Annotated in this window: 104 protein-coding genes, 2 pseudogenes and 1 riboswitch (1 of these 107 only partly in view); of the genes and pseudogenes, 52 read left to right on the forward strand and 54 right to left on the reverse strand. The window is 65.0% G+C overall.

Translation table 11 applies throughout. From position 1 onward, the window contains the following. Positions 1–213: 213 nt before the first annotated feature. On the reverse strand, positions 214–984 hold the full coding sequence (locus ACN0X6_RS14820) for a YdcF family protein (RefSeq protein ID WP_417705026.1): 771 nt from the start codon (positions 982–984) through the stop codon (positions 214–216). Between the two features lie 87 nt (positions 985–1,071). Beyond that, positions 1,072–1,500, reverse strand: a complete 429-nt coding sequence (locus ACN0X6_RS14825; protein ID WP_417705028.1) for a hypothetical protein — start codon at positions 1,498–1,500, stop codon at positions 1,072–1,074. Between the two features lie 178 nt (positions 1,501–1,678). On the opposite strand from ACN0X6_RS14825, the gene leuS reads away from it, so the two are divergent. From leuS to lipA, 6 genes and pseudogenes are all read left to right on the forward strand, one after another. Then, positions 1,679–4,291 (forward strand): leucine--tRNA ligase, encoded by a 2,613-nt coding sequence (leuS, locus tag ACN0X6_RS14830; protein WP_417705030.1) that lies wholly within the window; start codon positions 1,679–1,681, stop codon positions 4,289–4,291. Positions 4,292–4,345: 54 nt separating this feature from the next. Then, positions 4,346–4,957 carry an LPS assembly lipoprotein LptE gene (gene lptE, locus ACN0X6_RS14835; RefSeq protein ID WP_417705032.1) on the forward strand — a complete coding sequence of 204 codons (612 nt, stop codon included), beginning with the start codon at positions 4,346–4,348 and terminating at the stop codon, positions 4,955–4,957. Positions 4,958–5,014: 57 nt separating this feature from the next. After that, complete coding sequence (gene holA / locus ACN0X6_RS14840) at positions 5,015–6,049, forward strand: DNA polymerase III subunit delta (protein WP_417705034.1); 1,035 nt, start codon at positions 5,015–5,017, stop codon at positions 6,047–6,049. A gap of 104 nt (positions 6,050–6,153) precedes the next feature. Next, positions 6,154–6,300 (forward strand): annotated as a pseudogene (arfA, locus tag ACN0X6_RS14845) (alternative ribosome rescue factor ArfA); the annotation flags it as partial. An 81-nt stretch (positions 6,301–6,381) separates the two neighbouring features. Further along, positions 6,382–7,638, forward strand: coding sequence for a lytic murein transglycosylase (locus tag ACN0X6_RS14850; protein ID WP_417705036.1), 1,257 nt, complete (start codon positions 6,382–6,384; stop codon positions 7,636–7,638). 176 nt (positions 7,639–7,814) lie between these two features. Further along, on the forward strand, positions 7,815–8,867 hold the full coding sequence (gene lipA, locus ACN0X6_RS14855) for a lipoyl synthase (protein ID WP_417705038.1): 1,053 nt from the start codon (positions 7,815–7,817) through the stop codon (positions 8,865–8,867). A gap of 177 nt (positions 8,868–9,044) precedes the next feature. Here lipA and lipB read toward each other — a convergent pair whose 3' ends face one another. The 11 genes from lipB to ACN0X6_RS14910 form a co-directional block, all read right to left on the reverse strand. After that, complete coding sequence (gene lipB / locus ACN0X6_RS14860) at positions 9,045–9,662, reverse strand: lipoyl(octanoyl) transferase LipB (protein ID WP_417705039.1); 618 nt, start codon at positions 9,660–9,662, stop codon at positions 9,045–9,047. A gap of 5 nt (positions 9,663–9,667) precedes the next feature. Beyond that, positions 9,668–9,946 carry a DUF493 domain-containing protein gene (locus tag ACN0X6_RS14865; protein ID WP_192980550.1) on the reverse strand — a complete coding sequence of 93 codons (279 nt, stop codon included), beginning with the start codon at positions 9,944–9,946 and terminating at the stop codon, positions 9,668–9,670. A 64-nt stretch (positions 9,947–10,010) separates the two neighbouring features. Beyond that, entirely contained in the window at positions 10,011–11,186 is a 1,176-nt protein-coding gene (locus ACN0X6_RS14870; RefSeq protein WP_417705041.1) for a D-alanyl-D-alanine carboxypeptidase family protein, read from the reverse strand. Between the two features lie 111 nt (positions 11,187–11,297). Continuing rightward, positions 11,298–12,311: a septal ring lytic transglycosylase RlpA family protein gene (locus tag ACN0X6_RS14875; protein WP_192980549.1), complete on the reverse strand. Its 1,014-nt coding sequence runs from the start codon at positions 12,309–12,311 to the stop codon at positions 11,298–11,300. Continuing rightward, positions 12,308–13,318: a lytic murein transglycosylase B gene (gene mltB, locus ACN0X6_RS14880; RefSeq protein WP_417705044.1), complete on the reverse strand. Its 1,011-nt coding sequence runs from the start codon at positions 13,316–13,318 to the stop codon at positions 12,308–12,310. The genes ACN0X6_RS14875 and mltB overlap by 4 nt, the downstream gene beginning before the upstream one ends. Positions 13,319–13,338: 20 nt before the next feature. After that, entirely contained in the window at positions 13,339–14,442 is a 1,104-nt protein-coding gene (gene rodA / locus ACN0X6_RS14885) for a rod shape-determining protein RodA (RefSeq protein ID WP_417705233.1), read from the reverse strand. A 38-nt stretch (positions 14,443–14,480) separates the two neighbouring features. Next, positions 14,481–16,373: a penicillin-binding protein 2 gene (mrdA, locus tag ACN0X6_RS14890; RefSeq protein WP_417705045.1), complete on the reverse strand. Its 1,893-nt coding sequence runs from the start codon at positions 16,371–16,373 to the stop codon at positions 14,481–14,483. Positions 16,374–16,383: 10 nt separating this feature from the next. Beyond that, positions 16,384–16,851 carry a 23S rRNA (pseudouridine(1915)-N(3))-methyltransferase RlmH gene (rlmH, locus tag ACN0X6_RS14895; RefSeq protein WP_090433052.1) on the reverse strand — a complete coding sequence of 156 codons (468 nt, stop codon included), beginning with the start codon at positions 16,849–16,851 and terminating at the stop codon, positions 16,384–16,386. Between the two features lie 272 nt (positions 16,852–17,123). Further along, the gene (gene rsfS / locus ACN0X6_RS14900; RefSeq protein ID WP_003240193.1) at positions 17,124–17,477 is read right to left on the reverse strand and encodes a ribosome silencing factor; all 354 of its coding nucleotides are present in this window, start codon (positions 17,475–17,477) and stop codon (positions 17,124–17,126) included. Positions 17,478–17,543: 66 nt separating this feature from the next. Then, positions 17,544–18,203, reverse strand: a complete 660-nt coding sequence (gene nadD, locus ACN0X6_RS14905) for a nicotinate-nucleotide adenylyltransferase (RefSeq protein ID WP_417705048.1) — start codon at positions 18,201–18,203, stop codon at positions 17,544–17,546. Next, the gene (locus tag ACN0X6_RS14910) at positions 18,204–19,469 is read right to left on the reverse strand and encodes a glutamate-5-semialdehyde dehydrogenase (protein ID WP_417705049.1); all 1,266 of its coding nucleotides are present in this window, start codon (positions 19,467–19,469) and stop codon (positions 18,204–18,206) included. Positions 19,470–19,714: 245 nt separating this feature from the next. Here ACN0X6_RS14910 and ACN0X6_RS14915 point away from each other — a divergent pair, with 245 nt between their 5' ends. Both ACN0X6_RS14915 and ACN0X6_RS14920 read left to right on the forward strand, forming a co-directional pair. Continuing rightward, positions 19,715–20,434: a DNA-3-methyladenine glycosylase gene (locus ACN0X6_RS14915; RefSeq protein WP_417705051.1), complete on the forward strand. Its 720-nt coding sequence runs from the start codon at positions 19,715–19,717 to the stop codon at positions 20,432–20,434. Next, a complete protein-coding gene (locus tag ACN0X6_RS14920; protein ID WP_417705053.1) occupies positions 20,431–21,747 on the forward strand; it encodes a bifunctional DedA family/phosphatase PAP2 family protein in 1,317 nt (438 codons plus the stop codon). Before ACN0X6_RS14915 ends, ACN0X6_RS14920 begins: the two co-directional genes overlap by 4 nt. 9 nt (positions 21,748–21,756) lie before the next feature. Here the strand turns inward: ACN0X6_RS14920 and ACN0X6_RS14925 are convergent, their stop codons facing one another. Genes ACN0X6_RS14925 through ACN0X6_RS14935 form a run of 3 tightly spaced genes read right to left on the reverse strand, consistent with a single transcriptional unit; the run spans position 21,757 to position 23,463 of the window. Beyond that, entirely contained in the window at positions 21,757–22,341 is a 585-nt protein-coding gene (locus tag ACN0X6_RS14925; protein ID WP_417705055.1) for an LON peptidase substrate-binding domain-containing protein, read from the reverse strand. A gap of 49 nt (positions 22,342–22,390) precedes the next feature. After that, on the reverse strand, positions 22,391–23,107 hold the full coding sequence (locus tag ACN0X6_RS14930) for an LrgB family protein (protein WP_160017103.1): 717 nt from the start codon (positions 23,105–23,107) through the stop codon (positions 22,391–22,393). After that, positions 23,104–23,463 (reverse strand): CidA/LrgA family protein, encoded by a 360-nt coding sequence (locus ACN0X6_RS14935; protein WP_013717188.1) that lies wholly within the window; start codon positions 23,461–23,463, stop codon positions 23,104–23,106. Before ACN0X6_RS14935 ends, ACN0X6_RS14930 begins: the two co-directional genes overlap by 4 nt. Positions 23,464–23,714: 251 nt before the next feature. Between ACN0X6_RS14935 and ACN0X6_RS14940 the strand changes: the two genes are divergently transcribed. From ACN0X6_RS14940 to ACN0X6_RS14965, 6 genes are all read left to right on the forward strand, one after another. Next, entirely contained in the window at positions 23,715–24,170 is a 456-nt protein-coding gene (locus tag ACN0X6_RS14940) for a MaoC family dehydratase (RefSeq protein WP_417705058.1), read from the forward strand. Positions 24,171–24,381: 211 nt separating this feature from the next. Beyond that, positions 24,382–26,106, forward strand: a complete 1,725-nt coding sequence (locus ACN0X6_RS14945; RefSeq protein ID WP_417705060.1) for a C13 family peptidase — start codon at positions 24,382–24,384, stop codon at positions 26,104–26,106. 109 nt (positions 26,107–26,215) lie between these two features. Further along, the gene (locus ACN0X6_RS14950) at positions 26,216–26,857 is read left to right on the forward strand and encodes an oxidoreductase (RefSeq protein ID WP_417705061.1); all 642 of its coding nucleotides are present in this window, start codon (positions 26,216–26,218) and stop codon (positions 26,855–26,857) included. 16 nt (positions 26,858–26,873) lie between these two features. Beyond that, a complete protein-coding gene (locus tag ACN0X6_RS14955) occupies positions 26,874–27,215 on the forward strand; it encodes a DUF5629 family protein (protein ID WP_417705063.1) in 342 nt (113 codons plus the stop codon). Between the two features lie 3 nt (positions 27,216–27,218). Next, entirely contained in the window at positions 27,219–27,830 is a 612-nt protein-coding gene (locus ACN0X6_RS14960; protein WP_417705065.1) for a class I SAM-dependent methyltransferase, read from the forward strand. A gap of 69 nt (positions 27,831–27,899) precedes the next feature. Then, the gene (locus tag ACN0X6_RS14965; protein ID WP_417705067.1) at positions 27,900–30,509 is read left to right on the forward strand and encodes an EAL domain-containing protein; all 2,610 of its coding nucleotides are present in this window, start codon (positions 27,900–27,902) and stop codon (positions 30,507–30,509) included. Positions 30,510–30,513: 4 nt separating this feature from the next. Here the strand turns inward: ACN0X6_RS14965 and ACN0X6_RS14970 are convergent, their stop codons facing one another. Together ACN0X6_RS14970 and ACN0X6_RS14975 are read right to left on the reverse strand one after the other, a co-directional pair. After that, entirely contained in the window at positions 30,514–31,152 is a 639-nt protein-coding gene (locus ACN0X6_RS14970) for a response regulator transcription factor (RefSeq protein ID WP_417705069.1), read from the reverse strand. 86 nt (positions 31,153–31,238) lie between these two features. Further along, positions 31,239–33,173 carry a sensor histidine kinase gene (locus ACN0X6_RS14975; protein WP_417705070.1) on the reverse strand — a complete coding sequence of 645 codons (1,935 nt, stop codon included), beginning with the start codon at positions 33,171–33,173 and terminating at the stop codon, positions 31,239–31,241. A gap of 141 nt (positions 33,174–33,314) precedes the next feature. On the opposite strand from ACN0X6_RS14975, the gene ACN0X6_RS14980 reads away from it, so the two are divergent. The 6 genes from ACN0X6_RS14980 to ACN0X6_RS15005 all read left to right on the forward strand — a co-directional run bounded on the left by ACN0X6_RS14980 (position 33,315) and on the right by ACN0X6_RS15005 (position 41,177). Next, positions 33,315–34,934, forward strand: coding sequence for an acyl-CoA synthetase (locus ACN0X6_RS14980; protein WP_417705072.1), 1,620 nt, complete (start codon positions 33,315–33,317; stop codon positions 34,932–34,934). Positions 34,935–35,034: 100 nt separating this feature from the next. After that, positions 35,035–36,408 (forward strand): solute carrier family 23 protein, encoded by a 1,374-nt coding sequence (locus ACN0X6_RS14985; protein WP_417705073.1) that lies wholly within the window; start codon positions 35,035–35,037, stop codon positions 36,406–36,408. Between the two features lie 59 nt (positions 36,409–36,467). Beyond that, positions 36,468–38,240, forward strand: a complete 1,773-nt coding sequence (locus ACN0X6_RS14990; protein ID WP_417705075.1) for an acyl-CoA dehydrogenase C-terminal domain-containing protein — start codon at positions 36,468–36,470, stop codon at positions 38,238–38,240. A gap of 142 nt (positions 38,241–38,382) precedes the next feature. After that, positions 38,383–39,561 (forward strand): acetyl-CoA C-acetyltransferase, encoded by a 1,179-nt coding sequence (locus ACN0X6_RS14995; RefSeq protein ID WP_417705077.1) that lies wholly within the window; start codon positions 38,383–38,385, stop codon positions 39,559–39,561. Between the two features lie 105 nt (positions 39,562–39,666). After that, positions 39,667–40,533, forward strand: a complete 867-nt coding sequence (locus ACN0X6_RS15000; RefSeq protein ID WP_417705079.1) for an MBL fold metallo-hydrolase — start codon at positions 39,667–39,669, stop codon at positions 40,531–40,533. A gap of 164 nt (positions 40,534–40,697) precedes the next feature. Continuing rightward, the gene (locus ACN0X6_RS15005; RefSeq protein ID WP_417705081.1) at positions 40,698–41,177 is read left to right on the forward strand and encodes a YbaK/EbsC family protein; all 480 of its coding nucleotides are present in this window, start codon (positions 40,698–40,700) and stop codon (positions 41,175–41,177) included. A 124-nt stretch (positions 41,178–41,301) separates the two neighbouring features. On the opposite strand, the gene ACN0X6_RS15010 is transcribed toward ACN0X6_RS15005, so the two are convergent. From ACN0X6_RS15010 to ACN0X6_RS15025, 4 genes are all read right to left on the reverse strand, one after another. Continuing rightward, positions 41,302–41,598 carry a YceK/YidQ family lipoprotein gene (locus ACN0X6_RS15010; protein WP_417705083.1) on the reverse strand — a complete coding sequence of 99 codons (297 nt, stop codon included), beginning with the start codon at positions 41,596–41,598 and terminating at the stop codon, positions 41,302–41,304. Next, complete coding sequence (gene ubiX, locus ACN0X6_RS15015; RefSeq protein WP_160017090.1) at positions 41,591–42,220, reverse strand: flavin prenyltransferase UbiX; 630 nt, start codon at positions 42,218–42,220, stop codon at positions 41,591–41,593. Before ubiX ends, ACN0X6_RS15010 begins: the two co-directional genes overlap by 8 nt. 102 nt (positions 42,221–42,322) lie before the next feature. Continuing rightward, a complete protein-coding gene (mpl, locus tag ACN0X6_RS15020; protein ID WP_417705085.1) occupies positions 42,323–43,675 on the reverse strand; it encodes a UDP-N-acetylmuramate:L-alanyl-gamma-D-glutamyl-meso-diaminopimelate ligase in 1,353 nt (450 codons plus the stop codon). A gap of 128 nt (positions 43,676–43,803) precedes the next feature. Continuing rightward, positions 43,804–43,929, reverse strand: a complete 126-nt coding sequence (locus ACN0X6_RS15025; protein ID WP_417705087.1) for a hypothetical protein — start codon at positions 43,927–43,929, stop codon at positions 43,804–43,806. A 31-nt stretch (positions 43,930–43,960) separates the two neighbouring features. Between ACN0X6_RS15025 and ACN0X6_RS15030 the strand changes: the two genes are divergently transcribed. Then, positions 43,961–44,416 (forward strand): GNAT family N-acetyltransferase, encoded by a 456-nt coding sequence (locus tag ACN0X6_RS15030; protein ID WP_036998299.1) that lies wholly within the window; start codon positions 43,961–43,963, stop codon positions 44,414–44,416. A gap of 27 nt (positions 44,417–44,443) precedes the next feature. On the opposite strand, the gene ACN0X6_RS15035 is transcribed toward ACN0X6_RS15030, so the two are convergent. Further along, positions 44,444–46,027 (reverse strand): protein kinase, encoded by a 1,584-nt coding sequence (locus ACN0X6_RS15035; protein ID WP_417705089.1) that lies wholly within the window; start codon positions 46,025–46,027, stop codon positions 44,444–44,446. A 114-nt stretch (positions 46,028–46,141) separates the two neighbouring features. Between ACN0X6_RS15035 and ACN0X6_RS15040 the strand changes: the two genes are divergently transcribed. The 11 genes from ACN0X6_RS15040 (at position 46,142) to ACN0X6_RS15090 (ending at position 57,633) form a co-directional block, all read left to right on the forward strand. After that, the gene (locus tag ACN0X6_RS15040; RefSeq protein WP_417705091.1) at positions 46,142–46,969 is read left to right on the forward strand and encodes a zinc-dependent peptidase; all 828 of its coding nucleotides are present in this window, start codon (positions 46,142–46,144) and stop codon (positions 46,967–46,969) included. A 78-nt stretch (positions 46,970–47,047) separates the two neighbouring features. Then, the gene (gene ppa, locus ACN0X6_RS15045; protein WP_417705093.1) at positions 47,048–47,575 is read left to right on the forward strand and encodes an inorganic diphosphatase; all 528 of its coding nucleotides are present in this window, start codon (positions 47,048–47,050) and stop codon (positions 47,573–47,575) included. A gap of 153 nt (positions 47,576–47,728) precedes the next feature. After that, positions 47,729–49,360, forward strand: coding sequence for a methyl-accepting chemotaxis protein (locus tag ACN0X6_RS15050; protein ID WP_417705095.1), 1,632 nt, complete (start codon positions 47,729–47,731; stop codon positions 49,358–49,360). Between the two features lie 2 nt (positions 49,361–49,362). Next, the gene (locus ACN0X6_RS15055) at positions 49,363–49,857 is read left to right on the forward strand and encodes a chemotaxis protein CheW (protein WP_417705097.1); all 495 of its coding nucleotides are present in this window, start codon (positions 49,363–49,365) and stop codon (positions 49,855–49,857) included. Positions 49,858–49,861: 4 nt separating this feature from the next. After that, on the forward strand, positions 49,862–51,109 hold the full coding sequence (locus ACN0X6_RS15060) for a CheR family methyltransferase (protein WP_417705099.1): 1,248 nt from the start codon (positions 49,862–49,864) through the stop codon (positions 51,107–51,109). Beyond that, entirely contained in the window at positions 51,102–51,785 is a 684-nt protein-coding gene (locus tag ACN0X6_RS15065; RefSeq protein ID WP_417705101.1) for a chemotaxis protein CheW, read from the forward strand. The genes ACN0X6_RS15060 and ACN0X6_RS15065 overlap by 8 nt, the downstream gene beginning before the upstream one ends. Next, the gene (locus ACN0X6_RS15070) at positions 51,782–54,046 is read left to right on the forward strand and encodes a hybrid sensor histidine kinase/response regulator (RefSeq protein ID WP_417705103.1); all 2,265 of its coding nucleotides are present in this window, start codon (positions 51,782–51,784) and stop codon (positions 54,044–54,046) included. The genes ACN0X6_RS15065 and ACN0X6_RS15070 overlap by 4 nt, the downstream gene beginning before the upstream one ends. Beyond that, complete coding sequence (locus ACN0X6_RS15075; RefSeq protein WP_417705105.1) at positions 54,043–55,047, forward strand: chemotaxis response regulator protein-glutamate methylesterase; 1,005 nt, start codon at positions 54,043–54,045, stop codon at positions 55,045–55,047. The genes ACN0X6_RS15070 and ACN0X6_RS15075 overlap by 4 nt, the downstream gene beginning before the upstream one ends. 62 nt (positions 55,048–55,109) lie before the next feature. Further along, complete coding sequence (locus ACN0X6_RS15080) at positions 55,110–56,132, forward strand: diguanylate cyclase (protein WP_417705107.1); 1,023 nt, start codon at positions 55,110–55,112, stop codon at positions 56,130–56,132. A gap of 204 nt (positions 56,133–56,336) precedes the next feature. Further along, positions 56,337–56,777: a type II 3-dehydroquinate dehydratase gene (gene aroQ, locus ACN0X6_RS15085; RefSeq protein ID WP_192980519.1), complete on the forward strand. Its 441-nt coding sequence runs from the start codon at positions 56,337–56,339 to the stop codon at positions 56,775–56,777. A gap of 4 nt (positions 56,778–56,781) precedes the next feature. After that, positions 56,782–57,633 (forward strand): shikimate dehydrogenase, encoded by an 852-nt coding sequence (locus ACN0X6_RS15090; protein WP_192980518.1) that lies wholly within the window; start codon positions 56,782–56,784, stop codon positions 57,631–57,633. 70 nt (positions 57,634–57,703) lie between these two features. On the opposite strand, the gene ACN0X6_RS15095 is transcribed toward ACN0X6_RS15090, so the two are convergent. From ACN0X6_RS15095 to ACN0X6_RS15120, 6 genes are all read right to left on the reverse strand, one after another. Beyond that, positions 57,704–58,375, reverse strand: coding sequence for a TetR/AcrR family transcriptional regulator (locus ACN0X6_RS15095; RefSeq protein WP_192980517.1), 672 nt, complete (start codon positions 58,373–58,375; stop codon positions 57,704–57,706). Between the two features lie 86 nt (positions 58,376–58,461). Further along, complete coding sequence (gene quiC / locus ACN0X6_RS15100; protein WP_417705109.1) at positions 58,462–60,369, reverse strand: 3-dehydroshikimate dehydratase QuiC; 1,908 nt, start codon at positions 60,367–60,369, stop codon at positions 58,462–58,464. A gap of 190 nt (positions 60,370–60,559) precedes the next feature. Further along, positions 60,560–61,444, reverse strand: coding sequence for a DMT family transporter (locus ACN0X6_RS15105; RefSeq protein ID WP_045736194.1), 885 nt, complete (start codon positions 61,442–61,444; stop codon positions 60,560–60,562). Between the two features lie 105 nt (positions 61,445–61,549). Continuing rightward, entirely contained in the window at positions 61,550–62,368 is an 819-nt protein-coding gene (locus tag ACN0X6_RS15110; RefSeq protein WP_417705112.1) for a sugar phosphate isomerase/epimerase family protein, read from the reverse strand. Between the two features lie 13 nt (positions 62,369–62,381). Then, positions 62,382–63,431 (reverse strand): Gfo/Idh/MocA family protein, encoded by a 1,050-nt coding sequence (locus tag ACN0X6_RS15115; RefSeq protein WP_417705113.1) that lies wholly within the window; start codon positions 63,429–63,431, stop codon positions 62,382–62,384. Positions 63,432–64,176: 745 nt separating this feature from the next. Then, the gene (locus ACN0X6_RS15120; protein WP_417705115.1) at positions 64,177–64,953 is read right to left on the reverse strand and encodes an IclR family transcriptional regulator; all 777 of its coding nucleotides are present in this window, start codon (positions 64,951–64,953) and stop codon (positions 64,177–64,179) included. A 553-nt stretch (positions 64,954–65,506) separates the two neighbouring features. Between ACN0X6_RS15120 and ACN0X6_RS15125 the strand changes: the two genes are divergently transcribed. The 3 genes from ACN0X6_RS15125 (at position 65,507) to ACN0X6_RS15135 (ending at position 68,574) form a co-directional block, all read left to right on the forward strand. Then, positions 65,507–65,977, forward strand: coding sequence for a tripartite tricarboxylate transporter TctB family protein (locus tag ACN0X6_RS15125; RefSeq protein WP_417705117.1), 471 nt, complete (start codon positions 65,507–65,509; stop codon positions 65,975–65,977). A 13-nt stretch (positions 65,978–65,990) separates the two neighbouring features. Beyond that, positions 65,991–67,505, forward strand: a complete 1,515-nt coding sequence (locus tag ACN0X6_RS15130) for a tripartite tricarboxylate transporter permease (RefSeq protein ID WP_192980510.1) — start codon at positions 65,991–65,993, stop codon at positions 67,503–67,505. Positions 67,506–67,572: 67 nt separating this feature from the next. Further along, a complete protein-coding gene (locus ACN0X6_RS15135; protein WP_417705119.1) occupies positions 67,573–68,574 on the forward strand; it encodes a tripartite tricarboxylate transporter substrate binding protein in 1,002 nt (333 codons plus the stop codon). A gap of 53 nt (positions 68,575–68,627) precedes the next feature. On the opposite strand, the gene ACN0X6_RS15140 is transcribed toward ACN0X6_RS15135, so the two are convergent. After that, positions 68,628–69,497 (reverse strand): helix-turn-helix domain-containing protein, encoded by an 870-nt coding sequence (locus ACN0X6_RS15140; RefSeq protein ID WP_417705121.1) that lies wholly within the window; start codon positions 69,495–69,497, stop codon positions 68,628–68,630. 135 nt (positions 69,498–69,632) lie between these two features. Between ACN0X6_RS15140 and pobA the strand changes: the two genes are divergently transcribed. From pobA to ACN0X6_RS15180, 8 genes and pseudogenes are all read left to right on the forward strand, one after another. After that, complete coding sequence (pobA, locus tag ACN0X6_RS15145; protein WP_417705122.1) at positions 69,633–70,817, forward strand: 4-hydroxybenzoate 3-monooxygenase; 1,185 nt, start codon at positions 69,633–69,635, stop codon at positions 70,815–70,817. A gap of 300 nt (positions 70,818–71,117) precedes the next feature. After that, positions 71,118–72,170, forward strand: a complete 1,053-nt coding sequence (locus tag ACN0X6_RS15150) for a TRAP transporter substrate-binding protein (RefSeq protein ID WP_045736188.1) — start codon at positions 71,118–71,120, stop codon at positions 72,168–72,170. A 58-nt stretch (positions 72,171–72,228) separates the two neighbouring features. Beyond that, positions 72,229–72,759, forward strand: a complete 531-nt coding sequence (locus ACN0X6_RS15155; RefSeq protein WP_417705124.1) for a TRAP transporter small permease — start codon at positions 72,229–72,231, stop codon at positions 72,757–72,759. Further along, the gene (locus ACN0X6_RS15160) at positions 72,756–74,078 is read left to right on the forward strand and encodes a TRAP transporter large permease (protein ID WP_417705126.1); all 1,323 of its coding nucleotides are present in this window, start codon (positions 72,756–72,758) and stop codon (positions 74,076–74,078) included. Before ACN0X6_RS15155 ends, ACN0X6_RS15160 begins: the two co-directional genes overlap by 4 nt. Before the next feature lie 125 nt (positions 74,079–74,203). Then, the gene (locus ACN0X6_RS15165; RefSeq protein WP_417705128.1) at positions 74,204–75,463 is read left to right on the forward strand and encodes an OprD family porin; all 1,260 of its coding nucleotides are present in this window, start codon (positions 74,204–74,206) and stop codon (positions 75,461–75,463) included. 179 nt (positions 75,464–75,642) lie between these two features. After that, positions 75,643–76,650 (forward strand): annotated as a pseudogene (locus tag ACN0X6_RS15170) (methyl-accepting chemotaxis protein); the annotation flags it as partial. After that, on the forward strand, positions 76,642–77,505 hold the full coding sequence (locus ACN0X6_RS15175; protein ID WP_417705235.1) for a methyl-accepting chemotaxis protein: 864 nt from the start codon (positions 76,642–76,644) through the stop codon (positions 77,503–77,505). The pseudogene ACN0X6_RS15170 and the gene ACN0X6_RS15175, both read left to right, overlap by 9 nt. 246 nt (positions 77,506–77,751) lie before the next feature. Then, a complete protein-coding gene (locus tag ACN0X6_RS15180) occupies positions 77,752–79,446 on the forward strand; it encodes an FAD-dependent oxidoreductase (protein WP_417705130.1) in 1,695 nt (564 codons plus the stop codon). A gap of 81 nt (positions 79,447–79,527) precedes the next feature. Here the strand turns inward: ACN0X6_RS15180 and pcaC are convergent, their stop codons facing one another. From pcaC to pcaQ, 13 genes are all read right to left on the reverse strand, one after another. Further along, on the reverse strand, positions 79,528–79,923 hold the full coding sequence (gene pcaC, locus ACN0X6_RS15185; RefSeq protein WP_417705131.1) for a 4-carboxymuconolactone decarboxylase: 396 nt from the start codon (positions 79,921–79,923) through the stop codon (positions 79,528–79,530). A gap of 72 nt (positions 79,924–79,995) precedes the next feature. Then, positions 79,996–80,784 (reverse strand): 3-oxoadipate enol-lactonase, encoded by a 789-nt coding sequence (pcaD, locus tag ACN0X6_RS15190; RefSeq protein WP_417705133.1) that lies wholly within the window; start codon positions 80,782–80,784, stop codon positions 79,996–79,998. Between the two features lie 9 nt (positions 80,785–80,793). Continuing rightward, positions 80,794–82,146, reverse strand: coding sequence for a 3-carboxy-cis,cis-muconate cycloisomerase (locus tag ACN0X6_RS15195; RefSeq protein WP_417705134.1), 1,353 nt, complete (start codon positions 82,144–82,146; stop codon positions 80,794–80,796). A 128-nt stretch (positions 82,147–82,274) separates the two neighbouring features. Then, positions 82,275–83,480 (reverse strand): 3-oxoadipyl-CoA thiolase, encoded by a 1,206-nt coding sequence (gene pcaF, locus ACN0X6_RS15200; protein WP_417705136.1) that lies wholly within the window; start codon positions 83,478–83,480, stop codon positions 82,275–82,277. After that, positions 83,477–84,259: a CoA-transferase subunit beta gene (locus tag ACN0X6_RS15205; protein WP_417705137.1), complete on the reverse strand. Its 783-nt coding sequence runs from the start codon at positions 84,257–84,259 to the stop codon at positions 83,477–83,479. Before ACN0X6_RS15205 ends, pcaF begins: the two co-directional genes overlap by 4 nt. Next, positions 84,259–85,107, reverse strand: coding sequence for a CoA transferase subunit A (locus ACN0X6_RS15210; RefSeq protein ID WP_196473631.1), 849 nt, complete (start codon positions 85,105–85,107; stop codon positions 84,259–84,261). Before ACN0X6_RS15210 ends, ACN0X6_RS15205 begins: the two co-directional genes overlap by 1 nt. A gap of 134 nt (positions 85,108–85,241) precedes the next feature. Continuing rightward, positions 85,242–86,087: an IclR family transcriptional regulator gene (locus tag ACN0X6_RS15215; protein WP_417705138.1), complete on the reverse strand. Its 846-nt coding sequence runs from the start codon at positions 86,085–86,087 to the stop codon at positions 85,242–85,244. A 259-nt stretch (positions 86,088–86,346) separates the two neighbouring features. After that, on the reverse strand, positions 86,347–87,294 hold the full coding sequence (locus tag ACN0X6_RS15220) for an AEC family transporter (protein ID WP_417705140.1): 948 nt from the start codon (positions 87,292–87,294) through the stop codon (positions 86,347–86,349). Further along, positions 87,288–87,899: a cell division protein ZapE gene (gene zapE / locus ACN0X6_RS15225; protein WP_417705142.1), complete on the reverse strand. Its 612-nt coding sequence runs from the start codon at positions 87,897–87,899 to the stop codon at positions 87,288–87,290. The genes ACN0X6_RS15220 and zapE (ACN0X6_RS15225) overlap by 7 nt, the downstream gene beginning before the upstream one ends. Then, entirely contained in the window at positions 87,887–88,309 is a 423-nt protein-coding gene (gene zapE, locus ACN0X6_RS15230) for an AFG1/ZapE family ATPase (RefSeq protein WP_417705143.1), read from the reverse strand. Before zapE (ACN0X6_RS15230) ends, zapE (ACN0X6_RS15225) begins: the two co-directional genes overlap by 13 nt. Next, positions 88,299–88,907 carry a protocatechuate 3,4-dioxygenase subunit alpha gene (gene pcaG, locus ACN0X6_RS15235; protein WP_417705145.1) on the reverse strand — a complete coding sequence of 203 codons (609 nt, stop codon included), beginning with the start codon at positions 88,905–88,907 and terminating at the stop codon, positions 88,299–88,301. Before pcaG ends, zapE (ACN0X6_RS15230) begins: the two co-directional genes overlap by 11 nt. Positions 88,908–88,919: 12 nt before the next feature. Beyond that, positions 88,920–89,639 carry a protocatechuate 3,4-dioxygenase subunit beta gene (pcaH, locus tag ACN0X6_RS15240; protein WP_417705147.1) on the reverse strand — a complete coding sequence of 240 codons (720 nt, stop codon included), beginning with the start codon at positions 89,637–89,639 and terminating at the stop codon, positions 88,920–88,922. Between the two features lie 116 nt (positions 89,640–89,755). Then, on the reverse strand, positions 89,756–90,688 hold the full coding sequence (gene pcaQ / locus ACN0X6_RS15245; RefSeq protein ID WP_417705149.1) for a pca operon transcription factor PcaQ: 933 nt from the start codon (positions 90,686–90,688) through the stop codon (positions 89,756–89,758). A 134-nt stretch (positions 90,689–90,822) separates the two neighbouring features. On the opposite strand from pcaQ, the gene ACN0X6_RS15250 reads away from it, so the two are divergent. After that, positions 90,823–92,397, forward strand: coding sequence for a gamma-glutamyltransferase family protein (locus ACN0X6_RS15250; RefSeq protein ID WP_417705151.1), 1,575 nt, complete (start codon positions 90,823–90,825; stop codon positions 92,395–92,397). A gap of 74 nt (positions 92,398–92,471) precedes the next feature. Then, positions 92,472–93,167, forward strand: coding sequence for a GntR family transcriptional regulator (locus ACN0X6_RS15255; RefSeq protein WP_417705237.1), 696 nt, complete (start codon positions 92,472–92,474; stop codon positions 93,165–93,167). On the opposite strand, the gene ACN0X6_RS15260 is transcribed toward ACN0X6_RS15255, so the two are convergent. From ACN0X6_RS15260 to ACN0X6_RS15275, 4 genes are read right to left on the reverse strand one after another with little or no spacing between them, the layout of a single operon-like run. Further along, positions 93,164–94,393: an amidohydrolase family protein gene (locus tag ACN0X6_RS15260; RefSeq protein ID WP_417705153.1), complete on the reverse strand. Its 1,230-nt coding sequence runs from the start codon at positions 94,391–94,393 to the stop codon at positions 93,164–93,166. The genes ACN0X6_RS15255 and ACN0X6_RS15260 overlap by 4 nt on opposite strands. After that, positions 94,390–96,882, reverse strand: coding sequence for an ATP-binding cassette domain-containing protein (locus ACN0X6_RS15265; protein WP_417705154.1), 2,493 nt, complete (start codon positions 96,880–96,882; stop codon positions 94,390–94,392). The genes ACN0X6_RS15260 and ACN0X6_RS15265 overlap by 4 nt, the downstream gene beginning before the upstream one ends. Beyond that, on the reverse strand, positions 96,879–97,748 hold the full coding sequence (locus tag ACN0X6_RS15270) for a branched-chain amino acid ABC transporter permease (RefSeq protein ID WP_417705156.1): 870 nt from the start codon (positions 97,746–97,748) through the stop codon (positions 96,879–96,881). Before ACN0X6_RS15270 ends, ACN0X6_RS15265 begins: the two co-directional genes overlap by 4 nt. Positions 97,749–97,792: 44 nt before the next feature. Continuing rightward, complete coding sequence (locus ACN0X6_RS15275; protein WP_417705158.1) at positions 97,793–98,980, reverse strand: ABC transporter substrate-binding protein; 1,188 nt, start codon at positions 98,978–98,980, stop codon at positions 97,793–97,795. 165 nt (positions 98,981–99,145) lie between these two features. Between ACN0X6_RS15275 and ACN0X6_RS15280 the strand changes: the two genes are divergently transcribed. The 7 genes from ACN0X6_RS15280 (at position 99,146) to ACN0X6_RS15310 (ending at position 109,342) form a co-directional block, all read left to right on the forward strand. Continuing rightward, positions 99,146–99,544, forward strand: a complete 399-nt coding sequence (locus tag ACN0X6_RS15280; protein WP_417705160.1) for a nuclear transport factor 2 family protein — start codon at positions 99,146–99,148, stop codon at positions 99,542–99,544. 84 nt (positions 99,545–99,628) lie between these two features. After that, complete coding sequence (locus ACN0X6_RS15285) at positions 99,629–100,396, forward strand: sulfite exporter TauE/SafE family protein (protein WP_160017005.1); 768 nt, start codon at positions 99,629–99,631, stop codon at positions 100,394–100,396. Between the two features lie 176 nt (positions 100,397–100,572). Next, positions 100,573–100,815 (forward strand): exodeoxyribonuclease VII small subunit, encoded by a 243-nt coding sequence (locus tag ACN0X6_RS15290; RefSeq protein WP_024309614.1) that lies wholly within the window; start codon positions 100,573–100,575, stop codon positions 100,813–100,815. After that, positions 100,812–101,699 (forward strand): (2E,6E)-farnesyl diphosphate synthase, encoded by an 888-nt coding sequence (ispA, locus tag ACN0X6_RS15295; RefSeq protein ID WP_417705162.1) that lies wholly within the window; start codon positions 100,812–100,814, stop codon positions 101,697–101,699. Before ACN0X6_RS15290 ends, ispA begins: the two co-directional genes overlap by 4 nt. 152 nt (positions 101,700–101,851) lie before the next feature. After that, the gene (locus ACN0X6_RS15300) at positions 101,852–105,124 is read left to right on the forward strand and encodes a carboxyl transferase domain-containing protein (RefSeq protein WP_417705164.1); all 3,273 of its coding nucleotides are present in this window, start codon (positions 101,852–101,854) and stop codon (positions 105,122–105,124) included. Positions 105,125–105,228: 104 nt separating this feature from the next. After that, positions 105,229–107,136 carry a 1-deoxy-D-xylulose-5-phosphate synthase gene (dxs, locus tag ACN0X6_RS15305; RefSeq protein ID WP_417705165.1) on the forward strand — a complete coding sequence of 636 codons (1,908 nt, stop codon included), beginning with the start codon at positions 105,229–105,231 and terminating at the stop codon, positions 107,134–107,136. Between the two features lie 72 nt (positions 107,137–107,208). Continuing rightward, a riboswitch (cobalamin riboswitch) is annotated at positions 107,209–107,402 on the forward strand. A gap of 86 nt (positions 107,403–107,488) precedes the next feature. Next, a complete protein-coding gene (locus tag ACN0X6_RS15310; RefSeq protein ID WP_417705167.1) occupies positions 107,489–109,342 on the forward strand; it encodes a TonB-dependent receptor domain-containing protein in 1,854 nt (617 codons plus the stop codon). A 120-nt stretch (positions 109,343–109,462) separates the two neighbouring features. Here ACN0X6_RS15310 and ACN0X6_RS15315 read toward each other — a convergent pair whose 3' ends face one another. From ACN0X6_RS15315 to thiL, 7 genes are all read right to left on the reverse strand, one after another. Further along, positions 109,463–110,257, reverse strand: a complete 795-nt coding sequence (locus ACN0X6_RS15315; protein WP_417705169.1) for a cobalamin-binding protein — start codon at positions 110,255–110,257, stop codon at positions 109,463–109,465. Continuing rightward, on the reverse strand, positions 110,257–110,670 hold the full coding sequence (locus ACN0X6_RS15320; protein WP_417705171.1) for an MFS transporter: 414 nt from the start codon (positions 110,668–110,670) through the stop codon (positions 110,257–110,259). Before ACN0X6_RS15320 ends, ACN0X6_RS15315 begins: the two co-directional genes overlap by 1 nt. Further along, positions 110,667–111,287 carry a GTP cyclohydrolase II gene (ribA, locus tag ACN0X6_RS15325; RefSeq protein ID WP_417705172.1) on the reverse strand — a complete coding sequence of 207 codons (621 nt, stop codon included), beginning with the start codon at positions 111,285–111,287 and terminating at the stop codon, positions 110,667–110,669. Before ribA ends, ACN0X6_RS15320 begins: the two co-directional genes overlap by 4 nt. Positions 111,288–111,542: 255 nt before the next feature. Next, positions 111,543–112,187 (reverse strand): retropepsin-like aspartic protease family protein, encoded by a 645-nt coding sequence (locus ACN0X6_RS15330; RefSeq protein WP_417705173.1) that lies wholly within the window; start codon positions 112,185–112,187, stop codon positions 111,543–111,545. Positions 112,188–112,205: 18 nt separating this feature from the next. Further along, the gene (locus ACN0X6_RS15335) at positions 112,206–112,940 is read right to left on the reverse strand and encodes a substrate-binding periplasmic protein (protein ID WP_417705175.1); all 735 of its coding nucleotides are present in this window, start codon (positions 112,938–112,940) and stop codon (positions 112,206–112,208) included. 9 nt (positions 112,941–112,949) lie between these two features. After that, on the reverse strand, positions 112,950–113,477 hold the full coding sequence (locus ACN0X6_RS15340) for a phosphatidylglycerophosphatase A (protein WP_143509410.1): 528 nt from the start codon (positions 113,475–113,477) through the stop codon (positions 112,950–112,952). Positions 113,478–113,492: 15 nt separating this feature from the next. Then, on the reverse strand, positions 113,493–113,883 hold the 3' portion of the coding sequence (gene thiL, locus ACN0X6_RS15345) for a thiamine-phosphate kinase (protein WP_417705178.1). 563 nt of this gene lie beyond the right edge of the window; 391 of the gene's 954 nt are visible here — the last part of the coding sequence; the start codon falls outside the window, past its right edge; the stop codon is at positions 113,493–113,495.

Here is a 113,883-nt window from a genome sequence, read left to right on the forward strand (position 1 = left end):
CGCCTCGGCACTCTTTTGGCTTACCTCTTCCACTTTAGAGTGCCTGACGAACATACAAGCCCGGATGCAATCCGGGAATCAGGCGCCACGATTCCCCGGATTTCATCCGGGCTACACGTAGGGTGCGCCGCGCGCACCGGGAACACGACCGGCGCCGCTCATGTGCTGCGCATGGCGCACCTCACCCAGGCCACGGCAAGCCGTTCTTGCCGTTCAACGCTGCCCGTAGGTCAATGGGTACGCGAACAAACCGATGGCTTCGTTGAGCAATTGACTGCTCTGCCAGATGACTCTCGACTCCGGCAACCAGCCGCCCAGCGGGCGCTCGTAGCCGGCACCGAGATAGCCCATCGGCGCGGTGATCACGTCGAAGCCAGCCTGCTCGAAACTCCAGCGCGCACGCGGCATGTGCCAGGCCTGTGTCACTAGCACCACACGACGAACGCCTTGAGGCTGCAACAGCTCGGCACTCAGTCGAGCATTTTCCCAGGTGGTGCGGCTCTGCTCCTCCAGCCAGCGGATCTGCAGCCCATAGTCCCGGTGCATGGCATCGGCCATCAACGCCGCTTCACTGGGCGGCTGGCCGTAATGCAGGCCACCAGTTGCCGCCAATGGCAGGCCGGACGCGCGCGCCAGACGAGCGGCATAGCGCAGTCGCTCCAACGCCATCAGACCGGGCTGATCGGTGCGACCCCAGCCCGGATCGTTCTGCTCACGCCCGGCACCGAGAATCACGATGGCGTCGGCACGCTGCGCCAGCGTCGCCCATTGCGCCTCCTCCAGCACCGGCTCACGCTCGAGCAATCGAGCCCCCGACTGCATCACCGCTGGCAGGCTCATCAGCCAGAGCCCGCAAAAACCCGTCGCGAAACAAGCCAGCGCCATCCGCGGAAAGCGACGGCGCAGCCACCAACCCAACAGCATCAGCAGTAGCAGGACGCCTGGCGGCATCAGCAGTTGTTTGAGGATGTAGCGAATCGGCATCAGGCACCTCCTGGGCGCCCAAGCCTAGCAGGCTGCTCGAACCGCAGGCGACGACTGCATGGATGCAGGACGCCCGAGGCGAGGCAGCTAGTGGGGATTACCGCTGCGAAACAACTTCGAGCCGCAGGCCTGGCAGGCCTGGGCATTCTGGCCTCGCTGCCAGGTCACCGGCGTACCGCAGAGGGCACAACACAGGGCCTGGCGCCGCTTGAGCAGGGGTTTGGTCTTGGCCACCGGGCGGGCAGAAACGCCCTTGCCCATGCGCATTGGCTGGCGCTGGATCAGCGCCAGCTCCTCGGCCGCCGCATGCCAGCCGCGCAACCAGTGCAGATCACGGTTGAGATAAGCACGGATCAGGTCCAGCTCCGCCGGGCTCAACCCATCGAGTTCCAGCTCGCGTAGCGGCTCTGCATGCAAACGGCTGGCGGTATCGGCTTCCTCCAGCGCCAGGGCAAGCCTCTGCAGCAGCCGCTCGTAAAGGCCACCTCCCCGTTCCGCCTGCCGTGCATCCGCCATCTAACACCTCGCGAGCCCCGACAACCGCGGGCCTTGAATAAAGCTTAGCGAAGGCCCTGCGCGCAGCCCGGCGCCGCGACAAACGGCGGACGCGGCACAATCTGGGTTTCCCTCGATAGACGGCGCTCATGTATGCTACGACGTTTTCCGCAAGCCCCATTCCTTCAGCGCCAGAGCCATGCACGAACAGTACTCGCCCCGTGAAATAGAAGCCGCCGCGCAGTCCCATTGGGACGCGCAGAAATCCTTCGTCGTCAGCGAACAGCCTGGCAAGGACACCTTCTACTGCCTGTCGATGTTCCCCTACCCCAGCGGCAAGCTACACATGGGGCACGTGCGCAACTACACCATCGGTGACGTGATCGCGCGCTACCAGCGCATGCAGGGCAAGAACGTGCTGCAGCCGATGGGCTGGGACGCCTTCGGCATGCCGGCGGAAAACGCCGCGATGAAGAACCAGGTGGCGCCGGCCAAATGGACTTACGAGAACATCGCCTACATGAAGTCCCAGCTCAAATCGCTGGGACTGGCCATCGACTGGACGCGTGAGGTCACCACCTGCAAGCCGGATTACTACCGCTGGGAGCAGTGGCTGTTCACCCGCCTGTTCGAGAAGGGCGTGATCTACCGCAAGAACGGTACCGTCAACTGGGACCCGGTGGACCAGACCGTACTGGCCAACGAGCAGGTCATCGACGGCCGTGGCTGGCGTTCGGGCGCGCTGATCGAGAAGCGCGAAATCCCGATGTACTACTTCAAGATCACTGCGTATGCCGAAGAGCTGCTGAGCAGCCTGGATGAGCTCGATGGCTGGCCCGAGCAGGTCAAGACCATGCAGCGCAACTGGATCGGCAAGAGCTTCGGTGCCGACATCGTCTTCGACTACGACGCCGCCAGCGTGGGTATCGAGGGCCAACTGAAGGTCTATTCCACCCGCCCCGACACCTTGATGGGCGCGACCTACGTCGCCGTGGCCGCCGAGCATCCGCTGGCCCAGCGCGCCGCCGAAGGCAACCCGGCCATCGCCGCCTTCATCGCCGAATGCAAGGCCGGCTCCGTGGCCGAGGCCGACATGGCCACCATGGAGAAGAAGGGCCTGGCCACCGGCCAGTTCGTCATCCACCCGCTGACCGGCGACAAGCTGCCAGTGTTCGTCGCCAACTACGTGCTGTGGGGCTACGGCGAAGGCGCGGTGATGGCCGTGCCGGCACATGACGAGCGCGATTTCGAATTCGCGGGCAAGTACGACCTGCCGATCCAGCAGGTCTACACCGGCGAGGGCAAGGACTACGACGCCAGCACCTGGCAGGACTGGTATGGCGACAAGGCCGGCCTGACCACCATCAACTCCGGCAAGTACGACAACCTGGACTTCGGCGCCGCCTTCGATGCCATCGTCGGCGATCTGGAAGCCCGCGAGCACGGCGCCCGCAAGACCCAGTTCCGTCTGCGCGACTGGGGCATCAGCCGCCAGCGCTACTGGGGCTGCCCGATCCCGATCATCCACTGCGACGCCTGCGGCGACGTACCGGTGCCGGAAGACCAGTTGCCGGTCGTGCTGCCCGAAGACGTGGTGCCGGACGGCGCCGGCTCGCCGCTGGCCAAGATGCCCGAGTTCTACGAATGCAGTTGCCCGAAGTGCGGCGCCCCGGCCAAGCGCGAAACCGACACCATGGACACCTTCGTGGAGTCGTCCTGGTACTTCGCCCGCTACGCCAGCCCGAACTACGAAGGCGGCATGGTCGACCCGCAGGCGGCCAACCACTGGCTGCCGGTGGACCAGTACATCGGCGGTATCGAGCACGCCATCCTGCACCTCTTGTACGCGCGCTTCTTCCACAAGCTGATGCGCGACGAAGGTCTGGTCAGCTCCAACGAGCCGTTCAAGAACCTGCTGACCCAGGGCATGGTGGTTGCCGAGACCTACTACCGCACTCTGGCAAACGGCGGCAAGGACTGGTTCAACCCGGCCGATGTCGAGGTCGAACGCGACGCCAAGGCCAAGGTCATCGGCGCCAAGCTGAAAAGCGACGGTCTGCCGGTGGAAATCGGCGGCACCGAGAAGATGTCCAAGTCGAAGAACAACGGTGTCGACCCGCAGGACATGATCGACCAGTACGGCGCTGACACCTGCCGCCTGTTCATGATGTTCGCCTCGCCGCCCGACATGAGCTGCGAATGGTCGGATGCCGGCGTCGAAGGTGCCAACCGCTTCCTGCGTCGCGTCTGGCGCCTGGCTCAGGGCCACGTCAGCGCCGGTCTGCCGGGCAAGCTGGATGTCGCCAGCCTGAGCGACGAGCAGAAGGCCGTGCGCCGCGCCATTCACCTGGCGATCAAGCAGGCCAGCAACGATATCGGCCAGCACCACAAGTTCAACACCGCCATCGCCCAGGTGATGACGCTGATGAACGTGTTGGAAAAAGCAGCCACCGCGACCGAACAGGATCGCGCCCTGGTGCACGAAGGCCTGGAGATCGTCACCCTGCTGCTGGCGCCGATCACCCCGCATATCAGCCACGAACTGTGGCAGCACCTGGGTCACGCCGATGCCGTGATCGATGCGCAGTGGCCGCAGGTCGACGAATCCGCTCTGGTGCAGGACAGCTTGACCCTGGTGGTACAGGTCAACGGCAAGCTGCGCGGCGAGATCATCGTGGCGGCCAGCGCCAGCCGCGAGGACGTCGAAGCTGCCGCCCGCGCCAACGAGAACGTGCTGCGCTTCACCGAAGGCCTGAGCATTCGCAAGGTCATCGTGGTACCGGGCAAGCTGGTCAACATAGTCGCCAACTGATTAAGCTCGGCGCCACACATGTGTGGCGCCGTGATCCGCCAAGGGGATATGAGAATGATGAAACGGAATCTGCTGGTCATCGGCCTGGCCGGCCTGCTCAGCGCATGCGGTTTCCAGCTGCGTGGCACCGGCGACGTGCAGTTCGCCCTCAAGGAACTCGACGTCAGCGCGCGCGATGCCTATGGCAACACCGTGCAGCAAGTGCGTGAAGTACTGGAAGACAACGATGTTCGCGTCTACTCCGGCGCGCCCTACAAGCTGGTGATCGCCCGCGAGACCGAGAATCGTCGCGGCGCCAGCTACAGCAGCGGCGCACGTACCGCCGAGTACGAGCTGACCATGGGCCTGGAATACGAGATCCGCGGTGCGAAGAACCTGCTGCTGACCGGCAACAGGGTGGAAGTACAGAACTACTACCAGCAGGACGACAACAACCTGGCCGGCTCCGACCAGGAAGCGGCTCAGCTGCGCAGCGAGCTGCGCCGTGAAATGATCCAGCAACTGATGTTCAGCCTGCAGCAGATCACGCCGGAGCGACTGGACCAACTGCAACAGACCGCCGAAGCCCGCGCCAAGGCCGAAGCCGAAGCACTGGAAGCACAGCGCCGGGCTCGCGAGAGCCAGGTCGCGCCGCAGCAGTCGCCGATCGAACTGCCGTCCCGCTAAAGGCCCAAGGGCCGCAACTGCGGCCCGACGCCAAGCCCGTCTGATGACCTCACCTCGATGAAGCTCGCCCCCGCGCAACTCGGCAAACACCTGCAAGGCGCACTCGCACCTGTCTATGCGATCAGCGGCGACGAGCCGCTGTTGTGCCAGGAAACCGCTGACGCCATTCGCAATGCCTGCCGCCAGCAGGGGTTCGGCGAACGCCAGGTGTTCAATGCCGAAGCCAACTTCGACTGGGGCAATCTGCTGCAAGCAGGTGCCAGCCTGTCGCTGTTCGCCGAAAAGCGCCTGCTGGAACTGCGCCTGCCTTCCGGCAAGCCGGGCGACAAGGGCACAGCCGCCCTGCTCGAATACCTGGCCCGCCCGCCCGAGGACACCGTCCTGCTGCTGAGCCTGCCCAAGCTCGACGGCAGTACGCAGAAATCCAAATGGGCCAAGGCGCTGATCGACGGCCAGGTGAGCCAGTTCATCCAGATCTGGCCGGTAGACGCCAGCCAGTTGCCGCAGTGGATTCGTCAGCGCCTGGCTCAGGCCGGCCTGAGCGCCAGCGCCGATGCGGTGGAAATGATCGCCGCACGAGTGGAAGGCAACCTGCTGGCCGCCGCCCAGGAAGTGGAAAAGCTCAAGCTGCTCGCCGATGGCAATCAGGTCGATGCCGAGACCGTACAGGCGGCGGTGGCCGACAGCGCCCGCTTCGACGTCTTCGGCCTGATCGACTGTGCCCTCGCTGGCGACGCCGCACATGCCCTGCGCATGCTCGAAGGCCTGCGCGGCGAGGGCGTGGAAACCCCGGTGATCCTCTGGGCACTGGCCCGCGAGATTCGCCTGCTGGCCGGCATCGCCCATCAGCAGAGCCAGGGCATACCGCTGGACAAGGCCTTCTCCAGTGCCCGTCCGCCCGTCTGGGACAAACGCAGGCCGCTGGTTTCCAAGGCCTTGCAGCGTCACAGCAGCAAGCGCTGGGGCCAATTGCTGCAGCAGGCGCAACTGATCGATGCGCAGATCAAAGGCCAGGCGGCTGGCGATCCGTGGAGCGAGCTGGCCATGCTGACCCTGCAACTCTCCGGGCAACGGCTGCGTCTTTCTCCGTAGGGCGGGTGCAACCCGCCCTACGCCCCATCTGGACATTTTCTGTACAGCGGCGCATAGTCTTCGCCGCCTGCATTGGCGCAGGCCAGTCCGCATGAGGAAATGCCATGAGCAAGAAAACCGGCAAACGGCCGAACAAGGCCAAATCCATCGTCGCCCAGCCACTGTTTCGCTCCCGCCAGGAACGACCGCAGAAAGGCAAAGGCAGCTACCGCCGCGAAGCCTCCCACACTTGGGAGGCTTCTTGCTTTATGGGGTATGTTGATTCACTGATGGCCCTGACTGTTGCCCGAGCATGCTAAGGTAACCGCCTGCTTAAACGTCCTGAGATAGACATGCCACACCAGCTTCCTCGTCGCGTCCTGGCTCTGCTTCCTCTTCTGCTGCTGGCGGCCTGCGCCCAGGCCCCGGCGGAAAACCTGCCTACCGCCACAGCCCCTGCAGCGCTCCAGACTACAGCCGAAACCTCCTTGCCCAGTTTCGCCGACTGGCGGCAGGCAATGCGTGGCGAAGCGATTGCGGCCGGCATCGACGCGGCGCTGTTCGATCGCGTGTTCGCCGACGTCACCCCTGACCCTGCGGTGCTCAAGGCCGACAGCAGCCAGCCCGAGTTCACCCGCCCGGTGTGGGAATACCTCGACGGTGCCGTCTCCTCCAGCCGCATCGGGCGCGGCCGGGTATTGCTGGCCCAGCACGACAGCGTGCTGCAACGCATCGAGCAGCAATATGGCGTCGAAGCGCAGATCCTGGTGGCCATCTGGGGACTTGAGAGCAACTTCGGCAACAACATCGGTAGCCACAGCGTAATCCGCTCCCTCGCCACACTGGCCTATGACGGTCGCCGCCAGGGCTTCTGGCGTGCTCAGTTGCTGGCCGCCCTGCAAATCCTGCAGAACGGTGATGTACCCAGCGAACGCATGATCGGCTCCTGGGCCGGCGCCATGGGCCAGACCCAGTTCATGCCCACCACTTACAACCAGCATGCGGTCGATTTCGACGGCGACGGCAAGCGCGACCTGTGGAATTCCTCGACCGACGCCCTGGCCTCGGCCGCCCACTATCTGCAGGCATCCGGCTGGCAGCGTGGCCAGCCATGGGGATTCGAAGTGAGTCTGCCGAACGGCTTCGACTACGCCCTGGCCGACCCGGATCAGCGCCGCACGCTGGCCGAATGGGCAGAGCTCGGCATTCGTCCGCTGGCACCGACCGGCACCCCCGCCAATGCCCGCGCCAGCCTGCAGCTGCCCGCCGGACATCAAGGGCCGGCCTTCCTGCTGCTGGACAATTTCCGCAGCATCCTCAAGTACAACAACTCCACGTCCTACGCGCTGGCCATCGGCCTGCTCGCCGACAACCTGCTGCGCGCCAGTGAAATAAAGGGGCAATGGCCGCGAGGTGAGCGCCAACTGGGGCGCAGTGAACGTGTCGAGCTGCAAGAACTGCTGGCCCAGGCCGGCTTCGACCCCGGCCCGGCCGACGGCATCATCGGCGCCAATACGCGCAAGGCCATTCGCGCCCTGCAACTGCAGTTGAACTGGCCAGCCGATGGCTACCCCAACACCCAATTGCTGCAACAGCTGCGCACACGCTGAATCCAGGCGCTGGCCCCGGGCGCTTGCCATCACTGGCGAGCGCCTTGCACCGGGAAACGCCCTTGCGGTGTTTTGTCGACAGGCGGCCCGAGCGTCTGCATACACCTTCTGTGGTAGACTGGCCGGCGGCCAAAAGCCACCTGCCCACGGAGCCTCTACCGGAGCCCAGATTTCCGATGTCCGACACCTCCTCGCCCAAATCCGTCGCCAGCGGCGAAAAATTTCGCACCGCCCAAGGCATCACCGCGATCAAGGATGGTCAGAAGCGCCGCGCCTCGGCCGAACCCCAGGTTTTCGAACCCAAGCCCAAGTGGCTGCGGGTCAAGGCGCCTGGCGGTAGCCGTTTCGAGGCGGTCAAGCGCAACGTCGGCGAACATCGCCTGAGCACCGTCTGCCAGGAATCGCACTGCCCGAACATGGGCGAGTGCTGGTCCAACGGCACGGCCACCATCATGCTGATGGGCTCGGTGTGCACCCGCGCCTGCCGCTTCTGCGCCGTGGACACCGGCAACCCCAATGGCTGGCTGGATCTGGAAGAGCCGCAGAACACCGCCAAGTCGGTGGAGCTGATGGCCCTGCGTTACATCGTGCTGACCTCGGTGGACCGTGACGATCTGGAAGACGGCGGCGCCGGCCACTATGCCGCCTGCGTGCGTGCAATCAAGGAAAACACCCCGCAGGTGGTGGTCGAAGCCCTGACCCCGGATTTCGATGGCGATCACCAGGCCATCGAGCGCGTCGTCGACTCCGGTCTCGAAGTCTTCGCGCAGAACGTCGAGACGGTCAAACGCCTCACCTACGTGGTACGCGACCCGCGCGCCGGCTACGAGAAGACCCTCAAGGTGCTCGAGCACGCGAAAAAGCACCGTCCCGACGTGCTGACCAAGACCAGCCTGATGCTCGGCCTGGGTGAAACCGACGAGGAAATCCTGGAAACCATGGATGACCTGCGCGCCATCGGCGTGGATATCCTCACCCTCGGTCAGTACCTGCAACCCACGCGCAACCACCTCAAGGTGCAACGCTGGGTCAGCCCTGAAGAGTTCAATCGCCTGCGTGACATCGGCCTGGAGAAAGGCTTCATGGAAGTCGCCGCCGGCCCACTGGTACGCTCCAGCTACCGCGCTGATCGCGTGTTCGAGAAGAACAACCTGGGCCTCGCCGCACCCGTACCGGTGCCCGGCCAGGAGATCAACGCCAGCCTGATTCCGGCGCTGAATCTGAACTGAAACAGGTCATCACAGCAAACGAAAGGGATGCCTCGGCGTCCCTTTTTCGTTGCTGGCCGCCAGGGGGCGCCATGCGGCAGCCTCATTGGTGCGCGCGGCGCACCATAGGCTTGGCGCGATCTTCCGCAGGGTGCGCCGCGCGCACCGAGAAATCGCGAATATCGAGCCGCTGAAACGCTACGCGTAACCCAACCTTTTGCGTAGCGCCTGTTCCAGACGTTGCGCTACCTCGTCGAACGCGGGTGGCGATGGCAGCAGGTCACGCATCTGCACCATCTTCAGCCCGGCATAACCGCACGGATTGATGCGCAGAAAGGGTGACATGTCCATATCGACGTTCAACGCCAAGCCATGAAACGAGCAGCCACGGCTGACGCGCAGCCCCAGCGAGGCGATCTTGTCACCTGCCACGTATACGCCCGGCGCATCCGCCTTGGGCGCAGCCTCGATACCATAACTGGCCAACAGCTCGACCAGGCTCTGCTCCATGGCAGTCACCAGTTCACGCACGCCGAGATCGAGGCGACGCAGATCGAGCATCAGATAGGCGACCAATTGGCCAGGACCGTGATAGGTCACCTGCCCGCCGCGCTCGACCTGAATCACCGGAATATCGCCCGCCGCGAGCACATGTTCGGCCTTGCCAGCCTGGCCCTGGGTGAACACCTTGGGATGCTGCAGCAACCAGATCTCGTCCGGGGCCTGTGCATCGCGCTCACGGGTCAACTGGCGCATGGCCTCCAGCGTGGGCTGGTAGTCGACCAGCCCGAGATGACGGACGACAAGCTCGGGCATGGGTGTCACAGCACCATGTGCACGCGGCCGGTGGCACGCAGGTCGACGTGAATCGCCTGCAATTGCTCGACACCGGTGGCCGTGATCAGCACCTGAACGGACAGGAAGTTGCCGTTGCGGCTGTCACGCATCACCAGCGTGGAGGCATCCAGATCCGGGGCGTGACGCTGGATCACTTCGATCACCAGGTCGGTGAAACCCTCACCGGCGGTACCGATCACCTTGATCGGGTAACGCTCGCAGGGGAATTCGATTTTTGGCGGTTGAACATCGTTGTCGGTCATGGCATCAGCGGGCTTGTGGCCCGTCCGTAAGAGGGCCGCCCCGAGTTGGAGCGGCCAGGCTAAATCAGTTGAACAGGCCGAAGAAGAACAGGCGAATGCTGTCCCACAGGCGACGCAGCAGACCGCCCTCTTCTACCGATTCCAGCGCTACCAGGTCAGTGCTGCGTACCACTTCATCACCCAGTTTGACTTCGACCTTGCCGATCACGTCGCCCTGCTGGATCGGCGCGATCAGCTGCGGGTTGAGGACCATGCTGGCCTGCAGCTTTTCCAACTGCCCCTTGGGCAGGGTCATGGTCAGGTCCTCAGCCAGGCCCGCCTTGATCTGATTCGCAGCGCCTTTCCAGACGGTGGCCTGCGCCAGTTCTGCACCCTTCTGGTAGAAGGTGCGGCTTTCGAAGAAACGGAAGCCATAGGTCAGCAGTTTCTGGGTTTCCGCTGCGCGGGCCTGCTCGCTGTCGGTACCGAATACCGAGGTGATCATGCGCGCGCCATCACGCACGGCCGAGGCCACCAGGCAGAAGCCGGCTTCCTGGGTGTGACCGGTCTTCAGGCCGTCGACAGTGCGGTCGCGCCACAGCAGCAGGTTGCGATTGGGCTGCTTGATGTTGTTCCAGAGGAACTCCTTCTGCGAGTAGATCGCGTAATGCTCGGCATCTTCATCGATGATCGCGCGGGCCAGAATGGCCATGTCATGGGCGCTGGAGTAGTGCTCGGGATGCGGCAGGCCGGTGGCGTTCATGAAGTGACTGTTCTTCATGCCGAGGCGCTCGGCGGTGGCGTTCATCATGTCGGCGAAGGCATCTTCGCTACCGGCGATGTACTCGGCGATGGCGATACTGGCGTCGTTGCCGGACTGGATGATGATGCCGTGCAGCAGGTCATTGACCGTCGCCTGGCTGTTCAGCGGCAGGAACATGGTGGAACCACCGGAGGCGGCACCGCCGGTGCGCCAAGCGTGCTCGCTGATGGTCACCAGATCCTGCTCGCCGATCTTGCCGTTACGGATTTCCAGGGTGGCGATGTAAGCGGTCATCAGCTTGGTCAGGCTGGCGGGCGGCAGGCGCTCGTCGCCATTGTTCTCGACCAGGATGTTACCGCTGGCGGCATCCATCAGAACGTAGGATTTCGCGGCCAGTTGCGGCGCCGCAGGCACCACCTGCTGGTTGGCCATTGCGAGTGGCGCGGCCAGAAGGGTCAGTACCAGTGAAGCACGTTGCACGAAGCTGGTGATGTTCATCCGTCTCTCGAAAAATCATTGCTTGGGTTGTACGGCCCCGAAGGGCCATCTTTCGACTCGCTATCAAGGCGAGCCTCGGATTTAGTCCGGCAAAAGCCGGTTAAGTTGCCATCAGTCGGCGCGCACCAGCGTGGGCTGCCCCAGGTTGGCCAGGCGCACGCTGCTCTGCAGCTGCTCAGCCTCGCCCTGGTTGCTGATCGGCCCCATTCGCACCCGATGCAGAATCTGCTGGTCGCGCACCACTGAGCTGATGAACACCGGCACACTGCTGGTCTGGCTCAGCTTGGACTTGAGCAGCTCCGCAGCGTCCGGATTGGCGAAGGCTCCCACCTGGAGATACAGGCCAGAGGCTCCGAGTGAATCGTTTTTTTTTGCGTCGATCTGCACGGGCACCACCGCAGCGGCGTGCTGCTCGGGCGGCGGCGCGTACTGCTCGACGACCTGCGGCACAGGCTGCGCCACGGGCTGGGCGACGGCGGCCTTGGCCGGCTGATTGTTGGCCAGCACCAGCGGGACCGGGCGGCCCTGCTGTGCCCACCACTCATGGGGGTCGATGCCTTCTACCTTGACTCGCGCGGTGCCTTTCTCGGCATAGCCGAGCTTCTTCGCCGCCGCGAAGGACAGGTCGATGATGCGGTCCGAATAGAACGGCCCACGATCGTTGACCCGCAGGATCACGACCTTGCCGTTCTCGAGGTTGGTCACCCGTACATAGCTGGGCAGCGGCAATGTCTTGTGCGCTGCGGTCATGCCGTACAGATCGTAGGTTTCGCCGTTGGCAGTGGCCTGGCCATGGAACTTGGTGCCGTACCAGGAAGCCGGACCGACCGCCTGGTAGCGACGGGCGTCCTGAATCGGGTAGTACTGCTTGCCGAACACCACATAAGGGCTGGCCTTGACCGGCCCGTAATGCGGCATGGGGATGGCGTCCTGAATCTTCGAGACGTCGACGTCCCACCAGGGCGCACCATCCCTGTGTGGTCGGTTGAAATCCTCCGGGCCAGAGATACCGGCAGACTGACCGGGCGTCACCACAGGCTGCGGTGCACGCTTGGAAGAACAGCTCGCGAGCAACAGCGCTGCCGTTACGCAGACTGCCAGCGGCAGCAGTTTGGACGCACTCATCGATTACCCCGCGTTTCGACCAGCAATTCGGCCAGTTGGTTGACCGCCATGGCATACATCACGCTGCGATTGTAGCGGGTGATGGTGAAGAAGTTGGGCAAACCGAACCAGTATTCGTCACCTTCCGCGCCTTGCAGACGAAACGCCGTCACCGGCAAATCCTCGGCCAGCTTGTCTTCGCTGTTCCAGCCCAGCTCGCGCAGCTCGGCGACGTTCTTCACCGGGTCCAGGCCTTGCGTCAGACCTTCATCGACGCGAGCACCGCTGGCTTCGACGCGACTGGCGACCTGAGCACCGGCCTGCCAGCCGTGGCGCTTGAAATAGCTGGCAACACTGCCAATGGCATCGGTCGGGTTGCTCCAGATGTTGATATGACCGTCACCGTCGAAGTCCACGGCGTAAGCACGGAAACTGCTCGGCATGAACTGCGGCAGGCCCATGGCACCCGCGTAAGAGCCTTTTAGGGTGATCGGGTCGACCTGTTCCTCACGGGTCAGCAGCAGAAACTCACGCAGTTCCTTGCGGAAGAACGGCGCACGCGGCGGGTAATCGAAGGCCAGGGTCGACAGCGCATCCATCACCCGCCAGCTGCCGGTATTACCGCCGTAGAAGGTTTCCACGCCGATGATGGCGACGATGAACTGCGGCGGCACGCCGTACTCGGCTTCGGCCTTCTCCAGCGCCGCCTGGTTCTTGTTCCAGAACTCGACACCCTGGGCGATGCGCTTGTCGGTGATGAAGATCGGCCGATAGTCCTTCCAGGGTTTGACCTTTTCAGCCGGACGCGAAATGGCGTCGAGGATCGCCTGCTTGCGCTCCACCTCGGCAAACAGGCTGACCAGTTGCTCGCTGGCGAAGCCATAGTCGCGGGTCATTTCCTCGACGAACTCGGCTACCTGCGGCGAGCCGTCGTAATCGGCTGCCAGCGCCTGGGCGCTGGTGCCGAGCACGCCGGCGACGCCGGCTCCGATGAACGTACGAGCAGCCCAACTACGCAGAGAATGCATTGACTCAAAAACCCCCAAAATCAAACCTGAGCGATCCACTTTCTGTGAGTGTGGATCGCCATCAATATCCCGAAGCCTGACAACAGCGTGACCAGATGGGTTCCGCCGTAACTGATGAAGGGCAGCGGAACCCCAACCACCGGCAGCAGCCCGCTGACCATGCCGATGTTGACGAATACGTAGACGAAAAAGGTCATGGTCAGTGCCCCTGCCAGCAGCTTGCCGAACAGCGTCTGTGCCTGGGCGGTAATCACCAGGCCACGCGCCAGCAGCAGCAGATAGAGCAGCAGCAACAGGCAGACGCCGACCAGGCCGAACTCCTCCGCGAGCACGGCAATGATAAAGTCCGTGTGACTTTCCGGCAAAAAATCCAGGTGCGACTGGGTACCCAGCAGCCAGCCCTTGCCCAATACGCCGCCGGAACCGATGGCCGCCTTGGACTGGATGATGTTCCAGCCCGACCCCAGCGGATCGCTTTCCGGGTTGAGGAACGTCAGCACACGGCGCTTCTGGTAGTCGTGCATGACGAAGTACCACATGCCCACCGCGATCGGCACAACGGCAGCGGCGGCGCCGATGATCCAGCGCCACTGCAGGCCAGCCATGAACACCACGAAGGCGCCCGAGGCGAGAATCAGCAATGAGGTGCCCAGGTCCGGCTGTTTCAGGATCAGCACGAAAGGAATGCCGATCATCGTCAGGCTGACGACGATATGTTTGAAACGTGGCGGCAGGTTATGCCGTGACAGATACCAGGCGATGGTCATCGGCATGATGATTTTCATCAGCTCCGAGGGCTGGAAGCGGATCACGCCCGGGATATTGATCCAGCGTGTCGCTCCCATCGCCGTATGGCCCATCACCTCCACCGCAATCAGCAAGGCGACACCCGCCACGTAAGCAAGAGGCACCCAGCGCGCCATGAAGCGCGGGTCGAACTGGGCGATCACGACCACCGCAACCATGCCGAGACCGAAGGACGATGCCTGCCTGAGCAGCAGGTCGACATTCTTGCCACTGGCAGAGTAGAGAATGAACAGGCTGCCGGCACCCAGGATCAGCAGCAGCAACAGCAGCCAGCCATCGATGTGCATGCGCTGCAGCAGACTGGCGCGACGACGCAGTACGTCCTCATCGGACAGGGTCCGGTCGAAATTGCTGATCATCGCTGACTGACCTCGGCAGGCGTGGGCAACGCGAACTCGGCCTTGAGCTGACCGGTCTCCTTATCCAGCAGCCAGGCGTCCATCACCTGCTTGACCACGGGCGCAGCAACGCCAGAGCCTGACTCACCGTTCTCGACCATCACCGCCACGGCGATCTGCGGCTTCTGCGCAGGCGCGAAGCCAATGAACAGCGCATGATCACGATGGCGCTCCTGTATCTTGTTACGGTCGTACTTCTCGCCCTGCTTGATCGCCACCACCTGCGCCGTGCCGCTCTTGCCGGCGATGCGATAGACGGCGCTGTCGCCGACCTTGCGCGCCGTCCCGCGGGCACCGTGCAGTACCTCTTCCATGCCATGGATGCCATAGTCCCAGAACTTGGGGTCGCGCAGGACGATATCCGGGATCGGGTTGGGGTCGACAGGCCGGCGGCCGTCGACGCTCTTGGCCAGGTGCGGACGAATCCACTTGCCGCGCGTGGCCATCAGCGCGGTGGCCTGCGCCAACTGCAGCGGCGTGGTCTGCATGTAACCCTGGCCGATGCCAAGAATCAGCGTCTCGCCCGGGTACCACGGCTGGCGATAACGCGCCCGCTTCCAGTCACGCGAAGGCATCAGGCCGGCGGTTTCCTCGAACATATCCAGCGCCACGCGCTGCCCGAGGCCGAAACGGCTCATGTAGTCATGCATGCGGTCGACGCCCATCTTGTGCGCCAGATCGTAGAAATAGGTGTCATTGGAACGCGCAATGGCCAGGTTCAGATCGACCCAGCCGTCACCGTTGCGGTTCCAGTTGCGGTATTTGTGGCTGTGATTGGGCAACTGATAGAAGCCGGGGTCGAACACCCGCGAAGTGGGGGTGACCACACCCGCATCGAGACCCGCCACGGCGACCATGGGCTTGATGGTCGACCCCGGCGGATAGAGACCGCGCAATACCCGGTTATACAGAGGCTGGTCGATGGAGTCGCGCAACTCACCATAGGCCTTGAAACTGATGCCGGTGACGAAAGGGTTGGGGTCGAAACTGGGCTGACTGACCATCGCCAACACTTCGCCGCTGTTCGGATCGATGGCCACCACGGCCCCACGGCGACCGCCAAGCGCATTCTCCGCAGCCTCCTGCAGCTTCACGTCGAGGCTGAGGACGATGTCCTTGCCCGGTTTCGGATCGACGCGGTTGAGCACACGCAGCACGCGACCACGGGCGTTGGTCTCGACCTCTTCGTAGCCGACTTCGCCGTGCAGTTCTTCCTCGTAGAAACGCTCGATACCGGTCTTGCCGATATGGTGCGTACCGGCGTAGTCGGTCGGGTCCAGGCGCTGGAGTTCCTGCTCGTTGATGCGCCCGACGTAGCCGACCGAATGCGCGAAGTGTTCCTGCTGCGGATAGTGCCGCACCAGTTGCGCAGCCACCTCGACGCCCGGCAGGCGGAACTGGTTGACCGCGATACGAGCGATCTGCTCTTCGGACAGTTCGAACAGGATCGGCACCGGCTCGAACGGGCGCCGGCCCTGGCGCACCCGACGCTCGAACAACGCGCGCTCTTCCTCTGAAAGCGCCAGCACCTCGACCACCGTATCGAGCACCCTGCGCCAGTCACCGGCGCGCTCGCGGGTCACGGTGAGGCTGAAGCTCGGCCGGTTGTCGGCGATGATCACGCCGTTGCGGTCGTAGATCAGCCCACGGGTCGGGGGCAGCGGCTGCACGTGGATGCGGTTGTTTTCCGCCAGGGTGCTGTGATGCTCGTACTGAATCACCTGCAGGTAGTACATGCGCAAGATCAGCACGCAGGTCAGCAGAATGATCACCGCGCCGCCGACGAGCACCCGGCGCTTGACCAGGCGAGCGTCCTTTTCGTGATCCTTGAGGCGAATCGGCTGCGGCATGACTAGGTGATCACTTGTGATACGGATGGCCGGACAGCAGGGTCCAGGCTCGGTAGATCTGCTCGCCAAGCAGGATACGCACCAGCGGATGCGGCAGGGTCAGTGGCGACAGCGACCAGCGCTGTTCGCTGCGCGCGCAAACCTCCGGCGCCAGCCCTTCCGGGCCGCCGACCATGAGGTTGACGTTGCGCGCATCGAGACGCCAGCGCTCCAGCTCCGCCGCCAGTTGCTCGGTGCTCCATGGCTTGCCATGGACCTCCAGCGTGACGATACGTTCGCCGGGCTGCACCTTGCTCAGCATGGCCTCGCCTTCCTGACGGATCAGGCGGGCGACGTCGGCATTCTTGCCACGGGTATTGAGGGGAATTTCCACCAGTTCCAGCGGCAATTCGGCAGGCAACCGCTTGACGTACTCCTGCCAGCCCTCCTCGACCCAGCGCGGCATGCGCGAACCGACGGCAATCAGTTTGATCCGCACGGCTTAGGGCCTGCAGCCATTTCGTTCGCGAACCGCGTTGCTGCGCCAAATGGCGCCAGGCAAGGCGCGGGACGCAGGGAATGGTGTCCCCTTGCCAAGTCCCGTAACGCAGCATGGCGCCATTTGCCGCGCAACCCGAAGGGCCGGGCCTGTTTTGGCGCGGTGCTGCGTTATTCGTCGTTCATTTGGAATAACCAAACCTCTCTCCTCATGCCTTGCCCCGCGCCAAAACAGGCTCCGGCGCGGTCGCGAACGAAATGGCTGCAGGCCCTCTACTCGGCGCTGTGCTGGGCGCGGCTCTGCTCGGCGCCTTGCCACAGGCGTTCGAGGTCATAGAACTGGCGCGCGGTAGGCAGCATCACGTGCACGACGATATCGCCCAGGTCGAGCAGGGCCCACTCGCCGCTGTCCAGACCTTCGCTGCCGATCGGGCGCACGCCCTGCTCCTTGACCTTTTCCAGCACATTCTCCACCAGCGACTTGACCTGACGGCTGGAGCTACCGCTGGCAATCACCATGAAGTCGGTGATGCTGGTCTTGTCCTTGACGTCGATCACGGTGATGTCGGTCGCCTTGATCTCTTCCAGCGCCGCCACGGCGATCTTGACCAGCTCTTCGCTGGGCATGTTCTGCTTGCTCATAAATGACTCATTTGCCTCGTGTAATGGACGCCAGCGCACATGCGCGACGTTTCAAGCATTGGGCGCACGGTACAGATCGTGCGCCTGGATGTAGGCCAGTACCGCATCCGGCAGCAGGTATCGCGCCGAGCGGTCGGTTGCCAGCAAGTGGCGAATCTGCGTGGCGGAAATCGCCAGCGGAGTCTGCCAGATGAAACTGATCTGCCCGCCAGCACCCTGCAGGCTCAGCGGGTCGCTGACACTGCGCGCGGCCAGCAGATCGCGCAGCGCCTCGGGCGCCTCGCTGTCGGCGTCCGGCCGTTGCAACACCAGCAGGTGGCAATGCTCGAGCAACTCCTGCCAGCGATGCCAACTCGGCAAGCCGCAGAAAGCGTCCCAGCCGAGCAGCAGAAACACCTGATCGTCCGCCGCCAGTTCGGCGCGCACCGACTCCAGCGTGTCCACCGTGTAAGACGGCTTGTCGCGACGCAGCTCGCGGTCATCGACCGTCAGCCGCCTCTCGCCGGCCACCGCCAGCTCGACCATGGCCAGACGCTGTTCGGCTGTCGCCTGCGGCGTGTCGCGATGGGGCGGTCTGGCGCTGGGAATCAGCCGCAGCTCGTCCAGCGCCATGAATTCGGCCACTTCCAGTGCAGCACGCAGATGCCCGATATGCACCGGGTTGAAGGTACCGCCGAGCAGGCCGATGCGTCGGGCGCCGATCCGTTTCATTTATGTGCGAATGTGTCCATCGCCAAAGACCACGTACTTCTCGCTGGTCAGGCCCTCCAGGCCAACCGGGCCGCGTGCGTGCAGCTTGTCGGTGGAGATACCGATCTCCGCGCCCAGGCCGTACTCGAAACCATCGGCGAAGCGGGTCGAGGCATTGACCATCACCGAAGCGGAATCCACCTCGGTGAGGAAGCGTCGGGCATCGCTGAAGTTCTCGGTGATGATCGAGTCGGTGTGCTGCGAGCCGTAATGGTTGATGTGCTCGATGGCCGCATCCAGCGAATCGACGATGCGGATCGCCAGGATCGGTGCGTTGTACTCGGCAAACCAGTCGTCCTCGCTCGCGTTCAGCACATCGCTACCCAGCAGCTCGCGGGTAGCGGCATCGCCACGCAGCTCCACGCCCTTGTCGCGATAGATCGCGGCCAGCGGCGGCAGCACGCGCGCGGCGATGGCCTGATGCACCAGCAGGGTTTCCATGGCGTTGCACGGCGAATAGCGCTGGGTCTTGGCGTTGTCGCAGACGCGGATGGCCTTGTCGAGATCGGCAGCGACGTCGACATAGACGTGGCAAACACCGTCCAGGTGCTTGATCACCGGCACCTTGGCGTCGCGACTGATGCGCTCGATCAGCCCCTTGCCACCACGCGGCACGATGACGTCGACGTATTCGGGCATGCTGATCAGCTCACCGACGGCGGCACGATCAGTGGTTTCCACAACCTGCACGGCAGCCGCCGGCAGATCGGCCTCGGCCAGGCCCTGCTGGATGCAGCGGGCAATCGCCTGGTTGGAATGAATGGCCTCGGAGCCACCGCGCAGGATGGTGGCGTTGCCGGACTTCAGGCACAGGCTGGCCGCATCGATGGTCACGTTCGGACGCGACTCGTAGATGATGCCGATCACACCCAGCGGCACGCGCATCTTGCCGACCTGGATACCGGATGGCAGGTAGCGCATGCCCTGAATCTCGCCGATCGGGTCAGGCAGGGTCGCAACCTGGCGCAGCCCTTCGATCATGCTGTCGATCACCTTGGGCGTCAGCGCCAGGCGGTCGACCATGGCCGGCTCCAGACCGCTGGCGCGGGCGGCAGCCAGATCCAGTTCGTTGGCGGCGGCAAGCTCGGCGCGAGCGGCGTCGAGGGCGTTGGCAGCCGCCTGCAGCGCGCGATTCTTCTGCGCGGTGCTGGCGCGGGCGAGCACCCGCGAGGCCTGGCGGGCGGCCTGGCCCAGGCGGGTCATGTAGTCGTGCACGGACTCGGTCATGGCGGCGGAGGTCTGGCAATTGGAAAAAGGGGCTGATTATAGCGGGCTCGCAAGTCCACGCCCAGCGGCGTCTGGCAAGCGGTAGGCAGCTCGTCTGCCAGGTGATGAATGCCGGGCAATGCCGGACGTCGCGGGTGTAACGCGCCAAGGGGCAGACATGGGCACGACGGGAGCAGGAACGTTCAGGCATTTTTAAGCTTCTTGTTGTTATGCTCGCCGCCCGAGACCTAGCCCCCATACGACAGATGACAGCAGTCGAACCCACCTTCAGTGTGCCCTGGCCCGACGCCAGGCCATTGCCCGATACCTTCTTCGACCGCGACGCGCAGTTGCTGGCCCGCGAGTTGCTCGGCAAGGTCATCCGCCATCGCGTCGGCGCGCTGTGGCTGAGCGCACGGATCATCGAGACCGAGGCCTATTACCTGGTCGACAAGGGCAGCCACGCATCGCTCGGCTACACCGAGAAGCGCAAGGCGCTGTTCGCTGATGGCGGGCACATCTATATGTACTACGCGCGCGGCGGCGATTCGCTGAACTTCAGTGCCCACGGACCCGGCAACGCGGTGCTGATCAAATCCGCACATCCCTGGCTCGATGCCATCAGCGGCCCCGATGCCCTGGCGGCAATGCAACGCAACAACCCGAGCAGCCTCGGCCAGCCCCGCGCGCCCGAACGCCTGTGCGCCGGGCAGACGCTGCTGTGCAAGGCGCTGGGCCTGAAGGTACCGGACTGGGACGCGCGCCGCTTCGACCCGCAGCAGCTGTTCGTCGAGGACGTCGGCGAACGACCGCACACGATCATCCAGTGCGCACGACTGGGCATTCCCGAGGGCCGCGACGAACACCTGCCCTACCGTTTCGTCGATGCCGCCTACGCCCGCCACTGCACACGCAACCCTCTGCGCCGTGGCCAGGTCGAAGGACGGGATTATCGATTATTGAGCGCTTCGGGAGCAGAGCGATGAGCGTCTGGCTGGACAACCTGACCACCTGGCTGAGTGGCAACCCGCAATGGCTGGGCCTGGCGATCTTCCTTATCGCCCTGCTCGAGTGCCTGGCACTGGTGGGGATCGTGCTGCCCGGCGTGGTGCTGCTGTTCAGCGTCGCGCTGCTGGCCGGCAGCGGCATACTGACGCTGTGGCAGACGTTGCTGCTGGCCTACGCCGGAGCGCTGTGTGGCGACATGATTTCCTATTCGCTGGGCAGACGCTTCAAGCACAACATCGGCCGCCTGCCGGTGTTGCGTCACCACCCGCAGTGGATCCTGCGCGCCGAACTCTATTTCCGCCATTACGGCGTGGCCAGCCTGCTGGTCGGTCGCTTCATCGGCCCGCTGCGCCCCATGCTGCCGCTGGTAGCCGGCATGCTGAACATGCCGCTGCTGCGTTTCGTTCTGGTCAGCCTGGTGGCGGCAGCCGGCTGGGCGGTGGCTTACCTGTTGCCGGGCTGGGCGACCGGTGCCGCCCTGCGTCTGCCGATGGCGGAAGGCTTCTGGACCGAAGCGGCGGTGCTGCTGGCCGGTATTGGCGTGATCCTGCTGCTGACCATCCAGGCCAGCCTGGCGGAAAAACCGCGCGCCAGTCTGTTGGGCGGTGGCCTCAGCCTGTTGCTGTTGATAGCCATCATCATCGGCTGGCCGCACCTCGATGCCCTGGATCAGGGCCTGATGACGCTGGTTCAGGAACAGCGCCAGGCGCACCTGGATCGCTGGATCGTCACCATCACACGACTGGGCGACTTCCATATCCAGCTGGTCGCAGCAGCGGTGCTGTGCATCCTGCTGCTGCTGGCACGCCGCTGGCGTCACCTGCTGTTCGCCGGCTCGACGCTACTGATCACGGCCCTGGGCAACACCACGCTCAAGCATGGCTTCGCCCGGGCGCGCCCCGACGTGCTGAGCGAGCCGCTGACCACCTTCAGCTTTCCCAGCGGCCATAGCTCTGCTGCCTTTGCCTTCTTTCTGGTGCTGGGAGTGCTGGCCGGCCGAGGTCAATCGGCACGCCTGCGTCTGGCCTGGCTGGTAGTGGCGTGCCTGCCGGCTCTGGCGATCGCCTTGTCGCGGGTCTACCTGGGCGTGCACTGGCCCAGCGACATCATCGCCGGCGCCCTGCTGGCCTCGGCCGTCTGCGGCCTGAGCCTGGCGCTGTGTCAGCGTCGGGAAACGCTGCCGGCGCTGCCGGCGCGTCTGTGGTGGATCGTCCTGCCGGCCTGTCTCGCGGTACTGGGCGCCATGGCGACCTGGCAGCTGTCCACCGCGCTGCTGCGCTATGCGTACTGACACGTCGACTCAGGCATCGCCCTGAAGCATTTCCAGCATGACGTGCAGTTGCTCCAGGCGCAGGGCAGGATCATCGAGCTGAAGTAACTGCAGTTTCTGCGCCGGCTCCAGCGGCAGCAGATAGGCCAGCTGATTGGCCAGTTGCTGCTGCCCGGCGACCACACCCGTCATGTCCAGCCCCGCCACCAGCGGATGCTCGGCCAGCACAGCATGCAAGGCGGCCAGATCGGCATGCTCGGCCTGCAGCGGGCTGTTTGGCTGCTCCTCCAGCCACTGCACCTCGGCGACAGTCAACTGGTCAGGCATGACCTGAGCGCGCTCGACATGAAAACGCCGCCCGCCTTCGACACGAATACCCAGCAGACCATTGGTGCGCTGCTGAAAGTCGCGCACCAATGCCTCGCAGCCAATGGCGGAGAAACTACTGGCGGCTTCGCCGACTTCAGTGCCCTCGACGATGCACACCACACCGAAGCCACTGTCCTGTTTCATGCAGCGGGCGATCATGTCCAGATAGCGCGCCTCGAATATCTGCAGGTCGAGCACGCAGCCGGGAAACAGTACGGTATTGAGTGGGAACAGCGGCAGATTCATGGCTTCACAATCCGTTATCAATGCAGTGGTGCCAGGGTTTGGCAGGCTCTCACAGCAGCAGAGCAATCGCCAGAGGCAACAGCACGGCGGTAATCACCCCCATCAGGCTCATCGCCAATGCCGCAAAGGCACCACATTCGTCGCTCTCCTGCAGCGCTCGCGCCGTACCCACGGCGTGCGCGGTGATGCCCAGCGCCATGCCCTGCGCTGCCGGATGATGAACCCTGCACAGCCGCAGAATGGACGGCCCGACGATGGCGCCGATGACCCCGGTGATCATCACGAACACCGCCGCCAGCGCCGCGATACCACCGATCTGATCGGCCACCAGCATGGCGATAGGCGAAGTCACCGACTTGGGCGCCATGCTCATCAGCATCAGCCGCTCGGCGCCGAACAACCAGGCCAGCCCTGCGCCAAGCACGGTGGCGAAGGTGCCGGCGACCAGCAAGGTCAGGATGATCGGCCAGAACAGCTGGCGAATCCGCCGCAGATTGAGATACAGCGGCACCGCCAGGGCCACGGTGGCCGGGCCGAGCAGCAGCGTCAGCGCCGCGACGCTGCCCCGGTATTCGGCGAAACTCAGGCCGCATAGCAACAGAATGCCGATCACCGTGAGCATCGATACCAGCACCGGCTGCAGGAATACCCAGCGGGTGCGCTCGTAGGCGGCCATGGCCAGTTGATAGGCGCCCAGGGTGATGCCGATGCCGAACAACGGGTGATGGGTCAGCGCCTGCCAGGCGCCCTGCCAATCGGGACTCATACGTCCTCCCGGCGCTGCTGGCGCTCGATCAGTTTCTGCATCAGCCAGCCGGCGAAGGCCAGCGACACCAGCAGCGACAGCACCAGCGCACCGACCACCGCCCAGAAGTCGGCGGCGATGTCGCTGGCGTACGCCATCACGCCCACGGCCGGTGGCACCAGAATCAGCGGCAGGTACTTGAGCAGGCTGCTGGACGCGACGCTCAACGGCTCGCCCACCTCGCCGCGCAGCATGAGAAAGACGAACAAAAGCAGCATGCCGATGATCGGGCCAGGCAACATCGGCAGCAGCAGAACGTTGAGGGCGGTACCGAGCAACTGGCAAAGCACCAGCCAGGAAAGGCCGCGAAGCAGCATGGGCAATCTCCGAAACGTACGATGCCCAGCACCGCTGCCAACAGCAGGGGTATCCGGGCAATCTTGAGGGCATGCCGGCCATTATAGGCGTGATGCCTCGGCACTGGCCCCTGTATTGCCTCACCTGTCCGGTCTATGCCGTGCCATTCAGTCAATCAAGGCAGGCTTGACCCGCTGCCGGCCCCGTGATGATCTAGGCCGCAACGGTTCCACGCACACAAGAAAAACACCCGCGTCCTCAAGGAGGAACTATGCCGTTCGTACCCGTAGCAGAGCTCAAGGACCATGTTGGCAAGGAACTCGGCAAGTCCGAGTGGCTGACCATCGACCAGCAGCGCATCAATCAGTTCGCCGAGTGCACCGGCGACCACCAGTTCATCCACGTCGACCCGGAAAAGGCCAAGCTGACCCCCTTCGGCACCACCATCGCCCACGGCTTCCTCTCGCTGTCGCTGGTGCCGATGCTGATGGAAGGCATCATGATCATGCCGCAGGGCCTGAAGATGGCGGTCAATTACGGCCTCGACAGCGTGCGTTTCATCCAGCCGGTCAAGGTTGACGCCAAGGTGCGTCTGACGGTGACCCTGACCGACGCCACCGAGAAGAACCCCGGCCAGTGGCTGCTCAAGGCCCGCGCCGTACTGGAGATCGAAGGCCAGGAAAAGCCGGCCTATATCGCCGAACCGCTGACCCTCTGCTTCGTCTGACCCCCGCCAGCCCCGTTTCCGGCGGCAGCCGTCGGAGCGGGAACCTTCCCCCTTACAGGCCGTTGAAGAACCTGGGTGACCACTGCATGGATGCAGGAGGCCAAAGCCGGGGTAATTTTTCAGCGGCCTGATAGCAAAGCGTGCGACTCGGCAGCGCAAGCGTCCAGGCTTGCGGCATACTGCGGACAAAGCACCGACCTGGACGTCCGTCATGAATCCCCTCGCCCTGCGCCTACTGCCTCTTTGCCTGTCCCTGCTGCTCGCCGGTTGCGAGGAAGCACGCCCGCTGCTGCCAGCCAATGCCACGCTGCCGGACGGTGGCCAGTATCGCGGCGAGATAGTCGATGGGTTATTGCAGGGCCCGGGGCGTCTGGACTACCGCAACGGCAGCTGGTTCGTCGGCCAGTTCAAGGACGGCATGCTCGAAGGCAGCGGCGAATGGCAAGGCCCTGGTGGCGAACACTACCTGGGCGAGTTCCACCAAGGCATGTTCCATGGCCAGGGCACCCTGACCTACAGCGATGGCAGTCGCTATCAGGGTGGTTTCGAACGCAACCGTTTCAGTGGCGCAGGCTTGCTCGAACAGGGCGGCCAGCGCTATCAGGGCGATTTTCTCAATGATCGCTTCCACGGTCTGGGCAAACTGGAGATGGCCGACGGCAGCAGCTTCCAGGGCCAGTTCGTCAAGGGTCAGCCAGAAGGCCAGGGCGTGCGCAGCGATGCCTATGGCAACCAGTACAGCGGCGTGTTCGCTCAAGGGCTGCTCAGTGGCCAGGGCAGCTACCACAACGCCGATGGCGACAACTACAGCGGCGGTTTCCAGAATGACGAATTCCACGGCAAGGGCCGCTACCAGAGCGCCAGCGGCGAAACCTGGGCCGGGGAGTTCATCGAGGGCGTGATGCAGGGCCCCGGTGAATACACCGACGGCGCAGGCACCCGCTACCTCGGTGAATTCGCCGACTGGCAATACGAAGGCGAAGGCCTGCTCACCCTGACCGATGGCAGCGCCTACCGAGGGCATTTCTCGGGGGGCGAGTACAGCGGCGCAGGCACCCTGACTCTGGCCGACGGCAGCCGCCAGTCCGGCACCTGGCAACACGGCCGCCTGGTGCGTGACGAACAGGGCCAGGTACTGCCCGACAGCCTCGAGCTGGGCCTGCTGCAGCAGGGGCACCTGCTCGAGGCAGCCATCGCCGCGATTCCAGCCTCGACCCCGGCGCGCGAGCTGTATGCGCTGACCCTGGCCGGCGACGGCAAGCAAAGCGTATTCATGCGCGAGGCCGACTACGTCAGCCGGCTGATGCGCGAGCGCTTCGGCGCCTATGGCAACATCAGCCTGATCAACCATCGCGACCATCTCGCCGACCGCCCACTGGCCACCCGCGAGAATCTCACCCGCGCGGTGCAGGCGCTGGCCGAACGCAGTGGCGAAGAAGACCTGGTCTTCATCTACCTGACCAGCCACGGCTCGCGCCGTCACGAGCTCAATCTCGATCAGCCCCGCCTGCAACTGGCCGACCTGCCCGCCAGCGAGCTGGCCGCCCTGCTCGCCCCGCTCAAGCAGCGCAGCAAGGTGGTGGTGATCTCTGCCTGCTATTCCGGCGGCTTCATCCCGCCACTGAAAGACGAGAAGACCCTGGTGATGACCGCCGCGCGCGCCGATCGCGTGTCCTTCGGCTGCAGCGAGGAAAACGACTTCACCTACTTCGGACGGGCCCTGTTCGCCGAGGCCCTCGGCGAGACCGACAACCTCGAACGGGCCTTCGAACTGGCCAAGGAGCGCGTCGCCGAGCGTGAGCAGAGCGACGGTTTCGAACCTTCCGAACCGCAGATCTGGGCGCCGCGCGGCGTACTCCAGCACTGGCGCAACCTGCGCCAGAGCCAGGCCGAGCGTGCGCTCAGCGCCGTGGCCAGCGGTCCGGCAACGGACTAAAAGGCCATTGAAAATCGTAGGCGACGAGTGCATGGATGCAGGAGGCCAAAGCCGAGGTAGTTTTTCAACAGCCTGTTAAGCTGAACTGTAACGGACAAGAGAACACTGCATGTACCTGACCCCGCAGCACATCCTTCTCGCAGGCGCCACCGGACTCACCGGTGAACACCTGCTCGACCGCCTGCTCAGCGAGCCGACGGTCGCCCGCGTGCTGGCGCCTACCCGCCGGCCGCTGGCCACGCACCCGCATCTGGAGAACCCGGTGGGCGAGCTGCAAGCGCTGCTGCCGCAATTGTCCGGCCAGGTCGATACCGCTTTCTGCTGCCTGGGCAGCACCCTCAAGCAGGCCGGCTCGCAGGAAGCCTTCCGCGCCGTCGACCATGACCTGGTGCTGGCCTTCGCTCGCCGCGCTCGCGAGCTGGGCGCACGGCATCTGGTGGTGATCAGCGCCCTGGGCGCCAACCCCGGATCAAAGGTGTTCTACAACCGCATCAAGGGCGAGACCGAAGCGGCGCTGAAAGCCATGGACTGGCCGCAACTGACCATCGCCCGCCCGTCGCTGCTGCTCGGTGCACGGCACGAATTTCGTCTCGGCGAGCGTCTGGCAGCCCCGCTGCTGCGTTGGCTGCCGGGCAAGTACCGGGGCATCGACGCCTGCGCCCTGGCCCGCGCATTGTGGCGCCTGGCTCTGGAAGAGGAAGACGGCGTGCGCGTGATAGAGTCTTCCGACCTGCGCCGCCTGGGGCGCTGATGCCGTGGGTGATGCGATGAAACCGACAAGCCTGATCGAGGCCCTGCAAGACGCCGACATGCTGGAGATCGATGGTCTGTATGCCTGGCAGTTCGACCTCGACACCGAATTGCTGGCGCAGATCAGCGCCGGTACGGCGGGCAGCGACAGCTCTGCCAAACCCCTGCTGCAGGTGCACTGCATCGATGGCCGCGAACGCCGCCTGTGGAAGTTTTCCCTGGCTTCGGTGCAGGCCGCGCGGTACAGCGAAGCGGATGACAGCTGGCTCATCGAAGGCAACGAGGTGAGCCACAGCCTCAAGTGCTTCGCGGCCTATCGCGGCGACAACGATGACGACGTCGAACAAGACGAAGCCTGAACCATGGGCCTCTATGACCGCCATGTGCTGCCGCATCTGATCGATTTCGCCTGCGGCATGGGCGCGGTCATGAAGGCACGCTCGCAGATCGTGCCGCTGGCCAAGGGACGGGTGCTGGAAATCGGCATCGGCAGCGGTCTCAACCTGAGTTTCTACGATCCGCAGCGGGTCGAGCTGGTCGTCGGCGTCGACCCGTCCGCCGACATGCAGCGCCTGGCCCGCGACCGCGCCGCGCGCTGCCAGGTGCCGGTGGAAATGATCGCCCTGGAACTGGGCCAGATTCAGGCTGAAGACGCCAGCTTCGACGATATCGTCTGCACCTTCACCCTGTGCACCATCCCCGATGCGGTGGCCGCCCTGGGCGAAATGCGCCGGGTGCTGAAACCCGGCGGCCGTCTGTTGTTCTGCGAACACGGCCTGGCACCCGACCTGCCGGTGGTGCGCTGGCAACGCCGTCTCACCCCTCTGTGGAAGCCGCTGGCCGGCGGCTGCCACCTGGACCGTGACATACCCGCGCTGATCAGCGCCGGTGGTTTTCATATCCGCCAGCTGGATACCGGCTACCTGAAGGGGCCCAGGCCCATGACCCACGTCTATCGCGGCTGGGCCGACTGAGCACCGTCCTGAGCTCGCATACTCGGCATAGGCGGCCATACTGCAGAACAGGTTGCTGGAACTTTGCCCATGGAAGTCGACCCGCGCATGAAGCCGCTCTCTTCACCCCGCCTCGTTCACCTGCTGCTGTGCTTTTGCCTGCTGGGCTGCGCCTGGAACATTGCCGCAGAGACACGCACGGTCAGGGTCGGTGTATACGCCAACGAGCCAAAGATCTTTGCCGATGCCAACGCACAGCCATCGGGCATTCTCGGTGAACTGCTGCAGGCCATTGCCAACGAGGAGCGCTGGCAGCTGCAGACAGTGCCCTGCGCCTGGCAGCAATGTCTGCAGATGCTGCAGGACGGCGAGATCGATCTGCTGCCGGACGTCGCCTTCAGCGAAGAACGCGCACAACTGATGGACTTCCACCAGGTGCCTTCGCTATTCAGTTGGTCGCAGTTGTACAGCCACGAAGAGCTGCACCTGCAGAGTGTGCTTGACCTGCGCGACCTGCGTATCGCCGCCCTGGAGGGGTCGATTCAATACCAGTATCTGCAGAGCCTGCTCGACAGCTTCGGCCTGCAGGCGCAGCTGATTCCGCTCAGCGACCTGAGCCAGGGCTTTGCCATGGTGCTTGCCGAACAGGCCGATGCCGTGGTGGCCAATCAGCTGTTCGGTGACTATCACGCCGCCGACTACCGCCTGAGCGCGACACCGATCATGTTCCAGCCCGCACAGCTGTTCTACGCCACGCGCAAGGGCGCCAACGGCGAGCTGCTCAGCGCCATCGACCAGCACCTGCAAAGCTGGCAATCAGCACCCGGCTCCACCTACTTTCAGGTGCTGCAGCGCTGGAGCGGCGCGCCGCCGCAGCGCAGCGTTCCCATCCTGTTCTGGTGGGGCCTGGCGCTGCTCGCGACGCTGCTGACACTGGCCATTGGCGGCAGCCTGCTGTTGCGCCGCCAGGTCGCGGACAAGACCCGACACCTCAAGACCAGCGAGGAGCGCCTCAATACCATCCTCGACAGCGTCGAGGCGCATATCTACATCAAGGACCCACAACTGCGTTATCAGTACGCCAATCGCAAGGTCTGCGACCTGTTCGAGCGCAGCGCCGAGCAGGTCATCGGCCGCACCGATGCCGACTTCTTCGACAGCGACACGGCGCAAGCACTGGGCCTCAACGATCAACGCGTACTGGCTGGCGAGCGCATCGAGAGCGAAGAAACCAACCGTGATCGCCACGGCCGTAACGAGCGCACCTACTTTTCGGTGAAGCTGCCGTTGCGTGCGACCGATGGCAGCATCTACGCCTTGTGCGGCATTTCCACCGACATCACCGAGCACAAGAAGAACCTCGAACAGATCCATCAGCTCGCCTATTACGACGCGCTCACCGGTCTGCCCAATCGCCGCCTGCTGCTCGAACACCTGCAGTTCGCCCTGGCCCGCAGTGCACGCAGTCGACGTGAGGGCGCGCTGCTGTTCATCGATCTGGACAATTTCAAGCAGCTCAATGACACCCTCGGCCACGACATGGGCGACCTGCTGCTGCAACAGGTCAGCGACCGCCTGCTCAATCAGGTGCGCCTCGAAGACAGCCTGGCGCGCCTCGGCGGTGATGAGTTCGTACTGACTCTGGAGAACCTCGACCCCGAACCTCAGGCCGCCATCGCCGCCATCGAGCATGTCGCAGAAAAGCTGCTGCACGCTCTCGCTACACCGTTCGAGCTGCCCGGCTACAGCCACAGCGGCAGCGCCAGCATTGGTGTCGCATTGTTCTCGCAACCCCACGACAAGCCCGAGGAGCTGCTCAAGCACGCCGACCTGGCCATGTATGAAGCCAAGGCCGCCGGGCGCAATACCCTGTGCTTCTTCGACCCACGCATGCAGCAGGCGCTGGCCGCCCGCGCAACCCTGGAGCACGAGCTGCGCCGCGCCCTGAGCGAGGCTCAGCTGCTCCTGCACTACCAGCCGCAGGTGGATGAACGGGGTGAGCTGCTCGGCGCCGAGGCGCTGGTGCGCTGGCAACACCCACTGCGCGGTCTGGTGCCGCCCGGCGAGTTCATCCCACTGGCAGAAAGCACCGGACTGATCCTGCCCATGGGCCGCTGGATCCTGCACACGGCCTGCCAGCAACTCGCCTCGTGGGCCAATGACCCGCAGCGCGCTGCGCTGACCGTGGCGATCAACGTCAGCGCCCGCCAGTTCCATCACCCGGACTTCGTCACCGACGTGCTCGCCGCACTGCAGGAGACCGGAGCCGACCCGCGCAGGCTGGAGCTGGAGCTGACCGAAAGTCAGCTGGTCCAGGACATCGAGGCGCTGATCAACAAGATGGCCCAGCTCAGAGCCCATGGCGTGCGCTTCTCGCTGGACGACTTCGGCACCGGCTACTCTTCGCTCAGCTACCTGAAGCGCCTGCCACTCGACCAGTTGAAGATCGACCGCAGCTTCGTTCGCGATCTGCTCGACAATGCCAGCGATACCGCCATCGTGCGGACCATTCTCGCCCTGGGTCAGGCGCTGGAGTTACGCGTCATCGCCGAAGGCGTGGAGAGCCAGGCACAGCGCGATGCCCTGCTACGCCTGGGCTGTCGCTACTTCCAGGGCTACCTGTATGGCGTCCCGCAGGCGGCCGAACAGATCGGTACCTATGGCCGAGCCACCCTCGACCTGCACCAGGGCTCAGCCTGATGGCTCAGGCGCGCGCCGGCTCACGCAACGCCAGGCTGTCCACCAGACCGGCGGCGATGGCCATGCCCACCAGTTCCGGCAGGCTTTCGGCCTGCATGCGCTTCATCACCCGTGAGCGATAGAGGTCGACGGTTTTCACGCTGATATCGAGCTGCTCGGCCACCTCACGGTTGGTGTAGCCGCGCACCAATGGCAACAGCACGTCACGCTCACGCGGGGTGAGTTGATCGAGTCGTGCCTGCACGTCGGCCAGACGCGGATCCTGCCGGAGCTCAGGCGCACGACGCTCCAGCGCCTGCTGCACACTGTCGAGCAGCAATTGCTCGTTGTAGGGCTTTTCGATGAAATCCACCGCGCCGGCCTTGAATGCGCGCACGACGATGGGCACGTCGGCATGGCCACTGACGAAGATGATCGGCAGGTCGATGCCGCGCGCGCGCATCTCCTCCTGCACGTTCAGGCCGCCCATGCCCGGCATGCGCACATCCAGCAGCACGCAGGCATTGGCCAGCGCATCGCAGGCCTCGAGAAAGGCGCGACCGCTGGTGAACGGCACGCCCTTGAGACCTACCGACTCCAGCAGCCAGAGGGTCGAGTCGAGCATGCCCTGGTCGTCATCGACCACATAAACCAGTTGTTGCATCCCTGTGCAGCTCCTCTTGTTGTTATGCGTTTCATCGGTCGCGGCTAAAGCCCCTCCCACCGATTGCATGCCCCGTGGGAGGGGCTTTAGCCGCGACTGTTCGACAACGACTCATCGTCCCTGCCCAGCGGCAAACGACACTCCAGGCACAAGCCGCCGCCTTCGGCCGGCAATGCCTCCAGCGCCCCACCAAAACCCTCGATGATACTGCGGCTCATGGACAGACCCAGCCCCAGGCCGTCCGCCTTGCTGGTGTAGAACGGCGTGAACAGCTTGCCCAGTTGCTCGTCGCTGGCACCCGGTCCCTGGTCGATCACCCTGATCGTCAGGCTGCCGTTGCCCTCGCGGGCCTCCAGGCGTATCTGCGATGCACTGCCGGGATGCTGGTCGCGATTCGCCTCGATGGCATTGCGCAGCAGATTCAGCAGCACCTGTTCGAGCAACACCCGGTCGGCGAATACCAGCGGCAGATTGTCCGGCAAGGCGTCGCTGACCGCCACCTGCGCCGCGCCCGCCTCCCAGTTGCACAGACGCACGGCCTCGCGTGCCACCTCGGCCAGATTCAGCGCCTGCATGCGCCGCTGGCCCTTGCGCAGGAAGGCGCGCAGACGCCTGATCACCGTCGCGGCGTGGTTGGCATGCTCGGTGATGCGCGCCAGGCCCTGAGCCACCTTGTCGATACCGGCCGGATCGCCACCGACGCCCTGCAGATAGCGCTGGCTGGCACTGGCATAGTTGACCACCGCTGCCAGTGGCTGGTTGATCTCATGGGCGATGCCCGACGCCAGCTCGCCCAGGGTGATCAGTCGCGTGGTGTGCGCCAGTTCGTCCTCCAGGCGCCGCTTGTTCTCTTCGGCATGGATACGCGCGGTGATGTCGCGCGAAACGCTGACCACCTCCACCACCGCGCCGGTGTAGGTCTCGCGGATGGCGCGACTGGCGGTCTCGAACCACAGGTAGTGGCCGTCGCGGTGGCGGATGCGGTAGGTCATGGTGTGATAACCGTCCTGCTCCAGCGCCTCGCGCGCCTGCTTGGCCTGCTGCAGTTGGTCCTGTGGATGCAGCAGGCCGTCGACCGCCATGCCGCGCAACTCTTCCGGCCAGTAGCCGAGCAACGTCCAGCTTGCAGGCGTGGCATCGAGAAACACGCCGTCCGGCGTATGCCGGGAAATCAGGTCGGTGGTGTTCTCGGTGATCAGCCGATACAGCCTGCGCGCCCGCGCGGCTTCGCGCTGCTCGCGAATTTCCCGGGTCGCTTCGCGACAGCGCGCCAGCACGCGACGTTCTGCGCGGTCGGGGATGAAGCTCCAGATCAGGATGCGCTCGCCGTCCTGCGCCTCCACCGCCTCGATGGCACGGGCCTGCTCCAGACAGGCACGCACCAACGGCACATGATTCACCGGCAACAGCGCGCCCACCTGCGCCAACGCACGCTCGCCGAGCAGCGCCTGCAGCGCCTGGTTGAACTCCAGCGGGCGCGCCTGTTCATCGAGCAACAGCGCCGGCTGCGGGTCGGCCGACAGCAGCGGCGCGCTGCGCGCCATACCGCCGGACAACGCGATCAGTTGCGCCAGCAGCTCGCGTAGCCAGGGCAGCCACTGCAGACCGGCGTCTTCGTCCACCTGCAGCAGCAACAGACCGGCACCACCCTCCTCCAGACTCAGCGCCAGCGCCTGGCCGTGATGAATCGCGGCGCGGCGCAGTCGCCCGGCCAGCCAGCAGGGCAGTTGACGCACTGCTTCCAGGCTCAGGCAGGGCTGCGTCGTCAACGCCTCGAACAAAGCCTGATCGCTGGCAGCCAGCGGATCCCCCTGCCCCGGCGGCAGGCGCGGGCCACCGTCGTCCTGGGCATAGGTACGGCTGGCCGGTTGCCAGGTCAGGTACCAGGCCTGGCGCACCTGCGGGCACCCCAGCACGGCGCGGCGCAAGGCCGCCGCCCGCTCGTTGAGGGAGGGTGCTTCGCGCTGGATGCGCAGCCAGGCCTGCAGCGGCACGGCCGCTTGATCGCTCGAAAGATTCATATAGTAGTTATTCTATAAAACCTTGGTACAACTTCCATAAAAAATAGAAATGACCTATAAATACTCGCCAGCAAGCTTCGGTAATGCCTGCATCATTACCGGAATAACCAGAGCTAACAATCAGCCAAAGGTGTATCCGCCATGTCGATCTACGAGCAGGGCCTCGGCCGCGCCGCCGTCAACCATGTCGCCCTCAGCCCCCTGAGCTTCATCGAACGTACCGCGGCGGTTTATCCGCACTACCCGGCGGTGGTGCATGGCTCGATTCGGCGCAACTGGGCCGAGACTTACGCGCGCTGTCGGCGCCTGGCCTCGGCGCTGGCCGGCCGTGGCATCGGCAAAGGCGATACGGTGGCGGTAATGTTGCCGAACATCCCGGCCATGCTCGAAGCGCATTTCGGCGTGCCGATGATCGGCGCAGTGCTCAACACCCTCAACGTACGTCTGGATGCAGAGGCCATCTCCTTCATGCTGCAGCATGGCGAGGCCAAGGTGGTGATCGCCGACCGCGAGTTCCATGACGTGATCCACGCCGCCATCGGCATGCTCGACCATCCGCCGCTGGTGATCGATGTCGACGACCCCGAGTACGGCGAAGGCCAGGCGGTCAGCGACCTGGACTACGAGGCCTTCCTCGCCGAAGGCGACCCAGAGTTCGCCTGGCAGTGGCCGACGGACGAGTGGCAGGCCATCAGCCTCAACTACACCTCCGGCACTACCGGTAACCCGAAAGGCGTGGTCTATCACCACCGTGGCGCCTTCCTCAACGCCATGGGCAACCAGATGACCTGGGCCATGGGCAACCACCCGGTCTACCTGTGGACCCTGCCGATGTTCCACTGCAACGGCTGGTGCTACCCCTGGACCATCACCGCCCTGGCCGGCGTGCATGTGTTCCTGCGCCGCGTCGACCCGGCGAAAATTCTCACCCTGATCCGCGACGAGCAGGTCACTCACCTGTGCGGCGCGCCCATCGTGCTCAATGCCCTGGTCAACATGCCGGCCGAAGCCAAGGCCGCCATCGATCATCCGGTCAAGGCCATGGTGGCTGGCGCCGCACCACCGGCCAAGGTGATCGGTGCGGTGGAAGAGATGGGCATCACCGTAACTCACGTCTATGGCCTCACCGAAGTCTACGGCCCGGTCACCCTGTGCGCCTGGCATGCCGAGTGGGATGAACTGCCGCTGGAGGAGCGCGCCACCATCAAGGCGCGCCAGGGCGTGCGCTACCCGACCCTGGAGGGGGTGATGGTCGCCGACCCGAAAACCCTGGAGCCGGTGCCGCGCGATGGCCAGACCATCGGCGAGATCTTCATGCGCGGCAACACCGTGATGAAGGGTTACCTGAAGAACCCCAGCGCCACCGCCGAGGCCTTCGAGGGCGGCTGGTTCCACACCGGCGACCTGGGCGTGTGCCATGCCGACGGCTACGTGGAAATCCGCGACCGCCTCAAGGACATCATCATCTCCGGCGGCGAGAACATCTCCACCATCGAGGTCGAGGGCGTGCTCTATCGCCACCCCGCCGTGCTGGAGGCGGCCGTGGTGGCGCGTCCGGACGAGAAATGGGGCGAGACGCCCTGCGCCTTCATCACCCTGAAGACCGGCCAGCAGGCCAGCGACAGCGAGATCATGACCTTCTGCCGCGACCACCTGGCCGGTTTCAAGGTGCCCAGGACCGTGGTCTTCACCCAGTTGCCCAAGACCAGCACCGGCAAGATCCAGAAGTTCGTCCTGCGCGATATGGCCAAGGCGCTGTAGAAGCGGCCCTCACCCCCGGCCCCTCTCCCGGTGGGAGAGGGGTGAATGAACCGTTTGCACAACAACAAGAACCGGCCCTGGCGGCCGACGGAGAACCCTCATGCAAATTTTCAAGCGCCGTGACGGCGACGAACAACCACACTGGCCCCTCGGGCCGTTCAAGGTGCGTCTGCCCTTCGTGCATTACCGCTGGGAAACGGCGGAGATGCTGCAGGCGCTGATCATGTTCGTGGTCAGCCTGGCAATGATCCCGCTGCTGGAGAAATACCTCGGCCTGCCCTATGACGTGGCCCTGGCCTATGTGGTGGTGTGTGGCATCGGCTTCATGCTGCCGGCACTGCTCGGCGTGCCCTTCGTACCCGGCTGGATCACCCCCGGCATCCCCGTGGTGCTGCTGTTTCTCGGCGACTTCGAGCCGGGCCCGCAGGCCATCCAGGCGCTGTTCGCCCTGCAGTTCCTGGTGTTCGTGATCTTCCTCGTGCTCGGCGTCACGCGTCTGGGCAGCGCCTTGGTGCGGCTGATCCCCAACTCGATGAAGGGCGGCATCATCATCGGCGCCGGCATCGCCGCACTGATGGGCGAGATCAGCGCCGGTGGCCGCCTGGCCAACACGCCGATCTCCCTGGTGCTGGGCAGCCTGATCTGCCTGTACCTGATGTTCTCCGTGTCGTTCAAGGGCCTGACCGAGCGCGTGCCGATGGCGCGCAAGATCGTCAATTACGGCATGGTGCCAGGCATGCTGATCGCCATCTTCATCGGTATCGGCGTGGGCGAGTACAAGATGCCGGACGTGAAATGGGGCATCACCGCGCCGGCCTTCGGCGAGATGTGGAACTACCTGCCGTTCAGCGTCGGCTTCCCGGGCCTCGACGTGTTCCTGCTGGCCGTGCCCACGGCGGTGATCGCCTATGTGATCGCCTTCGGCGACATCATCGTTGGCCAGTCGCTGATGCAACGCGCCGATGAACTGCGCACCGACGAGGTGATCGAAAACAACGTCGACCGCGTGCACCTGGTGACTGCCATTCGCAACGCCCTGCACGCCTTCTTCGCACCCTACCCGGGCCTGGCCGGCCCGCTGTGGACGGCCGTGGCGGCAACCATGGCCGAACGCTACAAATACGGGCGCAAGGCGATGGATTCGATCTACAGCGGTGCCGGCACGTTCTGGATCACCGGCTTCGCCGCGCTGTTCATGCTGCCTTTGGTCAGTTTCTTCCAGCCGGTGCTGCCGATCGCCCTGTCGCTGACGCTGATCCTCACCGGCTACATCTGCCTGATGGTCGGCTTCGAGCAACTCAACAACAACACCGAGCGCGGCATCGCCGGCACCATGGGTGTGGTGCTCGCCGTCTACGGCGCTGGCTGGGGCCTGGCTGCGGGTGCGGCGCTGTACATCCTGGTCGAACGTACCCATCTGCTTAAATTCACCAGCGTCAAGGATAAGCCGCACAGTCCGGCGGAAGCCGACTGACGGATTTCGTTCCACACGCGCCGCGCTCGTCGCGGCGCCACTGCTGTCGAGGTTGCACCATGCCCGAGTTCAACGCCCCGCTGCGCGATATGCGCTTCGTCCTCCATGAAGTCTTCCAGGCGCCAAACCTGTGGGCACGTCTGCCGGCCCTGGCCCAAACCGTCGATGCCGACACCGCCGACGCCATCCTCGAAGAGGCCGCCAAGGTCACCGGCAGCCTGATCGCCCCGCTCAACCGCAGCGGCGACGAGGAAGGCGCGCAGTGGGTCGATGGCGACGTGCGCACCCCAGCCGGTTTCCGCGTGGCCTACGCCACCTACACCGAAGGCGGCTGGGTCGGCCTGTCCGGCAACCCGCAGTACGGCGGCATGGGCATGCCCAAGATGCTCGCCGTGGCCTTCGAGGAAATGCTCTACGCCGCTGGCTCCAGTTTCGCGCTGTATTCGGCGCTGAGTTCCGGCGCCTGCCTGGCCATCGACGCCCATGCCAGCGAAGACCTGAAAACCACCTACCTGCCGCCGATGTACGAGGGCCGCTGGGCCGGCTCCATGTGCCTGACCGAGGCCCACGCCGGCACCGACCTGGGCATCATCAGAACCCGCGCCGAGCCGCAGGCCGACGGCAGCTACAAGGTCACCGGCAGCAAGATCTTCATCACCGGCGGCGAGCAGGATCTGACCGAGAACATCATCCACCTGGTGCTGGCCAAGTTACCGGACGCCCCGGCTGGGCCGAAAGGCATCTCGCTGTTCCTGGTACCCAAGGTGATGGTGAATGTCGACGGCAGCCTGGGCGAGCGCAATGCCGTGAGCTGCGGCTCCATCGAGCACAAGATGGGCATCAAGGCCTCGGCCACCTGCGTGATGAACTTCGACGGCGCCACCGGCTATCTGATCGGCGAGGTCAACAAGGGTCTGGCGGCAATGTTCACCATGATGAACTACGAGCGTCTGTCCATCGGCATCCAGGGCATTGGCTGCGCCGAGGCGTCCTATCAGTCGGCCGTCAGCTACGCCCGCGAACGCATCCAGAGCCGCGCCGCCACAGGCCCGGTGACCCCCGACAAGATCGCCGATCCGATCATCGTCCACGCCGACGTGCGTCGCATGCTGCTGACCATGAAGGCCCTGAACGAGGGCGGTCGCGCCTTCGCCTGCTACGTCGGCCAGCAGTTGGATCTGGCCAAGTACGCCGATGACGCCAGCGAGCGGCAGAACGCCGAAGCGCTGGTCGCCCTGCTCACCCCGGTGGCCAAGGCCTTCTTCACCGATACCGGGCTGGAGAGCTGCGTGCACGGCCAGCAGGTGTTCGGCGGCCACGGCTACATCCGCGAGTGGGGCCAGGAGCAACTGGTGCGTGACGTGCGCATCGCGCAGATCTACGAAGGCACCAACGGCATCCAGGCGCTCGACCTGCTCGGACGCAAGGTGGTGGCCAACGGCGGCGCCGCGCTGCGCCTGTTCGCCGGCGAAGTGCGTGACTTCGCCCATGCCCACGAATCGCCTCACGGCGCGCGCCTGGTCGAAGCGCTGGAGCGTCTGGAAGCAGTCAGCGGCTGGCTGCTGGAGCAGGCCAAGAGCGATCCCAATTCGGTCGGCGCCGCCTCGGTGGAGTACCTGCACCTGTTCGGCTACGTCGCCTACGCCTACATGTGGGCGCGCATGGCCGCCGTGGCGCAAAGCAAACTGGGTGAAGACGAAGCCTTCTACGGCGGCAAGCTCGCGACCGCCGAGTTCTTCTTTGCCCGCCTGCTGCCGCGCACCCTGAGCCTGGAGGCGAGCATTCGGGGTGGTAGCCAGTCCTTGTATGGCCTGGCTGCCGAGCAGTTTTGAACCTAGGGCGGGTGCAACCCGCCACCGCCGAGCCGGCGGGTTTCACCGGCCCTACAGGGTTGAGCGTGTTGCGTGGCGCTTCGGCGCCGCGCTTTTTTATTCAAGTCTCGGTCGGGCCATGCCCGACCGACGAGGAACCTGTATGTGTGAAGTCGTGATAGTCGCCGCCTGCCGTACTGCCATCGGCAGCTTCCAGGGCGCGTTGAGCCGCATTCCAGCCCCGCAGCTGGGCGCGGCGGTGATCCGAGAACTCCTCGCCCGCACCGGCATTGCAGGCGAGCAGATCGACGAGGTGATTCTCGGCCAGGTGCTTACCGCAGGCAGCGGGCAGAACCCGGCTCGGCAAAGCGTGCTGCTCGCCGGCCTGCCGCATACGGTGCCGGCCATGACCCTGAACAAGGTCTGCGGCTCCGGCCTCAAGGCGGTGATCCTCGGTGCTCAGGCCATTCGTGGCGGCGATGCCGAAATCATCATCGCCGGAGGCCAGGAGAACATGAGCCTGGCGCCCTACGTCATGCCCGGCGCCCGTAGCGGCCTGCGCATGGGCCATGCCGGGCTGGTCGACAGCATGATCCAGGACGGTTTGTGGGACGCTTTCAATAACTACCACATGGGCATCACCGCCGAGAACCTGGCCGAGCAGTACGGCGTCACGCGCGCCGAACAGGATGCCTTCGCCCTGCGCTCGCAGCAGCGGGCCCAGGCCGCCATCGACTCCGGCCGTTTTGCCAGCGAGATCGTCCCCGTGGAAATTCCCCAGCGCGGCGCCGAACCGCTGCGTTTTGCCCAGGACGAACAGCCGCGCGCCGGCACCAGCCTGGACAGCCTCGGCAAGCTGCGCCCGGCCTTCAAGAACGACGGCACGGTGACCGCCGGCAACGCCTCGACGCTCAACGACGGCGCCGCTGCCGTACTGCTGATGAGCGCCGAGAAAGCCGATGAATTGCAACTGCCGGTTCTGGCGCGCATTACCGCCCACGCCAGCGCCGGGGTCGACCCGGCCGTGATGGGCATCGGCCCGGTATTCGCCAGTTGCAAGGCACTGGAGCGGGCCGGCTGGAGCCTGGAACAGCTCGACCTGATCGAGGCCAACGAAGCCTTCGCCGCCCAGGCCATCGCCGTCGGCCGCGAGCTGCATTGGGACAGCGCCAAGGTCAACGTCAACGGCGGCGCCATTGCCCTCGGCCACCCCATCGGCGCATCCGGCTGCCGCATCCTGGTCAGCCTGATCCATGAAATGCAGCGACGCGATGCCCGCCGTGGTCTGGCTACCCTGTGCATCGGCGGCGGCCAGGGCGTGGCGCTGGCCATCGAACGCTAGCCTGGAAAAAACGAGCCGGTGGATGTAGAAAGCGACCTCCACCCTAGGGTGGATCACGCTTCAGCGATCCACCACGCACTCCCGGACAAGAACAAGAGAACACCCATGCGAACCCTGACCACCCTCACCGGCAACAGCCAGAAACTCGACGGCGGCGCCATGTTCGGCAACGCGCCCAAGGCCCTCTGGCAACGCTGGATGCCGGCCGACGAACTGAACCGCATCGACCTCGGCTGCCGTGCCCTTCTGGTGCAGGAGGACGAGCGCAACATCCTCATCGAAACCGGCATCGGTGCCTTCTTCAGCCCCGAACTCAAGCAGCGCTTCGGCGTGCAGGAAGATCGCCACGTGCTGCTCGACAGCCTGGCGGCCGTGGGCTTGAGTGACGCCGACATCGACATCCTGGTGCTCACTCACCTGCACTTCGACCATGCCGGCGGCCTGCTCGCTGCCTGGCAAGAGGGTCAGCCCGCACGCCTGCTGTTCCCCAACGCGCGCTTCATCACAGGCCGACGCCAGTGGCAGCGTGCCTGCAACCCACACGCCCGGGATAAGGCTTCCTATATTCCGGAACTGCTCGATCTCCTGGAAAACAGCGGCCGCCTGCACCTGATCGACGAAACCGAGCACTGCGAACTGCTCGGCCCCGACTGGCGCCTGCACTGGAGCGACGGCCACACGCCGGGCCAACTGCTGCCGGAAGTCGCCATGCCGGGCGGCCCGGTGGTGTTTCCCGGCGACCTGATCCCCGGCGCGCCCTGGGTCCATCTGCCGATCACCATGGGTTATGACCGCTTCCCCGAAGGCCTGATCGAGGAAAAGCAAGCGCTGCTCGGCGACCTGTTTTCCCGTGACGGCCGGCTGGTGTTCACCCATGACCCGCAAGTGGCCATGGGACGGGTAACGCGAGACGAAAAAGATCGCTACGGGCTCGTTGAGGCGGTAAAAACAGCACATCTACTGGCAAACTGACGCCATCAGGCCTTGACGCGCCGTTCATGCAGCGCGAGCATGGCCGCTTGTTTTTTCGCCGTGGTCACGACCACACCAGCACCCCAGGGAAGGGGGCGACGCTTGGCCAGCGAGAGACTGGCCGTCGTGCCATGCCCACCTCGACAGCCCTGGGGGATCGTTTCATGAGCCTGGCCTCTGTACGCGCCTTCTTCGCCGCCATGGCGCCCGATATCGCGATCATCGAACTGCAGTCCAGCACCGCCACCGTGGCGCTGGCTGCCGAAGCGCATGGCGTATCGCCGGGACAGATCGCCAAGACCCTGGCCTTTCGTATCGCCGAACGCGACGTGCTGATCGTCGCCCGCGGTGACGCCCGTATCGACAACCGCAAGATGAAGGAATGCTTCGGCGCCAAGGCGCGCATGCTCGATGCACAAACCGTTGTCGAGCTGACCAGCCACCCGGTCGGCGGCGTCTGCCCGTTCGGCCTGGCCACACCGCTCAGCGTCTACTGCGACCGCTCGCTGCTGGCCTTTAACGAAGTGCTGCCAGCCGCCGGCGCCACCCACAGCGCCGTGCGTATCGCCCCGCAGCGCATGGCCGAGCTGGTCGATGCCGAGTGGATCGATGTTTGCCAGGAAGTGGAAACGGAAACCTGCTGAACAGCACGCGCACCGAGGCATTTCCCGGATTGCATCCGGGCTACAGAAGACTCCGGTGCTTGGAAATGAGTAGCCCGGATGCAATCCGGGGCCGGGCTATCAGAAAGTCGTGTATCGCATTGACCTACAACCCGCCGCTGACACCGAGGCTGACACCTAGCGCCGTGGCCAGCGAGAGCGGCAGCAGCAGGGTATCGAGCAGCGCACTGGCCGGCAGATCCAACCCTGGATAACGCGGCGCCTCGGCGCCGAAACGATCCAGCGGGCAGCAGCCGCCATTGATCGCATACCAGTCCAGTCGCGTCCCGGCGTAAACCACCGGCGCATCGGGCTTGGCCGCGTCCAGGGTGCGCACGGTGGCGCAGCCGGTCAGACTCAGCAGCGCCACGGCGCAGACGAGCGGGCGCAGGGTGCTAGTCATCCGTCACCAAATGATGCTCGCCCCAGCGCGGCAACATGTCCTGAGGGATATTCAGGCAATTGAGGATGCGCGCAACGACGAAATCCACCAGATCATCCAGCGTCTGCGGCTGGTGATAGAACCCGGGCGAGGCCGGCAGAATGGTCACGCCCAGATTCGACAGCTTGAGCATGTTTTCCAGATGGATACTCGAATACGGCGCCTCGCGCGGCACCAGGATCAACTGGCGGCGCTCCTTCAATGCCACGTCGGCGGCGCGTTCGATCAGGTTGTTGCAGGCACCGGTAGCGATAGCCGACAAGGTGCCGGTGCTGCAGGGCACCACCACCATGGCCGTCGGCGCACCGGAGCCGGAGGCAGCCGGCGCCATCCAGTCTTCCTTGCCGTAGACGCGAATCTGCCCCGGCGCCGCGCCGGTGTACTCGGTGAGGAACTGCGCCATGGACTGCGGTTTGGCCGGTAGCGCCACGTCGGTTTCGGTGGCCATCACCAGTTGCGCGGCCTTGGAGATCAGGAAGTGCACCTCGCGATCTTCCTGCACCAGGCAATCGAGCAGGCGCAGACCGTATTGCGCGCCCGAGGCGCCGGTCATGGCCAGAGTAACTCTATCGGGACCGCTCATACATTCACTCTCAAAGCTGCTGCGCTTGCTTATGCTGCGTAGGGCGGGTGCAACCCGCCGGGACTTGAACCATGGCGGGTTTCACCCGCCCTACTGCCAGCGTCAGGCCAGGGCCTTGGCCAGCTTGCCATGCAAGCCACCGAAGCCGCCGTTGCTCATGATCACCACCTGGGTGCCGGGACGCACCAGCGCCTTCACGCCGTCGATGATCGACTCCAGCGAATCGCACACCTGGGTCGCATTGGTCGCCCCGGCAACGCTCGCGCCCAGGTCCCAGCCGAGATTCGGCGGGGCGTACCAGAACACCGCATCGGCCTGTTCGGCCGACTCGGCCAGGCCATCGCGATGAGCGCCAAGTTTCATCGAATTGGAGCGCGGCTCGATCACCGCGATCACCTGAGTGTCGTCACCGACGCGCTTGCGCAGCCCGTCCAGGGTGGTGGCAATGGCGGTCGGGTGATGGGCGAAATCATCGAAGACGGTCACGCCATTCACCTCGGCGACCTTCTCCATGCGCCGCTTGGCGTTGATGAACTGACCCAGCGCCTCGATGCCCAGCGCCGGCACCACGCCGACATGGCGCGCTGCAGCGAGCACGGCCAGGGCGTTGGCGACGTTGTGCTGACCGGTCAGGTTCCACTGCACGGTACCCTCGACCTTGCCATCGAAGCTCACCTCGAAGCGCGAGCCATCCGCGCTGAGCAGGCGTGCCTGCCATTGCCCGCCTTCGCCGGTGGTCTGCACGGGTGTCCAGCAGCCCATTTCGATGACTCGCGCCAATGCGGCTTCGCTGGCCGGGTGAATGACCAGGCCTTCGCTGGGGATGATGCGCACCAGATGGTGGAACTGCCGCTCGATAGCCGCCAGATCGGGGAAGATATCCGCGTGATCGAACTCCAGGTTATTCAGGATCGCCGTGCGTGGGCGGTAATGGACGAACTTGCTGCGCTTGTCGAAGAAGGCGCTGTCGTATTCGTCGGCCTCGACCACGAAGAACGGCGTGCCGCCCAGCCGCGCGGAAATCCCGAAGTTCTGCGGCACGCCGCCAATCAGGAAACCCGGACTCATGCCGGCATGCTCCAGCACCCAGGCCAGCATGCTGGAACTGCTGGTCTTGCCGTGGGTACCGGCGACCGCCATCACCCAGCGGCCCTGCAGCACGTGATCGGCCAGCCACTGCGGGCCGGAAACGTAGGGCAGGCCCTTGTTCAGCACGTATTCCACCGCCGGGTTGCCACGGCTCATGGCGTTGCCCACCACCACCAGATCGGGCGCCGGCTGCAAATGCGCCGGGTCGTAGCCCTGCATCAGCTCGATGCCCTGGACTTCCAGCTGAGTGCTCATGGGCGGGTAAACGTTGGCATCGGAACCGGTGACACGATGGCCAAGCTCCTTGGCCAGAACGGCCAGCGACCCCATGAAGGTGCCGCAGATGCCGAGAATATGAATGTGCATTGATGACCTCTGGACAAGCCCGCGAACAGACCGTTGAAAACCACCCAGTTTTCAACAGGCCCGTTAAGGGGCATGAAGCGATGGCGGCAGGTTAGCACAGCGCCCTTCAGGCGGCTGCTGCGCCCTGTTCAGACAGATGTGCGAATACCAAGTTGCTTCGCAGCTGAAAAATCAAACGCTTGCTTGGATTGCGCTTTCAACTGGCTTTGAGGCAGCATCGACTGGCCTGCTGGCACAACAGCTGCATCGTCCATCCAGTTTCAATCACAGAAGCCGAGGCCCGCCATGCGCATCGTCCAAGCCACCCTGGAGCACCTGGACCTGTTGACCCCGCTGTTCGTCAAATACCGCGAGTTCTACAACGAACTGCCCTACCCCGAGTCGTCGCGCAAGTTCCTCGAGAAGCGCCTGCGGCGCAAGGAGTCGGTGATCTACCTGGCCCTGGCCGACGATGAAGACAAGCTGCTCGGCTTTTGCCAGCTCTACCCCAGCTATTCCTCGCTGTCGCTCAAGCGCGTGTGGATTCTCAACGACATCTACGTCGCCGAGGATGCTCGCCGCCAACTGGTTGCCGACCGCCTGCTGCACACCGCCAAGCAGATGGCCAAGGAAACCAACGCCGTGCGCATGCGCGTGGCCACCAGCCGCGACAACGAAGTGGCGCAGAAGGTTTACGAGTCCATCGGCTTCGTCGAGGACGAGCAGTTCAAGAACTACGTGCTGCCGATCAACTCCGATTGATCGAGCTGCAAGCGCAGCGGCTGTGCGTCAGCCGCCGAGACTGAGCAGCAGCCCGAACAGCAATGGCAAGGTGACCAGGCCCAAAACAGCCAGGCGTGTCGGCTGCAACGGCACCCGCCGCAGCGCCTGACTGCGACGCGCCTGCAACGGCTGCTGCAATGCCAGCTGAAACTCCGACAGCGCCTCGAAACGTGCCTGTGGCTGCGGCGCCAGGGCACGGGCGAGCACACCATCCCAGCCTTGCGGTACGTGCCCGCCAAAGGTCGCCAGCGGTACGTAGCAGTGACCGGGCCCGACGTCGCTGCGCGCCGCCTCCGGCCATTGCCCGGACATCAGCCAGTAGACCAGCGCGGCCAGGGCGAACTGGTCGGCACGACCATCCAGCGCACGGCCGCTGCGCAGCTCCGGCGCCAGCGGCACAGCCTGTTCAGGCACGGATTGACGCGCAACGCCGGGCAGGATGACAGCCGCTCCGGGCAGAAACAGCACGCGCCCGTCATCACCGAGCAGAATCTGCCTGGGGCTCAACCAAAGCCCCTGCATGCCACGGCGCTGCAGCGAACGCACGGCGGCGATCAGTTGCGTCACTATCCCCATCAGCGCCTGTGTATCCGGCGCACCATGGGCGGCCACCCAATCGAACAGGTTGCGCATGCCACGGGGCGGCTTGGCCAGTACCAGATACGCGTGACTACGCGCCTGATGCGGCGACAGCACCTGCGGTAACGCCTGCTGCGCACTGCGCCGCAACGCCCACTCGCGCTGCCAGAAGGCTTCGCCTGCGTCTTCCTCGGCGAACCAGAGCACGGCTTCCCGCCCGGACTCATCACAGCCGACATACAGCCGCCCGGGCGGCCCATAAGAACACTGGCGCAACAGCGTCCAGCCATCGAACTGCTGGCCACAGGTGACCTGCATCAACGCCGGACGCACCGGCACGGAAGGCGCCGGCGTCAGGCACTGGGTTTCACCCACGGCGAGCAGAACGGCAGCGCCAGGGGCCTGCAACAGCGGCTGCAGCCGCTCGCCAAGCGCGCCCTCCGCCTGGATACAGAGCCCGTGCAGATCACTCACATCGAGCAGCGGTTGCGGCGCCAGCAGCAGATGCTCGCCGCAGCCTGGCACCAGGCTGTGCTGAACCAGCGCCAGCTCGGCCTGGGCGCCGAGCGCCTGCCCCTCGCGCCCCGTGAGTATCTGCAAGGCGCCTTTGTGCGCACGCGCCAGGCCGACGCTGCCCGCCTGCAGAAACTGCAACTCATCGCCCTGCATCAGCAGCACACCGGCATGCAAGTCGGCGACGCCCTGCCCGGCCTGCTGTCGGCGAAACAGCTGGAGATTCAGAGTGGCCAGCACCTGTCGCGCGGCCTGGGTTTCACTCCAGCCCTCAGGCGTACAGCGAAAATCGGCGAACAGGGCGTCCAGATGACGTTCAAGGCGCTGCACCACATCGGGGCAATGGCGCGCCCAAAGCAGCACGACCAGCAACAAGGGCGGACGCTGATGGCGACCGGCCAGCCACATCGCCCGAGCGCGCGCGGCCTGGTGCGGCAAGTCCAGCCCGGTGCCGGATGCCAGCGTGATTCCAGGGTGTTCCAGCAGTTGCAGCGCCATGCTCAGCCCTCCTGCATCAGCGAAGCCGCCAGTGGCGTTGCAGCCTTTGTGCCGACTTGTAGCCAGGCGTTGGCGCCCTTATGGTGGCGTGGTCATCCCAACGAGCCTGCATGCATGTGGTCGTTCAAGGCCTGGCGCCGTCGGCGCACCCTCGAAAACAACCCTGTCGACCCCGCCCACTGGGCCGAAGTACGCAGGCGCCTGCCCATTCTCGACGGCCTCGACGAACGCGAAGAGCATCATCTGCGCGAGCGCGCCGTACTGTTTCTGCATGACAAGCACCTGAGCGCCCTGCCCGGCCTGGAACTCGGCCCAGTCGAGCGACTGTTGCTGGCAGCTCAGGCACAGTTGCCACTGCTGCACCTGGGCGATCTGGACTGGTACCAGGGCTTTCACGAAATCGTCCTTTACCCGGACGACTTCCTCAGCCCCCAGCGCCACCGCGACGCCAGTGGTATCGAACATGAATGGGATGACGCCCGCAGCGGCGAAGCCTGGCAGCAAGGCCCGGTGATCCTCGCCTGGCCCGGCGTCGAGGCCAGCGGCGGTTGGGAAGGCTACAACCTGGTGATCCACGAACTGGCACACAAGCTGGACATGCTCGAAGGCGGCGCCAATGGCCTGCCGCCGCTGCACCGCGACATGCGCGTGCAGGACTGGGCCAATGCCATGCAGAGTGCCTATGACGCACTGAACGCCGAACTGGACGCCAACCCCGACACCGAAACCGCCATCGACCCCTACGCAGCCGAAGACCCGGCGGAATTCTTCGCGGTGACCAGCGAATATTTCTTCAGCGCACCGGATCTGCTGGCGGACGCCTTCCCGGACGTATACCGGCAACTGGCATTGTTCTACCGCCAGGACAGCCTGGCGCGATTGCAGCGTCTGCAGGCGGAACACCCCGACTACAGGGCGGTCGAAAACGCGACCAATGGCTGAGTAGGCCGCCGTAGTAACGCACTGCGAATACGCCTATAATGCGCCCCACTTTTTTGGCCCTCCCTGGGAGTTTCCCCCATGAGCTACAGCAAGATCCCGGCTGGTAAAGACCTGCCGAACGACATCTACGTTGCCATCGAAATCCCGGCCAACCACGCGCCGATCAAATACGAAATCGACCACGACAGCGATTGCCTGATGGTCGATCGTTTCATGGCCACGCCGATGTTCTACCCGGCCAACTACGGTTTCATCCCGCACACCCTGGCTGACGACGGCGACCCTCTGGACGTGCTGGTCGTGACTCCTTATCCGGTTGCGCCGGGTTCGGTGATCCGCGCCCGTCCGGTCGGCGTACTGCACATGAGCGACGAAGCGGGCGGCGACGCCAAGCTGGTTGCCGTTCCGCACGACAAGCTGAGCGTTCTGTACAAGGACGTTCAGGAATACACCGACCTGCCCGCGCTGTTGATCGAGCAGATCAAGCACTTCTTCGAGAACTACAAGGATCTGGAGAAGGGCAAGTGGGTCAAGGTAGAAGGCTGGGGCGGCGCTGAAGAAGCCCGCGGCCTGATCAACAAGGCAGTCGCGGCTTACCAAAAATAAGCCCTGACCACCTCCGAAAAGCCGGCCACAAGCCGGCTTTTTTATTGCCTTTGGCCGGGCAACCGGTACACATTCGTTACACCCAGGCAAAACGGCGACGCGCCGGTGTGCTGTAATCGATTAGCAAAATATGACCTGCCAGGCCCAATGGACATGATGAACCTGACCGTACGCAATCGAATCATTGTCAGCTTCCTGCTGATCATCGCCATTCTGGTCCTGCTGGCTGGCGCCTCTTATGTTCGCCTGGTGCAGATCGAGAAAGAGGCCAATGGCATTCGCAACGGGTCTATCCCGGGCCTCTATCATCCGAGCAAGGCGCAGGAGCTCTGGTCCCGTCACATGCTCGACACCCGCCGCCTGCTGCTACGTGCCGTCGATGAAGACGTTGCCATCGTGCTCGACACCTACCGCGACCAGTTCGCCACGTTGGAGCAGGCGCTCGATGAGGAGTTCGGTCGTTACCAGAGCGCCACGGCGGACGAGCAGGAGCTTGCTCTGGCAGAGCAATTCCGTCAGGTGCAGCGTCAGTATCTGAACCGCCACGGGCAACTGCTCGACAGCTTGCCAAGCATCGAACTAAAGCAGGCTCGTCAGCTCAGTGCCGAACGCGTGTTTCCCGAGTGGGACAAAGGCGAAAGCCTGCTGAGCGAGCTGATCGAGATGAATCGCAGCCAGGCCGAGGCCGCCGCGCACGAAATTCGTGGTGCGGTGCGCATCATGGAAACAGGTTTGCTGATTGCCATCCTCCTGGCCATCCTCGTCTCCGCCGTGTGCGGCTGGCTGCTGATGAACGCCATCACCAAACCGGTGAACCGCATCGTCAGCACCCTCAAATCCCTGGAAAGCGGCGACCTGTCGGTGAAGCTCGACCTGCACCGGCGCGACGAATTCAACGCCATCGAGCAGGGCTTCAACAGCATGGTCGGCGAGCTCAAGAACCTGGTCGGCAACACCCAGCGTTCGGCGGTGCAGATGACCACCTCGGTCACCGAGATTGCGGCCACCTCGCGCCAGCAGCAGGCCACGGCCACCGAAACCGCCGCCACCACGACAGAGATCGGTGCAACTTCACGGGAGATCGCCGCCACTTCGCGCGATCTGGTCCGCACCATGGGCGAAGTATCGGACAACGCCGAGCAGACCTCGATTCTCGCCGGCACCGGCCAGCTGGGCCTGGCCCGCATGGAAGAGATCATGCATCAGGTGATGGGCGCTGCCGACGTGGTCAACGGCAAGCTGTCGATCCTCAACGAGAAGGCCGGCAACATCACCCAGGTGGTCACCACCATCGTCAAGGTGGCGGATCAGACCAACCTGCTTTCACTCAACGCCGCCATCGAGGCGGAAAAAGCCGGCGAATATGGCAAGGGCTTCGCCGTGGTGGCCGTGGAAGTGCGTCGCCTGGCCGACCAGACTGCCGTGGCAACCTATGACATCGAGCAGATGGTGCGCGAGATCCAGTCCGCCGTGTCGGCTGGGGTGATGGGCATGGACAAGTTCTCCGAAGAGGTGCGCCGCGGCATTGGCGAGATGGCGCAGATGGGCGACCAGCTCAGCCAGATCATCCAGCAGGTGCAGGCCCTGGCGCCGCGTATCCAGATGGTCAACGAAGGCATGCAGGCACAGTCCACCGGCGCCGAACAGATCAACCAGGCATTGGTGCAGCTCGGCGAAGCCAGCAGCCAGACCGTCGATTCGCTGCGCCAGGCCGGCGCCGCCATCGATGAACTCAACCAGGTGGCCAACAACCTGCGCGTTGGCGTCAGCCGCTTCAAGGTCTGAACATGCCAGCCCCCAGCAAAGCAGCCGCGGGCGAACTGCACCTGCAGTTTCAGCTCGGTGACGATCGCTACGCCCTGCCCGCCAGCCAGGTGGTCGAAGTGCTGCCGCTGCGCCGCCTGAAACAGGTACCCGAAGCGCCGCAGTGGGTTGCCGGGCTGTTCGAGCATCGCGGCCGGGTGACCCCGGTGATCGATCTCAGCCGCCGCGTCCTGGGCCGCCCCGCCCTGCCCCGCAGCAGTACGCGGCTGGTGCTGGTGCGCTTCGACATGCAACGGGGCGAGCAATCGCCAGTGCTGGGGCTGATCCTGGAGCAGGCCACCGACACCCTGCGCCTGCCCAGCGAGGCATTCAAGGCCAGCGGCCTGGAAGCAGGTCAGGCGGATTACCTGGGGCCGCTGCAACGCACCGCGCGGGGCATGATCCAGCGTATCGAGGTCGCCGGGCTGCTCGATGACGAGCTACGTGCCTTGCTGTTCCAACCAGAGCCGCAGGGCTGACAGCATGATCGAGCATATCGAACGCCTGCTGAAAAACCGCATCGGCCTGGAAGCCGAATCGGTCGGCCGCACGGTGATCGAACGCGCCGTACGCCAGCGCATGAACGCCCTCGGCCAGCAGAGCCTGGAAGGCTACTGGACCACCCTCGGCGGCTCGCCACGCGAGCAGCAGGCGCTGGTGGAAGCCGTGGTGGTGCCGGAAACCTGGTTCTTCCGCTACCCGGAATCGTTCAACGCGCTGGCCAGCCTGGCCCAGGAACGTCACGCCCAATTGCATGGGGCCAGGCCGCTGCGCCTGATCAGCCTGCCCTGCTCCAGCGGCGAAGAACCCTACTCCATCGCCATGGCCTTGCTCGATGCCGGTTTTGCCGCCGAACAGTTCCAGATCGAGGCACTGGATGTCAGCGACAAGGTGCTGGAGCAGGCTCGCAAGGGCCTGTACGGGCGCAACTCGTTCCGTGGCGATGCCCTGGCCTTTCGTGATCGTTTCTTCCAGGAGCAGGACTCCGGTGGCTTTCTCCTCGACGAGCGGGTGCGCAAGTGCGTCAGGCTGCGCACCGGCAACCTGCTCGACCCCAGCCTGTTCGCCGGCGAGCCCAGCTACGACTTCATCTTCTGCCGCAACCTGCTGATCTATTTCGACCGCCCGACCCAGGTGCGCGTGCTGGAGCTGCTCAAGCGCCAGTTGCAGCAAGGCGGCACACTGTTCATCGGCCCCGCCGAGGCCAGCCTGGCCAGCCAGAACGGTTTGCAGGCGCTGGGCCGCCAGCAGACCTTCGCCTTTCGCATGGCGGCGGCTCAACCGCTCATAAGCATGCCGACGCGCGCATCCGCCAGCCGTACGCGCCCAACGGCGGTCATACCGACGCGCGCCGTCCAGCCGAACAGGCCACGCTCCGCGAGCAGAGCGCTGGGCGCAGCGGCGCCACAGGTGCAGGCAGTGGATATCTGGAGCGAAGTCGCCAACCTGGCCAACGCTGGCCGTATCGACGAGGCGCGCCAGCGCAGCGAAGAGCATTTGCAGCAAAACGGTCCCAGCGCCGCCGCCTATTACTGGCTGGGTCTGCTCTGCGACGCGGCAGGCCAGGGCGACCAGGCCTGCGCCTACTACCGCAAGGCGATCTATCTCGAACCGCAACACCGCGAGGCACTCACCCATCTGGCCGCGCACCTGGAAGCGCAAGGCGATCAGACCGGCGCACAGCGCCTGTATCGACGCGCGCAGAACCCCGAGGTAGGCGAACGTGACTGATCAGGATCTGCTGCACAGCCAAACAGCCGTGGACGACTGCTGGAATCGCATCGGCGTGTTCGGCGACAAGCGCTGCCCGCAGCTGGAGCGGCATATCCATTGCCGCAACTGCGAGGTTTACGGCGCAGCGGCCATCGCCCTGCTCGACCGCTACGGCAGTGCACTGGAACGTGGCGATGACGACTACGCCCAGAGCGGGCCCGAGGAAGTTCAGGGCGCGCAGCGCTCACTGCTGATCTTCCGTCTTGGCGAGCAATGGCTGGCCATCGCCACGCACTGCCTGGCCGAGGTGATGCCGGTATCGCCGATCCACGTGCTGCCGCACCGTAACAGCCGTGGCCTGTTGGGCGTGACCAACGTACGCGGCACCCTGGTCGCCTGCCTGTCGCTGGCCGAACTGCTCGATCTCGACACGCAGCAGGATGCGCGCCGTGGCGAGCGACGGGTGATTCCGCGCATGCTGATTCTGGAGAGCGACAGCGGCCCACTGGTGACGCCGGTGGATGAGGTCAGCGGCATTCAGCGCATCCCCGTGGCGCGCATCAGCAATGCCAAGCACGACGACAAACGCACCATCAGCCGCTTCACTGCGGGTGTCCTGCAATGGCAGGAGCAGAGCATTACCCTGCTCGACGACGAACAGTTGCTGCAAACCATGATCGGGAGCCTCGCGTGACACCGGACCAGATGAGGGACGCATCGCTGCTCGACCTGTTCCGGCTGGAGGCCGAGGCGCAGAAGCAGGTGCTCGATACCGGCCTGCTGATTCTCGAACGGGACCCGACCAACGCCGGCCAGCTGGAAGCCTGCATGCGCGCCGCGCACTCGCTCAAGGGCGCGGCACGCATCGTCGGCCTGGACAATGGCGTGCAGGTCGCCCACGCCATGGAGGACTTGCTGGTCGCCGCCCAGGAAGGCCTGCTGCGCCTGCTACCCGATCATATCGACGCCCTGCTGCAAGGCTCCGACCTGCTCCTGCGCATCGGCCAGGCACAGCAGGACGCCGAGCTGGACGCGCGGGTGGAAACTGTCACCACACGCCTGCAGGTGCTGCTTGGCAATGCCGTGCCAGCACTGCGCGTGCAGCCTGGCGACAGCGCCCCGCTTGCCGCCGACGCCCCCCCGGCCAGCCCGCACGAAACGCCCATGGTGACCGGCCCGCAGCCAGCCGAGCCCGTGGCCGACGAACGCATCAGTCGCGTATTGCGGGTGTCGGCCGAACGCTTCGACCACCTGATCGACCTGTCCGGCAAATCGCTGGTGGAATTCCAGCGCACCAAGCCGCTGAACGATTCGCTGCATCGCCTCAAGCGCCAGCAGGAGTCGGCACGGCGCACCCTGGAGACGTTGCGCGAGCATCTACTGGGGACCGCGCTGGACGCCTCCGCCCAGGCGCTGTTCGCCGAGAGCCGCAACCTGTTGATCGAATGCCAGCAACAGCTGCAGGCCCATCAGGAACTGTTCGACGACTTCGTCTGGTACGGCGGGCAACGCACGCAGCAGCTGTACGACCTGGCCCTGGCCTCGCGCATGCGCCCGTTCGCCGATGTGCTGAGCGGGCACACGCGCATGCTGCGTGACCTCGGTCGCTCGCTGGGCAAACAGGTGCGCCTGGAGATCGAGGGCGACAACACCCAGGTCGACCGCGACGTGCTGGAGCGCCTGGAAGCTCCCCTGACGCACCTGCTGCGCAACGCCGTCGACCACGGTATCGAGCCACCGGCGCTGCGCGCCCGCAAGGGCAAACCGGAAGAAGGCGTGGTGCAACTGCGCACACGTCATCATGCCGGCATGCTGGTGCTGGAAGTCAGTGACGACGGCGCCGGCATCGACCTCGAGCGCGTCGCCGAGGCGGTGGTCAAGCGTCGTTTCGCCACTGCCGAGCAGGTCGAGCAGATGACCGAGGAAGAGCTGCTGGCCTTCCTCTTCCTGCCTGGTTTCAGCATGAGCCAGCAGGTCACCGAGGTTTCCGGTCGTGGCGTCGGCCTCGACGTGGTGCAACACGAGATTCGCCGCATGCGCGGCAATGTGCGCCTGCTGCAGAACCCGGATCAGGGCTGCCTGTTCCACCTCGAACTGCCGCTGACGCTCTCGGTGGTGCGCGCGCTGGTGGTGACCATCGGCGGCGAGGCCTATGCCTTCCCGCTGGCGCAGATCGAACGCATGCTGCGCCTGCCGCGCAGCGCCATCGTCCAGCTCGAGGGGCGTCAGCACTTCTGGTTGGAGGACGAGCACGTCGGCCTGATCTCCGCCGCACAGCTGCTGCAATGCAACGAGAAACAGGGCGACGATGACAGCATTCCCATCGTGCTGATTCGCGACCGCGAGCAATACCATGGCCTGGCGGTCGAAGCCTTCCTCGGCGAGTTCACCCTGGTGCTGATGCCGCTCGATGGGCGCCTGGGCAAGGTGCGCGACGTCGCGGCCGGCGCCCTGCTGCACGATGGCACGCCAGTGCTGATCCTGGATGTCGACGACCTGCTCAACTCGATGGGCAAATTGCTCGGCACCGGCCACCTGGAGCGCGTCGACCATGCCAGCCATGCGCGCCAGGCTGTCAGCAAGCGCGTGCTGGTGGTGGATGACTCGCTCACCGTGCGCGAACTGGAGCGCAAACTGCTGCTCAGCCGTGGCTATCAGGTGTCGGTCGCCGTGGATGGCATGGACGGCTGGAACGCCCTGCGCGCCGAAACCTTCGACCTGCTGATCACCGATATCGACATGCCGCGCATGGACGGCATCGAGCTGGTCACGCACGTGCGCCAGGACCCTCGCCTGCGCTCGCTGCCGGTCATGGTGGTGTCGTACAAGGACCGCGAAGAGGATCGTCGTCGCGGCCTGGAGGCCGGCGCCGATTATTACCTGGCCAAGGCCAGCTTCCATGACGAAGCGCTACTGGACGCCGTACAAACCCTGATCGGTGAGGCCCGCGAATGAGGATCGCCATTGCCAACGACATGCCCCTGGCAGTCGAAGCCCTGCGCCGTGCCCTGGCGGCCGAGCCCGAGTATCAGCTGATCTGGGTTGCCAGCAACGGCGAGGAGGCGGTCAGCCGCTGCCGCGACGACCTGCCCGATCTGCTGCTGATGGACATGCTCATGCCCGGCATGGACGGCGTGGAAGCGACCCGGCGGATCATGCACGACACGCCCTGCGCCATCCTCATCGTCACCTCGGACGTCGAGCGCAACATGTCGCGGGTCTTCGACGCCATGGGTGCCGGCGCGCTGGATGTGGTTGCCGCGCCGTCGCTTGGCCCGCAACAGGTGCTCGATGCCGCGACGGTAAGACGCAAGATCCACAACATCGCCTGGATGATCGGCCACAAGACCTCGCGCTCGGTCAAACCGACCCCCGTGCGCAGCGCCGACAACCGTGGCAAGCGCCTGGTGGCCATCGGCGCATCGGCTGGCGGCCCGGCTTCGCTGGTGGAGCTGCTGCGGCAGATCCCGCCGGATTTTCCCGCCAGCATCGTGCTGGTGCAGCACGTCGACGAAGTCTTCGCGGCCGGCATGGCCCAGTGGCTCGGCAGCGAATCGCACATGCCGGTGCGCCTGGCCCGGGAGGGCGAAGTGCTGCAACCGGCCACCGTGCTCCTGGCCGGTACCAACAATCACCTGTACCTGGCGCCGGAGGGGCGCCTGGTGTATCGACGCGAGCCGACCGATCAGGTCTACCGGCCCTCTATAGATGTATTCTTCGAGAGCGTGGCCACCTATTGGCGAGGTGATGCAATTGGCGTGCTGCTGACGGGTATGGGGCGCGATGGTGCCAGGGGCCTGAAGCTGATGCGCGAACGCGGCTTTCATACCATCGCCCAGGACCAGGCCAGCAGCGCCGTCTACGGTATGCCCAAGGCCGCTGTGGCTCTGGGCGCCGCTGCAGAAGTGCTGCCGCTGGACAGAATTGCGGCGCGTCTGCTCGAGCGCCTGGGCTGAGAACGCCAACCCGCGGCCAAAGCAGCCGCGCAACCTACCAAGACAAAGGCGGAGACGCACTTATGCAACGGCCTCAAGGGAACTCCAATCATCATTACGGCCTGCCCGACTACTCGATGATGGTGCTGCTGGTCGATGACCAGGCCATGATCGGCGAGGCCGTAAGGCGTGCGCTGAGCGAAGAGAGCGACATCGATTTCCACTTCTGCTCCGACCCGCATCAGGCGCTGAGCGTGGCTCAGCAGATCAAGCCGACGGTTATCCTGCAGGACCTGATCATGCCCGGCGTCGACGGCATCGAACTGCTCGCCCAGTACCGTGCGGCGCCCGGCCTGCGCGACGTGCCGATCATCGTGCTGTCGACCAAGGAAGACCCCAAGGTCAAGAGCGCAGCCTTCACCGCCGGGGCCAACGATTACCTGGTCAAGCTGCCGGACGTGATCGAGTTGCTCGCACGCATTCGCTACCACTCGCGCTCCTACCTGACCATGCTGCAGCGCGACGAGGCCTACCGCGCCCTGCGCGAAAGCCAGCAGCAATTGCTCGACACCAACCTGGTGCTGCAGCGCCTGATCAAGTCCGACGGCCTCACCGGCCTGGCCAACCGCCGCTACTTCGACGAATACCTGGAAATCGAATGGAGCCGCGCCTTGCGTGACCAGAGCGAACTGTCGCTGCTGATGATCGACGTCGACTACTTCAAGGCCTACAACGACCAGCACGGCCACGTCGCCGGCGATGAAGTGTTGCGCCGCGTCGGTGAGTCGCTGCGCGGCAGTTGCACGCGCGCCTCGGATCTGGCCGCACGCTACGGTGGCGAAGAGTTTGCCGTGATCATGCCCGGCACCGCCGCCGGCGGCGCGCGTCTGCAGGCAGAAAAGATCCGCCGCGCGGTGGAGGCGATGGGTATCCCTCACGACCTGCCCAAAACCGGCTCGCCAATCAGTGTCAGCATCGGTATCGCCACCATCCGCCCCTCAGCGGAACATGACCCGCTGAGCCTGGTGATCAAGGCCGATGAAGGCCTGTACCTGGCCAAGCACAGCGGCCGCAACCAGGTGGCGCAGGCTGGCGAGAACAGCTAAAGCGCAGGGCGATAATCGCCCACTTTGCAAGCCCCCTTCGGTCTTGCCGAAATCTTCCACAACCCTTGATTTTACTGAGCCTGACGCCCTGACCGAGGGCGCCAGGCTTCTTCTTGCGCGCTTACCCAGCGACCACCGAATTGACTGAATTAACCAGTTAGTACATTTTTCTCGCAGTCACGTCACAACAACAAGAGATACCCCATGACGCCCTGCATTCTTGTACTCAATGGCCCCAATCTGAACCTGCTTGGAACCCGCGAACCGGCTACCTATGGCCATGAAACCCTGGCCGACATTTCCCGGCTTTGCGCCGAAACTGCCACCGAACACGGCTTGAAGATCGAGTTTCGCCAGACCAACCATGAGGGCGAACTGCTCGACTGGATTCATGCCGCGCGCGGGCGCTGCGCCGGCATCCTGATCAATCCGGCAGCCTGGACTCACACGTCGGTGGCCATCCGCGATGCCCTGGTGGCCAGCGAACTGCCGGTCATCGAGGTGCATCTGTCCAACGTGCACAAGCGTGAGCCGTTCCGTCATCACTCCTTCGTCTCGCCGATCGCCGTCGGTGTCATTTGTGGGCTCGGCAGTCAGGGTTACCGACTGGGCCTGCAGTACTTCGCTCAATCGCTCAAGGGTTAAGACCATGTCCTCTGTTACCAGCGGCATTCTCGCCGGCCTCATTGGCAAAGGCATTCAGGCTTCGCGCACGCCCGCCATGCACGAACGCGAAGGCGATGCGCAGGGGCTGCGCTACCTCTACCGCCTGATCGACCTCGATCAGTTGGGCCTCGACCTCGATGCGCTGCCGAGCCTGCTCGATGCGGCGCAGCACATGGGCTTTACCGGTCTCAACATCACCTTCCCGGCCAAGCAGGCGATCATCCCGCTGCTCGACGAGCTGTCGAGCGAGGCCCGAGGCATTGGCGCGGTGAACACCGTGGTGCTCAAGGACGGCAAGCGTGTCGGCCACAACACCGATTGCCTGGGCTTCGCCGAGGGCTTGCGCCGTGGCCTGCCCAACGTGGCTCGCCGTCGCGTGGTGCAGATGGGCGCAGGCGGTGCCGGCGCAGCCGTGGCCCACGCCCTGCTCGCCGAAGGCGTCGAACGCCTGTGCATCTTCGAGGTGGAGCCCGGCCGCGCCCAGGCCCTGGCGGACAATCTCAACGCTCACTTTGGCGCCGAGCGCGCCATCGCGGGCGAAGACCTGGCCGGTGAAGTCGCCGCTGCCGACGGGCTGGTCAACACCACGCCGGTGGGCATGGCCAAACTGCCGGGCACACCGCTGCCGATGGAGCTGCTGCATGCCGGGCTGTGGGTCGCCGAGATCATCTACTTCCCGCTGGAAACCGAACTGCTGCGCCACGCCCGCGCCCTTGGCTGCCGCACGCTGGATGGCGGCACCATGGCGGTGTTCCAGGCGGTCAAGGCGTTCGAACTGTTCAGTGGCCGCCCGGCCGATGCCGAACGCATGCAGGCGCACTTCGCCAGTTTCTGAGCACACTCATGCAAAAAGGGCCCTGGCAGCGACAACGCGGCCAGGGCCCTTTTCATATCCGCACCGATCTTCAGCCCTGGATATAACGCAGCACCGCCTCGCAGATCATCGCCTTGTGTCGCTGCTTGACCTGCTCGTCGGGCAGATCGATCTGGAAGATCTCGCCAAAGGTGTGGCGGTTGGACACCCGATAGAAACAGAAAGAACTGATCAGCAGGTGTACATCGAGTACGTCGATACCGGAGCGGAACACCCCCTCTTGCTCGCCGCGACGCAGGGTCTTGCCGAGGGTATCGAGCACCACGTTGCTCATCTGGCGGATGACCGGCGACTGCTTGACGTACTCGCCGTAGTGGATGTTCTCGATGCTGACGATGCGCACGAAGTCGACGTTGCGGTCATGGTGATCGAAGGTGAACTCCACCAGCCGACGGATCGCCAGCACCGGCGGCAAGGAGGCCAGATCGAGGCGACTCTCGGTGCCGCGGATATCACCGTAGAGTTTGACCAGCACCTCGAGATAGAGCTGTTCCTTGCTGCCGAAGTAGTAGTAGATCATCCGTTTCGAGGTCGCGGTGCGCTCGGCGATGGCGTCCACGCGGGCGCCGGAAAGGCCCTGCTGAACGAACTCCGTGATGGCGGCCTGGAGAATGCTCTCGCGGGTTTTTTCCGGGTTGTTCTTACGTACCTTGCGCACCACCTCGAGAGGTTCAGTGGTCAGGTTGGCAACGGCTTCGGTCATACGGCAATGGTCTTTTTTATAGGTATTGGTGGAGCGGATTATGGCAGGCCGCAGCGGCAACCGGACAGGCTGCCACCTGCACCCACTTATAACCGCGGACGCTTCAAGCCACCGCTGCGCGCCTTGGCCATGGCCGCCAGGCGCACCGCTACGTTGGCCGCGCCATAGCCCACGTAGCCGCCCTTGCGCTGAATGATTTCGAAGAAGAAGCGCTCCTCGAACGGCTCGGTGTAGACGTGGAACAACTCGCCACCCTGGGCATCACGATCATAGAGCACGTTGTAGTACGCCAGCTCGCTGAGGAACTCGTCGTCGAAATCGAAGCGCGCGGCCAGATCATCGTAGTAGTTCAGCGGAATTTCCAGTAGCGGCACACCCGCTTCCTTGGCCCGCGCCACTTCGGCGAAGATGTCTTCGCAGGAAAACGCGATGTGGTGCACGCCGGAGCCCTGATAGCTCGACAGAGCATGGGCAATGGCGGTGTTGCGGTTCTCCGAGATGTTCAGCGGCAGGCGGATCGAACTGCAACGGCTGCGAATCGCGCGGCTTTTCACCAGGCCGTAAGGATCGGGCAGGACCACTTCGTCATCGGCCTCGAAATCCAGCAGGCTCTTGTAAAACAGCACCCAACTGTCCAACGACTCGGCCGGCAGTGCCAGCGCCATGTGGTCGATGCGCTGCAGGCCACCACTGGTCTCGGCCGTCTGATTCAGGCTGAAGTCAGTGTCGTAGATGGTCTGCCCTGCTCCCGCCTGCTCCACCAGATAGATCAGGCTGCCATCGGGAGCGCGCACTGCCGGCACTTCCCGCTCGTTGGGGCCGACCAGGCCACGATAGGGCTGGCCCCGATAGTCGCAGGCGCGCTGCAACGCCGCGGCACCATCCTTCACCCGCAGCGCGGTGGCACACAGCGACGGGCCGTGCGACTCGAAGAAGTTGTGCGCGAAAGAATAGGGCTCGGCGTTGAGCACGATATTGATATCGCCCTGACGCAGCAGGCTGACGTCCTTGGAGCGATGCTGGCCGGCATGGGCAAAGCCCAGTCGCTCCAGCCAGCCGGACAGACGCGCGCCGACGGCCTCGTCGACGGCGAACTCGAGAAACTCCACGCCGTCGTAGCGATGCGCCGCAGGCGGGGTGAAGAGCACGCCCGGCTCGATCTGATGCCCCTCTTTCTCGAGACGCTTGTGGGTCTTTTCCTCGAGATAGAGCAGCGAGCGCAGACCGTCGGCGGCGTTCTGACGCGGCGGCGCAGCGCGAAAACCATCGTTGAAGATTTCCAGCGACAGCGGGCCGCGATAGCCGGTACGCAGGATCGGCGCGAGGAAACCGGCCAGATCGAATTCGCCCTGCCCCGGGAAGCAGCGGAAATGGCGGCTCCACTCCAGCACGTCCATGGCCAGGATCGGTGCATCGGCCATCTGCACGAAGAAGATCTTGTCGCCGGGGATATCGGCGATGGCTGCGGGATCGCCCTTGAGCGACAGCGTATGGAAACTGTCGAGGATCACCCCGACGGCCGGGTGATCGGCCTGGCGCACCAGATTCCATACCTGCTGATAGGTATTGACGTGACGGCCCCAGGCCAAGGCCTCGTATCCAATTCGCAGGCCGCGCGCACCAGCGCGCTCGCCCAACAGGCGCAGGTCGTCGATAAGGATTTCATCGTCGCCCAGCGAGTCGGCCGCGACGTTGCTGCACACCAGCACCAGGTCGGTGCCCAGTTCCTGCATCAGGTCGAACTTGCGCTCGGCACGGTCGATGTTGCGCTGCAGGCGGTCGCGGCGGCAGCCTTCGAAGTCGCGAAATGGCTGGAACAGGGTGATGGCGATGCCGAGGTCGGCGCAGCGCTTGCGAATTTCGCTGGGGCTGCCGTCGTAGTAGAGCAGGTCGTTCTCGAAGATTTCCACACCGTCGAAGCCGGCGGCAGCAATGGCTTCGAGCTTCTCGGGCAGGGTACCGCTGAGGGAAACGGTGGCAATTGAACGCTGCATAGACGGCTCCGGGCTGAGGCGGCGCCGTGGCGGGCAAAGTGAGGGAGGCGAGACGCGCTCATGAGCCCTCACTCGGCCGGTTGGTCGGCGCTCATGGATTGTTCGTAGCCTGGATTATTGGCAGGGTCGGGGAGATCAGCAATTCAAAATGAACGAACTGGTTAGTTTTCCGTTCGATAATCGAACATCATCACTTCCGGGGCTGTTTCCGGTTCTGCCAGGCAGCCGCCAAACCGCTCAGGCAGATGATGAGAATACCGATCATCGCCGTGGTATCCGGCTTGTGCTGGAACACCAGCAGCCCCAGCAGCCCGGCGAAGACGATCTGCACGTAGCCGAACGGCGCCAGCAAAGCCGGCGCGGCATGGCGGAAGGCGTGGGTCAGCAGCAGGTGCGCGGCCATGCCACAGCCGCCCAGCGCCAGCATCATCAGACCGTGCGTGAGGCTCGGTACATGCCAGAAGAACGGCACCAGCAGACTCATCACCAGCGTGTTGACCAGGCCGGCGAAGAAGTTGCTGGTGGTCGCGCTGTCCACTTCACTGAGACGCCGGGTGAGGATCTGATAGCAGCTGAAACACAACGCCGCACTCAGCGGCAACAGCACAGCCGGGGTAAACAGGCTGCCGCCCGGATGCACGATGATCAGGACCCCGACGAAGCCGACGATCACCGCAGCCCACTGGCCCGCGCTGACGCGTTCACCGAGCAAGGGCACCGATAGCGCCGTGACCAGCAGCGGCGCCAGAAAGATCACCGAGGTCGCCTCGGCCAGCGGGATGAACATCAGCCCCGTGGTGAACAGCAGGCTCACGCCCAGCAGGCACAGCGCCCGCAGCACCTGCAGGCCAGGCCGCTTGGTACGCAGCACGCGCAAGCCGGATTGCGGCAGGAAGATGCCGGCCATCAGCAAGGTGTGCACCAGGTAGCGCGCCCAGACGATGAGGATGATCGGATAGAAACCCGACAGGTATTTGGACATGGCATCGTGACTGGCGAACAGGAAGGTCGCCAGCACCATCAGGCCGATCCCCTTGAGCGGGTGATTGGCGCCGGACAATGGAGTGAGACTCATGAAATACCCGGAAGGCGGACTCGCCGCAAAAAGATAGCAAGACAACTAACTATACAGACCACGACGGACCAACGCCTACCTCCACTGCGGCAGGCGCTGACTCCATCACGACTGACGGTCGAGCAACTGCCGGGTCTTCTCCAGCGCCATGCGGGCTCGCTGCAATGCGCTGACACCCTGCTCCATCAGTTGCCGGGTCGGAATTTCCAGGCTCAGCGGGATGTTCGTCGGCAGGGTTCGCAGCAAGCCGAGCAGATCGCAGTCGCCTTCGCCGGGGAAGCGCCGTTCATTACGCGCCTGCCGCAGGATTTCGTCCATGTCCTGCGGGCGCGGCCCGGCCACATCGCACAACTGAGCGTAGCGCAGACGCTCGGCGGGCACCGCCGCCAGATCCTGCAGGCGTGAGCCAGAACGGTCGAAGTGGAAAGCATCGACCAGCACGCAGCCATTGGCTCGCCCCGCCGCAGCGACGATACGCGCCGCCTGGGTCAGGTCGCGGGCGTTGGTCCAGGGCATGAATTCCAGGTGCGGGTGCAGGCCGTACTGCGCGGACAGATCACAGAGCGCAGCGAAGTTGTCGGTCTGCCGCGCTTCGTCTGGATCATTGCCGGCCACCAGCAGTTCGCTGGCACCGCACTCGGCGCCTACGGCGAGGATGGCCTCGAAGTCGCTGACGCGGGTTTGCGCCTTCAGGCGCAGGATTTCCACGTCGAGGACCTGGATGCCGGTATCGCGCAAACGCTTCAGGGTCTGCGCACGCAGGGCGGCATCGGCCACCAGCGGAAAGTGATGCTCTTCCGGCGTAGCCGGCACCAGGCGCAGGCCAACGTGGCTGTAGCCGGCACGCGCCGCCACCTCGACCATCTCTGGTGGCGACAGCTCGAGCACGGTCAGGGCGGCCAGGGAAAGAATACGTTCGCTCATGATGACTCTCTGCTCAGAGGGTTTCGGGGACGCAGGCCTGGCCACTTTCCGCCGCCAGGCGGATGGCCTCGACCAGCGCCAGGGTGCGACCGGCATCGGCAGCGCTGACCAGCGGCTTAACCTGGCCACGGGCGACCTGGACGAAATGCTGCAACTGGCGGTACAGGGCCTCGCCTGCGTCGAAGTGCTCCTGCACCTGCTGCAGCGGCTGGTGCCAGCCAGCGCCCGCCTCGCCGTAATGCCAGCGCTTGAGCTGCGGAATGCTCAGGGCGCCTCGGGTGCCGGCGAGCAAGTAACAGGGCTGATCGGCCTGATGCGGGTAGACCGGGTTCTCGCCGGAATCCAGCTCCCAGCTCCAGGGCGCAGCGACCGCATCGGAACCGGTCAGGCTGCCCAACGCGCCACCTTCGAACTGCAGCAGCACCGCCGCGCTGTCCTCGTTGGCGAAACCGCGTACGCCATTGCTGGTGATGGCTTGCACCTGACGCACTTCACCACACAGATGGCGCAGCAGATCGAGGTCATGAATCAGATTGGTCAGCAGCATTCCGGCACCGGCTTCGCGGCGCCAGGCGATGTCGTAGTAACTATCGGGTTTCTGCACCTGCCACAGCGCAGTCACCGTGGTCAGTCGGCCCAGAGCGCCCGCTTCGATCAACTCGCGGGCACGGGCGATCAGCGGATTGTGCCGGCGATGATGCCCCACCAGCACCGGCACGCCACTGCGTTCGCTGGCCGCAACCAGCTCGCGAACCTCGTCCAGGTGGATGCCCACCGGTTTTTCCAGCAGCACCGGCACGCCCGCTGCAATGCAGTCGAGCGCCGTACTGACATGCAGCGCATTGGGGTTGGCAACGATCACTGCTTCAGGCCGAACCTGCTCCAGCATCTGCTGGTGATCGGCGAAACAAGGCACGCCGCATTGCGCCGCAAACTCGGCGGCCTGAGGGCCGGGATCGGCGATGGCACAGAGTTGCGCTTCGGCCAGATTCTGCAGGTGCTGGTGGTGCTGACGGCCCATGACACCAGCGCCGATCAGGGCAATACGCAGGGGGGAAATCACGCGTTGATCCTCTTTTTGTCGTATTTGCGCGGGCGCTGCCTGGGAGGTCCTGCAGCGCCTCTTTTTTAATTTAGAACTCAGTTCCAGAAAAATCGCAAGCGCGAATTGGGACTAACGGATTGCCCTTGATCGGAAGTCGGCGAGAGGAAGAAGTTGAAGCCGGTGCGCGCGGCGCACCCTACAAGCTAGTCGCATCAACCGATGCATTGCGCCCGTGCCGACTCAGTACGTAGGGTGCGCCGTGCGCACCAGAACCGACGGAAGCATCGGATTCGGCATCAGTCCGCAGATTACCTGCCGGCGCGACGGAGCCACGAAGGGCGCTGATTCGCGGCTGAAGCGGAGTGCCGCCCAGCCGCTCCTACGATGAGGTGGGCGTGCCGCTCTCCAAGCGATCAGTACCGTAGGGTGCGCCGTGCGCACCAGAACCGACGGAAGCATCGGATCCGGCATCAGCCCGCAGATCAGCTGCAGGCGCGACGGTGCCACGAAGGACGCTGATTCGCGGCTGAAGCCGCTCCCACGGTGAGCTGGGCGTGCCGCTTGCTAACCGATCAGGCGAACAGCTCGGAGGCCGGGCTCGCAGCGGACAACTCGTCGGCAGTTTCGTAGGGTGCGCCGCGCGCACCGGAACCAGCAGAGGAATCGGATTTGGCAGACCGTAGGAGCGGCTTCAGCCGCGAAGGGTGCTGATTCGCGGCTAAAGCCGCTCCTACACGGGCTGGGCGTGTCGCTTGCTACCTGTTCAGGCGAACAGTTCGGAAGCAGGGCTGGCGGCGGACAGCTCGGCAGCGGCGGCCAGCAGCTCAGGCGCCAATTGCTCGATACGCGTCAGAGGCATACGAGCACTGGGCCCGGCAATGCTGAGCACGCCGATTACCCGTTCCTCGACGGGGTGACGCACCACCGCGGCCAGCGCAGCGGTACCCAGCGACGAACTTTCCATCACCCAGGCGTATCCCTGCTGCCGCGCCAGGATCAGGCGCTGCAGCAGTTCCTGTTGGTTATGCGGCGCATTGGGGCCGAAGTCGGCAGGATCGGCGATGCCCTGCCGCGCCACCAACGCCAGAGCCTCTGCGTCGCTCATGCTGGCCAGCCAGGCATGCCCGGAGGCGGTGTAGAACAGCGGTGCGTCACGTCCCATGTCCGGGTCGTAACGCAGACCGGAGCGAGCCCCCTGGCTCTTGGCGATCCAGGTCTGGCGCTCGCCCTCGATCACGCCCAGGCGCACCAGCTCGCCGCTGGTTTCAGCCAGCCCATCGAGAATCGGCTGCACCACGTCGGCGCCGCTGTTGGCCAGATAGCGAAAACCCAGCGCTACCAGTTTGGTCGAGAGCCGATAGCGACTGGTGAGCGCATCCTGGCGCACATAGCCCAGACGCATCAGCTCGGCGAGCATGCGATGCGTGGCGCTCTTGGGAATATCCAGCTCATCGGCCAGGGCCTGCATCTGCATGCCACGGGCATCGCGAGTGAGGCTTTCGAGAAGGCTGAGCGCGCGTTCGATCTGACTGCCGGCCATGAGAATGTCCTGAAAAATTTGCGCCGATTCTAAGAGACAAGCGCCCGGTGACGCGAGCCAGACCGGCGCCTGCCTCTGGATGCTGGGCCACGGACGCGCGATACTGCCAGCGCGACGCACAATGTACTAACCGGTTCGTTCTTGTTCGGTTATCGAACAAAACCCCGTTTAGCGAATTGAAATGGCCAGCCTGGTCGGCCCACTATTCCTACCACGCCTGAAATCGAAGTGATCTTCTGCCTGGTGCATCACGCTTCGAATGTTTCAGCAGCCAATAAATATAAGAAGGTCAATTGTCATGTCACAGCCTATGCACCTGCGTGCCCCGGCCACCCCTGCCACAGCGAGGATCGCTCCTCGTCCGGCGCCCAGCTCGTTGCTCGACGACTGGTCTTCTCTATCCACTCTGGCCATGCCCGTCCTCGCCCCTGCCCATCAGGGCATGCGCAAGGTCTCCTGGCGGCGCCTGATCAGCGCGCTGACAGCCAAACGGCAGCCTGCGTGCGAATCCTGACCAGCCCCACCTCCTCCCCAACCCTGTCGGAGCGATAGCATGAACAAGACAGATAAGATGCTGGTCGGCGAGCGCACCTTCTGTGTCCTGCTGTTACTGGCCAGCCTGGTGGTGTTCTACCTGGCTTACCAGATTTCCGGTTTCTCCTCGATCAATTCCCCCGGAGCATTTCCCATCGGCGTCGCGCTGGTGATGATCCTCTCTGCGGTGAAGATCGGCGTCGAGCTGATCGGCAAGGCCAAACCCGACAGCAGCGGCTGGCTGGATGCCTTCCAGCAGTTTCGCGACACCCACTTCCCGCGCCGCACACTGGTCTTCGGCCTGCTGGCCGTGGCGTATCTGGCGGCGATCCAGTGGGTCAGTTTCTACGTCAGCACCTTCCTTTTTCTGGTGCTGTCGATCGTTTACCTGCGCAAAGGCCGCGTACTCAACGCCATCCTGATCGCAGCTGTGTTGCTGGTGCTGATCTATCTGCTGTTCAGCCTGGCGTTCAGCGTTTACCTGCCATAACGAGGCACTCGAGATGAGCGATACCCTTTCCTACCTGCTGATGGCCTGGAGTGATCCGCAGCTGCTGATGCTGACTGCGCTGGGCACCTTTGCCGGCATCTATATCGGCGCCATCCCGGGCCTCTCGGTGACCATGGCAGTGTCCATCCTGGTGTCCTTCACCTTCTCCTGGGATGTCAACGATGCACTGGCGCTGATCGTCGGCATCTTCATCGGCGGCGTTTACGGTGGCTCACGCAGCGCCATCCTGCTGAACATCCCCGGCGCGCCCTCCTCGGTGGCCACGGCCTTCGACGGCTACCCACTGGCACAACAGGGCGAAGCCGGTCGCGCCATCGGCCTGAGCACCGTGATGTCGGTGGTCGGCGGTATCGTCGGCACCATCATGCTCGCCAGCGCGGCACCGCTGATCGGCGAACTGGCCCTGCGCTTCGCCCCGCGCGACTACTTCCTGGTCGCCGCTATCGGCCTGCTGTTGGTCGGTAGCCTGGCCGAAGGCTCGCTGGCAAAAGGCATCTTCGCCGCCGGCCTGGGCGCGGTGATCGGCCTGGTCGGTATGGACCCGGTCACTGCACAAGGGCGTTTCACCCTGGGCCAGGTCGAACTCATGGGCGGCATCCACTACGTGGTGCTGATGATTGGCCTGTTCGGCGTCGCCGAGGCCTTCTATCAACTGCATAACCTCGACAGCCCGGTAGTCCGCCAGAAGGTGGACAAGATCCTGCCGTCCTTCGCCATGGTGCTGAAATTCCTCCCGTTGTCGATCCGCACTTCGATCATTGGTGTCATCGTCGGCGTGCTGCCGGGCGTCGGCGGCGACATCGCGGCGCTGATGGCCTATGACCACGCCAAGCGCACCGTGAAAAATCCGTCCAGGCCGTTCGGCAAGGGTGCCTACGAAGGCCTGGTAGCCCCGGAAACCGCCAACAGCGCGGCGGTCGGTGGCGCCTACGTGCCGATGCTGACGCTGGGCATGCCCGGTGATGCAGTCACCGCAGTGATCATCGGCGCCCTGGTGGTGCATGGCCTCAATCCCGGCCCGATGCTGATGGTGGAAAACCCGCACATCTTCTACTTCACCGTCGGCAACCTGCTGCTGGCCAACGTGTTTCTGATGATCTTCGGCCTGATGGGCATCAAGCTCTTCGCCAAGTTCGTGGAAATGCCCAAGGCCGTGCTGATTCCACTGATCCTGGTGCTCTGCGTGGTCGGTACCTACTCGATCAACAGCAGCATGACCGAGGTGTACTGGATGCTCGGTTTCGGGGTACTCGGTTATCTGCTGAAGATCTTTGGCTTCCAGATGGGCCCGATCATCCTCGGCGCCATCCTCGGCCCACTGATGGACACCTCGTACCGCCAGGCCATGTCCTCGGCCGGTGACAACCCGGTGGAGCTGCTGCAAGGGCTGGTCACCAGCCCGCTGTCGCTGATCCTCAGCGCCGCGGTGGTGCTGATCCTGCTGGGCAACACCCCGCTGCTGAAGAAACTCAAGAGCAAGTTCAGCCCCGCTTCGGCGCGCGGCTGACACCCAGGTTCCAAGGCGTGCCCCGGCCGACAGGGGCTCACAACAACAACCGATGGAGAGTCTCCACATGTTCAAATCGTTACTGACTGGCGCCGCTCTCGGACTCAGCGCCCTCACCATGGCCCTGCCAGCCCACGCCGAATACCCCGAGCGCAGCATCCAGGCGGTCATTCCCTGGGGTGCAGGCGGCGCCACCGACAACGTCATGCGCAGCCTGACTCCGTACGTGGAGAAGGAACTGGGCGGCAAGTTCATCCTCAACAACCGCCCGGGTGGCACCGCCGTGATCGGCAGCACCCACGTCATGCAGCAGCGTCCGAACGGCTACACCGTCCTGCTCGGCGCCGAGAACCCGCAGCTCTACAAAGTGCTGAAACTCGCCGACTTCGATTACGCCGACTTCTACCCGGTCAACATCATCGGCCAGAACGTGGTGGTGATCGCCGCCAACGCCGACGCGCCGTTCAACAACATGGCCGAACTGATGGCCGCCGCCAAGGCCAACCCGGACACCCTGCGCATGGGCTCCACCGGCGCCGGCGGCCTGCCGAGCACCGTCAGCGCGATGATCAACGCGGTGGACGAGCTGAAAGTGCGTGAAGTGACCTTCGGTGGCGACGGCCCCGGCATCACTGCACTGATGGGCAAGCACATCGACTTCATGCCCCTGAGCCTGGCCGCCGCCCGCGAACTGGTACGCAGCGGCAAGCTCAAGGCCCTGGCCGTGTTCGCCACCGAGGAAACCCCGGAGCTGCCGGGCGTGGAGCCGATCACCAAGGCCCTGCCGGCCATCGCCGAGTACCTGCCGTGGGGCCCGTTCTGGGGCGCCTTCGTGCACAAGGACACCCCGGACGACGTCAAGCAGAAGCTGGTCGACGCCTACGCCAAGGCAGTTGCCAACCCCGAGTTCCAGGGTTTCCTGAAGAACTTCGGCGCGCAGAGCCTGAACCTCAACGGCGCCGAAGCTGAAGAGTTCCTCAAGCGCTGGCAGTCGGTCACCACCTGGTCGATGTACAAGGCCAAGGCCATCGAGGTTGCCCCGGACTCGGTCGGCATCGCCAAGCCCTGACCTTCCCCAGCGGGTGCCTTCGGCGCCTGCCTCTCTTTCGCCTGCATCGCTGCTCAGCGATGCAGGCGAAATGCCTTGGGCGAGAGCCCGCTGCCACGTTTGAAGAAACGGGAAAAATAGCCCGGTTCGGAAAAACCCAGACTGTCTGACACCTGGCTCACCGTCATGGTGGTGTACACCAGACAGCGCTTGGCCTCGAGCAACAGACGCTGATTGATCAGCTGCAACGCGGATTGCCCGGCCAGCCGCCGGCACAGCGCATTGAGGTGAGCGGCACTGATCCCCAGGCGCGAGGCGTAATGTTCGATCGGTAGATGCTCGCGAAAGTGCGCTTCGAGCAAGTGCACGAAGGCCTGCACATGCTCACGCCCTCGGCCATCGGCGGGCTCCTGCGCCTCGCTCCGCGCCAGTTGCCGGCGCGCGATGGCAACCAGCAGGACACTGATCAACGATTGCAGCATCAGCTCCCGCGCTGGCTCCAGACGGCCGTACTCCTGGCTGATCGATTCGAACAAGGCATCCAGATACCGGCGCTGCTCGCCAACCTCATAGCACATGGGGCTCTGCAAGCATTGCTGGCCCAGCGGCGCGGCCAGTTGCTCCACCAGAGGCCGCGCCAGGCTCAGCACGTAGCCCTGAACATCACGCGAGAAACGAAAGCCGTGCACGCACAGCGCCGGCACGACCTGCAGCGAAGCACTGCGCACCAGGCGCACCTGCCCCTCCACCTCCAGCTCGGCTTCACCTGACTGCACATAGAGCAACTGCAACAGATCAGCGTGACGGTGCGGTTTGATTTCCCAACCGTGCAACTGGCTGCGCTCTGGAATCGATTCGCAGTGGATAAGGTCGGGGGTTGGCCATTCGGCCGTCTCACCGTACAGCTTGAATACCGGCACCAGGGGAGCTTTCGAAGCAGTCATGAGCGGGCTCTTAAAATCATCGAAAAGTCCAAGAATCCTTTTCGATATTGCCTTCTAACCGAGCATGTATCCACAAAAAATACAGACCTGAGCCTGTGAATCGACATACAGCCGATCACGTACTGGAGAACAATAATGAACACTCAGGTCGCCATCATCGGCGCTGGCCCCTCCGGCCTGCTGCTCGGCCAACTGCTGCACAACGCCGGCATCGACAATGTCATCCTCGAACGCCAGAGCCCCGACTACGTGCTCGGCCGCATCCGCGCTGGCGTGCTCGAACAGGGCATGGTCGACCTGTTGCGCGAGGCCGGCGTGGCCGCGCGCATGGATCGCGAAGGCCTGCCGCACGATGGCTTCCAGCTGGCCTTCGATGGCCGCTGCGAGCGCATCGACCTCAAGGGGCTGACCGCTGGCAAGAGCGTGATGGTCTACGGCCAGACGGAAGTCACTCGCGACCTGATGGAAGCACGCCAGGCCAGCGGCGCCGTCACCCTGTACGACACCCGCCAGGTGCAGTTGCACGAGCTCAAGGGCGAGCGCCCTTACCTGACCTTCGAGCATGAGGGCCGCACGCAGCGCCTGACGTGCGATTACATCGCGGGCTGCGATGGCTTCCATGGCGTATCGCGACAATCCATTCCGGCTGGGGTACTTCAGGAGTTCGAACGGGTGTATCCGTTCGGCTGGCTGGGCATCCTTGCCGACACCCCGCCGGTGCATGAGGAGCTGATCTACGCCAACCACGCGCGTGGCTTCGCCCTGTGCAGCATGCGTTCGCCGACACGCACGCGTTACTACGTGCAGGTGGGCGCCGAGGAGAAGGTCGAAGACTGGTCCGACGAGCGCTTCTGGGACGAACTCAAGCGCCGCCTGCCAAACGAGATCGCCAGCCAGTTGGTCACCGGACCTTCGATCGAGAAGAGCATCGCGCCGCTGCGCAGCTTCGTCGTCGAACCGATGCAGTACGGCCGCCTGTTTCTGCTCGGTGATGCCGCGCACATCGTTCCGCCGACCGGCGCCAAGGGCCTGAACCTGGCCGCCAGCGACGTCAGCACGCTGTACCGCATCCTGCTCAAGGTCTACCGCGAAGGCCGTGTGGATCTGCTCGAACGCTACTCGGAAATCTGCCTGCGGCGCATCTGGAAGGCCGAGCGTTTTTCCTGGTGGATGACCTCGATGCTGCATCGCTTTCCCGACACCGATGCCTTCAGCCGCCGCATGCAGGAGACCGAACTGGACTACTTCGTCAGCTCCGAAGCCGGCCGCAGGACCATCGCCGAGAATTACGTCGGCCTGCCCTACGAAGCCATCGAATGACTCATTTCTCAGCCGTAGGGAACACCGCGCGCACCCAGCCAAACTGCGGGCCATTGGTGCGCACGGTGCACCCTGGCCCTCGCACGGGAGCCCTTGATCGATAATCGCCCGGCGCGCCTCTGGCACGTCCCAGGCTCACGCAATTCGTTCGTTTATCGCACACTAAGTCGTTAATCGAATTGAATAGCCCCTCGCTAACTCGCACCATGCGAGCAGCGAATCCTAGCGGCGGCAGTATTGCAGCCGAATTTGGCTGTACCTGAATCGCCTACTAACAATGAATAAGAAAGGACATTTGCGATGCACAAGCTTTCCAAGGCTTTGCTGACGCTGCTTGCCACCAGCGTCATGACCTGGGCCAACGCCGACGAGGCCGAGGTCACCCTCAAGGTTCACCACTTCCTGCCGGCGCACTCGGTGACCCAGGCCGACTTTCTCAAGCCCTGGGCAGAGAAGATCACCGCCGAATCCAATGGTCGAATCCAGTTTCAGTTCTACCCTTCCATGCAGTTGGGCGGCACCCCGCCGCAACTGATCGACCAGGCGCGTGACGGCGTCGCCGACATCGTCTGGACCCTGCCTGGCTACACCAGCGGCCGTTTCCCGCTGGCATCGGCATTCGAGATGCCGTTCATGAGTCGCTCTTCGGAAGCCAGCAGCCAGGCCATGTGGGATTTCCTCGAAGCCCACGGGCAGAAGGAGTTCGCCGACGTGCATCTGCTCGCGACTCACCTGACCGATGGCGCGCTGCTGCACACGGCGAAGAAGCCGGTGCGTAGCCTGGCCGACTTCCGTGGCCTGAAACTGCGCTCGGCCAACCGCATCTCCACCAAGCTGATCTCCATGCTCGGTGCCACCCCGGTGGCCATGCCGGTACCGCAGGTGCCGGAAGCGCTGTCCAAGGGTGTGGTCGACGGCGCCGTGCTGCCCTGGGACGTGGTCCCTGCACTGAAGCTGCAGGAACTGGTCAAGTACCACACCGAAATGGCGCCGGGTCAGCCAGCGTTGATGCACACCGCGCTGGTACTGGCGATGAACCCGGCCAAGTACGCCAGCCTGCCCGATGACCTGCGCAAGATCATCGACGCCAACAGCGGCCGTGAACTCTCACGCCAGGCCGGCCATATCTGGGATACCAACGTGATCGAGACCGGGCACAAGCTGGCGCAATCGCGTGGCAACGAGATCTACGTACTGCCCGCCGAAGAACAGGCCAAGTGGATGGCCATCGGCCGCAAGCTGGACAACGACTGGATCAAGGAAGTCGAGAGCAAAGGCAACGACAACGGTGCTGCGCTGCTGCAAGAAGTGCGCGACCTGATCGAAAGCTACAACGCCAAGCTGCCGCACTGATCGTTAACCCTCGTTGTGTTGGCCGGCACCTGCGGTGCCGGTCTTGCGGAGTCCTCTCATGATCGAAAACCCTGCCTTGCCTGGGCAGCATCAGCGCACGCGCCCGTTCGGCCAGTTGCTCGATGTCCTGGCCCGTTGGCTGGCACTGGCTGGTGGCCTGGTGCTGGTCGCCATCACCCTGCTGTCGGCCTACAGCATCAGCATGCGCAGCCTGTTCGATGCGCCACTGCTCGGTGACGTCGAGCTGGTGCAGATGGGCTGCGGCATTGCCGTGGTGAGTTTCCTGCCGCTGTGCCAGTTGCGTCGCAACAATGTCATCGTCGACGCCTTCACCTTGCGCGCCTCGGCCAACACACGGCGCTATCTCGACACGCTCGGCTGCCTGCTGATGGCCGCCTGTGCAGCGCTGCTGGCCTGGCGCTCGATAATCGGCACCCTGGATACTTACCGCAACGGTGAAGAGTCGATCATCATGGGCATTCCGATGTGGTGGTCGATGACGCCCTTCGCGCCTTCTTTCGCTCTGCTCGCCGTCGTTTCCCTGTACACCGCCTGGCTCGACCTGCGCGGTGAGGGAGGCCAACAATGAGCAGCGTCGCATTGGGCGGACTCTTCCTCGCCTTCCTCCTGGTTCTGCTGGCCATCCGCATTCCAATCGCCATCGCCATGCTGCTGACCGGTATTGGCGGCTACGTCTCGATCAGCGGTTGGGACCCCTTGCTCAACTACCTGAAGACGGTGGCCTACGCCCGCTACACCGTGTACGACCTGTCGGTGATCCCGCTGTTTCTGCTGATGGGGCAGTTCGCCTCGCGTGGCGGCCTGGCTACGGGCCTGTTCCGGGCCGCAGCCGCCATGGTCGGACACTGGCGCGGTGGCCTGGCGATCTCCGCCATCGGTTCCTGCGCAGCCTTCGGCGCGGTCTGTGGCTCATCGGTGGCAACCGCCGCGACCATGGGCCAGGTGGCCCTGCCGGAGCTGCGTCGCTACAAGTACTCCAATTCGCTGGCAGTGGGTTGCCTGGCGGCCGGCGGCACCCTGGGCATTCTCATCCCGCCCTCGGTGGTGCTGGTGATCTACGCCATTCTCGCCCAGCAGAACATCTCCACGCTGTTCATGGCCGCCTTCGTGCCGGGCATTCTCGCCGTCATCGGCTACATGATCGCCATCGCCATCTATGTGCGCCTGTTCCCGGACTCCGGGCCAGCGCAGGAGCGCTCGAGCTGGAAACAGCGACTGCAGGCGCAGCAGGGTGTGTGGCCGGTACTGCTGATTTTCCTGGTGGTGCTCGGGGGTATCTACGGCGGCTGGTTCACCCCTACCGAAGCTGCAGCCATCGGCACCGTGGGCACGGGGTTCTTCGCCTTCACCCTGGGCAAGATGCGACTGGCCGAACTCAAGGAGGTGCTGCTGGGCACCGGCGTGACCACGGCCATGATCTTCATGATCCTGCTCGGCGCCGATGTGATGAATGCCTTCCTGGCCATCTCGCAGTTGCCCAACTTCATCGCCGAAACCATCAGCGGCGCAGGTCTGCCGCCCTTCCTGGTGCTGGCCGGCATTCTCGTCCTGTACCTGATCCTCGGCTGCGTGATGGACACCATGTCGATGATCCTGCTGACCATCCCGATCTTCTTCCCGGTGATCATGGGGCTGGACTTCTATGGACTGGACCAGACCGAGAAGGCCATCTGGTTCGGCATCCTGGCCCTGATGGTGGTGGAAATCGGCATGGTCACCCCGCCACTGGGCATGAACGTGTACGTGATTGCCGGCATGGCGCGCGATATCCCCATGAGTGAAGCCTTCAGAGGCATCGTGCCGTTCCTGATCTCGGACATCGTGCGCGTGGTCATCCTTGTGCTCTTCCCATCGATCACCCTGTGCCTGGTGCGCTGGCTGAACTGAGGACTCGCGATGCATTCAGACGAACGCCGCTGAACCCCGAATAACTGCCACCACTCTCCCCGATGTAGAAGCGTATCCGCCGCTGCGGAGGGGAGCTTTCAACCTTGAAAAAGGAAACGATAACAATGAAAAAAACCCTGTACCTCGCTCCCAGTGCAATCGCCGTTGCAGTCATGGCCTCCAGCCTCTCGGTCGGCGTTCAGGCCGCCGGCTTCGTCGAAGACGCCAAGGTCACCCTCGGCCTGCGCAACTACTACTTCAACCGCAACTACCTGAACGGCACCGATCCGCTGATCCGCGGTGAGCGCCAGGGCCAGGCCGAAGGCTGGACCCAGAGCTTCATCCTCGATGCCCGCTCCGGCTACACCCAGGGCACCGTCGGCTTCGGTCTCGATGTGCTCGGCCTGTACAGCATCAAGCTGGATGGCAACCGTGGCGCTGCCAACACCCAACTGATGCCGATCCACGATGATGGCCAGGCCGCCGACCAGTTCGGCCGCACCGCCGTGGCCGCCAAGGCCAAGCTCTCCAAGACCGAACTGAAGGTCGGCGAATGGTTCGCCGTGCTGCCGATCCTGCGCGCCGACGACGGTCGTTCGCTGCCGCAAACGTTCCAGGGCGCCCAGCTGACTTCCAACGAGATCGATGGCCTGACCCTGTACGGCGGTCAGTTCTGGAAGAACAGCCAGCGCAACGATGCCAGCCGTGAAGACATGTCGTTCGGTGGCGTGAAGGGCGACGACTTCAACTTCGGCGGTGGTGAGTACCGTTTCAATGGCAACAACACCATGGTCGGCGTCTGGCATGCCCGCCTGGAAGACGTCTACCAGCAAAGCTACGTGCAGTTGACCCACAGCCAACCGGTCGGTGACTGGGTACTGGGTGCCAACCTCGGCTATGTCACCGGCAAGGAAGAAGGCGCGGCCAAGGCCGGCGACCTGGACAACAAGGTCTATCAAGGCGCGTTCACGGCCAAGACCGGCAACAACACCTTCATGCTGGCCTACCAGCGACTGAGCGGTGACACCAAGTTCATGCGCATCGACGGTGCCAGTGGCGGCACCCTGGTCAACGACGGCTTCACCAACAGCTACGACAACCCTGAGGAGCGCTCCTGGCAGGTTCGCCACGACTACAACTTCGCCGGCCTCGGCATCCCGGGCCTGACCCTGATGAACCGCTACGTCAGCGGCTCCAACATCCACACCGGCGGCCGTACCGATGCCGAAGAGTGGGGTCGTGAATCCGAGCTGGCCTACACCATTCAGGAAGGCACGATGAAGCACCTGAGCATCCGCTGGCGTAACTCCGATGTGCGCCGAGACGTGGGCCAGGATCTGCACGAGAACCGTCTGATCATCAACTACCCGCTGTCGATTCTGTAAGCATCACGCGCCATCGCTGCACAAGTGACTCCTAGTGTTACGGCACGTTCAGCCCGTCCTCGTGACGGGCTTTTTTTTGATGTGCAACTGTTCGAGGAAGTACCCCCATGCGCTGGATTATCGAACGTAGCGCCGACCTCAAGGTCGGGCACAAACTCCTGCTGGGCTTCTCACTGGTCATGCTGCTGGCCCTGGCAGTCGCCCTGGGTGGCTGGCGCACAGCCAGCGAGATTCTCGGGCATGCCGCCCAGTCGCTCCAGGTGGCGGACCTCAAGCAACGGATCCTGCAACTGCGCTTGCAGGAGAAGGATTATCTGCTGGCGCCGCTGGCTGGTCATGAAGCAGGCATAACCGAGCACCATGCGCGCATCGCCGCACAGCTGGCTGACTTGCCCACCGACGCCGAGCAACTCCAGCTGTTGCTGCACGGCAACGACGCCTACCTGCAGCAATTTGCTCAACTGCGCGCGGCGCAGTCTCAGGCAAGCACCGCGCAGACCGGCATGGCGATTCGCGCCGATGAAGCGCTGATCCAGTTCGAGATGATCACCCAGGACCAGTTCAACCTGATTCGCGATCGATTGTACGATGGCGAAACGGGCACGCAGAGCAGCGTCGACCAGGCCGAAGCGGCGGCGCGCCTGAGCCACACCCTGTTGCAGCTGCGCCTGGCGGAAAGCCAGTTCATCCGCAGCGCTGACAAGGTCGATGCCGATCTCTGGCAAACGCGCTTCGCCAGCATGACCGAGGCAGCTCAGCAACTGCGCGCGCAACTCGCGGCCCTGCAGCAGGCATCCCTGGACGAGGCCCTGCGCGCACTCGACAGCTATCGCGAATCCTTCGAGCACTATCGCCATAGTCGCGAGGCCGAGCAGCGCAGTCGCAGCCAATTGGCCGACCTGGCGCAAGGCATGCTGCAGCATGGCAACGACCTGCAGCAGCACCAGCAACGCGCCATGCAAGCAGGCAACCGCACCTCCCTGCAAACCCTTGCCCTGCTCACCACTGCAGCGCTGCTACTGGCTCTGCTCGCCAGTTGGCTTATCCGCCGCCTGATCGTCGGGCCGCTGCAGCACTGCCTGCTGCTGGCCCAGCAGGTCGCGGCCGGCAATCTCAGTGGCAGTCGCATTGCCGTGCGGCGTGATGAGGTCGGCCAGCTTCTGGGCGCACTGCAAACCATGCGCGACCACCTGCGCGAATTGATCGAGCAGATCGGTGGCAGCGCGACACAGATTGCCGCGGCGGCAGAGCAACTCTCGGCAGTCAGCGAACAGACCCGCGCGGGTGTGCGCGAGCAGAGCGAAGAGTCCAGCCAGACGGCCTGCGCCATGCAACAGATGGTCACCAGCGTGCAGCAGGTGGCCGGTGATGCCGAGCAGGCATCGCAGGCCGCGCAACAGGCAGAATTGCAGGCCCGTGATGGCGACCGCCAGGTGCATCGGGTAGTCGAGCAGATCGAACGCCTGGCCAGCGAAGTGGCGCATACCGGACAGACGGTTGGCCAGGTACAAGGCGAGAGCCAACGTATCGGCAGTGTGCTGGATGTAATCAAGGCAGTCGCCGAGCAGACCAATCTGCTGGCGCTCAACGCCGCCATCGAGGCCGCACGCGCCGGTGAACAAGGTCGCGGTTTCGCTGTTGTCGCCGATGAAGTGCGTGCCCTGGCGCGCCGTACTCAGGACTCCACCAGCGAGATCGAGGCGCTGATCACCAGCCTGCAGAGCCGCGTACAAACGGCCGTTACCCAGACTCAGGCCAGCCAGACGCTGAGCCAGGACGCGATGAGCAGCGTCAAGCTGGCCGGCCAGAGCCTGACGCGCATCAATCAGGCGGTCGCACTGATCGAGCAGATGAACCAGCAGATCGCCAGCGCGGCCGAACAGCAGAGTGCGGTGGCCCTGGAGATCAACCGCAGCCTGGACAACGTACGCGGCATCGGCGAGCAGAGCGCCAGCGCCACCGAGCAGACCGCGCTATCGAGCGCCGAACTGGCCAGACTGGGAGGTGAATTGCAGCTGCGCATCGGCCGCTTTCGTACCTGAGGCCGAGAACCAGGCCTTGATCATCAAGGCCGCAGGGTGGACAACGCGAAGCTTGTCCACCGCTGCTGCTCACGAGCAAGACGCAATCGCTGCCCTTTCCCGGATTGCCTCCGGCCACACCGACAATGACTGACCGCTAACCGCACGACTTCCCGGGCGAATCATCCGACAGTGCTTGGCGCCTCGGCAGTCGCCACATAAAATCCGGAACCACGTTCCAATAAATAACAAATGCGGAGATCTGCCATGGCCAACGCCCCACTCGACTGCGACCTGCTGGTGATCGGCTCCGGCGCGGCCGGCCTGGCAGCCGCCGTCAGCGCCGCGCACCTGGGCAAACGGGTGATCCTGGTGGAGAAGGACGCCGTGCTGGGCGGCGCCACCGCCTGGTCCGGCGGCTGGCTGTGGGCGCCACGCAACCCGCTGGCCCGGCGCGCCGGCATCGTCGAAGACATCGAGCAACCGCGTACCTACCTGCGTAACGAGCTGGGCGAACATTACCGCGCCGAGTTGGTGGACGCCTTTCTGCAGCACTGCCCCGAGATGGTGGCGTTCTTCGAGCAGCACACTGCCCTGCAGTTCGTCGACGGCAACGGCATCCCCGATATGCACGGCAACACGCCTGGTGCCGCCAGCGGTGGCCATCAGGTCATCGCCGCGCCCTACGATGGTCGCGAAGTACTCGACCTGCTGCCGCGCCTGCGCAAGACCCTGCGCGAGACCTCCTTCATGGGCATGCCGATCATGGCCGGCGCCGATCTCGCAGCCTTCCTCAACATGACCCGCTCACCCAAGGCGCTGCTGCACGTGATCCGGCGCTTCACCACCCACCTGTATCACCTGGCCCGCTACGGACGCGCCATGCACCTGGTCAACGGCGTAGCGCTGATCGCACGCCTGGCGCGCTCGGCGCAGGACCTGGGCGTGCAAATGATGGTGTCCACGCCCGCGCAGCGCCTGATCATCGAAGACGGCAACCTATGCGGTGCCATGGTGCTGCACGCCAGTGAGGAAATGACTATCCGCGCCAAAGCGGTGGTGCTGGCTGCCGGTGGTTTTCCCAACGATCCCGAGCGGCGTAAAGCAATGTTCCCGCGCGATGCCAGCGGCCACGACAACCTCGCCCTGCCGCCTGCCAGTTGCTCCGGTGACGGCCTGCGCCTGGGCGAATCAGCGGGCGGCCAGGTGGCCGACGACCTGCGCTCGCCAGTCGCCTGGGCGCCGGTATCGAAGGTGCCCCATGCCGATGGCAGCGTCGGCCATTTCCCGCACATCATCGACCGCGGCAAGCCCGGCATCATCGGCGTGCTGCAAAACGGCAAGCGCTTCGTCAACGAGGCTGGCGGTTACTACGACTACGTCGACGCCATGCTCAAGGCCGTCCCCGAGGATCAGCAAGCCTGCTCCTGGCTGATCTGTGACCACCGCTTCCAGCGCCGCTACGGCCTCGGCTTCGCTCGCCCGGCGCCAATACCGCTGTGGCCACATATCCGCAATGGCTACCTCAAGCGCGGCCAGAGCCTGGAAGCACTGGCGCAGGCCTGTGGCATCGACCCGATCGGGCTAATCGCCACTGTCGATGAATTCAACCAGCATGCGCGCCGTGGCGAAGACCCGCTGTTCGGCCGTGGCAGCACCGCGTTCAACCGTCGCAGCGGCGATGCCCGGCACAGCGGCCCGAACCCCTGCGTGGCGCCCATCGAGCATGGGCCGTTCTATGCCGTGAAAGTACAACCGGGCTGCTTCGGCACCTTCGCCGGGCTGCGCACCGATGGGCATGCGCGGGTGCTCGATGGCACAGGCCAACCGATAAACGGGCTGTATGCAGCAGGTACGGACATGGCCAGCCCCATGGGTGGGCACTACCCGTCGGGTGGCATCAATCTCGGCCCCGCATTGACCTTTGGCTATATCGCCGGACGCCACGCGGCCACGGTCTGATATCGGCCGGCCATGGATGGCAGGCATGAAAAAGCGCCACCCGGATGCGTGGTCCGGGTAGCGCCCCATTGCTCGTACGAATCAGTCTTCCAGCGATTCCACGCCCAATTCGTTCCAGACTTCCTCGGCCAGGTGGAAGGTGGCATTGGCCGCCGGGATGCCGCAGTAGATCGCGCTCTGCATGAGCACTTCCTTGATCTCGTCGCGGGTCACGCCGTTGTTCTTCGCGGCGCGCAGGTGCAGTTTCAGTTCGCCCTCGCGGTTCATGCCGATCAGCATGGCGATGGTGATCAGGCTGCGGGTGTGGCGCGGCAGGCCGGGGCGAGTCCAGATATCGCCCCAGGCGTGACGGGTGATCATCTCCTGGAACTCACTGTTGAACGGCGTGAGCTTCTCCAGGCTGCGGTCGACATGGGCGTCGCCCAGCACCGCGCGGCGCACCTGCATGCCGGCTTCGTAGCGTTGTTTTTCGTCCATAGCATCACTCCGGATAAGCATTGGTGCGCACGGCGCACCCTACCGTAGGGTGCGCCGTGCGCACCGATGGTTTCACTGGTTGAGGAAATCCAGCAGCGCCTGGGTAAAAGCCACGCCAGCCTCGACGTTGGACAGGTGCGCGGCATGGAACTCCACCAGTTCGGCGCCAGCGATGCGCGCCTGCATGAAACGGCCGTCCTCGGTGGTGGTGACCGGATCGCCACTGCCGCAGACGATCAGCGTCGGCGCGCGGATCGCGCCCAGTTGCTCGCGGAAATCGGCGTCGCGCACCGCTGCGCAGTTGGCGGCGTAACCTTCGGGCGCAGTCTGCGCCAGCATGCCGACGATGGGTTCGACCTGCTGCGGCTGCGTTGCGGCGAAATCGGCGGTGAACCAGCGCGAGATCGAGGCGTCGCGCAGATCGCGCATGGCCTGCGCGCCGCCGGCCAGCACGGTGTCGATACGCGGGTTCCACACTTCCGGTGTGCCGATCTTGGCGGCGGTGTTGCACAGCACCAGGCGCGCGATGCGCTCGGGCGCGTTGAGCGCCAGCCACTGGCCGATCAGTCCGCCCATGGACAACCCGCAGAAATGCGCCTTGGCGATATCCAGCGCGTCGAGCAGGGCCAGCACGTCGCGGCCCAGCTGCTCGATGCTGTAGGGCCCGTCAGTCACCAGCGACTGACCATGACCACGGGTGTCGTAGCGCAGCACCTGGAAGTGGCGGGTCAGCGCCGGCATCTGCATATCCCACATGTGCAGATCGGTACCCAGAGAGTTGGACAGTACCAGCACCGGCGCGCCGGTTGGCCCTTCGAGCTGGTAGTTGAGGTCGCCATCGGCGAGACGTACGGCAGGCATGGATAACTCCTAACGCGAAAATTGCTGGTGTTCGGCGATGGCCCGCTGCACCCAGCGGCGGGCCTGTCCCAGGTAATGGGCAGGATCGAGTAGACGCTCCAGCTCGGTAGCGGACAGCTCGGCGCTGACCTCGGCATTGGCGCCGAGCACCGCACGCAGGTGTACGCCCTGCTGCACCGCCTGGCGGCAGCACTGCTCGACCAGATGATGGGCGGCGTCGCGACCGATGCGCTGGGCCAGGGCGATGCTCACCGCCTCGGCCAGCACTAGGCCCTGGGTCAGTTCGAGGTTGGCACGCATGCGCGCGGCATCCACCTCCAGCCCAGGCACCGCCAAAAGCGCCTGCTGCAGCGCGCCGGAAACCAGGCAGCAGAGTTCCGGCAGGGTTTCCCATTCGGCGTGCCACAGGCCCAGGCTGCGCTCGTGCTCCTGCGGCATGGCGGCGAACATCGTCGCCACCAGGCCCGGCGCGCGGGTGGCGGCGCCGATCAGCACCGCAGCGCCCACCGGGTTGCGCTTGTGCGGCATGGTGGACGAGCCGCCCTTGCCCGGCGCCGAGGGTTCGAAGACTTCACCGGCCTCGGTCTGCATCAGCAGACTCAGATCGCGGCCCAGCTTGCCCAGGCTGCCGGCGATCAGCCCGAGCAGGCTGGCGAACTCCACCAGGCGGTCGCGCTGGGTGTGCCAGGGCTGCTCGGGCAGGTTCAGCTGCAGCTCGCCGGCCAGCGCCTCGGCCACCGGCCAGGCCTGCTCGCCGAGCGCCGCCAGGCTGCCGGAGGCGCCGCCGAACTGCAGGCTCAGCAGGCGCGGCTTGAGTTCGTTGAGGCGCTGACGATGGCGGGTGATGGCGCCGAGCACGCCGGCCAGTTTCATCCCGAGGGTCACCGGGGTGGCCTGCTGCAGCCAGGTGCGCCCGGCCAGCGGCGTGTCGGCGTGGCGCTCGGCCTGCGCCGCCAGGGCATCGCCCAGGTTGCCGAGATCGCTTTCGATCAGGTCAATGGCCGCGCGCAGTTGCAGCACCAGGCCGCTGTCCATGGCGTCCTGGCTGGTCGCGCCGAGGTGCACGTAGCGCTCGGCTTCCGGGCTGGCAGCGGCGATACGCTTGCCCAGCGCCTTGACCAGTGGAATGGCGGAGTTGCCGGCCGTGGCGATGGCCTCGGCCAGCGCCGGGTAATCGTAGCGTTCGGCTTTACAGGCGGCCTCGATGGGCGCCACGGCCTCAGCGGGGATCAGCCCCACACGTGCCTCGGCTCGCGCCAGCGCGGCCTCGAAGTCGAGCATGCCCTGCACCCGGCCGGCGTCGCAGAAGATCGCGCGCATGGCCGTGGCGGTGAAGTAGGCATCGAAGAGTTGGTTGCTCACGAGCGGCGGGTTCCTGCAGAAATTGGCATTTTGCCTAGTGTGGCATCAATGTCGGGCCGTGGTGCGCACGGCGCACCCTACGAATCGCCGGATGCCCCGTAGGGTGTGCCGTGCGCACCGAGCAACACTCACACCCGCTCGATGGCCAGCGCCAACCCCTGGCCCACGCCCACGCACATGGTCGCCAGGCCCAGCTTGCCGCCGGATTTCTCCAGCTGATGCAGCGCGGTCTGTACCAGGCGCGCGCCGCTGGCGCCCAGCGGGTGGCCGAGGGCGATGGCGCCGCCGTTGGGGTTGACCTTGGCGCTGTCATCGGCCAAACCCAGCTCGCGCATCACGGCCAGGCCCTGGGCGGCGAAGGCTTCGTTGAGTTCGATCACGTCGAACTGGTCGATGCCCAGGTTCAGCCGCTCCAGCAGCTTGCGCACCGCCGGTACCGGGCCGATGCCCATCACACGTGGTGCCACGCCGGCGCTGGCCATGCCGAGTACCCTGGCACGCGGGGTCAGGCCGTGTTTTTTCACCGCCTCGGCGGACGCCAGGATCAGCGCCACAGCGCCGTCGTTGACGCCCGAGGCATTGCCGGCGGTGACCGTCTTGCCCTCGCCGTTGACCGGCTTGAGCTTGGTCAGCGCTTCCAGCGTGGTGTCGGCGCGCGGATGCTCGTCGCTGTCGACCACCGTCTCGCCCTTCTTGCCCTTGATCACTACCGGGACGATTTCCTCGGCGAAGAAGCCTTCGGCCTGGGCCCGCGCAGCGCGCTGCTGGCTGCGCAGGGCGAACAGGTCCTGGTCGGCGCGGCTGACCTGATAGTCGTCGGCGACGTTGTCGGCGGTCTGCGGCATGGCGTCGACGCCGTACTGCGCCTTCATCAGCGGGTTGATGAAGCGCCAGCCGATGGTGGTGTCCTCGATCTTCTGGTTGCGCCCGAAGGCACTGTCGGCCTTGCCCATCACGTAGGGCGCACGGGACATGGACTCCACGCCGCCAGCGATGGCCAGTTCCATTTCACCGGCTGCGATGGCACGGAAGGCACTGCCCACCGCATCCAGGCCGGAAGCACACAGGCGGTTGAGGGTCACCCCCGGCACACTGTCGGGGATGCCGGCCAGCAGCAGCGCCATACGCGCGACGTTGCGGTTATCCTCGCCGGCCTGGTTGGCGCAGCCCATGAAGACTTCGTCGATGGCGGCCAGATCCAGCTGCGGATTGCGCTCGATCAGCGCCTTCAGCGGCACCGCCGCCAGGTCGTCGGCACGCACCGGCGCCAGGCCGCCGCCGAAGCGACCGATGGGCGTGCGAATGGCGTCACAGATGAATACGTCGCGGCTCATTCCTCACCCCCGGCCTGGCCGTGGGCGGCGGCGGTGCGCGCTTCCAGGGCACGCAGCGCTTCCAACTCGGTGTCGTTCGGCGCCTCGGTCACGACCAGGTCGTCGGCGAAGCGGATGGCCCAGCCGGTGTTCTCGATCACCTGCTCGCGGGTCACGCCCGGGTGCAGCGAGGTGACGATGAACTCGTTGCTGCCGGCTTCCGGTTCCATGATGCACAGGTCGGTGATGATGCCCACCGGGCCCTTGCCGGGCAGGCCGAGCTGCTGACGGTGGTCGCCGCCCTCGCCGAAACCGACCGAGGTGATGAAGGCCAGCTTGTCGACGAAGGTGCGATGCGACTGCTTGAGGATGATCAGCACTTCCTTGGCGCTACCAGCGATCTCCGGCGCGCCGCCGGCACCGGGCAGGCGCACCTTCGGGTTGTGGTAGTCGCCGATCACGGTGGTGTTGATATTGCCGAACTTGTCGACCTGGGCCGCGCCGAGAAAACCGACGTCGATGCGCCCGCCCTGCAGCCAGTAGCGGAAGATTTCGCCGGTGGGCACCACGGTGTCGGCGGTTTCGGCCAGCTCGCCGTCGCCGATCGACAGCGGCAGCACGCTGGGCTTGGCACCGATGGGGCCGGATTCGTAGATCAGCACGACGTCCGGCGAGGAGGTCAGGCGCGCCAGGTTGGCGGCCTTGGACGGCAGGCCGATGCCGACGAAGCAGACCGCGCCGTTCTTCAGGCGGCGGGCGGCGGCGACGGTCATCATTTCATTGGTGGTGTAGGCGCTCATCACTTGGCCTCCGCAATCTTTTTCTGGAATGCCGCGAAATCGGCGGTGCCACGGATGTATTCATCGATCCAGGCGCAGAAGGTTTCACGGTCGCGGGCAATCGGGTCCCAGGCCTGGTAGAAGCGGTTGTCGCGCTCGTAGTAGCCGTGGGCGTAGGACGGATGCGCGCCGCCTGGCACGTGGCAGACGGCGGTCAACGCCCAGCTCGGCAGTACGCAGGCGTTCATCGGCGCCTTGAGGTCGTCGACGATTTCCTCGACCGTGACGATGCAGCGCTTGGCCGCCAGGGCCGCTTCCTTCTGCACGCCGAGGATGCCCCACAGCAGCACGTTGCCCTTGCGGTCGGCCTTCTGCGCGTGGATCACGGTGACGTCCGGGCGCACCGCCGGGGTGGCCGCCAGCTTCTCGCCGGTGAAGGGGCAGTCGATGAACTTGATGTTCGGGTTGACCTTCGGCAGGTCGGAGCCGGCATAGGCACGCAACAGGGCGAACGGCAGGCCGGAGGCGCCAGCGACATAGGAGTTGGCCAGGTCGGCATGGCTGTGCTCGTCGATTTCCAGGGCGTTCGGCCACTTCTTCTCGACCGCGTCGCGCAGGCGGTGCAGCGAGCCGACGCCGGGGTTGCCACCCCAGGAGAAGGTCAGCTTGCGCGCGCAACCGGCACCGATCAGCAGGTCGTAGACCAGGTCCGGGGTCATGCGTACCAGATGCAGGTCTTTCTTGCCCTGGCGGATCAGCTCGTGGGAGGCGGCAGTGGGGATCAAATGGGTGAAGCCTTCGAGAGCGACGCAGTCGCCGTCGTTGACGTGGCGCGAAATGGCTTCGCCCAGGGTGATGATGTCGGCCATCGTGTTGTTCTCGCTTGGGTTGCAGGTGCCACCGGAGAGGCGATGGCAAGTGGCTAAACCTTAGGCTGCAGCCTGGAGGAGAACAATCCGATAATCGCCTTACCGGGCGATTATCGAACCAATTTCAGGCCAGTCTATGCCGGCCGGAACAACTGGCTACTGAGCTCGCGGCTGGCGCTGAGCATCAGCGGCAGGTAGCGCTTCTCCAGCTCGCTGACCGGCACGCGGCCGGCGTGGGTGCTGACGTTCATCGCCGCCAGCACGTGGCCGGCAGAGTCATACACCGGCACTGCCAGCGAACGCAGGCCCTGTTCCAGTTCCTGATCGACGACGCACCAGCCCTGGTGACGCACGCGCTGCAGGCATTCCCATAGCGCCTCGGGAGTGTACAGGGTGCGGCTGGTCTTGGGCTGCAGCTCGGCGTGAGCCAGGTAGTCCTGCAGTTGGTCGTCGTCCAGCGCGGCCAGCAGGATGCGGCCCATGGACGTGCAGTAGGCCGGCAGGCGGCTGCCGACACTGAGATCCACCGAGATCAGCCGCTGCGGAATCGCCGAACGGGCGATATAGAGCACCTGCTCACCTTCCAGGGTGGCCAGGTTGCAGGCCTCGTGCAGTTGCTCGCTGAGGCGGTCGAGGTAGGGCTGGGCGGACACCGCCAAAGGCGTCGACGACAAGTAGGCGTGGCCCAGGGTCAACACCTTGGGCAGCAGCGAATAAGTGCGCCCGTCGGTGGTGACGTAGCCCAGCTTCATCAGGCTGTAGAGGCAGCGGCGCACGGCGGCGCGAGGAATCTCGGTGCGGTGGCTGATCTGGGCGATGGTCAGGTGACGCTTGCGCTCCTGGAAGGCATTGATCACCGCCAGGCCGCGAGCCAGGGAGGTCATGAAATTGGGATCGCCGGCGAACTCCTCGATACGCTTGGCCGGCGACACGTAGGGCGGCGGAGCAAGACTGGTAAGCGGCGGACGGGTTTCGCTCATGGGGCCTCCGAAACGAAATGGACAGCGCCAGGCGATTATCGAACCACCGTGCGATAATCGCAAACATGCTGAGCACAACAGTGCACGGCACTTCTGTAGCCCGGCTACAGGGCCAAAAACTCGCCGCTGAAGCGCCTCCCACAGGCGCCATGCCTGAACGCAAGGTGCGCATGGCGCCCCCTACGGGTTGCGTATCACCCGCTGCCTGATCCGCTTGCGATAAGCATCGCGCAAGGTGCGCCACGCGCACCACCCACTCTCAGCCCGGCAACAGGCCCTGCCAGCGCAGCAACACCAGCAGGATGCTGACGCTGAAGAAGGCGAGCACGGTGCAACCGACCAGCGAGGCCGCGCAGCGCTCCTCCAGGCCGAAGCGTTGGCCGAGAATCGGGAACACGCTCATCATGGGCGCGCTGGCGAACAGCAGGCCAGCCACCATCAGCGTCGGGTCGATGCCTGGCACCAGCGCCAAAGCCGCGAACATCAGCAGCGGATGCAGGATCAGTTTGCCGATGGCGGTCTGGGCCAGATCCGCCGCCATGCCGCCGACTTTCATACCGTTGAGCGTGGCGCCGATGACGAACAGTGCCACCGGGGCCGAGGCTGCGGCCAGCATGTCGATGACCCGTGCCGGAACCGTCGGCAGACGCAGCGCCAGCATCGACATGACCAGACCCAGCACGATGGCGATGATCAGCGGATTGCGCAGCAGGCGCAGCGCCGTTTCACGCACCACCGTCCAGCCGCGCCCGCCCTGCTGGCCGGCTTCGGCAAGCGCCAGAGCCAGAGGGACCATCAGCAGGTTTTCCACCAGCATGCCCAGCGCCATGGCCAGCGCCGCCGTGGGGCCGATCACCATGACCGCAATGGGGTAACCGACGAAGCCGCTATTGGGCACGGCCATGCCCATGGCCAGGATCGCACTGCTGGAAAGATTCAGACCGCGCCAACGTCGCGCCACCAGCAGGCCAATGCCGAACAGGCTCAGCGAGGCCATCGCGTAAGCTGCCAGATAAGGCCCGTTGAGCACCTCGCTCAGGCTGCGCTCGGCCAGCGCCTTGAACACCAGCGCAGGCAGCGCGAAGTAGATGACGAAGGTGCCCATGCCGCGCACCTGTTCCCGATTGACGAGCCCGACGCGAGCCGAGAGAAAGCCCAGACCGATGAGGATGAAGATCGGTGCGGTAATGCTCAGAACCGCTAGCATGCCAGGCTCTCCGCTTGTTCTTGGCGCAGTTGCGCAAAGCGACTGCGAGTACGGGAAAAGTCGCCGTGCGAGACACCTGCACACAGCACATCGAGAGGGCGCTCGCCTTGCAGCCAGAGTTCACACGCACTGTCGTAAGCGATGTCGATGAAGTTGATCAGGCGCTGCTGCTCGTCCAGCGTGCAACGTCCCAGTGCGGGCAACTCACCGATGGCGATGTGCGCGAAACGCTGGCATAGCTGCAGGTAGTCACTGCTGGCCAGCGGCTGCCGGCACAGTGCGGCGAAGTCCAGCCAGATCGTTCGTTCATCCATGCCGCGCAGTGCCAGAGTACGGCGCTGCACAAGCAACTGAGACGTGGCCGGCAGATGCGCCAGCCGCGCCTCCAGCAATCTGGCAGGGCCTTGCAGGTAAAGCCCCCAGTGCCGCGTGCTGTGGGCACGGTAGTCAGGGCCGGCCTCCATCTGCAGCACCAGGCAGCGGCGCTGCAGCAGCTCGGCGAACGGTTTGAAACGACTGTGATACAGCGGGTTGGGACACAACTGCGCCGGGGTGTAGTTGGAGCTGAACAGGAGGATGCAGTCGCGCTCGATCAGGGTCTGCAACAGGCGCCCGAGCAGGATTGCATCGCCGATGTCATGGACATGGCATCATCGAGATAGAGCAGCCGTGCCTCGCGGGCCAGTTCGTCGGCCACGCGCTGCAGCGGATCAGCCTGGCCGGCATGCACCAGCAGACGGCGCTGCACGTCCTGCAGCAGCGCATGGACATGCATGCGGCGCTTGCTGGCCACGGGCGCGGCCTCGAACAAGGCCGCCAGCAACAGGCTCTTGCCACGCCCGACACCGCCCCACAGGTAAGCGCCAGCCGCAGGCCGGCGCCGCCAGCCAGACGGCCGAGTGCGCGCCTGCAACCAATCGGTCAGGCGGGTGAGCGTCCGTTGCTGGGCATCGTCCAGATGCAGGCCTTGCGCTTCGATGAAGCGCAAGGCCTGCGAGCACAACTCAGAAGTCAAAGAAGACCGTCTCGCCCTCACCCTGAATGCGGATGTCGAAACGGTACGCCGGCTTGCCGTCCACTTCGCAGCGTTTGGCGATCAGCGTCTCGCGGCGCTGTGGCTGCTCGATCAGGTTCAGCACCGGATCCTTGGCGTTGGCCTCGGCCTCGTCTTCGAAGTACAGGCGGGTGTTGAGGTGAATATTGATGCCGCGGGCGAACAGCGCGACGTTCACGTGCGGCGCCATCGGCACGCCGGCAGCATTGTTCACCACGCCCGGCTTGACCGTGTAAGCGGTCCACTCACTGCCGGCGTCGAAGGTGGTGGCGGTACGAGCGAAACCGTTGAACGCCTTGGACGGGTCGTAATCCTCGTCGTACTGGCCCTGGTGATCGGCCTGCCACAGTTCAAGGAAGGCGTCGCGCACCAGATGGCCGTTGCCGTCGTAGACATGGCCAACCAGCACGATGTGCTCGCCCGGCGCCTCGGGTCTAGCCATCTGGTTCCAGATTTCCTGCTCGCGCGTCGGGTTGCCGGCGGCGGCCAGGGCCAGGCCGATATGGACGTAGGGGCCGGCGGTTTGCGAAGGGGTTTCCGGCAGCAGTTCAACAGGCATGGTCATCCCTCCTTAACGATTTTCGAAATGGGTCTGGCGCTGGCCGCGCAGCACGATGTCGAAGCGGTAGGCCAGGCAATCCATCGGGTTGGCCGTGCTCATGTCCAGCTTGGCGATCAGCGTCTGTACCGCGTCCGGGTTGGCGATGGACTTGACGATCGGGCACAGCGCAATCAACGGATCACCCTCGAAATACAGCTGGGTGATCAGCCGAGTGGAAATCGATGGGCCATTGAGCGAGAAGTGGATATGCGCCGGGCGCCAGTCGTTGGGGTTGTTGCGCCACGGATAGGGGCCGGGCTTGATGGTGCGAAAGATATAGCGACCTTCGCTGTCGGTCAGCGCCCGGCCGACACCGCCGAAGTTGGGGTCGAGCGGCGCCAGGTAGCGGTCGTTCTTGTGCCGATAGCGGCCGCCGGCGTTGGCCTGCCACATCTCCACCAGGGTATGCGGGATCGGCTTGCCGTACTGATCCATCACCCGGCCGGAAACGAGGATGCGCTCGCCGATGGGCAGGCCACCGTTGTTGAAGTTGAGCAGCAGGTCATTGTCGTGCTCGGCGAACTTCAGGTGCGAGAAGTCCGGGCCGGTGGTCTCGGAGATCGACTGCGGGATGCTCACCAGCGCCTGGCGCGGCGAACGGGCGACGGAGGTCTTGTAATCGGGCGTCAGGGCTTTGGGGTGCCAGTTGCGGTCACGAATGACGAAACGGCGGTTGTCCTCGGCAGGCATGGTGCGCTCCTGTTGTGAGTATTGTGGAGTCGACCTGGAATCAGGCTGAAGCACAGTTTCCGACAAAGCAGACGCGGGGAATATTGAAAAGACGCCGCCACCCCATAACCAGATGGTTATGAAAACAACCCTTCGCGGTAGGCTTCGGCCACCTCACGCAGCGCCGCGCAGAACTGCTCGGCGGCCAGCGGCAGGGCCAGCGCGCTGTTGCGGCAGATGCCCACCGAACCACCTGGTTCCTGCACGCCCACTTGCAACTCGACCAGCTCGCCACGCTGCACGTCCAGGCACACCGCGTCCTGCGGCGCCACCCACAGCGCATCGCCGGACAGCACGTAGCGCCGACTCAACGCCGGCGACAGGGTCTCCAGGCGCTGCCGCGACGGCGTCACCCCGCACTGCACGAACAGGCTGTCGGCGTGCTTGCGGATGGTGGTGCCCGCCGTCGGCAACACCAGCGGGTAATCGCCGAGCCGCCCCAGTGTGGCGGCGCCTGCGGCCAGCAGCGGGTGACCGGGGCGCACCACCAGGCTCATCGACTCGCTGTACAGATGCTCGAAGGTCAGGCCCTGGATGTCCGGGCTGTCGGTCATGCGTCCGACCACCAGGTCCAGCTCGCCAACGCGCAACTGACCGAGCAGGTAGGCACCCGGCCCGGTGGCCACGCTGACCACCAGCGCCGAGTGACGCTGATGTAGGCGTCGCACCACCTCGGGAATCAGCAGGCTCTCGACGGTAGAAAGCACACCGACTCGCACCTGGCCGGCCTCGTGCTCACCTTCGCGAAGACTGTTCACCCCATCGCGCAGCGCCTGCACGCAGGGCCCGGCGTAACGCATGAAGGCCACGCCGGCAGCGGTCAGACTCACCCCGTTCCTGCCCCGCTCGAACAGGCTGGCCTCGAGGATCTCCTCCAGTTCCTTGAGCGTCTTGGAAATCGCCGGCTGACTGACCGCCAGGGCATCGGCGGCCTTGGCGAAGCTGCGCTGGCGAGCGATTTCGAGAAAGCACAGCAGGTGGCGGAATTTGATACGGGTGTCGATGTTCATCGCGGGCACCGAAGGGACATGCTGCGATCATGCCGCAAAGCGTCGCCGCAGCCCAAGCGATGCAGTGAACGAGGCGGCATGGCTCCTGCATGAATTGCTAGCAATATTCATGAATTCGCTAGCCAGGAGTCCCTATGTTGGCCGAATCCACCCGTGGCGTGATCTGCACCCCACACCCTGCCGCCACCCGCAGCGGCCTGGCCATGCTCGATGCCGGCGGCAGCGCCATCGACGCCATGCTTGCCGCCAGCGCCACGCTGGCCGCCGTCTACCCACACATGACCGGCATCGGCGGCGATGCCCTGTGGTTGCTCCATGACCGCGAGGTGCGCACCATTGTGGGGATCGGCCAGGCCGGACAGCGTTTGCCGGCAGGCGGCAGAATCGGCCTGCGCGGCCCCAGTGCCCTGGCGACCACCGCCGGCGCCATCGCCAGTTGGCAATTGGCCGCAGACATCAGTCGTCAGCAATGGGGTTCGCGCCTGGGCTGGGCGGATCTGTTCGAGCAGGCCATCCATCATGCCGAGCACGGCCACCCGGTCTCCGCCTCGCAACTGTTCTGGCAGGACTATCGCCGCGAGCTGATCGAACAGCTGCCGGACCTCCACCCGCTGTGCAAGACCGCCGATGGCCGCTGGCTGGCGCCCGGCGACAGCCTGCGCCAACCGCGCCTGGCCGACAGCCTGCGCCACCTGGCGCGCAAGGGGCTCGACGAGTTCTATCGCGGCGAGCTGGCGCAGGCCTTCAGCGAAGCCTTCCGGGCGCATGACTGCGGCCTGAACGGCGAGGACCTGGCTGCCACGCGCGCCGAGCTGGCCGCCCCGATCAGCATCCGCTACCGCCAGGGCACCCTGTATAACGTCGCACCGCCCTGCCAGGGCCTGTATACCCTGCAGGCCATGTTGGCGCTGCGCAGCCGCACGCTGGACGACTGTGGCAACGGCAGCGCGCGCTACTACCACTGGCTGGTGGAGGCGATCAAACAGGGCCTTCTGCGCCGCAACGCCGAGCTTTGTGACCCGCGCCACAATGACTGGCCCTGGGCCGCCAGCCTCGACGACGCCATGGCCGAGCGCTACGCCGCCGCCATCGACGACCAGCGCGCCCAACCCTGGGCCGAACCCGGTCGTCCGGCCGACACCGTCTGGATGGCCGCCTGCGATGCCGAAGGGCGCAGCGCCTGCCTGATCCAGAGCCTGTTTCATGACTTCGGCTCCGGCTGCGTGCTGGGCGACACCGGCGTGCTCTGGCAGAACCGCGCCGCCGGTTTCAATGCCAACCCGCAGCACGCCAACGCCTGGGCGCCGGGCAAGCGCCCCGCGCATACCCTCAACCCGTCCTGCTACCTGGCCGACGATGGCCGGCGCTGGTTCTTCGGCACCCAGGGCGGCGATGGTCAACCGCAGACGCAGATGGTGCTGGCCAGCCAGTTGATCGACTTCCAGCAACCGATCGACCAGGCCTTGCACATGCCGCGCTTTCTGCTCGGCCGCAGCTTCTTCGACAGCACCGACAACCTCAAGCTGGAGGCACCGGTCGGCGACGCGGTAATGGCCGAGCTGCAGCGCCTGGGGCATCAGGTCGAGAGCATCCCGGCCCTCAGCCCCTACACCGGCCAGGCCGGCATCATCGCCATCGGCCTCGATGGCAAGCGCCAGGCGATGCACGACCCGCGCGGCCAGGGTGATGCCCTCGGACAGCGTGCTTGAGCGACGCCATGGATTTACCTGAGCCTGGGGCACTGGCGATAATGGCGGCCATTGCCCGCAAGAGCGTAGATTCGATGGCCGAGAAGACCGTGACCGCCAAACAGCAGGAGGTGCAGCGCATCGTCGATGCGCTGGCCAAGGCCATTGCCCAGCATCGCCTGCCGCCCGGCATGCGTTTGATCGAGGCGCAGATCGTCGAATCGCTGCAAGCCAACCGCAACCATGTGCAAGTGGCGCTGCAACGCCTGGCGATGCACAAGATCGTCACCATCGAACCCAACCGCGGCGCCCTGGTCGCGCAGCCCAGCGCCCAGGAGGCACGCGACGTGTTCGCCGCTCGGCGCGCGGTGGAGCGCGCCATCGTCGAGGCGATCACGCCGGCGATCATGCAGCAGCATGCCGAGCGTATCGCCACGCAGATGGCCAAGGAGCGCGCCGCCACCAGCAGCAGCGACCGCCGCGCCATCGTCCGTGAACTCAGCGAGTTCCACTGCATGCTCGGCGAGATCTGCGGCAACGCGGTGCTGCGTGACATCCTCGACAACCTGATGGTGCGCAGCTCGCTGATCGTCGCCCTGTACCAGCGCAACGACGTGCCCTCCTGCGCCTCGGACGAGCACCAGCAGGTGCTCGACGCCCTCGCCGCCGGCCACCGCGAGCAGGCCGTGGAGCTGATGATCGAACACCTCGACGAACTGGAAGGCCAGTTGGCCCTGCATCAGGAGCAGAACGCCGAGATCAACTTGCGCGAGGCGCTCACCGAGCTCTAGTCATTCGGACGCAGCAGGCGTGGCCGCTCACGTGCGAAGGTCTGCCGAGCGTTCTTGAAGCCCATCAAGGGTGGGCTCAGCTCGCCGATCACCGCTGCCGGGTGCGGCGCATCGAGGACGATGAAATCCGCCTGGCAACCGGGTGCCAGGCCGTAGTCGCGCAGGCGCAACAGGCGCGCCGAATCACTGGAAATCCAGCCCAGGCAGGTCTGCAACTCGGCAGTGGTGCCGAGCTGGGCGACGTTGGCGTAGAGGTTGGCCTGGCGGATCAGCGAGGCGTCGCCGTAAGGGGTGAAGGGATTGCCCAGGTTGTTGGTCGACAGCGAACAGGTCACCCCGCCGGCGTGCAACCGCTCCAGTGGCGCCAGGCCGCGCGGTTTGGCATGGCTGCACTGCCGACCACCGAGGTACAGGTCGGTGCTCGGCAGGCAGGTCACCTGCACACCGGCCGCAGCCAGTTGCGCGGTGATCGCCTGCAGCGGCTCGGCCGCCAGCATCGACAGCTTGGTGGCATGGCCGACGGTAACCCGGCCGCCCCAGCCATGCTGTTCGGTACAGCGCAGCACCTCGGGCAGGGTCATGCCCGCAGGGTCGAGGTCGAAGTCCAGGTGAAAGTCCAGATCGCAATCATGCACCACGGCCAGCTCGAACAAGCGGCGAATCTGCCCATGCGGATCGCTGTCGGTATAGGGGCAGCCGCCGAGCACCTCGGCGCCCTGCGCCAACGCCTGGCACAGCAACGCCTCGGTGCCCGGATTGTTGAGCAGCCCTTCCTGGGGGAACACGCAGATCTGCAGGTCCACCGCCCAGGCGTAGTCGGCCTGCAACCGGCGCACCGCGTTGAAACCGGTCAGGCCGATCTGCGGGTCGATCTCCACGTGAGTGCGCATATGCATGGTGCCCTGGGCGATGGCCAGCTCCAGCACCCGTGCGCCGCGCTGGTAGACATCCGCCTCGGTGAAGGCGGCCTTGGCCGCCGAGGTTTCGGCGATAGCCTCGGCCAGGGTACCGGCGCGCAGGTTGCAGCGTTCGAGGATGCAGGCCTTGTCCAGATGGATATGGGTTTCGATCAGCCCCGGCAGCACCAGGCAGCCGCCCAGGTCCAGCTCGCGCGGGCAGGCGTTGGCGCTGAACGCAGCGACGAAGCGCCCCTGTTCCACCCGTAGTTCGGCGAGTTGGGTGGGCGCGTCCGGCAAACGCAGGTTGTGCAGATACAGGGCACTCATGCGGCGCTCTCCCCCAGGTAAGCGGCTTCCAGCTCGGGGTCGTTGCGCAGCTCGGCAGCGCTGCCGGATTTGACGATACGCCCGGTCTCCAGCACGTAGGCACGGTCGGCGACCTGCAGTGCGAGGTTGGCCATCTGGTCCACCAGCAGCAGGGTCACACCCTCGTCACGCAGGCTCGCCAGGGCATCGTAGAGTTCGGCGATCATCGCCGGCGCCAGGCCCAGCGAGGGCTCGTCGAGCAACAGGATGCGCGGTTTGGCCATCAGCCCGCGGCCCACCGCGACCATCTGCTGCTCGCCACCGGAAAGCAAGCCGGCCGGGCTTTCCAGGCGTTCGCGCAAGCGCGGGAAGCGGCGCAGGATGGCTTCGATCTCGGCCTCGGCATCCACCTTGTCGGTACGGGTGTAGGCGCCCAGCAGCAGGTTGTCGCGCACGCTGAGCTGGGGGAACAGTTGCCGGCCTTCCGGTACCAGGGCCAGGCCACGCGCGGCGATGGCACTGGCCTCGGCCTTCTCGATATTGACGTCGTCCAGCACCACGAGGCCCGAAGACGGCCGTTTGAGCCCGGCCAGGCACTGCAGGATGCTCGACTTGCCGGCGCCATTGGCACCGAGAATCGCCACCAGCTCGCCAGGATTGACCAGCAGATCCACCCCTTGCACCACCGGCGCGGCGCCGTAGTCGACCAGCAGATCCTTGACGAACAGAATGGCGTCGCGGCTGCCGTCCCAGGCGGCATCACGCGGCTGTGCCTGGTAGTCGGTGCTGCCCAGGTAGGCGGCGACCACCCGAGGGTCCTGTCGCACCTCGTCCGGGGTGCCCCAGGCGATGGGACGGCCGGCATCGAGCACCAGGATGCGCTGCGACACCGCCATCACCAGCGGCATGTCGTGCTCCACCAGAATCACCGCGATGCCGAAGCCGGCCAGGGTCTTGAACAGCCCGGCGAGGCGGTCGGTATCGCTCCGGCTGAGACCGGCGGCCGGCTCGTCGAGCAGCAATACCCGTGGCCGGCTGGCCAGGGCGCGGGCGATTTCCACCAGACGCCGGTCGACGTGCGGCAGATCGTCCGCGGCGCAGGTCACCGAGCCACGATAGCCCACCAGCGCCAGCAGGTTCAGCGCCAGCTCTTCCTGCTCGGCCGGCGGTCGCGCCAGCGGCAGGCCGAGCTGGCCCTGCTGCATGGCCGCCAGCAGGTTCTCCAGCACGCTCATCTCGCCGAACAACTGGGTGGTCTGGTAGGTGCGGGCGATGCCGGCGCGGGCGATCTTCCAGGCCGGCAAGCCGGCGAGTTGCCGCTCCAGTTCGATCTGCCCGCTATCCGGCGCATAGAAACCGCTGATCAGGTTGAGCAGGGTGGTCTTGCCGGCACCATTGGGGCCGATCACCGAGGTGATGCTGCCCTGCTCGGCGCTGAAGCTGATCGCGCTGGCCGCCTGCACGCCGCCGAAGCGGATGCCGACATCGCGCACCTGCAGCCCTTGCGCTTCGCCGCCGCTACGCTCGAACCAGCGCGCCAGCAGGTGACGGTTGGCGCTCTTCGGCGCGTAGGCCGGCGGCGCCTGCCACCAGCGCTGCTGCAGGGCGCCGAGCACTCCGCGCGGCGCCAGCCAGAGCACCGCGAGCAGGAGCATGGAGAACATCAGCAGACGGTACTCGGCCAGGCCAGAGAGCATCTCCGGCAGCAGCACGATCAACAGCGCACCGAGCACCGGGCCGAACAGCGTACCGCTGCCGCCGACTATCACCGCCAGGACGAACAGGATCGACTGCGAGAAAGGGAATGAATCCGGGCTGATGAACATCATCAGCGGCGCCACCAGGCCGCCGGCCATTCCGGTCAGGCAGGCGGACAGGGCGAAGGCCAGCGTCTTGGTCTGCATCGGGTTGAAGCCCAGCGAACGGGCGGCGATTTCCGCCGACTTGACCGCGCGCATCGCCCGACCCCAGCCGCTGCCCTGCAGACGCTGGTAGAAAGCCAGCGCCGCCACCATCAGCGCGGTGGCCAGCAGGGCCAGGCCGATATTGCCGTCCAGCCCGCCAAACTCGGGCATGGGAATGCCGATCAGGCCGTTGGCACCGCCAGTCAGCGACTGCCATTCGATCAGCCCGTGATGAACCATGAAAGCGAAGGCGATGGTCACCATCGCCAGGTAGGGACCGGTTACACGCAGCGCCGGTAGCGCCAGCAGGGCACCGACCAGGCCGCTGCCGAGGCCGGCGATGATCAATGCCAGGCCCAGCGGCAAGCCGGCCATCAGCAGCAGCGCCGAGATATAGGCGCCGATGGCGTAGAAGGCGATATGACCGAAGGAAATCTGCCCGGACAGGCCCATGAGAATGTTCAGGCCGACACCCACCACGGCCGCCAGCGCGCAGAAGGTGAAGACCAGCAGCGAATAACTGTCCAGCACGAAGGCCAGGCAGCTGCCCAGCAGCGCCAGCGCGGCCAGGCCGCTTGGCGCCAGGTAGCGGTTGCTCAGGTTCATACTTTCACCAGTGTCTGTTTGCCGAACAGGCCGTTGGGCCGCAGTGCCAGGGCGATGATGACCAGGCCGAAGGTAAATATCTGGGTGAAGGCCGAGCCGAAATGCAGGGTGATCAGCGCTTCGGCCAGGCCAAACAGCAAGCCAGCGAGGAACACGCCGTTGGCGCTGGCGATACCGCCGAGGATGGCCACGGCGAAGGCCTTGAGACCGAACAGCGTGCCCATGTCGGCATGCACGTTGTACAGCGGCGCGATCAACAGCCCGGCGATCCCGGCGAACACCGTGGACACGGCGAAGGCACAGGCCACCACGCGATTGACGCGAATTCCCATCAGTTGCGCCGCACGCGGATTCTGCACGGTAGCCTCGAGCACCTTGCCCAGGCGCGTGTAGCGGCGCACCAGGTACAACGCCAGGGCGATGCCGGCACCGGCCAGAGGGATCAGCAATTGCAGCGCCTGGACATTGCTGCCCAGCACCTCGAGCTGCTGATGCAGCAGGGCCACGTCGAACTGACGCGGCTCCTTGCCGAAGCTGAACAGCACCAGGTTGTCCACCAGGATGCCGCCCGCCACCGTGGCCATCAGCCAGGCCTCGGAGCCACGACTGTGGAACGGCCGCACCAGGAACAGTTCGATGATCAGGCCGTACAGCGCGCACAGCGCCAGGCTCAATACTGCCGCCAGCCACCAGGGCAGGCCGGCGGTGACACAGAGGCTGTAACCGAGCACCGCGCCAATCATCATGGCGCTGCCCTGGGCGAAGTTGACGGTACGCGACACCACGTAAGTGATGTGAAAGCCCAGGGCGAGCAGCGCATACATGCTGCCCAGGCCGAGCCCGCTGATGATTGCGGCGGTAAGCATGGCAAGTCCTCCATCGGCCGCTCACACGGCCGGGCTGGCTGGGTTCAGTGCGGGATCGGCACGATTTCGTCACCCTCGAAGCGGGTGAACACATAGTCGTCCACGCCCAGGGCATCGTGCTGCTCGGTGCTGAACGGTTTCTCGTAGGTCTTGATCAGGCCTTGGTAACGCTGGATGCCGTAGTAACCGTCGCGGATCGCCGGCCCCTCGGTGCTGCCGGCTGCGGCGATGGCCTGCGCTGTCAGGTGCAGGGCGTCGTAGGCATTGGCGATGCCCACCGCCGGGGTGACGTCGGCCAGACTCTTGATCTCCGGGTAGCGTTTCTGCAGCGCGGCGAAGACCGCCTCGCCCCTGGCGTCGCCCTCCTGACTGAAGGTGTAGGTCTGGATGAAGTGCACGCGCCCGGCGTTGGGCCCGGCCAGCTCGCCGAAACGCCCGCCAGCCGGTCCCCAGTGCGACACCACTGGTACGTCCCAGCCCATGCGGTCGAGCGACTTGACCACCTGTGCCGACGGCGCGACGTTGGCCACCAGCAGCAGGGTGTCGGCGCCGGCCTGCTTCAGTCGGCTCAATTGCGGCACCACATCGAGATCGCTGCCCTCGATACGTTCCACACCGGCCACCGGCACGCCACGCGCCTCCAGCGCCTTGCGGAAACCCTGCTCGTTGGACTCGCCCCAGGGGTTGTTGATCAGGATCATCCCTGGCTTCTGGGTGGCGAAGTTCTTCTGCGCGTAGTTGACCAGCGCCTCGTCCACCAGCTCGTCTACCGCCGAAACGCGGAACACGTAGTTGTCGGCGGCACCGTTGCGGGTGATCGGCGTGCCGGCGGCCCATATCCCCATGAACGGCATCTTCATCTGATTGGCCAGCGGCACGATGGCCAGCGACACCGGTGTATCCAGCCCACCGAAGAGCACCGCGACCTTCTCCCGCTGGATCAGCTCACGTGCCGCCAACAGCCCCTTGGACGGGTTGCTTTCGTCATCGCGGCGCACCAATTGCAGCGGACGCCCGAGCACACCGCCCTGGGCGTTGACCTCGTCGATGGCGATGGTCAGGCCACGGGTCAGCGCCTCACCCGACTTGGCCGACTGCCCGGACAGTGCGGCGACCAGGCCGATCTTGATCGGCTCGGCCGCCTGTGCAGACAGGGAAAACCAACAACTCAATGCGAACGCCGCAGCCAGGCACGGCTTCAGACGACGCGGAAACGACAATAGCGTGGACATGGCACTCTCCTAATTGCTAGCTTTTGCACAAACATTGCTAGCAAAACAGGTGCCACCCCAGCAAAGCCCACCAATACGGGCTTTGCACATGGCGCCACCTCAGAAACCGCCCCATTGCCTGGCACGCTGCACCAGCAGGATGCAGCCAGGTCCAAGGAGAACTCCATGCCCAGCGAACACCCCGCCGTCACCCTGGTTCGCCAGTTCCTTGAACTGTCGATGATCCCCGATCCGCAGAACGCCGCCCGCTACATGTCCGCCGACGTGCGCATCACCTTCACCGGCGGTCGTGCCATGCCCAATGCCCAGGCCATCACCGCATTCAATGGCGGGCGCTACAACTGGGTGAAAAAAGCCATGGGCCAGTTCGACTGGACCGAGCACGACGACCACTGCGTGGTGTACTCCAACGGCACCCTCTACGGCGAATGGCCGGACGGCCGCAGCTTCTCCGGCAATCGCTACCTCGACCGTTTCGAAGTACGTGACGGCCTGATCACCCGCATGGACGTATGGAACGACAGCGCCGAGTGGATGCTGCAGCCCGAGATCAACCGCAACTGATTCCGGCAGCCACCGCACTTTGGTCGCACTTGGCTGACCGAACGGTCAGCCCTATGCTGCACTCTTTTTGTGCGAGGCTGCCTGATGACTCTGTTCGATCTGCTGCTGTTGGCCCTCGCCGGTTTCGCCGCCGGCGGCATGAATGCCCTGGCCGGCGGCGGCACCTTCTTCTCCTTCCCGGCCCTGCTCGCCGCCGGCCTGCCGCCGGTGACGGCCAATGCCACCAACGCCGTGGCGCTGTGGCCGGCCAGCCTGGCCGGCGCCTGGGCTGCGCGCGCCTCGCTGCGGCCGCTGGGGCGTTACCTGATTCCGCTGCTGCTGGCCGGCCTGGCTGGCGGTCTGCTCGGCGGACTGTTGCTGCTGGCCGGCGGCGACGACGTGTTCCGCGTGCTGATTCCCTGGCTGTTGCTGGCGGCCACCGCGCTGTTCGCCGCCAGCCCCTGGCTGGGTCGCGCGCTGGCGGCACGACGCAAGGCAGCCGAGCATCCGCCACATACGCCGTTGTCGCTGGGTGCGCACATTGGCGTATCGATCTACGGCGGCTACTTCGGCGCCGGCATGGGCATTCTGCAGCTCGCTGCGTTTTCCATTGAAGGTCACCCACTGGCCCGCGCCAACGCACTGAAGAACCTGATCTCGGCGGTGATCTACAGCATCGCCACGCTGACCTTCGTCATCGCCGGCCGAGTCAGCTGGTACGAGCTGGCGATCCTGCTCACCGGCGCCACCCTGGGTGGTTATGCCGGCGGCGCACTGGGCGAGAAACTGCCACCGGCACTGCTGCGCAGCTTCGTCATTCTGGTCGGCAGCACGATGACGCTGTACTACTTCTGGAGCACCTACCTGGGATAGACCGCAGCGTGCACCGTGCGCACCAGGGTTCCACGGCGGTGCGCGCAGCGCACCCTACTCAGGCCCCAATCCCGGACTGCGCCCTCGGCCAGCACACCTGCTGCCCCGCTGATTTGCCCGAGCAGCAAGCCTCTGCTAGTGTCGCGCGGTTTCCACGTTGCCCGAGACCCGCCGCCATGGCCCGCAAGAAAGCCGCCCCTGACTTCGAACACTCCCTCGCCGAACTGCAGACGCTGGTCGAGCGCATGGAGAGCGGCGAGCTGTCGCTGGAAGACTCGCTGACCGCCTTCGAACAGGGCATCGGCCTGACCCGCGAATGCCAGGCCGCCCTGGCCCAGGCCGAGCAGAAAGTGCAGATTCTGCTCGAGCGCGACGGCGAGTTGCAGCCCGCGCCCTTCGACACGGACGAGCCCGCATGATCGCGGCGTATCAGCAGCGCTGCCAGACCCGCGTCGACACGGCACTGGAAACACTGTTTCAAGCACCACGCACGGAACTCGAGCGCCTCTACCAGGCCATGCGCTACAGCGTGATGAACGGTGGCAAGCGCGTGCGCCCGCTGCTGGTCTATGCCGCTTGCGAAGCCCTCGACGGTGATCTCGAACGGGCCGATGGTGCCGCCTGTGCGGTGGAGCTGATCCACGCCTACTCGCTGGTGCATGACGATCTGCCGGCGATGGACGACGACGATCTGCGTCGCGGCCAGCCGACTACCCACAAGGCCTTCGACGAAGCCAGTGCCATCCTTGCCGGCGATGGTCTGCAAAGCCTGGCCTTCGAAGTGCTCGCCGACCGCCGGCGCAATCCGCAGGATGCCGAGACGCGACTGCAGATGATCGAGTTGCTGAGCCAGGCTGCTGGCCCGGCCGGCATGGTCGGCGGCCAGGCCATCGACCTCGGTTCGGTCGGCCGGAGGCTCGACCAGCAGGCGCTGGAAGTGATGCACCGGCACAAGACCGGCGCGCTGATCGAGGCCAGCGTGGCGCTCGGCGCCCTGGCCAGTGGCAACACCGACGAGCTCGCGCTCAAGGCCCTGCTGCAATACGCCCGCGCCATCGGCCTGGCCTTTCAGGTGCAGGACGACATCCTCGACGTGGAGAGCGACACCGCCACCCTGGGCAAGACCCAGGGCAAGGACGAAGCCCACGACAAACCCACTTACCCTGCACTGCTCGGCCTCGACGCGGCCAAGGACTATGCCCTGGAGCTGCGCGACCAGGCCCTGCACGTGCTGCGCCCGTTCGACAACAGCGCCGAACCGCTGCGCGAGCTGGCGCGCTACATCGTCGAACGACGCAGCTAGTCCGCTCTTGTGGGAGCGGCTTCAGCCGCGAAATCCACTCGCTCGCCCCATCATTGCAATCTATGTCGCCATGATCGCCGCATAAGGCTTGCTTTACCCCTGCGACCAGGCTCCTAAGATGGCTCCATAACGACAAGACGTCTGGAGCCGCCATGCCCTTCCCCGCCCTGCTGATCGCCAACCGCGGCGAGATCGCCATCCGCATCACCCAGGCCTGTGCCGATCTCGGCGTCCGCAGTGTCGCGGTGTATGCCGAAGATGACGGTGCCTGCCTGCACACACGCAAGGCGGATCTGGCAGTGCCGCTCGCAGGGCGAGGCGTGGCCGCGTATCTGGACATGGACCAGCTGATCACCATCGCCCACGAGCAGGGCTGCAGCGCCATCCATCCCGGCTATGGCTTTCTCGCCGAGAACGCCGAGTTCGCCCGTCGCTGCCAGGCAGCCGGGCTGACCTTCATTGGCCCCTCGCCAGAAACCCTGCAGTTGTTCGGCGACAAGGCCGCCGCCCGCGACCTGGCCGAACGCTGTGCGGTGCCGCTGGTGCCCGGCATCAACCAGGCGGTAACGCTGGAGCAGGCCGCAGGCTTTCTCGCCGAGCACGGCAGCGTGATGCTCAAGGCCCTGGCCGGTGGCGGCGGACGCGGCATGCGAGCGGTGGACGATGCCGCGCAACTGGCCGAGGCTTTCGCCCGCTGCACCTCCGAGGCCCAGGGGGCCTTCGGCAGCGGCGCACTGTACGTGGAGAAGCGCGTGCGCCGCGCCCGGCATATCGAAGTGCAGGTACTCGGCGACGGCAGCGGCGCGGTCAGCCACCTGTGGGAACGCGACTGCAGCCTGCAACGCCGCCACCAGAAGCTGGTGGAGATTGCACCCAGCCCCGATCTGGATGTGCCCACCCGTGACGCGATCATCACCAGCGCACTGCGCCTGGCGGTCGAGGTGCAGTATCGCGGCATCGGCACCTTCGAGTTCCTGCTCGACCTCGACCAGCCGGGGCGCTTCTACTTCATGGAAGCCAACCCGCGCGTGCAGGTGGAGCACACCGTTACCGAGCAGGTCACAGGCGTCGACCTGCTGCACACGCAACTGCACCTGGCCGCCGGTAAAAGCCTGGACGAGCTGGGCCTGCTCACTCCGGCCGCGCCGAAAGGCTGTGCCGTGCAGCTGCGCCTGAACCTGGAAACCCTGCTCGCCGACGGTAGCGCGCGCCCGGCGGCCGGTGTGCTCGGCGCCTACCAACCGCCCTCCGGTCCAGGTCTGCGCGTCGACGGCTGCGGCTATGCCGGCTACGCCGTCAGCCCGGCCTACGACTCGCTGGTGGCCAAGCTGATCGCCAGCGCCAGCGATTACCCCGGAGCCCTGCGCCGCGCCTACCGGGCGCTGTGCGAGTTCCGCATCGAGGGCGTGGCGAGCAACCTGCACCTGCTGCAGAACCTGCTGCAGCGCGACGAGGTGATCGCCAACCGAGTCGACACCACCTACGTCGAGCGTCACCTGGGCGAGCTGCTCGCCGCCCGCGAACAGGCGCATCCCCACCATTACTTCGCCGGCGACGCATCTGCGCAAAGCGCCAAGGATACTGTCGACGCCCCGCCCGGCACCCTGGCGCTGAACGCGCCCAGCGCCGGCGTGCTGGTCAGCCTGTCGGTCGCCATGGGTGACGCCGTGGCCGCCGGCCAGCCCATCGCCGTGCTGGAAGCGATGAAGATGGAGTTCGAGGTCAAGGCCGAGCACAGCGGTATCGTCCGCGCGCTGACCGTGGCGCCGGGTGACGCCCTCGGCGAGGGCCAGGCGCTGCTGTTCGTGGAGCCAGCCGAGGTGGACGGCCTCGACGCCCACGGTGAGCAGGCGGTCGATCTGACGCATATCCGCGCTGATCTGGCCGAAGTGCTGGAACGCCATGCGCGCCTGACCGACGCGCGTCGCCCCGAGGCCGTGGCCAAGCGGCGCAAGACCGGCCAGCGAACGGTTCGGGAGAACCTGGCGGACCTGCTCGATGACGGCAGCTTTATCGAATACGGCGCCATGGCCCTGGCCGCCCAGCGCCGTCGGCGCTCGCCCGAGGAACTGCAGGAGCTGAGCCCGGCCGATGGCCTGGTCGCCGGTATCGGCACGGTATGCGCTGCGCAGTTCGGCGCCGAGGCCGCGCGCTGCATGGCCATCGCCTACGACTACACGGTATTCGCCGGCACCCAGGGCGTGATGAACCACAAGAAGACCGACCGCATGCTGGCCCTGGCCGAGCAGTGGCGCCTGCCCGTGGTGCTGTTCGCCGAAGGCGGCGGTGGGCGGCCGGGCGATACCGACTTCGTCGGCGTGGCCGGGCTGGACTGCCATACATTCGTCGCCATGGCCAGGCTCTCCGGGCTGGTGCCGACGGTGGGCGTGGTCTCCGGGCGCTGCTTCGCCGGCAACGCCGCGCTGCTCGGCTGCTGCGACCTGATCATCGCCACGCGTAACGCCAGCATTGGCATGGCCGGCCCGGCGATGATCGAAGGTGGCGGCCTCGGCAGCTTCACCCCCGAGCAGGTCGGCCCGACCAGCGTGCAAGGCCCCAACGGGGTGATCGATGTGCTGGTCGAGGACGAGGCCGAAGCGGTCGCCATAGCCAAGCAGTACCTGGGTTATTTCCAGGGCCCGCTCAGCGACTGGCAGTGCAGCGATGCCCGCGAACTGCGCCAGGTGATCCCGGAGAATCGCCTGCGCGTATACGACATCCGCAAGGTGATCGAACTGCTCGCCGATCACCGCAGCGTGCTGGAGCTGCGCCGTCAGTTCGCACCCGGCCTGATCACCGCACTGATCCGCATCGAGGGCAAGCCCTTCGGCCTGATCGCCAATAACCCCGCACACCTGGGCGGCGCCATCGATGCCGTGGCCGGCGACAAGGCTGCACGCTTTTTGCAGCTGTGCGAGGCGCACGATTTGCCTATCGTTTCACTGTGCGATACCCCCGGTTTCATGGTCGGCCCGGAGGCGGAGAAACAGGCCACGGTGCGTCACGTCTCGCGTCTGTTCGTCACCGCCGCCAGCCTCACGGTGCCCTTCTTCACCCTGGTGCTACGCAAGGGCTATGGCCTCGGTGCCCAGGCCATGGCTGCCGGCAGCTTCCATTCGCCGCTATTCACCGCCGCCTGGCCCAGTGGAGAATTCGGTGCCATGGGCCTGGAGGGCGCGGTGCGCCTGGGCTTTGCCAAGGAACTGGCAGCTCAGCCAGACGACGACGCGCGTCAGGCGCTGTTCGACAAACTGGTGGCCAAGGCCTACGAAAACGGCAAGGCGCTGAACATGGCCAGTTATCTGGAGATCGACGCCGTGATCGACCCGGCTGACAGCCGCGCCTGGCTGTTGCGCGGGCTGGCAGCCACACCGCGCCCGGTGCGGCGCGAGGGTCGCAAGCGGCCGTTCGTCGATACCTGGTAGGGGCCCCGTGCGAGGACGCTGGCTTGTCGCACGGGGCGTGAAGCTTGCAGCCACCTTTTTCGGGTAAACTGCCGCATCTTTTTACACCTATAACGATTCGCCTGATGCCGACCACTTTCCACGAGATCCCCCGCGAGCGCCCGCTGACGCCGCTGCTGGACAGCGCCAACACGCCGGATGAGCTGCGCCGCCTGGCCGAAGCGGACCTGGAAACCCTCGCCGACGAACTGCGCCAGTACCTGCTCTACAGCGTCGGCCAGAGCGGCGGGCACTTCGGTGCCGGCCTCGGCGTGATCGAACTGACCATCGCCCTGCACTACGTCTTCGACACCCCCGATGACCGTCTGGTGTGGGACGTCGGCCATCAGGCCTACCCACACAAGATTCTCACCGGCCGTCGCGAGCGCATGGGCAGCCTGCGCCAGAAGGATGGCCTGGCCGCCTTCCCGCGCCGCAGCGAGAGCGAGTACGACACCTTCGGCGTCGGTCACTCCAGCACCAGTATCAGCGCAGCCCTGGGCATGGCCATCGCTGCCCGCCTGAAGGGCGAGAAGCGCAAGAGCGTGGCGGTGATCGGCGACGGCGCACTGACCGCCGGCATGGCCTTCGAGGCGCTGAACCACGCCACCGACGTCGGCGCCAACATGCTGGTGATCCTCAACGACAACGACATGTCGATCTCCAAGAACGTCGGCGGCCTGTCCAACTACCTGGCCAAGATCATCTCCAGCCGCACCTACGCCAGCATGCGCGAGGGCAGCAAGAAGATCCTCTCGCGCCTGCCCGGTGCCTGGGAAATCGCGCGCAAGGTCGAGGAACACGCCAAGGGCATGCTGGTACCCGGCACCCTGTTCGAGGAACTGGGCTGGAACTACGTCGGCCCCATCGACGGCCACGACCTGCCCACCCTGCTCGCCACCCTGCGCAACATGCGCGACCTCGACGGCCCGCAGTTCCTGCATGTGGTGACCAAGAAAGGCAAGGGCTTCGCCCCGGCCGAGGCCGACCCCATCGGCTATCACGCCATCACCAAACTGGAGCCGGTGACTCCGACAGCCGCACCGCTCTCCAGCCCGAAGCGGCCATCGGGCCCGAAATACTCCAACGTCTTCGGCCAGTGGCTGTGCGATATGGCCGCAGCCGATAACCGCCTGGTCGGCATCACCCCGGCGATGAAGGAAGGCTCGGATCTGGTGGCCTTCGCCGAGCGCTTCCCCGAGCGCTACTTCGACGTCGCCATTGCCGAGCAACACGCTGTGACCCTTGCGGCCGGCATGGCCTGCGAGGGCGCGAAGCCAGTGGTGGCGATCTATTCCACCTTCCTCCAGCGTGCCTATGACCAACTGATCCACGACGTCGCCGTGCAGCACCTCGACGTGCTGTTCGCCATCGATCGCGCCGGCCTGGTCGGCGAAGACGGCCCGACCCACGCCGGCAGCTTCGACCTGTCCTACCTGCGCTGCATCCCCGGCATGCTGGTGATGACCCCGAGCGACGAAAACGAGTTGCGCCGCATGCTCACCACCGGCCACCTGTTCGACGGCCCGGCAGCGGTGCGCTATCCGCGCGGCACCGGCCCCAACGCACCGCTCGATGCAGGCCTCGAGCCGCTGGAAATCGGCCGTGGCGTGGTACGTCGCCAGGGCAAGGGCGTCGCCCTGCTGGCCTTCGGCGTGCAACTGGCCGAAGCCCTGCGCGTGGGTGAAACGCTGGATGCCACTGTGGTCGACATGCGCTTCGTAAAACCCCTGGACGAAACCCTGCTACGCGAGCTGGCAGGCAACCATGAGCTGCTGGTGACCCTCGAGGAAAACAGCATCATGGGCGGCGCCGGCAGCGCGGTCAGCGAATTCTTCGCTGCAGAAAATCGCCAGGTACCGGTGCTGCACCTGGGCCTGCCGGACTACTATGTCGAACACGCCAAACCCAGCCAGATGCTCGCCGAATGCGGCCTCGACGACGCGGGTATCGAACGCGCGGTGCGCGAGCGCCTGAGCCTGCTCAAGACCTGAGCATGAAGCCCGCTCATCGCTGAATGAGCGCGGCTTGCTTGTCATTGATACTCGCGCGCACTAAGGTGCGCGCCATTCATGTTCCGCCAGGGTGCGCTGCGCAAGCGGCGTTAAACGGGAAGTCGGTGCGATGCCGACGCTGCCCCCGCAACGGTAATCGACAGCAAGCGCTGAGCTTGCGCCGCGTCCAACAGCCACTGGGCCAGGCCTGGGAAGGCGGACGCGGGTCGAGAGCCCGGAGACCGGCCAAGGCGGTGCGACTGGTGTTGCGGAGGGCGACACGGTCAAGCGCCGCCCTGCGCGTGCTTGCGCCTGCCCTCCTCGAACGTCTGCCGACCTTTGAGGAAAGATAATGAAACTGTCTCGTCTGGCGCTGGCCATCAGCGTCATGCCTGCTGCCCTGCTGGCTGCCGAGCCTTACGCAAGCGAGCCACTGGTAATCACCTCCGGGCGTCTGGCAGAACCGCAAGCGCAGGCTACTGCGGCTACCAGTGTGTTTACGCGCGAGGATATCGAACGCCTGCAAGTTCGCAGCGTCCCCCAGTTACTCAGCCGAGTGCCTGGCGTACAGATTGGCAGCTCTGGCGGAGTGATCTCCTATTCAGTTCGTGGCACCAGCACAGCGCAGACTCTGGTACTGATCGACGGCCAGCGCGTTGCCTCTGCCAGTAGTGGCATCGCTCGTCTTGATTACCTGAGCATCGACAACGTCGAACGCCTGGAGGTGACGCGCGGGCCGCGTTCATCCCTCTATGGCGCCGACGCGATTGGCGGTGTGATCCAGATTTTCACCCGCCGTGGCGAAACGGGCCTGCATCCTCAAGTGCGCCTGGCGGTCGGCAGTCACCAGACCTTCCAGCGCAGCGTGGCACTGGCCGGAGGCAATGACGACACCACCTTCACCCTCGGTGGCAGCCTTGACGAAAGCAACGGCTGGGATCGCACCAGCGACAACGTCGACGCCGACAGGGATCGCGACGGTCTGCGCAACAAGGCAGTACATCTGAATCTGGATCATCGCTTCAGCGACGACTGGAAAACCGGGCTGAACCTGAACGACCAACGTGGTGACAGTGAATACGACGACGCTTACAACTTCGTCCCCGGACAGCCTCACGATGAATTCCGCCTGAGCAGCTACAGCGGATACCTGGACGGCAGGCTTACCAACAGCTGGAACAGCCGCATCGAACTGGGCCGCAGCTTCGACCGTAACAAGGCGCAGGGCGCCGCAGACAGTTGGAACAATGGCACATTGAAAACCACTCGCCACTCTGCGAGCTGGATCAATCATCTGCAACTGAACGCCGCCAACCAACTAACCCTCGGTGCCGACTGGTACGAGGATCGGGTTGATGGCAGCACCGTGTTTGCAGAGGATAAACGCGATAACCGTGCCGTCTTCGCTCAACACAGCTTCAAGGGCGAACACTTTGGCACCGAACTGGGCCTGCGCCACGACGACAACCAGATCTACGGAAACCAGAACAGCTGGAACGCGGCCCTCAGCCTGCCCGCGGGTGACAGTCAGAGCTGGATCATCAGCTACGGTGAGGGTTTCCGTGCCCCCACCTTCAGCGACCTCTACTATCCCGGTGCCGGCAACCCGAACCTAGAGGCCGAGACGTCAAAAACCTACGAGTTGCAATGGCGCGCCGACTTCTCCGGCACGCACCTGACAGCGTCGCTGTATCGTACTGACATCGACGACATGATCGCCTGGGACAGCAGCGCCAATCAGCCGGAGAACATCGCCAAAGCACGCGTCAACGGCTTCGAGGCCAGCGTTGCCCGCAATGTAATGGACTGGCGGGTTCAACTCGGGGTGAGCCTGATTGATCCGCGCGACCGCGACAATGGCCACACACTTCCTTACCGCGCACGCCGCACCCTCAGCCTAGATCTAGACCGCCAGTTTGGCGCCTTCGGAGTTGGCGGCTCATGGCGCGCAGTGAGCCAGCGCTACGATGACCCGGCTAATACCCGTCAACTCTCCGGTTATGGTGTACTCGACTTGCGCACCAGTTGGCAGAGTACATCTGAGCTGCGCTTGGATCTGAAGCTGGATAACGCGCTAGATCGTGGTTACACGCTGGGTAACTACCTGCGACCGACCAATCCACTGGACTTCATGGGCGAACCACAGCCCTACCGCGAGGCAGGTCGCACCGCACTGCTGGCCGTAACCTGGACGCCGCAGTTCTGACCTCGGTGCGCACGGCGCACCCTACGACCGCTGCCGGTGTAGATGAAAACAGTGCGCCAGGCGATGGATCCCGGCGCGCCTACGACTGTAGGGTGCGCCGGGCGCACCAAGGGCTTCGGGCTACCGCGCCCCCGCCATCCGCTCACACAACTGCTCGATGGCACCCAACATCTGCCGGCTGGGCCGCTCCAGGCCCTTGTCCGGCACCGCCCACACCTGTTCCCGGCGCACTGCATGCAGCTGCGGCCAGGCCTGCCAGGCCGTGAGTTCGGCATTGCTGCCGCCAAGAATCACGTCCGGATCACGCGCCAATACCGCCTCCATGCTGACCTGCGGCGCCGGCTGCGCTAGATCGTCAAACAGGTTGCGTGCGCCGCAGACCTGCAAGGCGTCACCGATCAGTTGCTCGCCACCGATGGTGTAAAGCGGTTGGTGCCAGACCTGGTAGAACACCGCCAGGGGCTGCTCGCGCCGGTAGCGCTGGCGCAGCGTATCCAGCTCAGCGCGAAATTCGGCCGCCAGGCGCTGTCCCTGCTCTGCCCGGCCCACTCGTTCGCCAATACGCACGAAGGCATCGCCGAGCTGCTCGAGGCGCTGCGGTTCGACGATCAACAGGTCGATGCCAAAGCGCTGCAACTGCGCCTGCTGCGCCGGTGGCACGCTGCCAGGCGCGATGAGGATCAGATCCGGCGCCAGTTGCAACAGCCGCTCGAATTCCAGCTGGCCATAACGGCCAACCGTTGGCAGATGCGCCAGCGCGGCAGGATGCTCAGCACCTTCGAGCACGCCAACCAGCAGGTCGGCGGCATCCAGATCGAGCATGATTTCACTGAGCGAAGGAGCCAGGCTGATCACCCGCTCGGCGGCGGACAGCGGCAGCGCCAGCAGGCCAAGCACGAGCAGCAGCGTGCGCATCAACCCAACTGGCGGGGTATGCGGTAGAGGCCGTGCAGCACGATGGACGACAGCGCCAGCAATACCAGCGGAATCGCCTCGAGGCCGGCCGGCACCGCCAGCGCCGCGATCCACGCCGGCAGCGCGGCGCCGAGCAAGGCGCGCAGACGTACGCGATCCAGCTCCAGCCAGGCAGCGGGTTCATCGTCGCTGTCGAGTGCTTTTTCAGTGGCGATCAGCGCGCGCTTGTAGGCGGAGAACAACGGCAGGCTGACGAACATCGCAGCCATGCCGGCGATGAACAGCGGCATGGTCAGCACCGTGGTACTGCCACCGCCGAACAGCAGGTTGAACACAAACAACGGCGCCAGCGCCACCGCCAACTGGCGCCACCAGGCCAGCGCCAGGCGGCGCTTGACCTGGCCTCGGGTCACAGGCTTTCCTCGGTCTCGCCCTGATGCTGGTTGCCCAGCATATGGCCGAGCTTGCCGGCCTTGGTGGCGAGGTAGCGCTTGTTGTAGGGGTTGTGCGCAATCTGCAGCGGAACACGGTGATCCACGGCGATGCCCAGGTCGCCCAGCGCCTTGACCTTGCGCGGGTTATTGGTCATCAGCTTGAGGCTGTCGATGCCCAGGTGCTCGAGCATCGGCAGGCAGATGGCGTAATCACGCTGGTCGGCGCCGAAACCCAGGCGCTCGTTGGCTTCCACCGTATCGGCACCACCGTCCTGCAGTTCATAGGCGCGGATCTTGTTCAGCAGGCCAATGCCACGGCCCTCCTGACGCAGATACAGCAGCACGCCGCGGCCTTCGTTGGCGATGGCCTGCAGCGCCGCCTGCAGCTGCGCACCGCAGTCGCACCGCAGGCTGAACAGCGCGTCGCCGGTCAGGCATTCGGAATGCAGACGGCCAAGCACCGGCGCACCGTCGGCGACGTTGCCGAAGGTCAGGGCGACATGTTCCTTGCCGGTGGCCTCATCGAGGAAGCCGTGCATGATGAACACACCGAAGGGGGTGGGCAGTTGGGAGGCGGCGACGAACACGACGGACACCGGATACTCCTGGCAATGAGTACGAAACAGGGCCGGCATTGTATCAGCAGCCCTCGCTGGCGGGTCAGTCAGAATTGCCGATCATCAGTATCGAAACGGTCAATGAGCACGATCAGAATCAGTTCAAAGTCTCGCGAGCTAGAGCAATGCAAGGCAGAAGTAGGCGAGGAAGCGGAGTCTACTGATTGTAAATGAGCAGTCCGAGCCTGCTTCTAACGCGGCAGTGCCGACGCGCAGCAGACTTTGGGCTGATTCTCATAGCTTGGACTCCAGCACCAGCATCCCCTGCTCCTCGCGCCAGCCCACCCGGCCGAGGAAGCTCATGCCCAGCAGGGCTTCGTGCGGTGCATTTCCCTCCAGCACCACCGCCTCGACGCCAAGCACCTCGAGATCGCCGACCTTGACCCGGTCGAGCATCACTCGCCAGCCACGGGCTATACCGCTGGCGGTGTTGACCTGCAAGGGCCGACCGCTGACCCGGTAATCGATACCCAGACGCCTGGCATGCGCATCGTTGAGCGCGACGGAGGTGGCGCCGGTATCGACCAGAAACTGCACCGTCTGGCCGTTGACCGAACCGGCCACCCAGTAATGTCCGCCGATGCCCTTGGCGATGCTCAGGCGTTTCCTCACCGGCTCGGCGAAGCCGGCGCTGTATTCGCGACTCAGCGGATAGGCGCGCTCGACGCCATCGACACGCAGCACTGCGCCCTGCTTGTCGACGCTGACCACTTCTACCCCGCCCGGGCCGGTCTGGCCGACCCGCACCAGCTTGCGCTGGCCATCGACATTGACCACCGCCGCGCCGGGAAACAGGCCGACCACCTGAACCTGAGACGCCGCCCAGGAGGAACTCGCACATAGCAGCGCTAACGCGGCGAGACAGTGACGAAGCTGCATGTATGAAGGCCTCCCGGCTCAGTCGAAGGGATAGGGCTGCTGCCAGCGAGCGAAGATCGGCCGCAGCTCGCCGCTGGCGACCAGCTGCGTCATGCGCTGATCGAAGAGTTCGGCCAGGGCATGGCCGCGTGGCGTGTCGGCAAAACCGAGATAAAGCGGCAACTGCGTCAGATTCGTCACCCGATATTGCTGTGGTTTTTCGGCTCGGCCCAGTAGTTCGTCGACCTCGGGACGGGCATCGATATAGAAGTCCGCGTGGCCCAGTTCGAGCATGCCGAGGATACCGCCGCGCCGCTGTACTTCCCGGTAGTCGTGCACATTCGGCAGATATTCCTCGTAACCGTAACCTCGCACCCAGACCAGCCGGAACGCGCCCAGGCTGTCGAGCGTCGGCACCGGCTTGTCCTTGAGGCCAAGTGCGACGATCTGATCACGATCGTAGTGGTGCCTGGGGTAGAACACCTGCTCCTCGACCTCGTCACGATAGGCACCGACCCAGGCATCGGCCTCGCCACGCTGCACCAGCCCTATGGCGCGGGTGTAGGGCACGCTGTGAATATCCAGACGGACACCTGCCGGCTCGAACACCGCGCGCATCACATCCCAGCCCAGACCACTACCATCGGCTTCGGTATAGGCCTCCCAGATCTCACTGGCCAGGCGTATTTCACCTGGCAGCTCGCTCTGAGCCTGGGCACCAGACAAGGCAGAGAGCATCAGCAGCATCCCCAGCCAGACTTGCCTCATGCGCATGCTCACTCCTTAGAAACCCAGCCCGGCTCCATAATTGGCCCAGCCCCAGACCAATCCTTGCATCGCCAACCAGGCAAAGACCCCGGCAATGACATCATCGAGCATGATGCCGACACCGCCATGCACATGCCGGTCGATCCAATGAATCGGCCAGGGTTTGACGATGTCGAACAGACGAAACATGAGAAAGCCTAGCAGCAACCAGACCCACCCCTCGGGCACCAGCCACAGGGTGATCCACATGCCGACCATTTCATCCCAGACGATGCCTTCGTGGTCGTGCACACGCAGGTCGTCGGCGACCTTGCCGCACAGCCAGAAGCCGAACAGCATGGTCACCCCGAGCATCAGCCAGTAGCCCCAGTCCGGCAGCATCTGCCACAGCGGCACGAACGGCAGCGCCACCAGCGAGCCCCAGGTGCCTGGCGCCTTGGGCAGGGTGCCGGAGCCGAAGCCGAAGGCGATGAAGTGCCAGGGATTGCGCCACACCGAGGGCGGTACGTATTCGGCGGGAACCTGGTTGGGGTGATCGGTCACGCGCACTCCGTCCTGTCAGAAATGTTGGTAGCCGCCACGCGGCGGATCGATGGGCTGGTCGGCAGCATCCAGCAACTGTACCCCAGAGCCGGCCAGCACACGGCCGATAACCCGTACATCGGGCCAATCGGCCTGCAGGTCGGCGAGCAGTGCTGGTGGCAGGGTAAAGGCCAGGCGGTAGTCGTCGCCACCGCCCAACGCGCAGATCCGAGCCTGTTCTTCACCGGCGAAAGCGCGCAGCGCTGCAGACAGCGGAACACGCGCCAGCTCGATCTCAAGGGCGACCTGTGAGGCCTTGGCGATATGCCCGCAGTCGGCCAGCAAGCCGTCGGAAATATCCAGCGCGGCCGTGGCCCGCCCGCGCAGCGCCTGGCCCAGGGCCAGTTGCGGCTGCGGCGACCAGTAG

Source organism: Pseudomonas sp., assembly GCF_048269965.1.
Classification (GTDB): Bacteria; Pseudomonadota; Gammaproteobacteria; order Pseudomonadales; family Pseudomonadaceae; genus Aquipseudomonas.

Bases quoted from the DNA above. Each gene is read 5' to 3' on its own strand.
- ACN0X6_RS14990 (WP_417705075.1), top strand. From the start codon at position 36,468: ATGCCCGAGTTCAACGCCCCGCTGCGCGATATGCGCTTCGTCCTCCAT.
- pcaC (WP_417705131.1), bottom strand. From the start codon at position 79,923: ATGGACGAAAAACAACGCTACGAAGCCGGCATGCAGGTGCGCCGCGCG.
- dxs (WP_417705165.1), top strand. From the start codon at position 105,229: ATGCCGACCACTTTCCACGAGATCCCCCGCGAGCGCCCGCTGACGCCG.
- ACN0X6_RS15180 (WP_417705130.1), top strand. From the start codon at position 77,752: ATGGCCAACGCCCCACTCGACTGCGACCTGCTGGTGATCGGCTCCGGC.
- lipB (WP_417705039.1), bottom strand. From the start codon at position 9,662: ATGCCCGAGCTTGTCGTCCGTCATCTCGGGCTGGTCGACTACCAGCCC.
- ACN0X6_RS15220 (WP_417705140.1), bottom strand. From the start codon at position 87,294: ATGCTAGCGGTTCTGAGCATTACCGCACCGATCTTCATCCTCATCGGT.
- ACN0X6_RS14910 (WP_417705049.1), bottom strand. From the start codon at position 19,469: ATGACCGAGTCCGTGCACGACTACATGACCCGCCTGGGCCAGGCCGCC.
- ACN0X6_RS15095 (WP_192980517.1), bottom strand. From the start codon at position 58,375: ATGACCGAAGCCGTTGCCAACCTGACCACTGAACCTCTCGAGGTGGTG.
- ACN0X6_RS15030 (WP_036998299.1), top strand. From the start codon at position 43,961: ATGCGCATCGTCCAAGCCACCCTGGAGCACCTGGACCTGTTGACCCCG.
- ACN0X6_RS15125 (WP_417705117.1), top strand. From the start codon at position 65,507: ATGAACAAGACAGATAAGATGCTGGTCGGCGAGCGCACCTTCTGTGTC.
- ACN0X6_RS15040 (WP_417705091.1), top strand. From the start codon at position 46,142: ATGTGGTCGTTCAAGGCCTGGCGCCGTCGGCGCACCCTCGAAAACAAC.
- pobA (WP_417705122.1), top strand. From the start codon at position 69,633: ATGAACACTCAGGTCGCCATCATCGGCGCTGGCCCCTCCGGCCTGCTG.
- ACN0X6_RS14935 (WP_013717188.1), bottom strand. From the start codon at position 23,463: ATGCTGCTTCGCGGCCTTTCCTGGCTGGTGCTTTGCCAGTTGCTCGGT.
- ACN0X6_RS15000 (WP_417705079.1), top strand. From the start codon at position 39,667: ATGCGAACCCTGACCACCCTCACCGGCAACAGCCAGAAACTCGACGGC.
- ACN0X6_RS15105 (WP_045736194.1), bottom strand. From the start codon at position 61,444: ATGAGTCTCACTCCATTGTCCGGCGCCAATCACCCGCTCAAGGGGATC.
- ACN0X6_RS14995 (WP_417705077.1), top strand. From the start codon at position 38,383: ATGTGTGAAGTCGTGATAGTCGCCGCCTGCCGTACTGCCATCGGCAGC.
- ACN0X6_RS15205 (WP_417705137.1), bottom strand. From the start codon at position 84,259: ATGAGCGCCTACACCACCAATGAAATGATGACCGTCGCCGCCGCCCGC.
- ACN0X6_RS15050 (WP_417705095.1), top strand. From the start codon at position 47,729: ATGATGAACCTGACCGTACGCAATCGAATCATTGTCAGCTTCCTGCTG.
- mltB (WP_417705044.1), bottom strand. From the start codon at position 13,318: ATGCATTCTCTGCGTAGTTGGGCTGCTCGTACGTTCATCGGAGCCGGC.
- ACN0X6_RS15010 (WP_417705083.1), bottom strand. From the start codon at position 41,598: ATGACTAGCACCCTGCGCCCGCTCGTCTGCGCCGTGGCGCTGCTGAGT.
- ACN0X6_RS15335 (WP_417705175.1), bottom strand. From the start codon at position 112,940: ATGCGCATGAGGCAAGTCTGGCTGGGGATGCTGCTGATGCTCTCTGCC.
- ACN0X6_RS15310 (WP_417705167.1), top strand. From the start codon at position 107,489: ATGAAACTGTCTCGTCTGGCGCTGGCCATCAGCGTCATGCCTGCTGCC.
- ACN0X6_RS14965 (WP_417705067.1), top strand. From the start codon at position 27,900: ATGGAAGTCGACCCGCGCATGAAGCCGCTCTCTTCACCCCGCCTCGTT.
- ACN0X6_RS14975 (WP_417705070.1), bottom strand. From the start codon at position 33,173: ATGAATCTTTCGAGCGATCAAGCGGCCGTGCCGCTGCAGGCCTGGCTG.
- ACN0X6_RS15025 (WP_417705087.1), bottom strand. From the start codon at position 43,929: ATGGACGATGCAGCTGTTGTGCCAGCAGGCCAGTCGATGCTGCCTCAA.
- ACN0X6_RS14875 (WP_192980549.1), bottom strand. From the start codon at position 12,311: ATGAGTGCGTCCAAACTGCTGCCGCTGGCAGTCTGCGTAACGGCAGCG.
- ACN0X6_RS15090 (WP_192980518.1), top strand. From the start codon at position 56,782: ATGTCCTCTGTTACCAGCGGCATTCTCGCCGGCCTCATTGGCAAAGGC.
- aroQ (WP_192980519.1), top strand. From the start codon at position 56,337: ATGACGCCCTGCATTCTTGTACTCAATGGCCCCAATCTGAACCTGCTT.
- ACN0X6_RS15330 (WP_417705173.1), bottom strand. From the start codon at position 112,187: ATGCAGCTTCGTCACTGTCTCGCCGCGTTAGCGCTGCTATGTGCGAGT.
- ACN0X6_RS15150 (WP_045736188.1), top strand. From the start codon at position 71,118: ATGCACAAGCTTTCCAAGGCTTTGCTGACGCTGCTTGCCACCAGCGTC.
- nadD (WP_417705048.1), bottom strand. From the start codon at position 18,203: ATGAAACGGATCGGCGCCCGACGCATCGGCCTGCTCGGCGGTACCTTC.
- rsfS (WP_003240193.1), bottom strand. From the start codon at position 17,477: ATGCCCAGCGAAGAGCTGGTCAAGATCGCCGTGGCGGCGCTGGAAGAG.
- mrdA (WP_417705045.1), bottom strand. From the start codon at position 16,373: ATGCCGCAGCCGATTCGCCTCAAGGATCACGAAAAGGACGCTCGCCTG.
- ACN0X6_RS14980 (WP_417705072.1), top strand. From the start codon at position 33,315: ATGTCGATCTACGAGCAGGGCCTCGGCCGCGCCGCCGTCAACCATGTC.
- ACN0X6_RS15255 (WP_417705237.1), top strand. From the start codon at position 92,472: ATGGCCGAGAAGACCGTGACCGCCAAACAGCAGGAGGTGCAGCGCATC.
- ACN0X6_RS15120 (WP_417705115.1), bottom strand. From the start codon at position 64,953: ATGGCCGGCAGTCAGATCGAACGCGCGCTCAGCCTTCTCGAAAGCCTC.
- ACN0X6_RS14925 (WP_417705055.1), bottom strand. From the start codon at position 22,341: ATGAATCTGCCGCTGTTCCCACTCAATACCGTACTGTTTCCCGGCTGC.
- ACN0X6_RS14825 (WP_417705028.1), bottom strand. From the start codon at position 1,500: ATGGCGGATGCACGGCAGGCGGAACGGGGAGGTGGCCTTTACGAGCGG.
- ACN0X6_RS15140 (WP_417705121.1), bottom strand. From the start codon at position 69,497: ATGACTGCTTCGAAAGCTCCCCTGGTGCCGGTATTCAAGCTGTACGGT.
- ACN0X6_RS14950 (WP_417705061.1), top strand. From the start codon at position 26,216: ATGTACCTGACCCCGCAGCACATCCTTCTCGCAGGCGCCACCGGACTC.
- pcaG (WP_417705145.1), bottom strand. From the start codon at position 88,907: ATGCCTGTTGAACTGCTGCCGGAAACCCCTTCGCAAACCGCCGGCCCC.
- mpl (WP_417705085.1), bottom strand. From the start codon at position 43,675: ATGCACATTCATATTCTCGGCATCTGCGGCACCTTCATGGGGTCGCTG.
- ACN0X6_RS15060 (WP_417705099.1), top strand. From the start codon at position 49,862: ATGATCGAGCATATCGAACGCCTGCTGAAAAACCGCATCGGCCTGGAA.
- ACN0X6_RS14930 (WP_160017103.1), bottom strand. From the start codon at position 23,107: ATGAGTCCCGATTGGCAGGGCGCCTGGCAGGCGCTGACCCATCACCCG.
- ACN0X6_RS15155 (WP_417705124.1), top strand. From the start codon at position 72,229: ATGATCGAAAACCCTGCCTTGCCTGGGCAGCATCAGCGCACGCGCCCG.
- ACN0X6_RS14955 (WP_417705063.1), top strand. From the start codon at position 26,874: ATGAAACCGACAAGCCTGATCGAGGCCCTGCAAGACGCCGACATGCTG.
- ACN0X6_RS15160 (WP_417705126.1), top strand. From the start codon at position 72,756: ATGAGCAGCGTCGCATTGGGCGGACTCTTCCTCGCCTTCCTCCTGGTT.
- ACN0X6_RS15260 (WP_417705153.1), bottom strand. From the start codon at position 94,393: ATGAGTGCCCTGTATCTGCACAACCTGCGTTTGCCGGACGCGCCCACC.
- pcaF (WP_417705136.1), bottom strand. From the start codon at position 83,480: ATGAGCCGCGACGTATTCATCTGTGACGCCATTCGCACGCCCATCGGT.
- ACN0X6_RS14945 (WP_417705060.1), top strand. From the start codon at position 24,382: ATGAATCCCCTCGCCCTGCGCCTACTGCCTCTTTGCCTGTCCCTGCTG.
- ACN0X6_RS14865 (WP_192980550.1), bottom strand. From the start codon at position 9,946: ATGACCGACAACGATGTTCAACCGCCAAAAATCGAATTCCCCTGCGAG.
- pcaD (WP_417705133.1), bottom strand. From the start codon at position 80,784: ATGCCTGCCGTACGTCTCGCCGATGGCGACCTCAACTACCAGCTCGAA.
- ppa (WP_417705093.1), top strand. From the start codon at position 47,048: ATGAGCTACAGCAAGATCCCGGCTGGTAAAGACCTGCCGAACGACATC.
- pcaH (WP_417705147.1), bottom strand. From the start codon at position 89,639: ATGCCTGCCGAGGACAACCGCCGTTTCGTCATTCGTGACCGCAACTGG.
- ACN0X6_RS15215 (WP_417705138.1), bottom strand. From the start codon at position 86,087: ATGAGCGAAACCCGTCCGCCGCTTACCAGTCTTGCTCCGCCGCCCTAC.
- ACN0X6_RS15075 (WP_417705105.1), top strand. From the start codon at position 54,043: ATGAGGATCGCCATTGCCAACGACATGCCCCTGGCAGTCGAAGCCCTG.
- ACN0X6_RS15270 (WP_417705156.1), bottom strand. From the start codon at position 97,748: ATGCTTACCGCCGCAATCATCAGCGGGCTCGGCCTGGGCAGCATGTAT.
- ACN0X6_RS15055 (WP_417705097.1), top strand. From the start codon at position 49,363: ATGCCAGCCCCCAGCAAAGCAGCCGCGGGCGAACTGCACCTGCAGTTT.
- ubiX (WP_160017090.1), bottom strand. From the start codon at position 42,220: ATGAGCGGTCCCGATAGAGTTACTCTGGCCATGACCGGCGCCTCGGGC.
- ACN0X6_RS15005 (WP_417705081.1), top strand. From the start codon at position 40,698: ATGAGCCTGGCCTCTGTACGCGCCTTCTTCGCCGCCATGGCGCCCGAT.
- lipA (WP_417705038.1), top strand. From the start codon at position 7,815: ATGTCCGACACCTCCTCGCCCAAATCCGTCGCCAGCGGCGAAAAATTT.
- lptE (WP_417705032.1), top strand. From the start codon at position 4,346: ATGATGAAACGGAATCTGCTGGTCATCGGCCTGGCCGGCCTGCTCAGC.
- ACN0X6_RS15210 (WP_196473631.1), bottom strand. From the start codon at position 85,107: ATGGCCGACATCATCACCCTGGGCGAAGCCATTTCGCGCCACGTCAAC.
- ACN0X6_RS14985 (WP_417705073.1), top strand. From the start codon at position 35,035: ATGCAAATTTTCAAGCGCCGTGACGGCGACGAACAACCACACTGGCCC.
- ACN0X6_RS14915 (WP_417705051.1), top strand. From the start codon at position 19,715: ATGACAGCAGTCGAACCCACCTTCAGTGTGCCCTGGCCCGACGCCAGG.
- ACN0X6_RS15250 (WP_417705151.1), top strand. From the start codon at position 90,823: ATGTTGGCCGAATCCACCCGTGGCGTGATCTGCACCCCACACCCTGCC.
- ACN0X6_RS15035 (WP_417705089.1), bottom strand. From the start codon at position 46,027: ATGGCGCTGCAACTGCTGGAACACCCTGGAATCACGCTGGCATCCGGC.
- pcaQ (WP_417705149.1), bottom strand. From the start codon at position 90,688: ATGAACATCGACACCCGTATCAAATTCCGCCACCTGCTGTGCTTTCTC.
- ACN0X6_RS15300 (WP_417705164.1), top strand. From the start codon at position 101,852: ATGCCCTTCCCCGCCCTGCTGATCGCCAACCGCGGCGAGATCGCCATC.
- ACN0X6_RS14940 (WP_417705058.1), top strand. From the start codon at position 23,715: ATGCCGTTCGTACCCGTAGCAGAGCTCAAGGACCATGTTGGCAAGGAA.
- ACN0X6_RS14850 (WP_417705036.1), top strand. From the start codon at position 6,382: ATGCCACACCAGCTTCCTCGTCGCGTCCTGGCTCTGCTTCCTCTTCTG.
- ACN0X6_RS15080 (WP_417705107.1), top strand. From the start codon at position 55,110: ATGCAACGGCCTCAAGGGAACTCCAATCATCATTACGGCCTGCCCGAC.
- holA (WP_417705034.1), top strand. From the start codon at position 5,015: ATGAAGCTCGCCCCCGCGCAACTCGGCAAACACCTGCAAGGCGCACTC.
- ACN0X6_RS15265 (WP_417705154.1), bottom strand. From the start codon at position 96,882: ATGAACCTGAGCAACCGCTACCTGGCGCCAAGCGGCCTGGCCGCGCTG.
- ACN0X6_RS15275 (WP_417705158.1), bottom strand. From the start codon at position 98,980: ATGTCCACGCTATTGTCGTTTCCGCGTCGTCTGAAGCCGTGCCTGGCT.
- ACN0X6_RS14870 (WP_417705041.1), bottom strand. From the start codon at position 11,186: ATGAACATCACCAGCTTCGTGCAACGTGCTTCACTGGTACTGACCCTT.
- ACN0X6_RS14820 (WP_417705026.1), bottom strand. From the start codon at position 984: ATGCCGATTCGCTACATCCTCAAACAACTGCTGATGCCGCCAGGCGTC.
- ACN0X6_RS15130 (WP_192980510.1), top strand. From the start codon at position 65,991: ATGAGCGATACCCTTTCCTACCTGCTGATGGCCTGGAGTGATCCGCAG.
- ispA (WP_417705162.1), top strand. From the start codon at position 100,812: ATGATCGCGGCGTATCAGCAGCGCTGCCAGACCCGCGTCGACACGGCA.
- ACN0X6_RS15290 (WP_024309614.1), top strand. From the start codon at position 100,573: ATGGCCCGCAAGAAAGCCGCCCCTGACTTCGAACACTCCCTCGCCGAA.
- ACN0X6_RS14920 (WP_417705053.1), top strand. From the start codon at position 20,431: ATGAGCGTCTGGCTGGACAACCTGACCACCTGGCTGAGTGGCAACCCG.
- leuS (WP_417705030.1), top strand. From the start codon at position 1,679: ATGCACGAACAGTACTCGCCCCGTGAAATAGAAGCCGCCGCGCAGTCC.
- ACN0X6_RS15285 (WP_160017005.1), top strand. From the start codon at position 99,629: ATGACTCTGTTCGATCTGCTGCTGTTGGCCCTCGCCGGTTTCGCCGCC.
- ACN0X6_RS15175 (WP_417705235.1), top strand. From the start codon at position 76,642: ATGCGCGACCACCTGCGCGAATTGATCGAGCAGATCGGTGGCAGCGCG.
- ACN0X6_RS14960 (WP_417705065.1), top strand. From the start codon at position 27,219: ATGGGCCTCTATGACCGCCATGTGCTGCCGCATCTGATCGATTTCGCC.
- ACN0X6_RS15135 (WP_417705119.1), top strand. From the start codon at position 67,573: ATGTTCAAATCGTTACTGACTGGCGCCGCTCTCGGACTCAGCGCCCTC.
- quiC (WP_417705109.1), bottom strand. From the start codon at position 60,369: ATGCAGCGTTCAATTGCCACCGTTTCCCTCAGCGGTACCCTGCCCGAG.
- ACN0X6_RS15165 (WP_417705128.1), top strand. From the start codon at position 74,204: ATGAAAAAAACCCTGTACCTCGCTCCCAGTGCAATCGCCGTTGCAGTC.
- ACN0X6_RS14970 (WP_417705069.1), bottom strand. From the start codon at position 31,152: ATGCAACAACTGGTTTATGTGGTCGATGACGACCAGGGCATGCTCGAC.
- ACN0X6_RS15280 (WP_417705160.1), top strand. From the start codon at position 99,146: ATGCCCAGCGAACACCCCGCCGTCACCCTGGTTCGCCAGTTCCTTGAA.
- ACN0X6_RS15110 (WP_417705112.1), bottom strand. From the start codon at position 62,368: ATGAGCGAACGTATTCTTTCCCTGGCCGCCCTGACCGTGCTCGAGCTG.
- ACN0X6_RS15315 (WP_417705169.1), bottom strand. From the start codon at position 110,257: ATGCGCACGCTGCTGCTCGTGCTTGGCCTGCTGGCGCTGCCGCTGTCC.